Here is a 115,343-nt window from a genome sequence, read left to right as displayed (position 1 = left end):
GTCGCGAGTTGGGCAGCCGTTCTCGGTGACGACGAGCGGCACGCCGGGAAGGGCGGCGGCCACGCGCGTCAGCCCGCGCTCCAGGAATTCGGGGCAGACCTTTCGTCCCATCGTGTCGGTCGGAGCGGTGGCATGCTCGGCATATGTCCCAACTCCGTTTGGGCCCAGCGACGATGCCGAATAGTAGTTGAAGCCGTAGAGGTCGACGGCGCCGCGCAAGGCGGGGACCGTCTCTGGATCTCGTCCCGGAAGGTCAATGATGCCCGAGGCGAGCCCCTGCAACAGCGCACCGTGGTACCACCGGTCGAAGAGTTCCACGGCGGGCGCAAACGCCGCGGTCTCGGCGATCAACGGCAAATAAACTTCGATCGTAGCCACCGTCACGTCGGCTACGATCTCATGGAGCACGGCGTAACTGCTGGCGTGCAGCCACAGGACGTGGCGCGCCATCTCGTAGGCGATGGCGGGATCGCGCACGAACGGCGGGTTCTCGCCCAAGAAGTATGACGCCAGCACGTACACCATCGACTCGTTCTGTGTATGGAAGTGTCGCGCGTGCCCGCTGAGTGCGCGGGCGACGCGGTCGACGTAGCGAACGAACGCGTCGCGATTGGCTGCGTTCTGCAACCCGCCCGATTCAGCAACCCAAAGCGGATGCGTGAAATGAAACAGATTGACCCACGGCGTGAGTCCAGCCGCGACAGCGGCGTCGCACATGGTGCGGTAACGGTCGAGCGCGACTTCATCGTAGCGTCTACGTTCGGGCTCGACGCGGCTCCACTCGACTGAAAGCCGATAGTGACGAACACCGAGCGCCGCGACCTGCGCAAAGTCGTCGGCGAAGCAATTCCAGAAGCCGTTGCCAGGATTCCCCGGGACGCGTCCCGCGCGCGCAGCTGCGACCCAGTCGTTCGGGACTTCGCCGCCCTCCGATTGAAACGCGGACGACGCGACGCCCCATATGAAATCGGGAGGGATGGTCAGCGGCTCGCGCGGCAGCAGCGGAGTCCAGTCGCTCTGGGTCTGGCTGCTCATTGCGGACGGCTCACTGTCGACGATCGGGTCACGCCATGAGTGCCGCAACGACGAGTGCGAAGCCGGCAAGGTAGGTCCCGAGCGCGCCGACGAAGCGTAACGGGTAGGGTTTGTCCAGCGTGGGAGACAGGATCATCCCCGCCGCGTGGCAGTAGCGCAGTGCGGTGGCTGCGACGAACGTCCATATCATCCACGTCGACGGCTGGTGCGCGCCGATGAGGAGAATCAGGATCGCCATCATCGGGCAGTACTCGGTCGCGTTGCCGTGCGCGCGGACGAGTTTGTAGAGCCGGTCGGCAGGGTCGGGCTTGTAACCGAAGTTGGTGCCGGTTGAGCCGCGCGTCGCCGACACGGCGAAGCCGAGGGCAAACACCAGCAGACCAAGCAGCGCGGTACAGACGATGGCAACACTCATCGCTCACCTCCAGAGTTGGTTGACTGCGTGCGGGTGTAGCGGAGGCGGCGAGGAATTGAAAGCACGCCCGCGGCCGCCTCGGTGCAGCTTGACCCTCGCGCGCGCCGCGCTGTAGGGTCGCGCCGTTCTTCGAGGCGGACACGATGACGGGACGAATCTTCTCCGCGCACCACCGGGACGACTGAGCCTGATTCAATGCCGCGACCATCGCCGTACGATCGCTGCGCGGGGTTCGTGGTTCCGCTGTTTTCGTTGCGCAGCGGCCGCGACGCCGGCATCGGCGAGATTCTCGATCTCGTGCCGCTAGTGAAGTGGGCCGCCAGTTTTGGGCAGCGTGTCGTACAACTGTTGCCGATCACCGAGACCGTGCCCGGCGAGGCGAGTCCGTACAACGCGCTCAGCGCGTTCGCCATCGACCCCCTCTACCTCAGTCTGCACGCCGTCCCGCATGCGCCGAGCGTTGTACCGATCGACGGCGACACCGGACCGCTGCCGCGCAGTGCCATCCGCGCGGCCAAGCTAGAAGCGCTCGCGGAGGCCTTCGATACATTTCAAAGCACGGGACGGTCCGCCGCGCGGAAGCGATTGGGGACGTTCCTCGACACCAATCGCGATTGGCTCGACGACTACGCGCTCTATCAAGCGTTGAAAGAGTCGTTTGGCGCGAGTGCCTGGGAGGAGTGGCCCGAAGCGTTGAAGCGGCGCGAACCGCAGGCGTTGGCGCAAGCGGCGGCTCGCTTGGCGGCGCGCATCGAGTTCTTCCGCTACGTGCAATGGCAAGCGGCCGAGCAGTGGCAGCGCGTGCGCCGCGCGGCGGCGGCGCAGGCGGTGCGGCTGATGGGCGATCTGCCGTTCGTCATCGGGCGCGACAGCGCCGACGTGTGGGCGCGGCAAGATGAGTTCGATCCCACCTGCTCGGTCGGTGCGCCGCCCGACGACTTCAGCGAATCCGGACAGAGCTGGAACCTGCCGATGTACAATTGGCCACGCGTACGCGCGACCAACTTCGCGTGGTGGCGTCGCCGCGCCCAGCACGCGGCGACGCTCTACGATCTCTTTCGCATCGATCACATCATCGGCTTCTTCCGCAGCTACGCGATCCCGCATGACCCCGCTCGGCCGCGCGGGTTCGTTCCGGCCGCCGAACCCGAGCAACAACAGCAGGGCGAGGCGTTTCTCAGCGCCGTCATTGAAGCCAGCGGAGACGCAGTGCCGATCGCGGAGGACCTTGGCACCGTGCCTGATTGGGTGCGTGCGACGCTGCATCGTCGTGGGATTCCCGGCTACAAGGTGTTCCGCTGGGAGCGGGCGAACGGTACGTTCTGCGATCCGCGTACGTACGATCAGTTGTCGGTTGCAACCACCGGTACGCACGACACCGGCACGCTCGTCGAGTGGTGGAGAGGACTCGCCCCGGCTGATCGCACGGCCGCGCTGGCCGCGTTGGGTATCGCCGCGAATGTCGAATCACCCACGCTCGCCGCGGCGGTGTACTCGCGCATCATCGCGAGCCTGTACGAAGCAGGTTCCGCACTCGTGATCCTTCCGATCCAGGATCTCTTTGGGTGGCCGGACCGCATCAACGTACCCGACACGCCGAGCAATCAGAACTGGAACTGGCGCATGCCCGTATCAGTGGAACAGTTGGCTGACGCTCCGGAGCTGCGCGCAGCGACAGCAGCTCTACGACAAGCCGCCGTCGCAACCGGCCGCACGCGCGAGTCGTGAGCAAGAGGGCGAGCGCTCAGTCGGAGGTCAACGCCCGCACCCACACTCTCAGCGGTCCGACTGTTTCGAAACCGAGGGCCCGGGCCGTGGCGAGATCCTCACCGTGCTCGTAGCCGACGATAGGGAGATCCGGAAACGCGGCAATCACGGCGGCAACACAATCCGCGCGAAACGCATCGCCATCGTGCGCTGGTACAAACAGGTTCGAGAGACCGACAACTTCCCCGGTCCGATTCGCTATACCGCCGGCGACGATCCGTCCTTCCCGACAAGCAGCGAACACGGAGATGGTCTCGTCGTCGAGGAGGGCCGGTCGGAAGATGTCTGCGGTAGCGGGCTTGCCGCTCCGCGCCGCTTCCCACGCCGCGAGATCTGCCGCGGTGCGCATGCGCACCCAACGCGCGCCGGCAATCGCGTCGTTCGGTCGCGGCCGCGACGGCGGTCGCCAGGTCCAGTCCGCGGTGAACAGAACGCGGAATCCATGCGGAACGAGATCGAGGGTGCAAAAACTGTCTTTGACTGCCCACTCACCCACGAGCGGGGCTCGGGTGAGATCATCGATCTGCTCAAGCTGTGCGGCCGATGCTGTGGCTGACAGCGTCACCGCATTGGGATAGAAGCGAGGTGTTTCATGGCGGTTGATCCAGATCCCGTCCCAGAACTCGCCCGGTCGACCGTGGGCGCGACACACCGCGTCGCACCACGCCGCGTTGTTGCGCGCCGCTTGGTTCGTTCGCGCTTCCGTCATCGCAGTCCAATCCTTGACACGGTCAGCGGCGTCTGGAAAGCGGGCGGCCATGTCGTTCGTGAGTATCGAGAAACCTCTCCCGCATGTGAGCCTGATTGTGATGAACCGTCCCGAGCGGTTGAACGCGATGTCGTTCGACACCGTGGTGCCGCTTTACGACGCAATCAACGAAGTCGGTGCCGACAACGACACCTGGGTCGCGGTGCTGACCGGCGCGGGCCGCGGCTTTTGCTCCGGCCTCGACCTGGAAGATCACGGGATGCCGCCGGGATGCGAGGGGCTTACGATGGCGCGGATTGCGATTCGCGCGATGGAGTTCATGTCCAATCTGGTGCCGAGGCTGCGCGCGATTCCGCAGCCGGTGATCGCGGCGGTGAATGGGCCGGCCTACGGTGGCGGCATGTGCCTCACGCTCGGCGCCGACATTCGCATCGCTGGCGCGTCGGCGACCTTCCGCGGCGCCGGCATCAACAACGGCCTCACCGGCACCGAGTTGGGCGTGAGCTGGTTGCTGCCGCGCTTGCTCGGTGCGGCGCCCGCGTGGGACATCATCCTCAGCGGCCGCGAAGTCGATGCCGCCGAGGCGCTGCGGCTCGGCCTCGTGTCACGCGTGGTGCCGGATGCGGAACTGCGCGCTACAGCGCTCGCTCTCGCCGAGCAAATGTGCGGCTACAGTCCGCACGGTCTCGCCATGACGAAGAAAGTGCTGTGGTCCAATCTCGAGACCGGCAGCCTGGAGGCCGCCATCGATCTAGAGAACCGCAACCAACTCCTCGTGCGGCTGACGACGCAGAACCTGCAAGAGGCGATCACCGCTCGCAAGCACAAGCGGCCACCACGTTTCGAGGACTGATCGCGACAAGCGCAGACGCCTGTTCACGAACGATCGGAACGTGCCGGCAGATGATCGTTGACGCGCAGCCAGCGCAGTCGATGGCTGAAGAAGGTATGGTCGGTTGGGGCGAACGACTCGGGATCGTCGAGGCTGCACGTGGTCACGTCAACTGAGGACGGATAGTTTGCGTGTCGATACGTGAGCGGTGTGCCGCACGCTGCGCAGAAGGCACGGACAACCTTGGGCGACGAGCGGTACTCGGTCGGTGTGCCGGACACAAACGAGAAGCCGCTTGCCGGAAAGGTCACCCACGCGATGATCGGTGACCCCGTGGCCTTCCGACAACTGCGGCAGTGGTACAAGGTGAGGTTGCTTGGTTCGCCCTCACCTTGATAGCGGATCGAGCCGCACAGACATCCGCCTTCAACGTGCGATTTGTTCATTGAGTATCCCCGGTCATTGGTCATCCGCGCCTCCTCCGTTACCACGAACGCCACAGGACTAGTGCGGCAACCGCCAGCGAGACCAGCGACATCGCCACACCGATACGAAATGACAGTGGCGCGTATGTGAATTCGAGTCGATGAGTGCCGGCCTCTACCTGTACCGCGCGAAAGACACCGTCGGCGCGGTAGATCGCTGCCGACTGCCCGTCGAGACGGGCGTGCCATCCCGAGGTGAATTGATCGGTGAGGATCAGAAAGCCCGACTGCATCGCCTCGAAGTCGATCACGACGTACTCCGGCTTGTAGAGTGCAAACCATGCTGCTTCTTCGGTCGCTCCTTTGGCCGCCGCTTCGCCCGCTCCTGTGATGTCGTTCTTCGCCATCGGTTCGAAGGGTTGCTCGATTGCTGCGACGGTTTTGAGATCCGCGTGTCCGGCGCGCAACCACTGGATTGCCTCCGTCACACTGTGGACAGATTCGACGCCGTGCACGACGAACGCGCGGGGCAGCACCTGGAGGTTTTCGTACAGCCGAAATCCCGGCTCTTGCATCAAGAGGCGATAGCTCGCATCGGGCGTGTTGAGAAACGGCGCTGCGGCCGACGCCAAGATGAAGCGGGCACCGGTGAGGTCGAGCAACCGACGGTCGATCGTATCGGCGTTGGCATAGACTTGACCTTGCGCCGGCTCCGGCACGACCGACTTTTGCAGTGCCGCTCCGAATTCTGCGTATGCCGCCGGAAACAGATTCTCGTAGTCCGCAATCGTGTACAGTTCGGCACTCATGCCGAGCTTGATCGGCGGCTGCCGAATCGGATTAGCGAAAGAACTCGGTGTCTGCGCAACATAGGTTCGCCACTGCCCTTGGTAGCGGTGCAGATAATCAATCGCCTGTGCCGGGTGTGGCAAAAAATCGGGTTCCACGTGCGGCACCACCATGAAGTTCTGGTGCATGAGCACGAGCTCCGAAGCAACGGCGATGGTCAGCAACGCCGCGCGTGTCGCGGGCCGCCACCGCGACGCAATGATGGCTGCCGGTACTGCGCCGATCCAGGCCAGGCGCCAGTACTGTTGCCATGGGTTCATACCCCGGACCACGAAGGCCGCGGCCGCTGCGACGACGACGGCGAGTGCGGGGGCCAGCGCTCTCAGCACGGCCGTGGTCGAGATCTCGGCCAACAGTTGGTCCGCACCCGCGGCGGCGAACAACGAGAGGGCCAAGCTGGCCAGGACCAAGACGCGAAAGGGCTGACGGAACCAAGTCGCCCCTGGTACGTAGGACAAGATTTCGAGTCGGCCGGGAAACTCGACGGCGCCAAAGACGAGCGCGCCGATGAGCAACGCGAGCAGGAAGAGTCGATCCGATCGGGGCAAGTGACGCCATCCAGTGATGGCGAGAAGGAGAGGACCAATGCCGATCGAGGCCGCTCGCCCCCAACCGCTCAGGGGGCGGGAGTGAAGGAGTATTCCTTCGACCACGTCCCAGGGCGGAATGACGTCCGCGAGGAACGAGTTCGACAGGGTGCCGAGTCGGCGTGGACTATCGAGCATCAGCTCCATCGACGGAAACAGTTGCACGGCGCTCAACCCGGCTGCCAAGGTGGTGGCGCCGAGCACGGCGATCGCTCGCATCATCATAAAATCTCGTTCGGTGATGACGCAGCATAATATGTAACTCCCCATCATGTAGGCGGCGTACAGGCTGTACTGCGGGTAGCCGCCGACGTATTGCAGCGCGGACACGATCGCGAGCAACGTCGCGCTGTGGGCGAGCCGCTCGCCTCGCCAGAGTCGACGGATGAGGAACAGTTGCAGCGGCAGCCAGGTGATGGCGTAAAGGTGAGGCGGACCAAAAAACCGCCAGACCATGTCGCCACCGAGACTGAAGGTGGCACCACCGATCACCGCGGCAACGACTGACAGGCCGAGGTCACGCGCCAAGAGGAACGTCGACCAGAATGCGATGACGTAGTGGATAACCGCAACGGCGCTGAGCGCGACACCGATAGGCAAGAGGATGTGCGGGAGGTTGAGAGGATAGAACAATCCGTGCTGTTGAATTGCGAGAAATGGAGTTCCGCATGCTTGATAGGGGTTCCACAATGGCAGGTGCCCGGCGCGCAGAGAACGGATCGCGAATTCGAGTCGGGGTACGACCTCATTGTAGAGGTCGAGGTTGATGATGCTGAGGCTGCGAAACTGGATGGGGGCGAGCAGCCGCCACCAGCACCACAGCGACCAACCTAGCAGTGAAGCGCCGGCGAGAAGCGCTGCGCGGGTGTGTCTCTCCACGATGCTACGCTCCGGGATGCGATCGCGAGTGCCGGAGCCAGGCCAGGACGGCTCCGGCGACGATCATTGTCAGGGCGGCGAGCGTTCGCGGCCAGGTGTTCCGAAACTCGAGCGTCACCAGGTGTTCCCCGGTCGTCACGGGGACCGAAATCTCACCATCGCTCGGCCGCAGCGCGAGCGTCGCGGGCGCGGCATCGATCGTCGCTGTCCATCCCGGGAAATAGAAAGTCGGTACGTGCAAGTCAGTATCCTGTCGCGCCCGCACGCGGTAGAGCTGGCGGGAGCAGTTCAACGACACCAGCTGCACCTCGGCGCCGTCGGCGACTGCATCGCCGGCATCGGTGAAGCCTTGCACCGGGATCCAGCGCGGTTGGTAGTACACATGGTCACCAAATGCGCGCGGCGGGTGGCGCCAGGATGCGATCTCGGGTTCGATGCGTCGATGTGCAATCGACTCGGTAAGACTCAGCCCGACCGACGCCAAGAGCAGCGCGCCGGCGGCGAGGCGCCAGATAGATTGCTTCGCTGCCATACCGCCGATGAGGACCGCGCCGGCGAACGTGTTGAGAGTCTGCAAGCGCCAGGGGAGATCGAGGAGCTGAAGCGGTGGGATCGCCTGCCAGACGAAGTTCGAGCTGGGATGTTGCAGCCATAGGCTTGCCACGGCGACGACTACGAAGAATCCCCACCAGGCGCGTTGCGGCAGGCCGCGCGTTGTCGCCAACCACGCCAGGGCGAGCACAGCCCCGACCGCATACAACAGCGCGGCGTGTTCGAGCATCGCGTTGAAGTCGGGCAGCAAATTGAAACGTGAATCAAAGAGGAAGCTCATCCAGTATTCAAAGCGGAAGAGTTTCAGATCCGGTGCTCCCATGAGCGTGTACTTTCGTTCGAGCACTTCGGGCAACCAACTGGGTGCGGCCAGCCCGATGCCGACGAGGGCCGCCGCTGCGCCACGCTGCCGCCTTCCAGCCGGTATTTCGAGCGCCGCATAGCCGATGATCGGTGCGAACACCATGAGTGCGATACCGTGATGAGTGTAGAGGAGGCCGGCGAGTGCGAGCGTGAATCCCATTCCCGATCCTGCCCCGAGTGCGAGAGCATCCACGCTATGAAACAGCAGCGGGATCCACACGAGACCCGCCATCTCCGTCAAGGCGCTGCGCTGATAGAGCTGGATTGCGCGGTACGGCAGCACTGCGTACGCGAATGTGCCCACCAGTGCGGCGCGCGCGCCCAGGTGGCGCACGAGAAAGGCGTACATCGCGCTAAGACCGCCGGCCCACCACAACGTCACCGCGATCAGGGTTGCTTGATACACATGCGGGCGCAGCGCGTGAACGATTGCGGTGACGTAATAGAACGCTGGAAAGTAGAAGAGGAACGTCGGGCCGCCGTGGCCGGCATTCACGTCCGGTAGCCAGCGCGGATACCAGCAGCCCTCATGCAGCGCGCGATTGAAGCCCTCAACCCGCGACAGGTGCACGTAGAGGTCGTGTCCGACCACCGCCCCGCCGAAGACGAGCGGCGCGCACGCCGCCGCCGTGAACAATACGATCGCCGTCGCCGGTGCCCACATGGGCAAACGGTCATACTTGGGCTGCACGCGGTGTACCGCCTGGGCGTCGCACTCGGTATCTCATCGCCACCCGACGTTGGGGATCGAGACCGCGGGCCGCTTCGTTTAGAACAACCGCGGCCAGCTCGGGCCGCAATTCGTTGGCCGGTACCTCCTCGAAGCCGAGCCGGGAGTAAAAGGGCATATTCCAAGATACGGCGCGAAAGGTGGTAAGGGTCAGTTCGGAATAGCCCGACTGCGCAACCCACCCGCACACCGTTCGCATGAGCGCGGTCCCAACGCCGCGCCGGCCGTGTTGAGGGTGGACGTCAATTTCTTCGAGATGCGGCAAGTCCTCAGCGAGCAGCTCAATCAAGGCGAACCCGATCGGCGTGCCATCGGCGAGGGCAACCCAGAGGTGGCCGTCGGCCTGCGCCTCGCGGAAGTCGCTCTCGTTGGTCGTTTCGTCTAGGACCGACGCTGGAGCATGGCCGTGAAGGAGAATGGCCGCGGCGCGCTCGATTGCAGCGAGCGCGCGAATATCCTGCGGACGGGCAGTAGCGATCGTGTAGCGAGGGTCCATCGTGACTCAACGCCGGCGAACGCTGACCAAAGCGCTAAACAATCGGGTCGCCGCTGTCGACGACGACGGCTTACTCGACCGGTCGCAGCGCTTCGGCTTGAACGGCGCGCGCGACCTCACTGTCGGCGGTCAGTTCGCTATGGCACGCGTGTTTGCCGTCGACGACCGGGAGCGTGCCGCGTTGTTCCAGTAGCGCGTGGCCTTCTTCGCTCACGCCGGGGCTGCGCATCGACTTGTGCGCTGGTTGGAAGTTGGGATCCTTGCCGCTGGCAAATGCTTCGATTTCTTTCGAGATGCGCATGCTGCACCAATCGTGGCCGCACATGGCGCAGAAATCGGTGTCGACTTCGAGGTCTTCGTCGTGCAACGCGCGCGCGGTCTCACCGTCGAAGGCCAACTCGAATTGCTTCGGCCAGTTCAACGCGGCGCGCGCGCGCGACAGGTCGTCGTCCCACTGCCGCGCACCGTTGATGCCGCGAGCGATGTCGCCGGCATGCGCGGCGATCTTGTAGGCGATGCAGCCGGCCTTGACGTCTTGCGCCTTGGGAAGGCCGACGTGTTCTTTCGGTGTGACGTAGCACAGCATCGCCGCGCCGGCGCGCGCGGCTTCAGTCGCGCCGATGGCGCTGGTGATATGGTCGTAGCCGGGAAACACGTCGGTGACGAGCGGCCCGAGCACGTAAAACGGTGCGTCGTCGCAGACGCGCTGTTCGAGCTGCATGTTGAACGCGATCTGATCGAGCGGGACATGCCCGGGCCCTTCGACCATCGCTTGCACTCCGGCCGCGCGCGCGCGCTGCACCAGCTCGCCCATCGTGTGGAGCTCGGCGAGCTGCGCCGGATCGGACGCGTCAGCCAAGCAACCGGGACGCAGCCCGTCGCCGAGTGAGTACGTCACGTCGTACTCGCGCATGATCGCGCTGATCTCGTCGAACAGCTCGTACATCGGGTTCTGCTTGTTGTGGGTGATCATCCACTTCGCCAGCAACGAGCCGCCGCGCGACACGATGCCGGTGACGCGGTTTCTGATCAGCGGCAGATGCTCCAGCAGCACGCCGGCGTGGATCGTGAAGTAGTCGACGCCTTGCTGAGCTTGGCGCTCGATCTCCTTCAGAATGAGGTCATAGGAAAGGTCCTCGATCCGCCGCCCGATGATCATGCTGTAGATCGGCACGGTGCCGATCGGGATCGTGCTGTGATCGATGATCGCTTGACGGCATTCGTTGAGATTGCCGCCGGTGGACAGGTCCATCAGTGTATCGGCGCCGTACTTCTGCGCCCACAGCAGTTTCTCGACTTCTTCGGTGGTGTTGCTGCTGACCGGCGACGCGCCGATATTCGCGTTCACCTTGGTTGTGATCATGCGCCCGATGCCCATCGGATCGAGCCGCTTGGGGGCGCGCTGGCCGCGCAACATGTTGGGGTCGTTGACCACCGCCCAGCGCTGCGTGACAGTTTGGTTGACCCAGTACTGTCCGTTAGTGCGCGCACCGGGATGGCCGCTCGGCGGCACCTCGGTGAGTGCGCCGCCGTTGGTGGCCGCCTGGGTTTGACCGGCGCTGCCGGCGAGGTGCCGCGTGTTGGCGGGGATCACGAGTCGACCGCGCGCGACTTCGTCGCGGATGAACTCCGGCTTGACGTTCTCGCGCTGCGCCACTCGGCACATCTCGGTGGTGATCAGTCCTTGGCGGGCCGCTTGCAGTTGCGTCATCGTCGGAACTCCTCGTGTGTTTCGGAGCCTACGCCGACGTGCAGAGGGTATCAAGGTGTAGTCGCCGATCGTGTGCGTGAATCGTGCGCGGCCGGCCGACTACGATTCACGGTTCACGAATTACGACTCACGATCATCATCGCACCACCAACACCGCGCAATGGGCGTGGCGGATAACCCGTTCGACGACGCTGCCCAGGACGATGTGCTTGAGGCCGGTGTGGCCGCGCGTCGAGATGACGATGAGATCAGCGCCGACGGTCTCGCCGAGGTGGACGATCTCGCGCGCCGGGCTGCCGTGCGCCAATTTCACCGAGTGCGCCACGTCGCTCAACGGCTTCGCCTTCGGCACCCGATCGAGCAGCGCCTGCGTGGCATCCTGCTCGGCGCGCGCGCGAATCTCCGGGGTGATGAGGTCAGTGGGGTAGTACTGCGCGTAGAGCGGACTCGGAGTGACGACGGTCTCGATCACGTGGCACAACACCACCGGGCACCCGTTGTCGGCCGCAATACGAAACGCGTGCGCGATGGCGTGATCGCCGTGTTCGGAGAAGTCGGTGGTGACGAGTACGGTTTTGAAGCGCTCAAGCATGGGATCCTCCCCGTTTTGGTCGGCGCATGAGATCACTGAGTCGCAGATTTGTGCGGTCCTTCACAGTCGGACGCGGAGCCGGAGGGGAGACCTTGCGAGTGTCGCGCGCAAGCAAACGAGAGCGGCGGAGGGCCGCCTGCAACTCCGCACGACGCACCATGCCGAACCGACGGTAGATGGCGGTGAGGTGCGTCTTGACGGTCTTGATCCCCATACCGCATTGCTGGGCTACTTGATGATTGGTCCAGCCTCTGGCCAGGAAGCCCACGACGTGTCGCTGTCGCACGGTCAGCGTACGCACCACGTCGTCCATATCCTGGTCCGAGGGCCCGAGGGTTCGCAACGCTGCCGCCAGTGCGACGCCGGTCGCGCGATCGACCGATCGGGGAGTTCCGGATGATGCTCGCGAAGTCGCGAACTGCGCCAGCGGAGGGAGAAACACGATGACCGTCTGCGGGCTCACGCTACGAATCGCTCTGATGCTGCGAGAACCGTCGTGATGTGCGAGGCTGAGGTCAATGAGTGCGATGTGTTGTTTGCCCGTGCGGAGGAGCCTTCCAACGGCGGCGACGCTCGGCGGCGTCGCCTGTGCTGCCAACCCCGGCGATGTCGCCAACAGCTTGGTCATTGCCTGGCGAAAGCCGCGGTCCGCGCTCACGATCATGCACTGCACGTCATCTGCCGGTGAACTCGCCCGCGCTTGTCCGCGACCCGTCGATCCTGCCATACCGCCCCGCGCCGTTCACCCCAACATGATCATGCCGGCATCGACCACCAGCACCTGGCCGGTCATGAGATCGCTGTCTGCTGACGCGAGGAAGACGGCCGTACCGGTGAGGTCTTCCGGCTGCAATGACTTCTTCAACGCGGTGAACATCACCAGCATGCTCATCATTTCTTCGGGTACCACCGACTTCGTCGCCTCGGTCATCGTTAGGCCGGGCGCGATCGCGTTGACGTTGATACCCCACGGCCCGAGCGCACCGGCGAAGTACTTGGTCAGGCCGTTCACGCCCATCTTCGCCACGCTGTAGTGGAACGGCGGCGACGGCTTGTCGGGGTCGCTGGTATCGACCGCGCCGACGTTGCCCATGAAGGCGGCGGTCGATGACTGATTGACGATCTTGCCCTTCTTCTGCCGCTTCATGTACGGCTCAACCGCGCGGGTACACAACCACACGCCGGTGAGATTCACCGACAGGATCTTGTTGAAGTACTTCAACGACGAGTCCTGCGTATCGAGGCCGTAGAAGATTGCCGCGTTGTTCAGCAAGATGTCGATCTTACCGAAGCGCTCGTGCGCCTTGGCGGCCATCGCCTTGGTGCTGTCCTCGTTGGCGACGTCGGTCTTTACGTATAGCGCGTCGCCGCCCAGGCCCTTGATCTCGTCGACGACCTTGCGGCCGTTGTCCTCGTTGATCTCGGCAACCACCACCTTGGCGCCCTCGCCAACGAAGCGCAACGCGTACGCACGCCCGATCCCCTGTCCGCCACCGGTGATGACTGCCACTTGATCCTTCAGCCGCATGGTCTCTCTCCTTCGCGTCGCCCCGACCGCATTGACACCCTCGTTGATCTCAGGTTACAAGCCGCGTGCAAATTCAATCGATCGCTTGACTCCTATCAGGGGCGAAAAGACGCCGTCAAGGTCGAACTCACATGCAGCGCGCAACGGCGGACTCGTTTGATCGCACTCGGGTTGGTTTGTCGGGGGACATTCCATGAAAACATCGCCATGACCACATCGGCATTCAAGAACGTCATCAAGTCGCGCGCCGTCGAATCGCCGCAGGACGTCGACACGTACTTGCAGGATCTCGACCGCATGATCGCGGAGGTCATGTGCACCCGCGACCGGATCACTGCGGCGATCGGCGCCGGCACCGCACCGCTGCCGGTCGTGACCCAACTGGCCAAGGAGTACTACTACCTCGGCAAGTGGATGACGCCGGAGTTTGCGACGTTCATTGCCAATGCCCCCGACGCGTGGTCGCTGACCATGGATTACTCCGAGCACTACGCGCACTGGTGCCAGAACTTCGCCGACGAGGTGGGTTACCTGCGTGATCCCAATCACGTCTCGATGAAATGGGAGTGGTGCCAACAGCTCGGTCTCAGCGCTGCGGATCTCGATGGGTATGCGCCGTTGCCGGAAACCATCGCCGTCACCTTCACCATGCTCTACTACGTGCGCCGCTCGTATGAAGAAGGCCTGGCGGTGTTCGGCTTCGCCGGCGAACGCCTGGCGGCGCGCAGCGGCTACGCCAAGGTGATGTACGAGGGGCTCAAGCAGCACTACGGCATGACCGTCAAGAACTTCGAAGTGCACGCCTATGCCGAACCGGATCACGGCGACAAAGCCGAAGCCTTGTTCCGCAAGGTGGTGAGCACCGCGACGGTGCAGCGTCGCTGCCGCGAAGCCATCCGCAACGTCATGATGGTGCGCGAGGCGCGCACCAAGGCGCTCAACGCGCTGCTGGATGGCTAGTGCACCGGGCTGGGTCATTCCGCGTACAGCCGAAATCAATCTGAGCGAATGATGATGCGTCCGCAACCCGTCGCCATCGTCGGCATCGGCTATTCCGAGTTTGCTCGGTCGTTGGAAGCTGATGGCCACGAGCTGGCGATTGCCGCGTGCGATGAAGCGATCCGTGATGCCGGCCTGACTCCGAACGACGTCGACGGCGTTGCGACCTATCTCGGTGCCTACGAACACGCTGAGCTGTCGCAAGTCATCCCCGGCGTCGGGTTGAACGAAGAGCGACTCAAACTGCGCGAAGATCTGATGGCGCTGGCGCCAGCGGCGATGACGAGCATTCACACCGCCGTCGAAGCGATTCGCAGCGGTCAGTGCCAGACCGTGCTGACCTACAAAGCCAACAAGTGGAAGCGCGGTGTGCCGCCGGGTGCGGCGAACAACGCGCCGCTGGTCGGCGGCATTCAGCAGTTCACTGTGCCGTACGGTCATTCGATGACCGCGCAGTGGCTGGCACTGTGGGCGCAGCGCCACTTCTACGAGTACGGTACTACCTGCGAGCACCTCGGCAAGTTGGTAGTCAACACGCGCAAACACGCCGGCCTCAATCCACGGGCAACGCTGCGCACGCCGCTCACGCTCGACGACTACTATCGCTCGCCGTGGATCAGCGAGCCGTTTCGTAAGCTCGATTGCGACTTCCCCATCGACGGTGCCGGCGCGCTGGTGATCACCACTCTCGAACGTGCGCGCGATCTCAAGCAGCAACCAATTTACATTCTCGGTTGCGCCCGCCGCGACGGCACGATGGAAGAGTGGGAGATGTGGCCGGACTTGACCACGATGGCCTCGAAGGAAGTCTCCGATCACGTCTGGGCGGAGTCGGGGCTGTCACCGCAGGATGTCGACGTCGCCGAACTCTACGACGGCTTTTCCTTCCTCGGGCTGTGTTGGTTGGAGGACGCGGGCTTCTGCAAGAAAGGCGAGGGCGGTCCCTTCATTGCCAGCGGCGCGATCGAACTTGGTGGGTCGCTGCCGACGAACACCCATGGCGGCAATCTCTCCGAAGGGCGCAGCCACGGTGTCGGCGCAATCTTGGAGGCCGTGCAACAACTGCGCGGTGCCTGTGGTGCGCGTCAGGTGCATGATGCGAAGATCGCTTTCGCCGCCAACGGTGGCGGCCCCATCGCCGGTGCGATGGTGTTGGCGAAAGATTTGCCTTAACCGATTGGTGGCGGCGGATCGATCCTCGCCGTCATTTCCCGTGTTGCCCCAACGAATTGACGTCGAAGAACGTGGGGGGAAAGACTATGCGGCCGTCGAAGCCCGACTTGGGGCTCGACTTGATCCCCGCGACCGTCGCCTGGTTGCGCTTGATGTTCTCGGCGCACTGGAACGCCATGTTCGATCCCTGATTGTAGTCGACCTTGCCATCGGGCCGCGTGAACGCCTTCGGAAGGTACGCCATCACCTGCAGCGTATTGAGCAACTCGCCCTGCCAACTGAACTTGCGATTCCAGGCGCCTTGGAACGTCTCCTTGTCGATGTAGAGTATGAAGTGGCCGTAGAGGTAGTAGCGATCTTTCGGCGTGCCGTCCACCACCCAGAAGCGGCGCTTGGCGAGGGCGCCGGTCACCGGAGCCCAGGCGATGCCCTTCCAGTCTGAATCCATGTAGCCGATGAACTTGAGGTCCGGCCAATTCCCACGCCAGCCGCGGCCGGGGGACCACACCTGGTCCGACTCGCCCTTCAAACTGAGCGGGTCGACGAGGCGGAATTGATCGGCCTCGCCCTTGAGACTCCACGAGAAGTCCTCCGGCTTGCCGTCGAAGAACGGCCCGTCGTCTTGACTCATGTCCGAGCCGAGGAACCCGTCGGAGCGATTGGCCGGGCTCACCGCGCGCACGCGGCGCAGCGCCGGTATGAACGCCCAGTTCGAATCGCGCTTGGTGGCATCGCGGTAGCGCCAACTCAGCGCTGCCGTGCCATTGAGATCCGCCGGCGACACGCTGACGGTCAGAAACCGGACGCTGAAGTTTTCGGCATTGGGCAATCGCTCGGCTTCCGGCACGCCGTCGTAGTACTCGAAGTTCGAGTCGACGTCGGCGCGCCGGTCGAGACCGCGTGGCCCAATCCAGTTGAGTTGGGACTCGGCATGCAGCGTGCCGAAGTACCAGGTGCGATAGAAGTAGTTCCAAACCACCTTCGCGCCAGCTTTGGGATCGTTCGGGTCGATGATCGGAAAGGGGTAGCCGAGAACATATAGCGGTTGCTTGCCTGAACCCTTTTCGATGACTGTTCCGGTCGCACTGAGGTCGAGCTGTCCGGCATTCTTCTCACTCGCGGCGCGAAAATCGGGAGGGACGACGTACTTGCCGTTGGGCCAATCGGCGATCGGATTCACATACTCGCCGGTCTGGTAATGCTTGAGGATCTCCGGCGGCAACAGACCTTCGGCTTTCTGCCAGTTCGTCTGGTTGAGCACATCGCCGGGCTTGAGATCGTTCGCGCCGCCGGACTCCGCCGCCCACAGCGTGCGAGTGAGCGCCATCGCCAGCGCGGCATGCACGAGAACTTGCGCGATCTTCGACATCACCAATCTCCTTCCATCTGCATGGAGGTTGAGCGACACACGAGCCGTCTCTCTGAGTTCCGACCGCCGCTAGCTAGTGCCGATGCCGGCGCCTGTCAAACCCGTACGAGGGTTGCCGAAGCCCTTGACCTCAATCGAGGCGCCGCGCAAGGTACGCGTCGGGATTGCGCTGAATGAATCGAGCCGGCCTGCCGCGGAGCCAGCCGTTGAGATGAGGGGGACCAGCGAGGATGAGCGAGATACCGAGCGTGCGAGGCACTGTACAGCCGATGAATAAGCAGGCTGGCTCGCGACCGTGGGTGACGCGTGACGTCGAGCCGGCGGTGCTCAACGATTTGCGTGATGGTCCAGCGCGCGCGTCGGTGGCGTTCGTCGATAGCGGGGCCGTCGATGTCGTACCCGCACGGGCTCGGTGCAGAGCGGACGTGTACCAGCTCGGTGTGTCGGCGGATGTCGCGCCGGATCTGACGCATCGCGAAGTGGTGTTGGTTATCGATGACGGGCCGTACTGGTTTCAGCTCCGCGGTCTCTCTGTGCGCGGTGTGGCGGAACGCGTCGCGCAAACGGATGCGGACGGGTTGGACTGGTACATGATCAAGACGAAGCGAGTCCTCGCCTGGGACTACGGCACGATCCACGAGGAATGAGCGATGGCGTCGCCGACTGATGCGGAGGTGCAAGCGTTTGTACGCGGCTCGCTCGTCGTGCAGGTGGCGACGCTGTCGCCGAAAGGGCGTCCATTCGTGACGCCCTTGTGGTTCGTCGTCGACGGCGGTGCGCTCTATGTCACGACCGGAGCAGCATCGCGCGCGGGGAAGAATGTTACGCAGAACCCCGCGGTCGTGTTGCTGTTTAGCGGCGAGCGCGCCCCGGTCCCGGCGCGATGCCTTCGCCTGCGCGGGTCCGCCACATGTGTTTCCGGACTGCCTTCGTGGCGAGTGTTGCTCCGTATCCTTGCGAAGTATTACCTGTCGCCGCGCGCGCTCGTCGCGGAACTGCTCAATGCTGACAAGTGGCGCCTACGCCTGCGCTACTACGGCCAGGTGAAAGGCGGAGCCGGATACATCCGCGTCGTTCCGACGGCGGCCGATTTCTTGGCGAGGGCGTAGCGCGTGTGCAGACTCGGAGTGGACTAGCCGGTTCGCTCGTCTTCGCTAACCGTGCGGCGAATCCCACCGCTGCAAGGGCGGCGGCGGGCGGGGTGGAGAACCCAGCGGATCGTTTGGCGGGGAGTTGTTGTGGTGCTATGCGGCGAGCGTCGTCGAGTCTGGAGTCGGTAGCGTGACACAGTCGATTTACATCGACATCGTTGCGACTTTCCTGCTGATGTCTGCTCTGTGCCACATTGCTTTGCAGTCCCAGACGGCGCGCTGGATGAGCAAGCCTGGCCTCGTGCGGTTCGTGGGAGGATGGCTCTTGGTGCTTTCTGTTCCGTGCCTCTGGTGGCGCGGGCGGTACTTTTGGATACTCTTCGCGGCACTTGCCCTGTCCGGCGCGTGGAGACTCTGCTTTCCACGCCACTCGATCCGCGCCCAAGAATGGAGTTATCCCCGCTGGGTACACGGCTGCCTTCTATTGGGGGGTGCAATAGCCGTGTGGGCACTCGGTCAATGAAGCAGCAATCGTCTTCTGGCCGCGGCCCGGAACAATAGCGACGCTAGCTTTGTTTCAGAAGCCGCAGGCAGAGCATCTTGGAGATGTTGAGCAGCAAGTGGGCGGCGACGGTGGGATCGCCGTTGATCATCTGGCGGAGCGTGCTCTCGCTGAGGCTGAGCACGCGGACACCGTCGGTCACCGCGTACACGTCTTTCGTGCGCGGCCGTTCTAAGAGGAAGGCCATTTCGCCGAAGACATCGCCTGGACCAAGCACCGCCTGCACGATCTCGCCGTCGCGCACTTCGACGGTGCCGGCGAGGACGACGAAAAGATTGCGAGCGACGCCGCCCCGTTTGAGCACGTGATCGCCGGCGCTGCACTGGATGATGGTGCTGCGATCGAGGCAGCGCGCCGCATCGTCCTCCGTCATGCCATCGAAGGCCGAGATGCGGTTCGCCTCAAGTTCGCTGAGCGCGCCGTGCACCTCTCCCCAGTAGGCAGCGGACTCCATCAGTCGCCGGCTGCGCACGCCGCTGCCCTCGGCCACAATTCGCTCGACGCACGGTGGCACACGGGCCTCGTCGCCGAAATCCCGTAGGTGTTCGAGCAACGGCGAGTTGAGGGGCCGCACGTAGGCGAGGTCCTCCGGCACGTAGACGATGGGAATGAGATAGCCGGCCTCGGCGCTGTTGACGTTCTTCTTGGAGTAGGTGCGGTATCCGAGGCCGAGATAGAGGTTCAACAAGTGCGGTTCGCAGTCGCCGAAGAAGAGCTGGATGCGCCGATCGTTGACGAAATGAAACGCGGCGCCGATCAGCCGCAGGAACAAGTCGCTGCTGCGCAAGCGCGGGGTGACCATGCCGCGTTCGCCGACCGCGATCGCCGCCGGCGGCAGCTCGGCGAGAAACGGCGCGAGGTGGTACTGCTCGATCATGCGCGGCGGCAGCGGCGCGTCACCGCCCCAGGTGAGGCGGAGCGTCGCGACGACGTTGCCGTCTTCCGTCGCGTAGAAGATCCGGCTGTGAGCGTCGCAATCCTCGACCAACATCCGGTGCTCGTGGTCGGCAGTGGTCTGGTAGCGGCCCATCTCCTTCACGTAGATGTCGTAGCGGAAGCGGTAGACGGCACGCTTCTCGTCTTCGGTTTCAGCGATAGCGATATGGGTTTCTGGGCGCATTGTCTGGTCTACTCCAAGCTGCCGCGACACTGGGCGGCAACGCCGACGAAGATCGAACTACTGAATTCGCCGACCGCGCGTCAAGCTTCGCGTGGATGCGGCGGTTGATAGATATCGCGCCGGCCCATCAGCCGCCACTGGGCCAGCGAGCTTCTCGCACTTGCGTTGCCGTGCCGATTTGAGCGACATTGACGCTGGGGTGTCATCATGATCACGCGATGCATCGATCAGACTCCACCACGGCGTCGGGTGACCGCAATCGCGGACGCCGTGTACGTGACGCTTGCCTCGGCGATGGCGTCCGCGCTCGTCGTACGCATAACGACAGCGGCAACGGACCATGGCCCAGTTCCGTACGTGCTCGGACTGCCACTCGGGTTCCTCGCGGCCGACGTCGCTTCCGGGCTGATTCATTGGTTTTGCGATACGTACTTCCAGCCGAGTACACCACTGATTGGCACGATGGTTATCGCACCTTTTCGCGAGCATCATGTGGACCCGGCCGCACTGGGACGCCACGGCTGGTTCGAGCGCAACGGCAACAATTGCCTTGCAGCTTTGCCGCTCTTGGTGCTGGCGTTGTCGTCGCTCGGGTCGCAGCAGTCTGCGTCCGTGTGGCACAGCGTCGTGAACGGCTCCTTGACCGCCGCGTCGATCACCCTCTGCCTCACGAACCAAATTCATGCATGGGCGCACAGCGACGGTCCGCCTTACGTCGTGCGCTTCCTTCAGCGGGTCGGTGTGCTGATCGCTCCGGAACGGCACATCGTCCACCACCATGGCTCACGAGAGCGCTCTTACGCTGTCGTCTCGGGCTGGTCCAATTGGTGGCTCGACCGCGCCGTCTCGCGCGCGGAAGCCGTGCTGGCCTGCCTGGGCATGCGGCCCATCGACCCGGGCCTGGCTCATGAGTAGCGCCGAGCCACGCAAGTTTGGCTCGGGATGGATCAGCGGCAGTGCGTCGATCGTGTTGGGCGCGATGGGGCTCGGTGCGGTTCTCTGCCTGCTCTTTCCCGCCCAGCTCACCACCCCGGAGCTTCGGGCGATCTACCCGATGGGTATCGTGCGTGGGCTGATCCAAGCCGGAATCGTGACAGGCTTCGTGCTCGGCCTTTTGAGTATCGTACTACGCAAGAGCAAGGCGCTTGGACTCGCCGGCCTCTTGCTGGCAACCATCGCGGTCCTGTTGGGCGGCTGGGAAGTCCCGGTCGAGGTGCCGGTCGCAAAGTCCAACTACCTAGGCCTCGATTGGTTCCTGCTCGACCTGCTTCTAATGTCGGTGCTATTCGTGCCCATCGAACGACTGTTTCCGCGCGTTTCGCAGCCCATCCTGCGCGACGAGTTTTCGACCGATCTCGTCTATTTTTTCATAGGTCACGTGCTGATTCAGGTCTTCGTTTTCTTCACGGTGGCCCCCGCGACCGCCTTTTTCGCCTGGGCGCGCCATCCCTCCTTCGAGGCCGCGATCACCTCGCAGCCGCTACCCGTGCAGTTCGTCGAAATCGTGTTCGTGTCCGACTTGTTCTTCTACTGGACGCACCGCCTCTTTCACCGAGTACCTTTCTTGTGGCGCGCGCACGCGGTGCACCATTCGCCGCGTCAGATGGACTGGCTCGCCGGCTCGCGCCTGCACATCCTTGAAATCGTGATCGTACGGGCGGTGATGTTCCTGCCACTCTTCGTCTGTGGCTTTTCCGCATCGGCGGTTCAGGCTTACGTGGCATTCGTCGCGTTACACGCCGTCTTGCTCCACGCCAATGTCCGCTTTCGCTTTGGCTGGCTAGAGCAGATCATCGCGATGCCCCGCTACCACCAGTTCCACCACGCATCCGACGGAGAGTCCCTCGACAAGAACTTCGCGGTGCACTTGCCGTGGCTCGATCGACTGTTTGGAACTCAGTACCTTCCCCGCGACGGTTGGCCGAAGCACATGGGCGTCGCGGGCGACCCACTGCCGGCAACGTACTGGGCGCAGCTCGTCTATCCGTTCCGTCCGCCGCGCGCGTCGGTTTAGTACAGAAGAAACATGAAGAAGGTTGACCCTGCTAAACTTCCCGAAGGGCACTTGGGTCGTTACAACTGGGCCAAAGCGCGACGTGGCAGGCTTGCCGCAAAGGCGAAGAAGGCCTCCGAACTGCTGCGTATCCTCGCGCCCGACTTGGCAGCCCGCTTCCCTGACTCGCAGGCGGTCAACGAGGCGCTACGCGTCCTGCTTGCCATCGACGCAGCGTTGCCCCGCGGACGGACCGTGCGGCGCCACGCCGCCTAAAACCGCGACATCCACGCGATCCCGGTACGCGCGCGCGTTCCGAGATCCTAGCTATGCAGCTCCTGTCAGAAACTCGATGGCCGCCTTCGCCACCGCTTCGGGCTGTTCCTCGTGCAGGAAAAGTTTCGCATTCGGGATCGATCGAAACCAGGTGACATTGGGGAACTGCGATACCATCGCGCGAGCGATGTCCTCGAAGAAGGTCGGATCGGCCGCTCCCCACACGAATGCAACCGGCATCGATAGCTTGCCGTGCAGCTCGCGGAAACGATCGAGTCGCTCGAACTTCATCTGCATCAAAAATTGAAACATCGAGGCGAGACGATCGGGAGAATCGAGAATCGGCGCGAGGAACAGCTCGGTGAATTCTCCGTCGATCAAATCAAGATTGTCGAAACAGCCGCCGAATCCCATGGCGGAACGGCGAATACCTCGCGACGCCAGCATGCGCCGCATCACGAAGGCAGTGCCGGGTAGCCGCACGAGACGTTGGTAGAGCGGAATCCACGGCGGTCGGTGACCGGGAATCTCCGTGTTGGTCAGAAGCAGGTGCGTGACCCGCTCGGGTTCGAGCAGTGCCAACTCACGGGCGATCCAGCCGCCCGTGTCATTGCCCATCAAGGCGTACGACGAGACGCCTTGCTCGCGCAGCACTCCTTGGAACACGGCGGCCTGCCCCGGGGAAGACAAATCTGCGGCGTCGGATGAGGTCGAGTCTCCGAGCCCAATCAAATCGAACGTGTAGCAAGTGAACCGCTGCGAGAGTTCCGGGACTATTCTTCGCCAGGTCAGTCCGGAGAGAGGAAATCCGTGCAAGAGGAGGAGGACAGGGCCGTCGCCGACCTTGCGGTAGCATACCCTGGCGTGACCCACGTCGATGAAGTGTTTGTTGCGGAATTCGTCTGCGACTTGCGATGGCTTCACCGCAGCTCTCCTGCTTTCACTGCTGAAGGTTGGTTCACTCTCCCATCAACCGCATCTTGAAGAACCCGAGGATCTCATCGACGGCCTTGCGCGTCGGCTGATTTTGCTCATCGATCAGATGCAGCGTCACCACGCTGTGTGGGTTTTTCATCGGGGCATCCGGGTTGGCGCAGCTGTCGGGGAGAACCCGCGCCTGGAAGCGGTCGCCCAACGCTTGCTGATAGGCGGCGAAGCGCGCGGCGCGGCAGAAGCTGTCGCCCTCGAAGCGATAGGCGAGCACGGTGAGATCCTCGCGGTCGAGGCGCGCCTTGACCGCTTGCAATTCGTCCGGCGCGATGTGCATGCCACCCGCTTTCGCCATCGGCAACGACGGTTGCGACAGCACCGGCGCCAGCATCGCCGGTTCGAGCATCATCGACAAGGCGAAGTTGCCGGTGAAACACATCCCGATCGCCCCAACCCCCTTGCCGCCGCACAGAGGATGAGCGTGCGCTGCCAGTGCCCGCAACCACTGCGTGACCGGGCTCGACGCGTTGGCGGCAAAGGCGCGGAACTCGGCGCTGACGCACCCTTTGATGATCGAGGTGAGGGCATAGCCCATCGACAGCGACCGTCCCGGCACCCCGAACAGATTCGGCATCCACACGGTGAAGCCGGCGTCGCGGACCCAGCGCGCGAAGCGCGCAACCTGCGGTGAGATGCCGGGCATCTCGGTCATCACGATGACCGCGGGACCCGTTCCTGCAACGAAGACAAGCTTAGTCTTCCCTTGCAGCATGACCTGCCGTCGTTCGAAGTCTTCCAGCGAATCCGAGTGTGCGAGTGTGGTCTCGGGCATACCTTCGTATCCTCCGCGCGCCACCGTATCCAAGTTCCACTACCTACGCCATCACGCAAACCGGGGGTGATGCGCCGCTCATACCGCAGACTTGCATGCTCGGCCCGTTTCGATAGATACCCAATCGGGCTGACACCGATGGCGGACCGCAATCCTCGCATCCCACCGCAGATCGACGACGATGGCGTGCGGACGATCGAGTTCTCGGGCGTACGCAAGAGCATATGGCTGCTCGCGTTGGCGATCGTGATTGCCGGCTTGGCGGTGTTTGTGGTCGTCGGCCCTTGGCTGGGACAAGCGCTCAACCCGCCGACTGATGCTCGCGCCGCCGGTCCGAACGGCAAGCCGCCCGTACTTCGCAGCACCGCGGTGCCGATGAAGGTCGCCGCGGCGCCCACGCCGGCTCGGATCGCCGCGGATCACACGAACGATCCTTCAGCGCGCAGCGAGCGCAAGGAACCGACTGCCGCTGCCGCGCCGCCAACGGGTGCACCATCGGAACCTCGGGCAGCAGGGTCTGAACCCGATCCCAAGACAACCCCGCAAGAACCGGCAGGCATCGCCCTGTTTCCCCCACCCGGCACCAAGCCGATCAAGCAGGGACTTGTCGTGCCCGAGGACTTCGAACTCCCGCCTGGATATGTTCGGCACTACCAGACAACCGATGATGGCTATCAACTGCCGGCGATCCTCATGTTCCATCCGGACTACAACCCCGTCGACGAACGCGGCGAGCCGATTCCGTTGCCCGAAGATCGTGTCGTACCGGCCGAGATGGCACCACCTGGAATGCCAGCCCGAATTCTGGATGTCCCGGAAGCCGGAGCCACTCCGGATGCATTGTCCGACCGACCGCAGCGCGCTCACCCTCAGCACTAGCCACTGGTTTCGCCCGTCGGCCCGTTTTTTTTCTTGACGTGGATTTCTTCTGCGTGCTACGCGGCACAGCGAATACACTATCCGGTGTGCTGAAGAGCGCACGTTGAAAGGGGGGGACGCATGGATCGAAGAGGGAGTCGGTGTCATGGGGTGGTGTCGTATGCGCTCGCGTTTGCGGCCGTCATCGCCGCGAGTTCCAGCGCCGTGGCGAGCACCATCACGCAGAATGTTTCGTGGACGATCGACCGGTCGGGGACATCAACGAAGTATCGGGTTGTCGCGTACGGCGACTCGATTTACGCGGGCTATGAGGGCGGTCTCTTCGACGTTGCGGTCTGGTCTGCGCCCAACGTCCAAGGCGACTATGCCTCGAATTACTGGGGGACCGATGTGGAGGTCGTCCGGCGCTGTAAGTCGGGCGCCAAGGCCGACGACATCTACAACAACAAGATCGTCGGGGAGAAGTCGTACATGCAGTCGACCAACACCCGCATCGTCACCTTCGAAATGTGCGGCAATGACTTTCTGCAGGCGCGCAGCAGCTTCGCCGGGCAGACCGGCACATGCAACTACGGCGTGCTCAGCACGGCGCTCACGAACTGTAGCACCTATCAACAGAACGCGATGTCCTTCATCAATGCCAACGCCTATTCCGGCACCAAGCTCAAGGTGATCGCCAACATCTACTACCCGGGCTACAACGCCGACAATAAGCTCAGCTCGTGCACCGATTCCGGCACCGGGCAGAAGGTCAACCTGCGCGACAAGTTCCTGCCCTATCTCGCCAAGAGCAACTGGCGCGCGTGCAACTACGCCAACACCTATGGGTTCAAGTGCGCCGACACCTTCGCGAACTTCATGGGCGCCGACTATGACTCGAATGGCGACGGCCAGGTCGACTCCGATGCGCTCAAGTACGTCCAAGGCGAGACCGAGAGCGCGTACGTAACCCGCATCACGGTGACGCTGAAATCTACGCTGCGCGACGCGAATACCCATTTCGCCACCGCCAGCACGAGCTACGACTACATCCAGTCGGACGACACACATCCGACGTACGATGGCGGCATCGTCGGGCTCAGCCTGTTTGGCAACGGTTCGGGTTCCGCGCCGCCGGACTTCACGCCGAGTCAGTTCGTCAACGGCAAGAACCCGGTCTGGAATCAGTTCGGTCACGAGCGCATGGGCTGGGGACTGTCGACGTACAACCCGGCCACCCCGTGACGCTTCACCACGGCAGAAAATGCCGGATGAGGAGGGCTGGAACGCCCGCGTAGTACAGCACGCTACAGCCGACCTCCGCGACCTGTCGCACCCTCGCCGCACGCGAGGGTGCGGCCCAGGCCGCCAGCAATGCCGCCGCTTCCGCCAACCCCCGCCACACGCCTGCGTAGAGAACGAGAGCGATCGCTACTTGCGCCCAGTACAGACCAAACTCCTGCGCGTATGGCTGGAGCCCGCGTAGATAGTACTGCCCAAACGGATCGCCCCAGACGATGAGCTGTTGCACGCGGAACAGCGGCAGCGTCGGGACCAGTGCGAAGACGACGAACTTGAAAACGAGATGATACCAGCGCCAGCGCGCGCGATGCTTGGCGCGCGCATAAACCACGCTGGGATGCTGGAGCAAGGTCAACGCGCTTTGCGGCCCACCCGCCCGCGTGAGCATTTCCAACACGACGCTCGGATCCGCGAGATGCAATCCGTAGCGAACCCTTCGGCCCGATCGTAAACCGAGAGACAGCCCGCTACCCGGCAGTGGAATCACCCACGGCGTGATGCGAGCGATGGCGCCGCACGGTATCTCGACGCGCGCCTCACCGCGGTCGATCACCAGCGCTCCGTCTTTGATTTCCAGCCGCGCCGCGAACGCGCGTTCGATGAGCCAGCCCGCGACGGCCGGCGCGATGGCGAGAACCGAGAATGCCTGGATGAGCATCTGCGGTGTGATCGGGCGCGTCCGAGTCAACACCGCGCCGAGCATGACAGGGACACTCGCGCCGCTGATCGTGATCAACACCGCAGCGGCGACGCGCCAAATCCGCGGATAGGCGATCGCGCGTACCGTCATGATCTTTCCGGAGTCTCCGGCATACCTCGTGCTCTCCGGCGCGCCACCGTATCCAAGTTCCGCCGCCATCACCACACTTGCCGATACCGTCTCGCTCGGATACGAACGCGCTCGATGAAGATCGACGTGAAGCAGGTTCCCATTCGCGTGCCGGGCTACCGCTTCGGCGCGGCGGCGTGTGGGTTGAAGGCCAGCGGCAAGCGCGACATCGGGTTGATTGTGTCGGATGAGCCGGCCACCGCGGTGGCGGCGTTCACGACCAATCGCGTGCAAGCGGCACCGGTGCTGCTCGGCAAGGAACGCATCCGCGGTGGCAGGGTGCAGGCGGTGCTGGTGAATAGCGGCAACGCCAATGCGTACACTGGCCGCGATGGCTTGCGACTCGCCCGCGAGCTGTGCGCGCTGGCCGCACAACAATTGGGGATCAGTCGGAACCTGGTCATCCCGTCGTCGACCGGTCGCATCGGCGTGCAGTTGCCGCGGGAGGCCGTCCGCAAAGGAGTGACCGCTGCCTGCCGCGATCTCAGTGCCGACGGTTTCCATCGCGCGCTCGAAGGCATCATGACCACCGACGCGTTTCCGAAGTTTGCCGTCGAGGGACTCATGCTCGATGGGCGCGACGTGACGATCGCCGGGATGGCGAAGGGTGCGGGCATGATCGCGCCCCGCATGGTGCCGCACGCAACCTTGTTGAGCTACATTCTCACCGATGCGCGCGTGTCGCGCACTGCGCTTCGAAAAGTACTCGACCTGAGTCTGCCGCAATCGTTCAACGCGGCCGTCGTCGATGGCGATACCAGCACCAACGATACGGTGCTGCTGCTCGCCAATGGCGTCGCCGGCAATCGAGAGCTGAAATCGACGGCGCGCGACTTCGCCGCGTTCGCGGGTGCGGTCGGGCGGATCATGCGCACGCTGGCGCGCATGGTGGTGAAAGACGGGGAGGGCGCGACGAAACTGATCGACATCACCGTCCGGCGCGCGCGGACCGTTGCGGATGCCGAGCGTGTCGCGGATGCGATCGCGCGCTCGCCGCTGTGCAAGGCGGCGTTCTTCGGCGGCGATCCGTACACGGGCCGCATCGTGTGCGCTGCCGGCTACAGTGGCGCGGTGTTCGAACCGGCGAAGCTCGACGTGTTCCTCGATGATGTGCAGGTCGTCCGGCGCGGCGTCGAAGTCGTCGGTTCGGTCGAAGCGCGCGCCTCGAAGGTCGTTGCGCGGCCTGAGTTCAGTTTGACCATCGACCTGCACGCGGGCCGCGCCGTCGCTCACCGCATGGCGTCGGATCTCAGCGTGGATTACGTGCGCTTCAATTCAGACTACCGGACGTGAACGCAGTTGCCAGCGTGCGCCCCAGTGACTGACGAACATGACCGTGATCCCCCAGCTCTCCGCCGCTGAGATCGCGACGCTGCGGGCGCAGGTGGGGACGCGTTCGACGGAGTTGCGGCAGGAGTTGGCATGGCTCGATGCGATCGACGCGGTGCCGCCGCCGCCCTCGGCTCCGCCGCAAGTGTTGAAGATCGTCGTCTTCAACGCCGAGCGCGGCAACCGCTTCGAAGGCATCTACTCGTTGCTGACGACGCATCCGGCGTTGCGCGATGCCGACATCCTGCTGCTCAATGAAGTCGACTGGGGCATGGCGCGCTCGGGCAATCGGCACGTCGCCCGCGAACTCGCCGCGCGGCTCGGGCTCGGGTACGCGTTCGCGATCGAGTTTCTCGAACTAACCAAAGGCGAGGCGGCGGAGTTGGACGTGCCGGACGAGAACACGTGGAGCTTGCACGGCAATGCCATCCTCAGTCGCTGGCCGCTGCACAATGCCCGCGTGCTGCGACTCCCGGTGCGCTGCAGTTGGGCGGAAGGCGCGCAAGCGCGGATCGGTGGACGTGCCGCGCTGCTCGCCGAGATCGACACCGCGCGCGGCCCGCTGACTCTGGCCTGTACGCACCTGGAAAATCGCACCACACCAGACGGCCGACGCGATCAGATGCGCGCCCTGCTCGACGCGCTTCGCAACCGCCCGCGCGCCATCATCGGCGGGGACCTCAATACCTCGACCATCGATGCGGGTGAAACCGCGCAGATCTTCGCCGTGCCGGAATATCTGCGCGCGGAGCCGCAGCGCTTGCGCTGCCCGGAGCCGTACGAGCCATTGTTCCGGGACGTGCGCGCGGCGGGGTTTCTCGTCGACGAAGTCAACGCTCCGGCCGTGCCGACGAGTGTACCGATGGGGATACTCGACCCGACCTACTGGTTGAAACTCGATTGGCTGTTCGCGCGCGGACTGGAGCCTGTCGGTTCACCGCAGGTGATTCCCGCGCAGTGGAACGGGGCGCGGGTATCCGATCACGATTTGGTGCTGACTGAGTTCAACTGTGGGGGGTGAGGGCCCAGCGCGTCGCGACATCGCTGCGCGCTGGGCCCCCCGTGGGCTTACCGAGGATTACTCTTCGTCGAGGTAGTACGAACCGATCAAGATGAACATTTCGTTCTCGGTGCTCTCACCGCCAGTGATCGGGCATGCGTCGCAGAAACCGTCGTTGGCGCCTTCCGCGGTGTCGCAGGTGTGGTGATCCTTGGTGCCATGACATGCGGCTCCGACCTTACCCTTGGTGCAGGCCACGGGCGTGCACAGGCCGAAGGTATTGCGGGCGCTGTCGGGCACGTGCGATCGGCGCGTGACGAAGTCGGGGTCGGGTGAACCGTCGCTGTTCATGCCGTTGTTGTAGAGCGAGCAGAAGTGCAGCGTGCGCTGCACGGGATCGGGCGAGTCGAACATCAACGGCGGGTTGAACGTAGTATCGACCGGATCGTTGTAGACGAAACTCTCGTAGAGTTGGGTGCCGTCGGACAGAGCGATCGTAAAGTGCTTGCCGTGGCGATGGGTGTGCGACGACAAGTTGAACAGCCGGGCGCCCTGCGGCAGCACGAAGTCGTTACAGATCGTCTGGGTCGTGTACGGCGGCGCGTTGGCGGCGAAAATCATTCTCGTGTCGAAGATGGGTCGCACTGAATGGCGCGGATCCTTGGCGAAGTAGTAGTTCAGCCGCGCGTGCATCATCGTGTCTTGGTCGGTCAAATTGAAGGCGTGCGAGTTCCAGTACAGGACGCCTTTGGTGGGAATCTGTGCGTACACCCCGGGGATGTAGTGGGTGTACGACTGCGCCGTTTGCGAACCGCCGATGGCGTAGAAGGACTGCCCGCCTACTGACGGGCCGAAGCCAATGCAGGCGAACGACTGGCGGATCTGGCTGCGGCAGAAGCCGTCGGTGCCACAGGCGTGAACATCCGTCGGATCGCAAGCGTCGCTGTCGTGCGCGCCGCCGCTGCACGTCCAGTCTCCCAGCGAGGGATCGTTGATATCGTCAATCGAGCCCACGTAGCGGTTGAGAATCAAGTGATGGCTCTGCGCGTCTTGGCGCAGCTCGCTGCTGTCGAACAGGAACGCGGTGCCTGTAGCAGGATCGAGAAACTCGGGCGGCACTTGCTGACTGATGTCGTAGTACGTGGCGAAGCAGATCTCGTGCTCGCTATGCGCCTCCAACTTCCATGGCGGCATCTCGAGTTGAATGCCTTCGCCGGTCGCCGGCGGATCGAGGGGTTTGATAACGATCGGTTCGGGTGGCGGGAGGCAAGCGCCCAGCAGGGCCGCTGTGCCTTCCACGGTGCCGGTCTTGGGTGCGCCGTTGAGGATCCATAGGCGAACGATTTCGAGTTCGTCCTCGCTGAGCGCCGGGAGGCCGTTCGGCATCGGTGCACCGGAGATCTGCGTGCCCGGAGGCAAGATGCTCGGTTTGGTGGCGGCCGCGAGCTTGAGGAAGAGATAGCTGCGGTCCTTGTCGCCGGGGCGTATGCGATCGAGGCTGCTCTCGCTGGAACCTACCTCTATCAAGTTGTCGTAGGCTACATCAGATCGGAGGTCCAATCCGCCTTGCTGTGCCGCGCCGTGGCAGGCCGACTCGGTGCAGCCGCGACGTTCGAAGATCACATCCTGAATTCCGGCGAAGGTGCTGGCGTACGCCTTCGGTGCATCGGCGCACTGTCCCGATACCACGGTGGTTGCGGTGGCGGTCGGGGTATTCGGCACCGGTGTTGCGGTGTTGGTCGGCACGGTCGTAAGCGTAGGAACGTTGGTTGCGGTGGCCGGTATAGCGGTTGCGGTTGGGACGTTGGTTGCGGTGGGTGGCACCCGCGTCGCGGTGGCCGTGGCTACTGGAGTGGCCGTATCGACGGCGGCGCCGCCACCATTTCCATCACCGCCATCACCACAGGCCGCCAACCCCGCGCACAATGCCACGATCAGGACATTTGCCGAAGTCTTCAATCCCACTCGCACGAGGTACGCTCGCATAGAACCCCCATCTTCCAGGTTGAGCCAACCTACACGAATGTTGCAGGTCCGCCAAGCGAAGTTGGCCGGAAGGGCAAGCTCTGGCGCGCGAATGGTCGGTGGCGCGTCTGAGCGGCGCGGCACGGACTCCGGAGGTTAGCTCGGCTTCTTTATGATCTCATCGATCATCGCACGGAAGCCTTCCGGCGACCGGTTCATCAGGCGCTTGCCGTTTACGAAGATGGTCGGTGTGCCGGTGACCCCGACGTCGTTGCCGAGCTTAATTTCGTCTTGGACCTGCTGCTGAATCTCCGGGGACTTCATGTCGGCTTCGAACTTGGCGGCATCGAGGCCGATCTTCTGGGCGTACTCCTTCAGCTTGTCGGCTTGCAGAGCCTTGTTGTTGGCGAACAGTTGATCGTGCATCTCCCAGAACTTGCCTTGCCTACTCGCGGCCAGTGACGCCTTCGCCGCGTCCATCGCAAACGGGTGCATCGGCAGCGGGTACTGCTTGTACACGAACTGCGCGTCCTTCGGGTACTCCTTGAGGATTTGGTCCACCAGACCGGCGGACTGCGAGCAGAAGGGTCATTGGAAGTCAGAGAACTCGGCGATGATCACCCGGCCATCTTTAGCGCCTCTCACCGGCGATTTGGCGATCGGAACATCGACAACCTTGTTGGGGTCGACCTGCGGGCGCGCGCCCTGCGGTGCGGCCGGACGCGCGTCAATCTTCTTTTCGAGGTCGTTGAGCTTGGCGAGGATCTGTTTCTGCTGGCTACGCAGTTCGGAAACATCGTCAGCACTGGGGCCACAAGCAGCCACTAGTGCGAGAAGTGCAAGCGGCATCGTGCGCTTTATGCGACGCATAGTTCGGGCATCCATACTCTTACGTCCTCCTCTCGGACAGGAACCTAACAGGAGGCTCCTTTACCTGCCCCGGCCGTTCGTGACAAGTCGGCGGGACCGCTCGCAATGAAGCGGACGATGGACCGACCCTGTGGCCGGTCCATCGTCGCTTGCTCACGGGTTGCAGATCAGCGTCAACCCGTCGACGTCGATCAATGTTCGAGGCGAATTTTGGTACGAGCGCTCGAGGGTGCGCAGGTACCCACGACCGGCAACCGGGTGCGCGATGGTGCCGCGCACCGGGACACGGATCGAGAACGGCGCCGTGCATTGGCCGGTCTGCGGCGTGTCGATCGGCAAGATGACTCCGGTCGCGCCGGTGACCGGATCGCGCAGGTCTTGCAGCGCCTGCACCAGGTTCGTGTTGTTGGCGGGATCACGCGTCGCGTTGGGCAGAAGCACCCGCACCGGATCGGCCACACCTTGTTGAATGCAGCCCGGCAATTGCGGGTCGACGTTGTTCAGGCACGCCACCACGTGGAACTCGCAGGTGCGATTGCTGCCGTCGAGGTCGAAGTCACAACTGGCGTTGTTGTTGGTGCAGCTCTGGATGTAGTTGCGGCGCCCGCGGCGATCCGCCCATGGCGTGTTGGTCGGATTGACCACTGCCCATTCGAGCACGCAGGCGCGATTGTCCGAGACGGTCGAACCAAAGACGTTGCCGGGGATCAGCTCATAGCGACACGCGGCGCTGCAGCCGTCGCCACTGATGTTGTTGCCGTCGTCGCATTGTTCGCCGGCATTGAGATAGCCATTGCCGCAGCCGAGTGGCTGACTGGCGGCGTCGGCGGGATCGGAACCGAAGTCGAGCTCGTCACGATCGAAGAACCCGTCTTCGTCGCGGTCGACGCCGACACGAAGGCCGGAGCCTGGTGGTACGCAGGTGTAGGTGAGCTCCTGGCCGGCGGTGCTGGCGCGCGTGCGCAGCGCGGCGTCGCTCAGCAGTGGCTCGGCGACGCGATCGCTGCGGAACGTGCCGGCTGCCGTGCGGTACCAGCCGCGCGACTCGCCTGACACGGTGCCCTTGACGGTCAGATCGCACTCGTTCGCTGCAGCGCGCGCGATCAGCAAATCAATGCGCGGCCCGGCGACGCCACCGTTGCTATTGGTGAGGGTGATCTGTTGGCCGACGATCGGGGCGAGATTGCTGTCGAACGCAAACATGAATTGCTCGACTTGCCGCCGTTGCGGATCACCACCGGGGAATTGGAAGACCGCGCCGCTGTGAAAACGGAAGAGCGTGTCGATGGCGCCATCATGCAGAAAGCCAAAGCCGCGCACTTGATCGCCTTGGAACGCGGGACCACCGCCAGGGCCTGACAGGAAGCCGAACATGCCGACCTTTTGATAAAGGTTGCGCAGGTGCGGCACCTTGAAGTGCTGGGTCTCACCTTCGAATGTTGAGCGGCCGTCGCCGCCGAAGAAGCCGAGGCTCGGATTCAGTACGTGACAACCGTTGCAAGGCTGGATCGTGTCGGAGATCGGTCCGAAATAGAAATTGCGCCCGGCCTGTTGATCTGGCGTGAGCCCGTTGTTGAGCGCCCGCACGGGATTGGGCGGGTAAGTAACTTGCAGGATGTAGTCGGTGAACGCCTGAATCTCGGGCGAGGTGAGCGGGCCGCTGCGGCCCAGCAGTCCGGCGAAGGCGACGTTGAACTTCTTGAACGCCGCGTCCTCGTCGAACGCGCCGCTGTTGGGTTGCACGCTCGGCGCGTCGTTGCCGCCTGTGCGATCGCCGCGCCAGTGCATCGGGCCGTGGCCGGCCATGCCGCGCAAGCTCTGCGTCGTCATCGGTCCTTTCATCGGATGGAAGTTGCGATAGAGCGACGGCGGATTGTCGGGGAATGAAATGATGAACGGGCCGGGGTTGTTGAGCAAGTTATCGTCGGGATTTCCGAGGTCCCACGCGAGACTGTCGAAATCGCCGAACACGTGACAGCTGGCGCAGGCGGAGTCGCCATGGCTGGAGGTGAACGACGCGTCGAAGAGGAAGCGCCGGCCATTGACGACGCTGGCCGGCTCCGGGTTGTGCAAGGGCAAATGCGCCTTTTCGGTGGGAGGCGCCGCGTTCGGGCACACCACCGAAATCGAGTTGTCGAAACGCGTCGACACGTAGAGACAGTTGTTGCTCTCATCGAGCAGCAAGCCGCTCGGGCCGCCACCGCTGACCGCGTATTGGTTTGCGGTGTCGGGTACGAACGTGTCGGCCTCGATCTGGGCAGTGGTGAAGTGACCGATCTTACTCGAACCGTACGCGGCGACCCACAGGTCGACGCCGTTGGACGACACCGCCATGCCGAGCGGGAAGGCCAGGCTCTTGGCGTTCTCGGTCGCGGGACCGGGGACCACGGCGTAGTTGATGTGCTTGTTCAAGTGGCGCGCCTGCGCGCTGCCGCCGGCGAGCACGCTGATGCGGCTCTCGTGCAAGTGGCCGCGCACGGTGTGGCCAGCCAGAATGCCGGGGCCCTCGAAGCGGTTCTCATTCAAGGCTTCGGTGTTGGAGACGTAAACCTTCCCGTTCACCGGGTTCACCGCCATGTTGAACAGCACCGTGCCGACGCCGGCGTAGAAGCCGGCGTTGCCGGCCACCGGGACGGGCGGATTGGCGGTGGCATCGAGGAGGAACACGTCTTTGTCGGGCAGGCTGAATCGCACCGCGTTGTTCCAGTTGCGCCCGAGTTCGTCTTCCCACGCGCTGGTGTTGGGATTGAACTTCACGACTAAGCCGACTTCCGGCTGCGGTCGGTTCTCGACGTTGACGTTAGGGGCCGGCAATCCGCCGGGCATCGAGAGGCCGCCAACCGTACACGGGACGGCGCCCGCGCCACCGTTGCACACAAACGCTTCCGCGACGGTGGTGGTCTGATTGCCGGAATGAAAAGCCGCCGCATAGACCGTGTTACCGTCGGCGCTGACCGCCAGCGCGCGCGGCGTGTCGGCGAACAGCGTGATGATCGTCATCGGCGTCCCGCCGAGCGCAGCGCCGAGGTTGGTAGCGTCGAACACCCAGACATCGGCGCGTCCGGTGCCCGGGGTGGTGAGCTGCGGGTCGTTGGGATTGTTTTGTCCGCGATGCGCCGTGGTGATGAAGGCGCGATTGCCCCCGGGGCCGGCGAACACAATGTCACGCGGTTCGTCGCCGACCAGCAGCGTCCGCGTCACTCGCGGGGGATTGGCGCTGAGATCAACAATCGAGACGCTGTCGGACAGATGATTCACCACCCACAGCTCGGTGGCGTTGCGTGCCGCCACTGCGGCCGGCTCCATGCCGACCTGCACCGAGCCGGTGTGCGTCAGGTAGTTCGGCCCGCCGACGTCGTAGATCTCGACTCGGTTGTCGGGCGTGTTGATGGCGTAGAGTTTGGTGTGGTCGGGTGAAAAGGCGAGGGGACGGACCTGCCCGGTCTCGAACTCGACAAAAGACGCGGCGCCGGCGACACCAGCGCTAGCGAACAGCAGGCTGGTAGCACACAACAATCGGGCACCTACTCGTTGCAACGATCGGAACTCCATCCAAACCCCCTCTCGGCTTTGCGACATTGGCTTCACCGCCTTGGGCTTCGCGGCATCGGCTTCGCGCACAGTTATCCTTGGTAACACGGGCTTCCGGGGTATGACAATGTAATTTCGCGCCAAGTGGTCAGAATGTGGGCTTTGCGGCTTGCTGGGTGTCTCTCGGTACTCGGCCCATCGCGCTCAGACCTCCGCCAAATTGGCTTGCAAAAGTTGACCCATGCAGTTTACAAGCAGCAGATTGCCAGCAGCGGGCGTTGCGGTCATGGCGGAGCTATGTCAGGGGCAGCGGGGCCGGTGCTTCTGATCCGAGAGGTGTGCGTGCGTGAGCGAGTCGTCGAAACATACCGTCGTGGTGATCCCGACCTTCCGGGAGCGTGAGAACATCGGCCGCATCATCCCGGCCGTGTTGCCGGCCGTGTTGCCGGCCGTGTTGCAGCAAGATGCCGGCATCTCCGTGCTCGTTGTTGACGACAACTCGCCTGACGGGACTGCCGACATCGTGCGCGAACTCGCAGCCGCCAATCCGCGGGTGGCGCGCTAGTGGTGTAACGTGACGCGACTGCGAAGTGTGTGGATCGTGGGGTTCGCCAGCGGGTGGGTTGCAGCATTCGGTGGGTCAGTTGTGCGTGCGGAGGACGCCACGCCGACAGTGTTAGCCAAGGAACTCCAGCTCGCGCCCATCCAGTTTCTGCCGGCGAACAGCGGGGTGAGCTACGTCGTCGAGCAGGGTGGGCTCGGACGGCTCTGCGTGACCAAGGGTGCGGCGTACTTTGTGGCGACCTTGCCGATCGACGGGACCGCCGTCGTCGAGCGTATCACCGCTCGCATCAAGGACCGTAACCGCGAGGGCTTCGGCATGATGTCGCTGGCGCGCCGAGCGCTCGATTCATTCGAGGTGCTGGGCATGACGCCGCTGTCGATCGGCACCGGAGACGGTGAGGATGAGGTGGAGAGCCTCACAACGGCCAGCTTCGCTCCGCCCACGATCCCTGGCCATGGCGGCACGTATGTCCTGCAACTGGTGCTGACCAGCCCCGGTGTGTGTCTCTATGGGGCCAACGTCGCCTACCACCTGCCGTGAATGTCGTGACTGTCCCGCGTTTTTTTGGGGCGTGCGTACTGTTTGCGGTCAGCGGGTGTCATTGGGAAGAGCCCGCCGCGCGCCAGTGCCTCCTCGATTCGCCGCCAACGAGCTCGTCAGTCACTGCGGTCGTACCAGCTACGGTTGCAGGCGATACGCGGCCTGCGATCCGCTTGGCACCGGGAGCGCAGGTTTCATACGAGGCAAAGATCTCCGGGCGACTGCGTTTGGCATTCGCGGCGGAACAATCAGTTTCAAGAGAGAATACGCTGGAGCTAGAAGTCAGTGTCTCAAGCAACCTGGCAACGCCTGCCGTGCATCTCGCGACCGTGGCTGTCGCGACGAACCTCAGGTGGCAGACGGTTGCGGTTGGGCGCGGCATCCTCGCGGGCCAGCGACTTACCTTCTCCGCGCGTGGGGAGCCGCAGGGACACGTTCTGCTCGCTGATCCTGCAATTGAGCCGGAGCCGCGCCAAGCCAAGCCTGACCTTGCAATCGTCGTGCTGATCGACACGCTGCGAGCCGATCATACGTCGCTGCTGGGATACCACCTCGCCACTACTCCGGCGCTGGAAGAATTGGGTCACGACGGGATCACGTTTGTTGATGCTCATACTCCCGCGCCATGGACCAGACCCGCCGTCACATCGTTGTTGACGAGCCTCGACCCCGATCAGCATCGGGTGGTCGATCGCGTGGACAAGCTGTCTCCAGAAATTACTACCTGGGCAGCGGTCGCACGAAGAGAGGGATTTCAGACCGTCGCAATCAGCACGAACCCAAACATTTTACCGCTGTGGGGCTTGGCGTCTGGTTTTGGCAGATTCGTCGATTCGGACTCCGAGCACTGGGGGGGCAATTCCGATGCGCGGAAAGTCTTCGCTCTTGCAGAACGCGCAATCGATGAAGCGCAACTTCCGCTGTTCCTCTATCTGCACGTAAACGATCCGCACAGCCCATACGACCCACCGGTGGAATCGGCGCGACAACTCTTTCCCGACTATTCGCCAAACAGCCCTGGCCGAAACCCCGCACCGACGGATTCAGATGCAGTGATACGCGCCTCGATTCGTCGATACGACGGTGAGATTCGGCACGCTGATTCGGCGGTTGGCCGGTTTCTAGAAGAGCTGCGGCACCGCGGTCTCTATGATGATGCGGCGATTGTGGTTGTGGGCGACCACGGCGAAGAGTTTAAGGAACACGGCGGTACGTTTCACGGCAAGACCGTCTATGAAGAGCTCCTCCACGTCCCGCTCATCATCAAGCTTCCCAAGCAACGCAGTGCGGGGCGGCGCATCAATGGCTTCGTTTCGCTCGTGGATGTTCTGCCGACACTGGCCGAGACGTTTGCGTGGCCACCTCCACCCGGGATCGAGGGCCACAGTCTGTTGAACCTAGTCGATGGTCGCGGCGCGGCTCGACCGCTGATGACAGCGTTTACTCAGCTTGATGGGACGTTCACGTATGGGGTTCTCGCTGCCGGCTATAAGCTAATCCGTAAAGTGCGGCCGGAGCAGGCAACACTGCTCTTCGACCTAGGCACTGACCCCGGCGAACAGCGGGCTATCACACAACCTGTGCAACAAGCTGAACTGCTGCGCTTGCTAGAAGCACGCTTCTCCAGGGCGCAAACAGGATGGCACATCAGAGTGTGCGGTGGCGCTACATCGCAGCGCGTGAAGTTGGACATCGATGCGGTCGATGGCAAAGTTGAGCCGGTCGGAATTGAATCTGACGACCGTATCGACGGACCTGACGGCGCTCATCAGGCTCACCTTGAAGCCGTGGTTGGCCCCGTGACGCTACAGCGGGAGTCCTTTGGCAAGTTGATCGATGTCACTCGTCGCGATCAAGACGAAATAGTGTTTCAAGCCGTTCGGCCGACGCTGCATGCCAATACGCTTCCGAGCGGAGACACGCCACAGATCCGAGTCGGTCGCGACAGCGTCGCCGCCGGCGGCTCGATGGTCGTGCTTGACTTACCGGGCTCGACGATCCCACCAACCGAGGCACCAGAGTGCTCTCCGACGGCCTTAGATCCAACTGTGTTCGTCTGGTACATCGAGCCGCCGGCTGCGGCTGAGAAAGCAGAGCCCGACGAGTCAACCCGCGAGCGGCTTCGAGCACTAGGTTACGGAGCGGACTGAGCTTGCAAACCTTCGGTTACCCAGCTTACAAACCTCCGTTCGCCGCTGAATGAGTATGAGTGCATCGTCGCCACAGACCACCGTCGTGATCCCGACTTATCGGGAGCGGGAGAACATCGGAAGCCTGATTCCTGCTGTGTTGCTGCAGGACCCCGGCATCTCCGTGCTCGTGGTCGACGACAACTCGCCCGATGGCACCGCCGACATCGTGCGCGAGATCGGTGCCACCAACAATCGCGTCACGGTCCTCAGCCGCCCCGAGCCGCAGGGCATCGGACCCGCTTACAAAGCCGGCTTCAAACAAGCGCTGCAAAACGGTGCGGACTATGTCGTCCAAATGGATGCCGACTTCTCGCACCCGGTCGAAATGCTGAGCGAGTTTCTGCGCCACATCCGCGACTACGACATCGTCCTCGGCTCGCGCTACCTCAACGGCATCACCGTCGTGAATTGGCCAATCGAGCGGTTGTTGCTGAGCTACTACGGCAACTGGTATTCGCGATTCGTCACCGGCTTGCCTAACCGCGACGTCACCGGCGGCTTCAAGTGCTGGCGACGTGAGGTGCTCGAACGCATTCCGCTCGACCGTGTCCGCTCTAACGGGTATGCCTTCCAGATCGAGATGACCTATCGGGCGTGGCGCCAGGGCTACCGCATCAAAGAAGTGCCCATCATCTTCATGGACCGCACGACCGGCGACTCCAAAATGAATAAGCGCATCGCCCTCGAAGCGCTGTGGATTGTGTGGTGGTTGCGCATCGCGGATCGCTTGGGGCGGCTGTGAGACGGGAGACGTTGGACGTGAGACGGGAAACGGAAGACGTGAAACGGAAGACGTGAGACGCTAAACGTTAGTGGTGAACGGTATGGAAGACGGTAAGGGGTGAACGGTAAGGGGTAGAGTGTTAGTGGTGAACGGCAAAGCGTAAGTGGCTCCGACCCCTCACCCCTGACCATCCTTACCCCTAACCCCAGCCCCCTACTCCGACCCCTGGCATGCGTCATCTCCTGATCTTGAACGAACGCGACATTCGGCATCCGAACGCGGGCGGTGCGGAAGTCAATCTGTTCGAGGTGACGCGCCGTCTGGTGGCGAAGGGGTATCGAGCCACGTTACTGTGCACGCGTGTCGCCGGTGCACCCGCAGAGGAAGTGATCGACGCTATCCGCATCGTGCGCATGGGCAACCGCTTTACTTACTACTTGCGCTTGCCGACGCAGGTGCGGCGCCTGCTCACGCCGGACACGGTGATCATCGAGCATCTCTGCAAGCTGCCCTTCTGCTCGCCCGTCTATGCTCGTGCACCGGTCCTGCCGATCACCCATCACTTGTTCGGGACGACGGCGTTTCGGCAGGTACCGTGGGCGGTCGCGGCGGTCGTGGTCGCTTCCGAATGGTTGATTCCCTACGTCTATCGCGATCGCGAGTTCATCGCGGTGTCACCCAGCACGAAATTGGACCTCATCGCGCGCGGCATCCGGCGCGAACGCATCCGCATCGTGCCCAACGGCGTCGACTGCGCGCGCTTCCATCCGCCGGCACGCGAACCGGACGGACCGCCCACATTGCTTTGCCTGGGCCGGGTCGAGCCCTACAAACGCATCGACCTGATCCTGCGTGCGTTCGCGCAAGTGCGCGCGCAGATTCCTGACGTGCAGCTCATCATCGTCGGCGGCGGCACCGGTCTGGCTGCCGTCCGCGGCGACGTGCAGCAGCTTGGGTTGAACGCGTCCGTCACCTGCACCGGCTTCGTGAGCGAGGGAGAGAAGATCAGCGCGATGCACACGGCGCATCTGGTCCTGAACGCCTCCGAGAAGGAAGGGTGGGGTCTCACGGTGGTGGAAGCCGGCGCGTGCGGCATACCGACGGTGGCCGGCAACGTCCCCGGGCTGCGCGACGCCGTGGTCGACGGACACACGGGCATCTTGATTCCGCACGGGGATGTCGCGGCGCTCGCGCGTGTCACCGTCGACGTGCTTCGCGATCACACGCGTCGACGTCAGCTCGGGCGCGCGGCGCGACGCTGGGCGGAGCGGTTCTCGTGGGACGGGGTTGCCGACGCGACCGCGCAGTGCATCGAGGAGATTGCCGGCGGAGAACCGCAAGGCGAGCGTATGACGTGGTTCGAGAACGACTCGGCGGTGGCGTCTGGTGGGTAACGCGGCCGCCGAACCGCACGGTTGGCGAGAGTGGCTGGATTGGCGGGCGTGGCTCGTGGCCGGCCTGGGTGCAGTCTATTTCGCGAGCTTCGTGCCGTACGGCTACAATCTCGGCGAAGACGGTGATGTCGTCTATCTGATCTACCGGACATTCTCCGGCCATAGGCCGTACCTCGACTTCGGCAGCGGATACACGCCCGGATTCTTTTACTTCAACGCGCTCCTGCTGCAGCTGTTCGGAGCCAACATCTTGGTGCTGCGCTGGGGATTGGTGGTGGTGAACACGCTGACGCTGTTCGGCCTCTATCGTCTGGCGCGCACGCTGATGCCGCCGCTGTTCGCCGCCCTCGCGCCGCTCGCGTTCGCGGCCCTGCTGCCGGTGTTCCCCGGCGAGTTCGCGACCTTCAATATTCCGTACCCAGCTTGGTATGTGGTGCTCACTTGGGTGGCCAGTACGCTGGCGTTGATGCGCTGTGTGCGCAGTGGTGCCGCGCGCTGGGCGCTGTGGGCCGGGGTGCTGGCAGGAATCGGCTGCGCGTTCAAACCCAACACGGGCGCCTTCAATCTCGCGGCGCTGGGGCTGACGCTGGTGTGGCTCAGTGCAGCGAATGGTTCACGCTGGCAGCGGCTGTTGTGGTGGACTCTGCTGGTTGGAGTCACCGCCGCGATCGCCGCCGTGTTTGGCTTCCGACTCGTGAATCGCGACGCGCGCCTTCTGCTGTGGCCGGTCTTTGCGCTGGTTGTGGTACGGGCGATGACGGCGCGGCGAAAAATCCCGCAGGCGCTCGACTCGGCGGCGTTTCCCGCCGCGGCGCTGGCGTTGCTCGGCGGGTTCCTCGCCGTCACGCTGCCGTGGATGCTGTACTATCTTGCCCAGTTGGGCACCGCGGCATTCATGCGCCAAGTGCTCTTCATCGGCAGCGGCCACGAACTCTTCTTCTACATCCCGATCCGCGCGCTCGACTTCGGTGATGCTGCGATGCTGGGTGCCGCCGGCGCCGCGCTGGTAGGTGGCTGGGCGATTCGCCGATCGCGGATCGCGCCGGCGCGCATCAGTGCCGCGGCGCTGGTGATCGCTTTGGCGGCGGTGGCGACCGTCCTCGCCATTGCGCCGATGCCGGAAGGACCATGGCTGGCGTTCATGCAGCGCTGGCAACACGTGAGTTTCGGTGTCGCGCTGTTGGTTCACTGGGCCGGCGTCGTCGTCGCCGCGGGCACGATCACGAATACGACTGATCCGACGGTAGATCGGCGCGGGCGACTTGGGCTGGTCGCGCTCGCGATCGGCGCGCCCCTCTTGTATCTCAGCATCTACCCACGCAGCGACTACTTCCACTGGGTACTCACCGCACCACTCACGCTGATGCTCGGCAGTTGGTGCTACTGGCGTCTCGCACGGCTGTGGTTGGGGTCGACGCGTTGGGCGATGGCTGCAGCGCTGCCGGTCTATACGATGATCGTGGCGCTGGCGGCGCCGAACGTGGTCGTGGCGTGGCGACTGCAAACGTCGAATCCTTCCGCGCTCGCTCAGTTGGACCTGGCGCGCGCCCCCATCGTGTTGGAGCGTGGACGGCGCGAACGCCTGCGGACACTGCAGCAGACCGTGGAGTTCATCCAACACGCGACAAGGCCCGAGGATACGCTGCTGGGCTTCCCCAATTTGCACTTCATCAACTTTCTCTCCGGCCGGCACACGCCAGCCCGCTACGGGCACTTTCATCCTGGTTGGCCCGATCACATCGTCGAGGCGCAGATCATCAACGCGGTGCAGGCGCGGCGCACGCCCCTGATCGCTTTCGGCGATGTGCAGCTCTTCATCGGCCACGCACCGCTGTACTACTTTCTCCTGCGGACCTACGTGCAACAGCACTATCAACCGATCGCTCGCTTCGGACGCTTTGATCTCCTCCGCCGGAGAGGGATGGACGGCGAGAGCGATATGGCCACGGTGACGGAGGCCATGCGCGGCGATGCCCTGCCTGCCGAGACGATGCACGGCAACGCGATCCAGGAAATGGATTGCGCGGCGGCTGTCGCGTGGGCCGAGGCCGAGATGCCCGATAGCGGAACCGCGCTCACCCCATGCTGGCATGAGGTGAACGATGGGGCGCTGCAAGGTCGCGCGCTGGTGGCCGCGCGCGCGACGCGCGACGCTGACACCGGCCGGCAGCTCGCCGAAGCGCTGCGTGATGGGACGCTGGCGGGACGCGTCGCCTTGCTGGCGATTCGGACGATCGGCGAATTGGCTGATGCCACCGCCCTGCCGCCGCTGATTGTCGCCCGCGAACGACTCGACGGTCGCCCGCGTGATGAGCTCGACACCGCGTTGTTCAATATCACGCTGCGCGCAGTGATCGGTGCATACCTGTTCGTACCGAACGATTTAGGGGCTACCGCGGTGCGCGACGATCCACATGCCGGCACGGCTGCGCTGGCTTGGATCGCCAGCGACAACGATCGGCTGCGCCTGGTCGGTGCCTGGATCGCTGGTGTGCGTGGCGAGTCGGCGGCGGCAGATGACTTGCGGCGCTTGATTGCCGAGGACGAACTCGGCTTGCAGCTGGTGGCCGGCGACGCGCTGGTGCGCCTGGGTGTACGCGACGGAGTGGTTGAGCCGTTGCTGCGCGGCTTGACCCACGACGAGATGTTCCTACCCAGCGTGGTGTTGGCCTGGAGCCGCGCTCACCCCGACGCAGCGCGCGTGCGGTTGGCGGAGACGTTTCGTACTGGTAACGACAAGCAACGCGAGACGATTGCGTTCATTGCCGCGGCGCTCGGTGACGCTGCGTACGAAGTCGTGTTGCGCCCTGGACTGAGCGACGCCGCGCCCCGGGTTCGCTGCGCCTGCGCGTGGAGTTTGGGATATCTCGGCGTCACCGGCGCGCGGGCTGACCTGGCGCGAGTTGCAGCCGACGATCCGAGCGAACAGGTTCGCGAGTTTGCGCGCGACGCGCTGACATGGTTGGAGCAGGGCCGCCCATGATGCGCCCCCATGATGCGCCCCCGTGATGCGCCCTCAAGATGTGCCAATGATTTCAGAGAGCAAAAGCAACGCGGTGGCGCCGATCGCCGCCCGCCGCGCGCCCAAACGGCATTGGCCGACCGCACTCATGTTGCTGCTGCCGGCGGCCTACTTCATCTCATTGGCGTGGTACGGCTTGAACGTCGACGACGAGGGGACGCTGCTGTATCAAATCTACCGCACGTACCTCGGTCAGATTCTCTACGACGACTTTCACGCCGGCTACACGCCGGGGATTTTCTACTGGAACGCGGCGGTGTTCTGGCTCTTCGGCGTGAACGTCGTGGCGATTCGTTTGTGTCTGGCGGTGATCAACGGGCTGAGCGTCTTCTGCATGTATTGGTTGGGGCGGCGTCTCGGGGCGTCGCGGCTGGCGGCCGCCATTGCCGGCCTCGCTTACATCGCCTTGATCCCGTACTACGACGGGCAGTTCGCCGCTTTCAATATCCCGTACCCGATCTGGTACGTAACGCTCTTCTGGCTATTGAGCGTGATTGCCGCGGTGCGCTGGTGGGAGCGCAACCACGCCTGGCACTGGCTGGTTGCCGGCGTCTGCGCCGGTGTCGTGTTCACCTTCAAGCCCAACAGCGGGCTGCTGAACTTGAGCTTTCTGTTGCTGGTGCTCACGCGCCTGCAAGCCCCGAGCGCGCCCGCGACGCCCGCTCGCGGGTTGCGCTGGTTGTTGATCGGTAGCGAGCGCCTGCTGCGCTGGCTGATTCCGCTGGTGCTATTGATCGGGCTCACGCAATTGTTCCTCAAGGGCGCGGGTGGCGGGTGGCGCGAAGTGCGGATCTTCGCGCTGCCGCTGCTGATCGTTGCTGCCTACAAGATGCTGGTGCCGGCGGCGCGCGCGGTGGCGCGTCCGGTGAAGCCACTCGCGCTGTGGCGCGATCTGATCGTGCTCGGCCTCGGCTTCGGCGCCGTGATCACTCCGTGGGTGGCGTACTTCTGGAACCATCTCAGCACCTGGCCGTTTTTGCGCGCGGTGCTGTTCATCGGCACCAACTTCGATCGCTTCTACTTCATGCCGTATCCCTGGTACAGCACGTGGGACTGGGCCGCCGCGCTCGGCTTGGCGGCGCTGTACCTGATCGGCCGCTGCGTACGCCGCGGCTGGCTCCCGCTTCGTCTCGTGGTGATCGTTGGCGTATTGGCGGGCGCGGTGGTGAGCGCCTCGCTCTTGCGGCATCCGCCGCCGATGATCGAAGGGTTTCAACCCTCGCTGGTGATGCGCGTCCGCAACCTGGCTTTCAGTTGGGTCTTGTTGACCGGCTGGGTGGCGATCGTCGCCTTCATCGTGCGGACGCGCCGGAGTGGCGCGAACGGGTCGCTGGCGGGCGCAGCGCCGGCGCGGGTTTCGCGCTTTTCCGGTACGTTGTTCATTCTGGTGGTGTCGGGCGTGTTGATGCACATGCAACTCTATCCCCGCACCGACTTCATGCACTTGGTGCCCGCGAGCCCGGGCATCCTGATTCTCGGTGCGTGGTTGCTGCACGCGCTGGTGCGCCTGTGGCAGACCGGCGCGCGCACGCCGCGTGGCCGTGCGATCACGGCGGCGGCTGTGTTCGCACCGGTGTACATCGCTGCGGGCATCCTTCTGGCGCCGGCACTGATGCGCATCGAGTACCTGGCGCGGGCCTGGTGGACGCACGATGCTACCGCACTGGTGCGTCTCGATAGCCCGCGCGCGCCGCTGGTGATCGAGCCCGCGGCGGGCGAGCAGATGCAGGAACTCGGGGCCACTGCGCAGTACCTGCGCGAGAATGCGCGGCCACAAGACCACGTGTTCACCTTCCCCGCGATCGACCTCGTCAGTTTCTTGGCCGACCGCCAGAACCCAACCCGCCACGGCTACTTTTATCCCGGCTGGCCGGGGCGAGACGTTGAAGCTGAGGTGATCGACGCGCTGCGTGAGCGGCCGCCGCGCTTCATCGTCACCCTGCATGCGCACGAACTCTTCTTCATGTCGGCGCCGGTGTACTACTTCAATCTTCGCCGCTACGTCACCGATCGCTACCGCCTGGCTCGGCGTATCGGTATGTTCGACATCCTCGGCCCGAACGACATCACGCCGCGCATCGCCAACGCCGACATCAGCCACGAGCGCCAGCTCACCGAGACCGTACCGCTGTGGCGCGCCGAGTTGGCCTACGACGGCTCCGCGGCGGCGGCGCGTTTGGACGCCGCGCTGGCCGGCCTGCCGTCTTCTGACATCGGGCCGCTTGCGGACGCGGTTGCTGCGCTCGATCCCGCGACCCAAGCGCTGGTGGTGAAGTTGATCCGCAAGAGTCGCAGCGCCGCCGGCGCCGCCGCCCTGGCGACGACACTGGAGGGCGCGGCGCTTGACCCGGACGTACGTGAGTTGTTCACGCGCGCAATCTCCGAGACGGGAGATGTGCGCGCGATCGCACCGTTGCTCCGCGCCTACAAATCGGCGCCCGACTTCGGCACACTGGGTCAGCTCGTCGGCAATCTGTTCACCATCGTCTCGCGCGCCTGGGTGGAGGACTACTGGTACGCCCCGTCCGATCGCGAGGAGTTTGCCGAGATCGGCAGAATGCTCGACGTTGCGCAGCTAATCAACTGGATGGACAACCCGTGGGAGTTGCCGGCGCTGCGGGCGTTCGGAATCCGCATGGCTGGCCGCCTCGGCAATCGCACGGTCGTCCCGTTTCTCCTGCGGGTGCTGGGCGACGACAACGAGTCGCCGTTTTTGCGATCCGACGCGGCCCACAGTCTGTTCGAGTTGGGCGTCGGCGCGCAGGCTTTGCCGGCGATCACGGCGTTGCTGTCACGCGACTCGTTGGTGCCCGCCGTGTTGACGATGAACTTGTACGCCCAGGCGCCCCAACGGGGCCGCACTGCTGTCCTCGATCTCATGCGAGTCACCGACGACGATACTCGCGCGGTGGCATATTGGATGGCGGCCGGAATCACCGATCCGAAACTACTCGAAGCGTTGCAAGCGGGCCTGACCGATCGCACATCGGAAGTGCGTATCGCGGCCGCGTGGGGACTCGGCCGTTTGCGCGCCGAGCAGAGCGTCCCCGCGCTGACCTCGCTCGCCCACGACGGTAACGATCGCGTCGCCGGCTACGCCGTGCGCGCCATCGCCGCGATCAAGAAGGGCGGGGAGTAGGACGGGAGACGGGAGACGTGAGGACGGGAGACGGAAGACGGAAGACGTGGGGACGGGAGACGGGAGAACCGGGATGGACAAACCGCATAAGCGTCTCGAAGTGTGGCAGATGAGTGTTCATCTAGTGGTGGAGGTGTACCGTCTCACGAGTGCATATCCCGACGCTGAGCGCTACGGATTGATTTCCCAGATGCGACGCGCCGCGGTAAGTGTGGCGAGCAATATCGCGGAGGGAGCGGCGCGACAGACTAAGAAGGAGTTCGCCAATTTCGTGCATATCGCGCGCGGCTCCTTGAGCGAATTGGACACGCAAGTGGAAATCAGCCGCCGACTCGGCTACCTGGCGAGCCAGGCAATTCCGCTCTTGGAGGACATGATGCAACGAATCGATCAGATGCTCGCGGGACTTCTCCGAAAACTCCGCGCCACCATTTCGTCCAACGTTTCCCGTCTCCCGTCCAACGTCTAACGTCTCCCGTCTTCCGTCTCCCCATGTCCCACTCCGACGAATCACAAGGCGGCATCTTTACCGGCGAGCGGCTGGTCGCGGGCGATCCGCTGTTCGCGGCGGACTTTGCGCGTCACATCGTGGCGTATCGATTTGCGCAAGAGCAGGTGCGCGGCAAGACCGTGCTCGATGCCGGCTGCGGCGATGGCTACGGCACGCACTTGTTGGCCCAGACGGCGCTGCGGGCGATCGGAGTTGATCGATCAGCCGACACCATCGCGGTGGCTGCGCGTCGCTATCAGGCGCCGAACCTGATGTATCGCGCGTGCGAGTTGCAGCGACTGAGTGTGCTCGGCGAGCATTTCGATGTCGTGTGCAACTTCCAGGTGATCGAGCACCTCGACGATCCGCGTCCGTTCCTCGAACAAGCGCGGCACGTGTTGCAGTCCGACGGACGCCTGATCGTGATCACGCCCAATCGACTCAACTCGTTCGTCGAGAATCCGTATCACCTGCACGAGTACGTCGCCGATGAACTGGCGACGCTGCTGCGGGCGACATTTGCGCAGGTGGACATGCACGGCGTGTGCGGCAACGAGAAGGTGATGGCCTTTGAGCGCGCGCGCGGAGTTCAGGCCGGCAAGATCTTGCGCCTCGATCCGTTGGGATTGCGCCGAGTGCTACCGCAGGCGCTGATCGAATGGGTGTATCCGAAGCTCGCGCGTCTGGTGCGGCAAAACATCGCGCGCGCCGATGGTGCTACCGACGCCATTGGTATCGATGACTTTCACATCAGTACGAATCCCGAGGGCTCACTCGATCTGCTGGCGATTTGTCAGGCGTGAAGCGTAAGGACGTAAGACGGGAGACGGGAGACGGGAGACGAGAGACGGGAGACGGGAGACGAGAGACGGGAGACGGGAGACGGGAGACGTAAGACGGGAGACGGGAGACGGGAGACGAGAGACGGGAGACGGGAGACGGAGAGAGGTATCCCATGCCTTCCGTCTTACGTCTCACGCTTCACGTCTCCTGTCCCGAGATTGGTACGCCGTCATTTTGCGGCGTAAAGTGACAGCGGTATCGCAACCAAGTTGACTCGCTCGCCCGGTGCCCCGCCGGTCGACCAGTTGCTGGCGCAGATGCGTCGCCGCCGCGCCCCAGTCGCGCGCCGTCGTTTGCGCAAGGGGCACCGAGAGATCGGTTGACGAGAGGGGTTCTCCAGTGGCCCACGCGACCAGCGAAAAGCTTTCTGACGCTAGGCCCACGAGTGGTCGCGTGATAGGTTGCCCTGCGGAGAAAATCACTATGGGGACGCGAAAGTCAGTCATTCACTGCGATCCTGAAATCATGAGCGGTGCACCCGTCTTCGTCGGCACGCGTGTGCCCGTTCAAGCCCTCTTTGACTACCTGGAAGGCAAGCACTCACTCGACGAGTTCCTGGATGACTTCCCGACGGTCAGCCGAGAGAAGGCAGTCGCGGTCTTGGAACAAGCACGTGAGCTTGTGGTGAGCGGTGCGCGTGCTGCTTGACGAATGCGTGCCGTGGACGCGATCAAACCAAGAAAGGTGCGGCGCGTCCCCGCCTAGGTAACTCGCACGTCGTCGCAACTCTTCTCGGGCTTTGGCAAAGGCAAGAGTGTCTCGCGCAAAGACGCCAAGCCGCGAAGCCGAACCAGTCACGGTCCTCACCACGAAGTACACGAAGCGCACGAAGGGAGAAGACGAAGGAATCTCTCTTTGATCGCTCCATCTGTTCTTTGCGCCTTTGCGTCTTTTCGCGAAGTGATCGAGATCTGCTGATCTCGCATCGTGACTAGTACGTCGTCATTTTACGGCGTAGAATGACGACGATATGGCAACCCTGTTTCCTCGCTTGCTGGAGGTCCCGAAGCAGTCCTTCTTTCTGTTCGGGCCGCGCGGCACTGGCAAGAGCACGTGGGTGCGCACGCAACTACCGACCGCGCATCGCATCGATCTGCTGGATGAGGCGCTCTACCACGCCTATCTCGTGCGACCGGGGCAGTTCGCCGACGAGCTGCGCGCGCTGCGACCCGGGACGACGGTGTGCGTCGACGAGATCCAGCGGCTGCCGCAGTTGCTGAACGAGGTGCATCGGTTCATCGAGGAACGGCGACTGCGTTTCGTGCTGTGCGGGTCGAGCGCGCGCAAACTCAAGCAACATGGGACCAACCTGTTGGCGGGACGCGCGGCACGGCGCGAGCTGCATCCCTTGGTCCCGGCTGAGCTGGGACATGCGTTTGCGTTGGAGACCGTGCTGACGACCGGGAGTCTGCCGATCATCTGGCAGGCGCCGGAACGCCGTGAGGCGCTGCAAGCGTACGTTCGGATGTACCTGAAGGAAGAGGTGCAAGCCGAGGCGCTGGTGCGCAGCTTGCCCGGGTTCGCCCGCTTTCTGCCGATCGCAGCGCTGTTCCACGGGCAAACGCTGAACACGGCGACGCTTGCGCGTGATGCCGGCGTGGCGCGCACGACAGTGACGGGCTACCTCGAGATATTGGAAGACACCCTGCTCGCGTTTCGACTGCCCGCGTATGCGGCCCGCATGCGCGTGCGTGAGAAGCGGCATCCGAAGTGGTACTGGGTCGACGCTGGGATTGTCCGGGCGCTCAAGAATCAGTTCGCGCCGCCGGCGGCGGAAGAGCGCGGCGCCTTGTTTGAAGGATGGGTCGCCGGGGTCCTGCGCAGCCATCGCGACTATCATGGGCTGTTCGAGGAATGGTACTACTGGGCCCCCGCCGAGGCGGCGCGGACGGAGGTGGACTTCCTGCTCGCGCGTGGGCGGGAGTGGTTGGCGATCGAGGCGAAGGTGGCCACCACCATCGACGACGATGCCTTGCGCGGCTTGCGCGCGGTTGAGGGACTCAAAGGGCTTGCGCGCCGCATCCTCGTGCACCCGGGCGGACGGCGCGCGCGAACCCGCGACGGCATCGACGTCTTGCCGGTCGGCGACTTTCTCGACGCCGTGGCGAACGGATCACTCTGGCCGTGATTCGCGTGCATACATCCAGCATACGCGGCCGCGCGCGCGATGCCGGATCCGTTTCACTGCGTGCGCGATGTCCTTCAGCAGCTTGTCGCTGTTTATCGGTGGCTTCTACTTTCGGATCAGGGTTGACTCGCGCTCCGCACCCGCGGCGCTTCACCAAGTGCAGCGTACCGGATACTGGCTGATGAGCGGATCGGGCGTCAGGATGGCGAGGCCATGGACGAGCGCCTGACAGACCAGCATGCGATCGAATGGATCACGATGCAAGCGGGCAGACGCGCCAAATGCAGGGCGGCATCTTCGTCGAGCGGCAAAGGCTCGATGCCATGCGGTGGCGTTGCTCCGGAACGAATCGCTCGGGTGCCTCCGGGAGGGGAAGGCGCCCGAGCGCATGCTTCACCACAATCTCTCAGACCGAAACGGCGCTGAGATACGGCTCATTGGCCGGGTCGCGAAAAAGATCGCGGACCCTCGAAGACAAGTCTGGTGCGTCGGCGGCGATCCAGAGAAATGTGCACGTATCCAATCCAAGAGGAGCTTCATGCGTGCTCGCCAGCGAAGACGCGTTGGAGGTCTTCCGGCAAGGGCTCGAAGAAACTGGCGGGAACAGTAAACGTTCCCTTCGCCAACCCGATGGGTCGGCTGGTTTTCCGCGGAGCGGGAAGCGGCCGAATCTCCGCAACCGGAACGTTGCGGTTGCAGAGCAGGATCGATTCACCCTTGGCAACGCGCGCGAGGTAGCGCGAGAGGTGAGTCTTCGCCTCGTGGATGTTGATCTTCAGCATGGCCAGTATCTGGCCTAGAAAGATGGTCAAGTCAACGCCTCTCTGGCGGCCGTCGTCGTGGATTTCCCCGGGCTTCGCCCAAAATAGGCAAACGTGTCTCGCGCAAAGACGCCAAGCCGCACAGCCGAACCGGTCAAGATCCTCACCACGAAGTACACGAAGCGTACGAAGGGAGAAGACGAAGGAATCTCTCTTTGATCGCTCCATCTGTTCTTTGCGCCTTCGCGTCCTTGCGCGAGGATGATCGTCACGCCTTCCCCGCTTGCCGGCACCAGTCGGCCTGGGTAAGTTGCCGCGTCGTGCAATCCGAAAATAGTCCACCTTCGTTCATGCCGAGCAATCGGACCCTACCCCTGCGGCTCGGCGCCTCGGCGACTCTGCGTTGAATTCTTTTCTTCGGACTGAGTACCTGCGAGCGGGGACGCAACTGGCGATTCGCGTAGGACGGAAGACGGGAGACGCGAGACGTGAGACGTGAGACGGGGGACGCGAGACGGGAGACGTGAAGACGTGACGTGAGACGGAGATGCTCCAACGCCTGGCGTCTCCCGTTTTACGTCTTCCGTCTTACGTCCAACCGTCTCACGAAAATTGCTTCACCAATTTCAGAATCCCCTGCTTCACCGCTGAGCGGTGATGCGACGCGCCCGACGAGTGCAACACCTGCTGCTTGTGCCCCAGGTACCAGTCGTACGACTCGCAGATCATTTCGTCGCTCGACCACCGCGGCTGCCAATCGAGCTCGGCCTTCGGCCGAGTGATGTCGAAATACAAACTGCGGCCGTACATCAGCGAGTGATACGGCCCGAGCGGCGACAACCGCAGCGCGCTGGTGAGCTTCATGGCCGCGATCGCCAAGCCCATGGGGACGGAATAAACCTGACTGCCCGTCGCCGCGTGACGGCACAGTGCTTCGAGCGTGGCCCGCATGGTGCCGAACGTCTCCGCGCCGATGTTGTAGATGCCGAAGCCAGGGCGCGCCGCCGCTTTGATCGACGCGGCCGCCAGGTCGTCGGCGTGAACGAACTGGTAAATGTTGTCGCCGCGTCCGAGCACCGGAATGTTTTTCCCTTCCTCGATCCAATCGAACAGGATCTGGAAAATTCCCAGGCGCCCGTGTCCGAGGATCGTGCGCGGGCGAATGATCGACACGTCGAGCCCGTGTTCGCCGACGTAGCGTTGCACGACGCGCTCGGCTTCCAACTTGGCGCGGCCGTAGGCTTCCATCGGGTTCGGCGCGACGGTGTCGTCCACCGGATTGCGCGCCGGTACACCGAACACAGCGCTCGACGACGTGTGCACGACCTTGCGCACGCGCGCATCGCGCGCCGCGTGCAGCAAGTTCTCCGTGCCGCCGCAGTTGACCGCCCAGAATAGGTGGCGATCCTTCGCCAGCGGCACCTGCGCGACGTTGTGGTAGACAACCTCGACGTTGGCGCACGCGCGTCGGACGGCATCCAGGTCGCGGATATCGCCGCGAATGAACTCGACCTCCGACGGTCGATCCTCGACGTCGACCACATCGAAGATGCGGACCGACGCGCCGGTTTCCCGCAAGCGGTCGCGCAGCAAGCAGCCGAAGTATCCCGAGCCGCCGGTGATGAGTACCGTTGCCATCCGCGTGCCGTCTCCTTCGCGCCTTAGAAGCGCAAGCCGTTCTCCAGGCACCACTCGATCGACCGCAGCATGCCGTCGCGCAGCGAAACGGCCGGTGCGTAACCCAACTCGCGCTTGGCCTTCTCGATCGAGCACGCGATGGTGTGACCCATTTCGCTCAACACGTGCAGCTTCTGGTTGTAGATGCCGATGGCTTGCAGCGTGCCGTCTCCTAGTCGCGCGATCTCACCGGCCAGCGCCGGCAGCTTCAGCCGGCGCGACGCGCAGGCGATGCCGAAGTTGGTCGTGAGAACCTCCTGCACCGTGTCGACGATTTCGTTGATGGTATAGGGACGCGCATCGGCGATCCAATAGACCTCGCCGTTGGCGCGCTCGACCGTGGCGGCAAGTAGCAGGCCCTGGCAAATGTTGTCGACGTAAGCCATCGAACGTTTCTGCGTGCCGTCGCCGAGAATCGGGAAGCGCCCGTCCTTGATCATCTTGAAGAACAGCGTCTGGCGCGGCGGTTGATGCGGTCCGTAGAACCACGGCGGTCGGATGATCACCGTCTCGAGCTTGCCACGCGCGTGGGCCGCTTTGACCAGCCCCTCCATTTCCACCTTGGATCGTCCGTAGCCCATGTACGGATTGTAGGGCGACTGCTCGTCGAACAGATGATCGGTGTGCGGGTTGAATCCGAACGGCGAATTCGACGACACGGCGACGAAGCGGCGGACCGCCGCGTCCTCCGCGGCCTCGAGCAAGTGACGCGTGCCGTCGACGTTGACGCTGGTAAATTCCTTCACGCCGCGCGTCGGATGAATTACCCCGGCGATGTGAATCACCGTCGCGCCGGCGGCGTCGCTGAACGCGGCCCGCACGGCCCCCGCGTCGGTCAGGTCGACGGGCACGACTTCGATGGTCTCCGCCATGTTGCTCAGTGCCGTCGCGTTGTCGTTGGGGTGCACCAAGCAGCGCAACGCCTGTTGGGCGATGGGCTCGGCAAAACGAGCGACGCCAGGCAGGCCACGCGTGAGCACCTCGACTAAGCGCATGCCGAGCCAGCCGGAAGCGCCGGTGATGATGTACGCGGGAGCGGCGGCAGGTAGCTTCACAGCGTGCAGCTTACCACGCACACGCCGGCCGCGCTCGGAATCGAGATGGTCGAGGTTGCGCAGCGCGATCGCCATGGTCGTCCCTTGCGGATTCACGCCCGGCGAATCCGGAATCAAGCTGGCGTCGTTGATGTGCAGGTTGCGGAAGCCGTTCACCCGTCCGAACGAATCGGTGGCGCAGACGTCGGGATTCTCGCCCATCGGGCAGCTGCTGAATGCGTGCACGGTCGACAGCGCCATGGTGTTGATCGCGATCGGCTGCTTGAGCCAGCCGCGACATTGATCGGCCGACTTCAGCACCGGCTGACCGCGCAGCGACGGATAGACAGCCTTGGCGCCGGCGGCGAACAGAATCTCGCCGAGGTGGGCGAGGCCGGCGCTGATGTTCTGCTGATCGCCTTCGCTCAGTTGGTAGCGCACGACAACGCCGTCGGCGAGGCCCGGCAGGACGCGGATCTGGCCGCGGTTCATGCCGCGGCTCGCCGCGTAATACAGCGCCATGCGGCTCCAGTCCGGCATCGCCTGCTGGGTCGTCTTCCAATTGTCCGACAGCAGCATGGCGAGGAAGCCGGGCGTGAACACCGCGCCACCGATGGTGATGGTCGGCCAGAATTCTTTGACTTGATAGATCGGCAACGCCTCTTCGTGGGCGCCGATCTCGTCGTCGAACAGTGCGGCGGCTTTGATCATCGGATGAATGCACAGATTGTCGCCGACGTTCTTGGTGATGCCGCTGCGACGCAACAGCGCCGGGGTCTGCACCGCGCCGCCGCAAACGAAGATCAAGTCGGCGTGCACTTCGAAACGTTGCACGCTGCCGTTCTGTTTGACGCTCGCGTGGACGCCCGTGGCGCGTCCGTCGCGATGCACAATCTTGCTCACCTTACAGTCGGCGATGAGCCGCGCGCCGGCGGCCAGTGCTTTGGGAATGTAGGTGCGCTGCATCGACTGCTTGTTGCCGGGGGCAAACGGACTGGCCCCCGCGTTGTGCTTCTGACAACGCGGGACCTCTTGATACTGCCAGTGCAATGCATCGATCCCTCGGCGAAACAGGGCGGAACTCTTCGGTGCCTGCTCGGCGTCGAGGTAGGAGACCGACAGGTCGCGTTCGAGCATCGCGAAGTAGGGCTCCATCACCTCGGGCGTGAAGTCGTGCAGCAACGCATCGGTACGCCAGCGGTAGTAACTGTCCTGCGGCAAGCGGTGCCAGAAGGCGCTGTTGACCTCGGTGGAACCGCCGACGCATCGCCCTTCGACGTAGGCGATGGTCTGATTGCCGAGAATCGGTGTGAGACCGCCGTTGCGGTAGAGGCGGGCGATGGCCTCGGGAGAATTGGAAGCAATGGTGCTGGTGTCGAGGAACGGTCCTTCCTCCAGTACCAACACCTCGTAGCCGCGCGCCGCCAGCGTGGCCGCGGAGATGGCGCCGCCCGCGCCCGAGCCGATGACGAGCACTTCCGTGCGCACGATGGCGCCGGTCGTGATTGGTGGATCGGTGTGTGTGGTCGCGTTTGTCATGGCATGACAGCGTGAGACGTGAGACGGGAAAGCTGAAGGCTTGCAGGTGAAGGGTAAGGGGTGAGGAGTGAGAGGGTGAAGGGTAAGGGGTGAAGGGCAAGGGATGAAGGGTGAGGGGTGGCCCCGACCCCTAACCCCTGACCCCTAACCCCTAACCCCCAACCCCCAACCCCTGACCCCTTCCCTCTCATGCCCGCTCCACTTCGAGTTGCTGCAACACCAGTGGATGATCGAAGTACGCGAGCAGTGCGCAGCTGCGGATCAGCTTGACGAAATCGCGCATCGGTCCAATCGGTCCATCGCTCCACAACGTCAGGTACGACAGCTGCGTTGCCGCAGGCAAGGCCGAGAACGGTCGCGCGTAACGCAGCAGCGGCAACCAGCTGAAGGCGAGCAAGGCCAGCCGGTAGGGCGCGCGCAGAAAACTCGGCATCCCATCGATCTGCGAGGCGACGTAGCGAGTCACATCGTCAAGCGCCTTGACGCGCGTCGCGGCGTTGAGCGCGGGATACTCCGGCGCAATGCAGCCGACGATTGCGGCCAGCGCGGTGTAGCGGCGGGCGGGCGTCCCCGCATCACTCACCGCAGCACCTCGTTCTCTGTCGCGACGGCGAGCGCCGGGGCGGGGACCGTTTGCGCCGCGGTGCCGAGGCTGACGCCGTACGCGGTCAATGCCCCGACGCCCCAGATCGTGATCGGGACGTAGTAGAGCAGGTGCACCATGATCGCGTATCCAAGTGCCGTGTCGGCCGGTACGCCGAAGATTTGTAGCGCCTGCATGCAGAAGTAGTGGAACGGACCGATGTAGCCGGGGCTTGATGGAATCAGGATGCCGAGATTGGTGACCGACAAGGCCATCGCCGCCCACAGCGGATTCATCGGCAAATCGAACGCCGGCAAGACCACGAGGAACATGCCGCCCTCGACGATCCACACCGTGAGGCTAAGGGCGACGATTTTGATTGTGAGAATGGGATCGCGCAGGCAATCGGTGGCGCCGAAGGCGCGGTTGAGGATCGCGGTGATGCGCCGATCGAGCGCGAGTGGCAGGCGCGCGGTGACGAGCTGCGCGACGCGCAACACGAACGGCCGTGCGGCGGTGATGAGGGCGACCGCGATGGTGGCCGAGGCGAACACGAGGCCCGCGGCCCAGCGCAGCTCGCGCCCCCAGTCGGGCAAGGGCGCGAAGAGTCCGGCAACCAGCAAGATGCCGGTGATCGTCAGGCCGTCGAGGATGCGTTCGAGGAAGGTGATGGCGAGCGCCAAACTGACGGGAACCCCCGCCTGACGCCCGAGTACGTACGCGCGCACGAACTCGCCCATGCGGGCCGGGAGGAGGTTGTTGGCGCCGTAGCCGATCACCGTGCAGTTGGTCGCGGTGATCAGGTTCAGATCGCAATGCGGCCGCAAGATGGTGCGGCAGCGAACACCCCGCACCACGTGACCCGCAAGATAGATGGTCGGTGCCAGCACGTACCACGGCCACCAGTGCGAGTGCCCGAGTGCGTCGCCTAGACCATGGAGATCGACGTGGCGTAGCGAGAGAGCGACAAACGCGATGCTCAAGACGAGTCCGACGACTAGGATCGGGCCGCGTCGTTGCTTCATAGAACGAGAACGGCCGATGTTCGGGCGCGTCTCCGCCGGAGATGAGAGCTTCTGTTGCGACTACGCCTGCGCGCTCCAGGCGTGTGTACGTGATGCATGATCGACATGGATGTGATTTCCTACCATGCGAAAATGCGATTTGCGAACCAGTATAGTCGAGGCCCGTGCGATTGATCTTCGGTTGACGAGCGAATGCCGGTGATGTACGCCGCGAGCGTCTTCGCCTGAGAACGGAGTAGTGTGTGAGCGCCAGAGTGTTGCGGCTCGACCTCGCCGCGGGCATCGGCCTGGCCGCTCTCGCTGGCTCGTTTTTCTACTTCCGCATCATCACCACCGCGCACGAGATGTATTTCGCGGCGAGTAATGACCCGTACACGCAGATCTATCCGATGGTCCAGCTCGCTGATCGCTGGCTTCGCGCTGGCCACGTCCCGCTGTGGAACCCGTACCAGTTTTGCGGTCATCCGTTTCTCGCCGCGGTGTCCTACGGCGTGACGTACCCGTTGAATCTTCTCTTCCTGCTGGTCCCGACGCGTGTGGGACTGGAGCTGAAGGCAGCGCTCCATCTCTTTCTGGCCGGACTGTTCTGCTATTCGTATGGCCGAACCATTAAGCTCAGCCGGGCCAGCGCGTCGCTTGCGGCGGTTGTGTTCATGCTTTCCGGGTTCGTGACGTCACAAGCGCTGTGGTTCACGCCCGCCATCGAAGCGATCGCGTGGCTTCCGCTGGGCTTCCTCGCCATCGAAAAGATCTTCGAGCGTCCACGATTCAAGTGGGCGGTGCTCCTGTCGCTGGCAGTGGCCATGCCGATCCTGGCGGGATGGCTGCAGACGTGGACCTATTCCATGCACGCGATCGGTGCGTATTGCGCCTTCCGAATGGTGCATGGGGTCGCGGTTGGACGGGATTGGAGACTCGTGCTCCGTGCCGGTGGCGCTGTCGCGGGTGGGATAGTTCTGGGCCTGTCGTTGTCCGCGATCCAGTTGCTTCCCAGCCTCGAACTTCAAAGCCTCGGACCCCGACGACCCGGTGGACTCAGCTTGGAGCAGACGTTGAGTCTCGGACCCGTGCCCCCCGTGAAGATCCTCAGCGAGACATTCGATTCACGATCGGGATTTCCCCGACAGAGCTACATCGGCATCGTCTCGCTCGTTCTGATTCCGCTGTCGCTCGTCGCCGTGCGGCGACGCCACCACGTCGTGTTCCTCTGGCTGTTGGGGGCGTGGAGTCTGTTGATTGCGATGACGACGTACACGCCCTTGTTTGCAGTATTCCGCGCGATTCCGGGCGGGAGCTGGTTTCGAATCCCCTGGCGCGTTGTCCTCCTGTTTGCCTTTGCGGGAGCCGTGCTGAGTGGCGAGGCGGTCGAGGTGGCGCTGCGGTCGCGACGTTCCGCGCTTCTCGCGCTCGTGCCGTTCTTGACTGCATTGCTGTGGTGGTCCGCTGTGGCGATGCCGGAACGCAGCCGTGGGCTGCTGTGGCTGGGGGCCGCGGTGATTTGTGGAATGGTTCTCACAGGCCGGCACGCCGCGCGTGTGGCCGGCATCGTCGCGTTGATTTCCATTTCGATGTGGGACATGTTTTTTGCGACCGAGAGTCCCGCGTTGCACCCGTATCACGACCTGAAGATCTACGACCAAGAGGCGGCCGCGCTCGACTATATCTCCGCCAATCAAGGGTTGGCGCGTACGTACATCCACTTCTCGATGCCCGGCAATCCACCGGTGATGCCGAAGCAAGGTACGCTGCGGGGGATCTTTTCGATCACCGACTACGAACCGCTCAGCTTGGACCGCTTCGCACGAGTCTACCATGCCATCGAAGCGCGTCGGTCCGACGGGTCCGATCCAAAGGACCTTCCGTTCATCGGGTTTCTTGAACTCGATCCGACGCCCGACAATCTCCGGCTGCTGGACCTGATGAGCGTTCGCTTCATCATGTCGCACCCGCTCGACGCGGCGTTTACGCGGAAACTCACCACACCGCAGTCAGACTGGCGGCTGGCCTTTGTGCCGCGCGACGGCGGACACGAATTTGTATACGAGAATCCGAAGGCGCTTCCTCGCGCTTACATCGTGCACGATTGGGAGTTCGCAGCCAACGAGTCGGATGCCTTCGTGGCAATCACGTCGCCTACGTTCGATCGGTTCCGTAGCGCAGTCGTCGAAGCGATTTCGGGAGTGAGAGCGGTCGCGGCGTTGGCGCCGCCGCGCGGTCTGACGGAGGTCTCAGTCGCATCCTACGAACCAACACGTGTGGTAGTGAGGACTCGCGACGATGAGCCCGGATACCTCGTGCTGACCGACACGTTCTATCCGGGGTGGGTTGCCGAGATCGACGGTCGGCCCGTGCCGATTGACCGCGGCAACTATCTCTTTCGAGCGGTCTATGTTCCGGGCGGACCCCATACGGTGACATTCGACTACCGTCCGAATACATTCCTGATCGGCGTGATCGTTTCGTTGAGTGCCAGTGTATTGGTGTGCGTGGGATTGGTGCGTACTCGGTCACGAAAGGCGCAATCGATGCGCTCGGCGGTAGTGGGCTGAAAGGTCTACATTGACCATGTTCGTGCGGTAGTGTACCGGCGACCGAATGCGCGGGAGCGGATCGATCGGATCGGGCAGCAACAAATTCGACGGCGGGTTCGCGTTGGCGCTCGCTGCGGTCGTGCTCGCCTTCTGGCGCCTTCGCATCATCGCGCCAGCCACCGAGGTCATGTTCGGGGCCAGCGATGATCCCTACACGCAGGTGTATCCGATGGCCCACCGCGCCGCCGAATGGATTCAAGCGGGTCTTCTCCCGTTGTGGAATCCGTTCCAGTTCTGTGGCCATCCGTTCGCCGCGACGGCGTTGTACGGAGTGTTCTACCCGCTCAACTTCCCGTTTCTCGTTCTTCCAACCGAAATCGCCATTGAAGTCATCGCGGTACTGCACCTGATCCTCGCCGGCATACTGTTGTACGGCTATGGACGCACCATTGCGCTGAGCCACCTCGCGTCGAGCGCCGCCGCCTTTACGTTCATCCTTTCTGGCTTCATGGCATCGCAGGCGCTTTGGTTCACGCCTGCGATCGGCACAGCAGCATGGCTACCGTTGGGCCTGATCGGTGTGGAGCGAACTTGTACGAAGCCGCGAGCAAAGGGGATCGGTGTCGTCGCGTTGGCCGTGGGCATGCCGATTCTCGCCGGGTGGCTGCAGACGTGGGTGTACTCGATGTATGCCCTCGGTGGCTACGCCGCAGCACGGGTGATTGGTGAGGCATGGCGAACGCGCGATCCGCGGAATGTCGCTAAGCTTGCACTGTTCCTTGGCGCCGGCATGGCGCTGGGTCTGGCCCTAGGCGCAGTTCAACTGTTGCCGAGCATCGAGCTGCAAAGCCTGGGACCGCGGCGGCCCGGCGGCCTCAGCATGACGCAAATAATGCCGACCGGACCGTTGCCGCCCGAGCGGGTGTTGCATGAATTGGTCGATTCGGCGCCCGGCTTTCCGCGTCAGGCCTATGTGGGAATCGTCAGCTTGTTGTTGTCCCCAATTGCACTGCTGAGTCGGCGCAGACGACTTCAGGTCGCTTTCTTCTGGGTGATGGTGCTCGCAAGTCTCGCGGTCTCAGTCTCAGTCTACACCCCTGTGTTTGCTCTTTATGGATTGCTCCCTGGTGCAACTTGGTTTCGCTACCCCTGGCGCATTGAGTACCTCCTGTCGGTTGGCGCAGCCGTGTTGTCCGGGATCGGTCTGGATGTGCTTCTAGGCGAGCGGAAATCCCGGGGAGCCGACACGACAAGCCGCGCCCGAACAGCGATGATCGTGACGATCGGCGTGGTGGTCGTCGTCGGCGTATTCGCCGCCCGGGCTCCAGCGGCGGGGCGCACCTTCCTGTGCCTTGCGGTCGCGCTCGCGGCGATCATTCTGGCAGCGCGCGGATCTGCGCGGCCGCTGGCCGCCGTCGGCTTGGTGGTGTTGATCGTCTGGGATCTGTTTTTTGCCACGCGCAGCCCGGCGCTGCACCCGTACCACGACTTGAGCGTGTACGACGCCGAAGCTGAAGTGTTGGACTACGTGAAGCAGAGGGGCGGGTTGTATCGGACTTACATCTACATGCCGTCGACGCGTCTGCCCGCGCTCATGCCGAAGCAGGGGACGTTGCGTGGAATTTATTCGCTCACGGACTACGAGCCCCTGAGCCTTGATCGCGACGCGAAGTTTTATCGCCTGCTCAATCACTCGGGCACGGTCGACTACGAAAAGTATCCGTTCATCGGTCTGCTCGATCTCGATCCGTCACCGGCCGCATTGCGCTTGGCCGATCTCATGAGCCTGCGTTTCATCGTCTTGCACAAGATCACGATGCCGTTCAGGCAAGCCCTGGAGTCGCAAGGCTGGACGGCCGCATTCGATGCGATGCACGGTCAGTTCATGGTGTACGAAAACCCCAACCCGTTGCCGCGCGCCTACGTTGCCAACGACTTGCTTGTGGCCGCCAACGCCGAGTCCGCGATGCAAATGCTGACGCAAGCGGATTTCGAAGCGCGGCGGAGCGTCGTACTCGAACCAGGCGAGGGGATGGCTCTTACACCCCATGCGTCATCCCACGAATCGTCGGGGACGATCACTCCAGCCACGATTGTCGTCTACGAGCCCATGCGGGTGGTGATCAATGCGCGGAGCGCGAGTGACGGCTATCTGGTGCTGACGGACACGTTCTATCCGGGTTGGAAGGTGGCGGTCGACGGCCAGTCGCAATCGATCGTGCGTGCCAACGCGCTCTTTCGCGCCGTCGCCATTCCAGCGGGAGAGCATACCGTCACCTTCGTCTACGATCCCCTCAGTTTCAAGTTGGGTGCGGCAATGACCTTGCTGGCGCTGGGCGTTCTCGCCGTCGCTGCGGTCGCCGCATTCAGGACGCGCCGGGTGCAAGTGACGCGCGCCGAGCATGAACCGGTGGCATCGCCGGATGCTACCGACGACACCGATGAGATTTGGGGCACAATCGGAAATGCGATCCGTCGTGTCGCGGCCGCGCGCACGGCCGGACCGCTCGGTGTGGCGCTGAGAATTGTATTGGTGTTGGTGGTGCTCGATTGGTGGGTGGCTGGTCCCTATTTCAACCACTACATCGTCCCACGGTACGTGAGCCCATTTCCATTGCTCCGTGATCGGACGAACGGCCAAACTCTTCCAATTCTGTTCGATGCGATCCAGAGGACATCCCATGATGCAGAGCGAGTAGCGTTCGTGGGTGACTCGACCATGAATGCCGCAGATGCTCCGGATCAAACCGTCGTCCCTTATCTTGAGCGCCAGGCCCTAAGCGAAGCGCGGGGCGTCTTGATTGAGACGATCGATGCGAGCGAACTCGGCTTGTTCGTCGGTGACGCGGCCCTGTTCATCGATAAGTTGATCGGCAGCGATGTCGAGGTCATCGTATACGGCCTCTCCCTGCGAGCTTTCCCGCGCGCACCGCATTCGCGCTGGGTCAGTCGCGTGAGCACCGAACTCAACGTAGGTGACTTGTATCGGTTGGTTGCGGTCAGAGCGGGTTCATGGATCGATGCGAATCTCACGCTGGAACAGGTGATGACCGGACTTGTGCAATCGAGTTGGGCAACCTACGCATATCGCGCGAGCTTGCGCCGCGACGTGTGGGAGTATGCGATTCAGCCGACTGTTGGACCCGGGACGGCGCTGGCTCGCTGGCTTCGACCTGCGGAAGTCGAACAGCAACCACTCGTCGCCGCGCGCACGTCGGTTTCAGGTCCTTATGAATGGACAGCTGCCGACTACGGATTTCCCAACGCCAACTGGGACGCACTCGATGTAATCGGCAGCCTCTGTCATGCCTACCGTCCCGGTCGCTGCGTGATCTATGCGGGGCCGGTCAATCCATTTGGTCGAGATCGATTGGCGGAGCCGGGATTGTACGAGGAGTATATTGCCCGACTACGAGGCACCGCCGATCGCTACGGTCTCATCTGGCGCGACTACAGCGACGCGATGACGCCGGCCGACTTCCGCAAACCCAAATACGGAGGTCTTCGCGATCCGATTCATCTCAACGAAGATGGCCGCAAGAAACTCGCGGGCCTTTTGGCGGCGCCGGTTGCTGATGCTGTTCGCTACGCCGCTGATCGTGTGCGTCAGTGAATGTTTGCCTGTTGGAATTCCACGGCGTCCGGCACGGCTCCCTCTTTCCAACAGCGACCCGGTAGATCGCGCAGGCCGGCCAGTAGCGCGGTGGCAAGGACTTGGTGGCCGGCCGCGTTCGGATGGCTGTCAAACCACGAGACGACGAGGCGGCTCTCATCCAGACGTCGAAAGAACGGATAGGACTGGGTCACCGTCATGCCGCGAGCTTCGACGGCTCGCGCCACGCGATCGTAGATCGAACCGAATGGATGAAGCGCGCCGAGATAGTAGAGATGCGTGTGGATCAGCACGTGTACGCAAGCCCCGCTGGAGGTTGCGACATCTCGGAGTCGGTCGAGCTCCACTTCAAAACTGGCCCAAGCTTCGGGGTTGTCGAAATAGTTTTCCCGGAGCTCGAACAGGTACGAGCCGGGACTGGGTTCGCGGAGATTATCGAGCGACACCAGTCGTGGCCACAGCGCTCGCATGAGAAACGAATGCGAGTGGCGGAATCTATAGAGCCAATCGCGGTGAGCGTCGCCATCGGGCCCCTTGGTCGAGCGCACGTAGGCGGGAGACTCGATATCGTTGATCGTGAAGCCGTAGACAATCAGATCGGGGTGCAGCGGAAGCCCGCTCGCTCGGAGACGATACACCGCTGACGCGAGGTTGAGGTTGGAGAGTCCCAGATTGATCACTTCGTAGCGTCGTTCTGAACCGCGGGCATTCAGGGCTGCCTCGAGAAGAGCGGAGTAGGTGTCTTCCTCTTGCACACCGTGGCCCATGGTTACGGAGTCTCCAACGATCACAATGCGGAAGACGCCTGTGCCGGAATGATCCGCGTATTCAGGCCCGCGAATGCCGACGCTGTTGAAGCGGTAACGTACTCCGCGGAAGACCTCGTCTCCATTCGGACGCAGGACATCCATGATGGTGCGCTTCGGCGTCTTCGATGAGCGCTCCCGTTCGGCTAAAGACTTGTTGAAGCTGATCCGGTCACTCCGGTGCATGCGAACCGCGATTTCCCCGACCGCAAGCGCCGCACAGATGCCGAACAGGAGGAGGGCTAGTCGCTCAAAGATCGATCGCATCGCGGACGCAATTTGCTTGGAAACGAAGAATTGTCAATCGAGTAAATTGCGATGGGCGCGCCGTGTGAGCGATGTCACGTATACAGACCCCTTGAGCGCCCACCAGGGGGAGGCGGGCTCACGGTTGACCATGCCGGTTGGAGTGTGATTTGGCCCGCGTACTTTGTGCCGAACGCCGTGGAGAGTCCCTTGTGTCCTCGCCCGCTCGCGATCCTGAAACCGCTCGCGGCAACAACCCCAAGGCGGGTTGCTTGAGAGCGGAGACGCGATGATCTTCAACACCTGGGTCTACGCGCTGTTCCTGATCGTTGCGTTCTGTACCTACTGGCTCGCCCCGGCACGCTGGCGACCCGTGGTGCTGACGGGCTTCGGCTTCTATTTCTATTGGTACTACTACCCGATCCACGTTCTGCTGATCACTGCCACAACGCTCCTGGTGTTCGGTCTCAGCTTCCTGGTGCCGCCGAGCGCGGGACGGCGCAGGCGTTTCGCCTTCATCGTCGGCGTCGGCGGCTGCATCGGGTTGCTCGGGTATTACAAGTACCAAGGGTTTTTCTTCGAGTCGCTCGCGCTGGTATTTCCCGGCGCGCAGCCGATTCAGGCTGCGTCGGCGCAGTTGCGTGCGCCGCTGGCGATTTCGTTCTTCATCTTCGAGTACGTGCACTACCTGATCGAGGTCTATCGCGGCACGTTCCCGCCCGCCGGCCTGCGCGACTTCACGCTCTTCATCATGTTCTTCCCGACGCTGATCTGCGGGCCAATCAAACGCTTCCAGCAGTTCAACCCGCAAGAGTACGCGCAGCGGGCGCTCGACCCCGCCAACGTCAGCGCCGGCCTCGAGCGCATTCTCTTCGGCCTCGCCAAGAAGACGCTGATCGCCGACACGGTCGCCCCGTTGTGCGCCCCCGTGTTCGCGCATCCCGAGGCGTACACGTGGGTGCAGCTCTGGCTCGCCGTCTACGGCTACGCACTGCAGATCTACTTTGACTTCTCTGGCTACTCCGACATCGCCATCGGCAGCGCGAAACTGTTCGGCTACACCGTGCAGGAGAATTTCAACTATCCCTACTTGCAGCCCAACATCGCGCGCTTCTGGCGCTGCTGGCACATTTCGCTGACGTCGTGGATCACCGACTACCTGTACATTCCTCTCGGCGGCAGCCGCCACGGCGAGCTGCGTTCGTATCTGAATCGCTTCGTCGCGATGACGTTGTGCGGCCTGTGGCACGGCGCCGCCTTTCACTTCATGGTGTGGGGCATGTACCACGGCATCGCGCTCAACCTGTACCGCGTCTACGGACGCGTGCGCGAGCGTCTGCTCGGACCAAAGCAGGGAGAGGGGCCGGTCGCGCTGCGCGTCGCCGCCGGCGTTTTCACATTCCACTTCGTCTGTATCGGCTGGGTGCTGTTTGTGTGTGACCTAGACAAGGCGTCGCTGATCATCGCCCGCCTATTGGGCGTTCGCTGAGGCGAGGTCGCCTTACCTCACCCCTCCACCTCTCACGTCAAAACGTTTTCCGTCTCACGTTTTCCGTCTCCCGTCTTCCGTCCTCTCACTTCTGCTCAATCGTCACGCTCTTGACGACCAGCCAGCGTCCGGCGAGTGCGTTGGGTGGTTTGTCGGCGTGATTGGAGAATGTGAGGCCGAAGATCGTCGTTCCTGCGTGTTGTGCGCCGGTGTTGATGACGTAGTCCTTCGGCTTGTCCGAGTCGATGACCAGTTTTCCGACGACGCGCGCTTCGAGATCGGCGAGAAGTATCGGCGCCTCACCGTCTACGGTGTGACCCCACGCATTGATCGTGATGGTGACCGGCCCCTTCTCAGCGTGCACCTTCGATTGCAGGGCTCCATTGCCCCAAAAGGCGACAACACCGGCAGGGTCCACTGTGAACTTTCCCGTCGGGTTCATGCCAGCCGGGGTGAGCGTGAGCACCCCCGGCGTTGACTCCGAGCATCCGGCGGCGAGAAGGACTGCCGCCAAAATTGCGGTGGCGAGTTTTGCGCCTAGTACTTTTCTCATGTCCGCAGCATAAACCAGTGATCAAGCCTGCCGTCAACCGTCGGGCGCAGGCGATCGTTCGAATCTTCGGGCTGGAAGTTCAACGCGACTTCGTGCTTTAGAGTGGTCGATGAATCCAAACGGGAGTGAGCCCGGCGGCGAAGAGTCTACGGTCATGAAAAATCTGATGCTGCGCTTTGTCGCGAACAACTGGAAGGTGGCGCTCTATGTGATCCTGATTGTCCTGTGCGTGCTGTTTGCGCCCGAAGAACCGCTGAAGTTCATCTATACGGAGTTCTGACGACGCCCGTTCTCTCGCGAAGTCATCGTCGAACGGCTCAGGGCTTATGAACCGCAAATGGTTTCTCGTTATCCTCGCGTCGGCGGTTGTTGCTGCCGGCACATGGTGGTGGCGCGCTCGGGCGGACGCGAAATTCAAGCCGTACTATCGTTTGGTTGATTCGCAGTGGCGACCGAATGCGACAGCGACGGCGGCCGATCGCCCGGCCGCGGAGTCCACAGATGCGAGCAGACAAGCGGCGGAGCGCCTGACTGAAACCCTGCTCAACGAAACCCGTTACGTGCTGGCCAGGGCGCCGCACGCACCAGTGGTGTACACCGAGGAAGCGGTTGTGCCGACCGATGGTGCGGTGTCGTTCGCTCCCGATGTGCCACCGGAACTTACTGCTGCGGACCGCATCGTGCTGCTGCCGCGGGCGCGTGTCGGCACGACCTGGAACCGGTTGCCCGCCATGGTGGTCACGCCCGAGGCCGCCGGCAATCTAAAGCGAGTGCGGATTCATCTGCCGGTCCCGAATGCCGCCGCCGGTTCTACGATCGGCGTGCACATCGAAGGATTCGCGGTCGGTTCAGAGCGGTCGACTTCGTATCGAACTGCGAGCGTTCACATTCCTCCGCATGCGTATCTCGACTTTGCCATCGGCATCCCGCGCGCTGCTTGGTCGCAGCCGCCAGTCACCTTCACGATCAAAGCCTGCGATGACAAGACCTGCGATCTGTTGTTCACGGAAAACTTGGATGCCCGTTCCGAAGCGGGCCACGGCTGGCACGATCGGCGGGTGTCGCTGGAGTCGGTGGCGGATTCGACCCGGGTCCTGGCGTTCGAAACGGAACTGCAAGGTGAACCCCAAGCGTACTCGTTCCCGTTGTGGGCGAACCCGACGGTGTTTGCGCCGGAAAAGCCCGCGTCGAAACCACCCAACATCATCCTGTTGTCGATCGACACGCTGCGCGCCGATCACTTGACCAGCTACGGGTTCTCGTTCGACACCGCACCGTTCATCGACGCCACGTTCGCCAAGCACGGTACCGTCTTCGACCATTGCGTGGCTGCCGCCACCACGACGCCACCGTCGCACATGACGATGTTCACGTCGGTTCCGCCCTGCGTGCACGGCTTGACGCAGGGAATGGAAGTGCTGCCGCCGTGGTTGACGACCCTCGCCCAGGTCTTGCGCGAGAACGACTTCGAAACCGGCGCGGTGACCGAGGACGGCTGGTTGGACGCGACGCACGGCTTCAATCGCGGTTTCAACGTGTACGCGGAGAACACCAGCCCCGACATGATGCAGCCAATCGGGCAGGTCGAGTCGACGTTCGCGAAGGGCGCGGCCTGGCTTCGGCGAAACAAGGACAAGCATTTCTTCCTGTTCCTGCATACGTTCCAGGTGCACGACCCGTACACGCCTCCGCCGCGCTACCGGGGACTTTTCACCTCGCGCGAAGGCCAAACGGTTACCGAAGCATCGCCGCGACCGCTGCGCGATGTCGTCGGGTACGATCAGGAAATTCGCTACACCGACGATCAGCTCCGCCTCTTGTTCGACGCCCTCAAGATGGAAGGGCTCGATCGCAACACCATCTTCATTGTGGTGTCCGATCACGGCGAGGAGTTTTTCGAGCATGGCTTATGGGGTCACGGACCGCACTTCTTCGAGGAAGTCTCGCACGTGCCGTTGATGTTTTGGGGACCCGGCATTGCTCACGGGGAACGAATCGTCGATCCGGTGGGTCACGTGGATCTGATGCCGACGATCTTGGAGCTGGCGGGCGTGGCCGGCGTGCGCCAGATGACTGGGGTAAGTCTGGTGCCGTTGCTGCAGGGCAAGCGGGCGAGTGCAAGCCCGCGCGTGCTGTTCAGTGAGGCCTGGGGCGCTTCTGGCAACGGACCGGACTACGAACCGATTCTCTTCGAACGCCCCGGCTACCTGGCTCAGTTGGGTACCCGCAAGCTCTGCCGCTATCTCGATCTCCAACGGCAACCCTTCTACCCGTTCTACGATCTGGCGACTGATCCGGGCGAGAAGAAAGACATCTATGACACGCACGCCGCAGAGGTAGCTGATCTGCGAACCTTGCTCGATACGTACGACGCGACCTGTCTGGCAACTAAGACGTCGCTCGCGGGGGCGGCAGCCGGTGTCAAAGCAGAGCAAGCCAAGTTGCAACCCGAGCAAGAAGAGAAGCTGCGTGCGCTCGGATACATCAAGTGATCCGGTCGGGAGACGGGAAACCTTGGGACGTGAGACGGGAGACGGAAGACGTGAGGCGGACAGGAGACGTAAGACGTTGGACGGCTCATTGCACGGAATTCACCGTTGGTGCTCTACTCGCTCGATTGGCTCAAAGCGCAGCGTACCGGATACTGGCTGATGAGGGGATCGGGTGTCAGGATGGCGAGGCCATGGACGCGCGCCTCTTCAAGCAGATGAGAAATGTAGACTGGCGTTGTGGTGGTCTTCCTCGCGCCGTTGCGTCTTTGCGCGAGATGATCGTCACGCAACCTCCGCTTGCCGGCACGAGTCGCGGCTTGCTCGAGACGGCTTGCCTGGGTAAGTTGCGGTCGTTGTGCGCATCTACCTGAACACGAGTGCTTTCAACCGTCCCTTCGACGATTTGAGTCAGCCGCGTACGCGCATAGAGGCCGAAGCCGTGGCGATGCTGTTGTCGCTGGTCGAAGCGGGCCGGATTGAGCTGGTTGGTTCGGAATACGTGGTCTTCGAAGCGAGTCAGAACCCAGACCCGGACCGAGCGCGGAAGGTTCTCTGCCTCGTAGCTCTGGCGCACGCCGTAGTGAAGCTTTCGCCACCGGTGACGCGGCGCGCGCGTACCCTGGAGCGCTTTGGACTGCGCGGCCTCGATGCGTTGCACGTCGCCGCGGCGGAGGCTGGCCGGGCGGGGCTGCTCGTCACGACTGATGACCGAATGATCCGCCGGTGCCTGCGCGCGGGGACGCAACTGGCGATTCGCGTAGTTCTGCCCCAACAAGCGCTGGCCGAGTTGGTTGGAGAGGAGCGAGAATGAAGAGCGAACATTTGACCGACGCTGAGGTGCGCGCCGTAGGCTGGGAAGCGCTGGTGAAGAAACTTGGCCCCGCGGGTGCCCTCCGGTTCGCAATGCAGACCGAGCGTGGTCACGGGGACTATGCTGAATTGCGTCACCGTCTGCTCGGTGCCCTGTCGGTCGACCAGTTGCTGGCGCAGATGCGCCGCCGCCGCGCCCCTGTCGCGCGCCGCCGTCTGCGCAAAGGGCAACGAGAGATCGGTTGACGAGAAGGGTTCCTCCACAAGACGGGAGACGGGAAACGAGAGACGGGCGGGGTGAGTGTCAGCCGATCACCTCACCAGCAGCGAGACGACGGAGAAACTCGCGCAGCGGCAAGATCAGAGCGGGTCCGTCGCGCAGGCTTTCCTGGCCAAGGTAGACGCCGAAGACGCGCTTGAAGTGTTTCGCGTCCGCCAATTGCTTGAGCGCGGCGCCATCGCCCTGACGCCAGCGCGTGGCGCCCTTGACCTCAATGCCGACGGCCGCGGCGGCGCGGGTCCAAACAAAATCAACCTCAGAACCCGCCGGCGTGCGCCAGTAGGCGAGTTGGCCGCCGCAACCGGAGCGATTCAGGTAGGCGCGCAGCTCGTGGAACACATAGGTCTCCAGCAAATGACCACGCTCTGGATCGCTGAGCGGTTCGCGTAGGCGCCCGGCGAGCGCGCGGACGGTTCCGGTGTCGAAGAAATAGAACTTCGGATGCTTGACCTCTTTGACCTTCGCGCGGGGCCGCCAAGCTGGCAGCCAGGTGCCGATCAGGGTGTCGGTGAGAATTTCGAAATAGCCTTGCACGGTCGGCCGCGCGACGGCCGCGTCGCGAGACAGTCCCGCGACATTGACCACCTCGGCATTCATCAACGCCGCGACTTCGAGAAAGCGCGTGAAGGCATCCAGGCGCTTGACCACAGCTTCCTGGCGAATCTCTTGAGTGAGATAGTTCTCGCTGTAGGCTTCCAACAGATCAACGCGTGCCGCATCACCTCCGTCTTCAGCGACGACCGCCGGCAGGCTGCCGTAGCGGAGGACATCATCGACGGCAAAGTCACGGCCCATCTCGGCCGCCGTGAGCGGGAAGAACTTCCGATTGATCACGCGGCCCGCCAAGAGATTGACTTGCCCCCGCTTCAGCTTCCGCGCGCTCGATCCGGTCAGCGCGAAGCGATAGCGCTTGCCGTGCCTGGCGATGAGGTCCTGCACCTCGTTGAGCAGCGGCGGGAGCTTCTGCACCTCATCGACGACGATCCACGTGCCGGCCGGTAGTGCCTCGACCTCTTGAGTAAAGCGGCCGGGATGGCGCATGAACCGGATGAGCTCGCGGTCGGTGAGGAGATCGACCCGGTGCGCCGCGGGCAGCACTTTACGGAGCCACGTGGTCTTTCCGGTGCCGCGCGGGCCGAACAGAAAGAACGAGCGCTCCGGCAGGGGTAGTTCGCGTGCATACATCGCCAGCATAATAGCCGTAAAAATGCTGGCGATCTATACAAGGAACGGAAGACGGGAGACGTAAGACGGAAGACGGGGACGCTCGCTCCGTGCCATCTGACGTTTCCCGTCTCCCGTCTTCCGTTACCCGTGCGAATTTGCTCCGCGCCCCGCTCCCAAGTATGGGGCGTGGATGGTCGCCACACAGTCGACTCGCCGGCGAAAGCGCTACGCGTCGATCGACTACCTGAAAGCCGCGGCGATCCTGACCGTCATTTGGATTCACGCCTATCTGACGCTCTGGCGAGCGCAGGTCGGCATCGTCCTGAGCATCGAGGCCCTCACACGTTTTGCGGTGCCCGCGTTCCTGTTTGCTTCCGGCTTTCTCGCGTTCAGTCCGGCACGCGTCGATTTCTCCCACCACCGCGCTCGGGTCACACGCATCCTCGTGCCGTACCTGGTGGCGAGCGCGATCGCGATCGCCGGTCGCTGGTTGGTCCTCGGCCCACTCCCGTTGAACCAAATCGCAAAGGACCTTCTCACCGGCGACGCCGTTGGGGTCTACTACTTCATGATGCCGCTGATAGTGGCGACGTTGCTGAGCTGGCCGCTCGCGCGCGTCCCCGGCGCGATGACGCCGGTGCTCGCGGTGCTCGTCGCCACGGCATGGCTCTGCGAACGGGGCACGATCGCTTTCTCCGACTCGTCGCCGCTGGACGCGTACTTTTGGAACCTGCGCAATCCGTTGCGCTGGTTGGGGTACTTTGTCGCCGGATGTTGGGCGGCGCAGCACGTGGCTTGGATCGTGACCGTGAGGAGAGGCCCGCGGATCATCGCCAGTCTCGGATTGCTCGGCACGGCGGTGGTGCTCTCGCTCGCGCTGGCGTATCCGCCGGGGACGAGTTGGCAGAGTTGGCAGAGTTGGCAGAGTTGGATTGATCGTGCGACGCTGGAATACGCGGTGATCTATGCGTCAGTGCTCGGCCTCTTCTTGCTCGCGATGGACTGGCCGGAACAGCCGATCGTGCGCTGGCTGAGCGATGCCACGTATCCCATATACCTCTACCATTTCTTTTTCATTGCTGGGTTTCGCTACGGTTGCCGCGACACTTTGCACCAGCAATGGGGCCTGTCCAATCGAGTCGTCGACTCGATCACATTTGTCGTCGGTGCGGCTGGCGCGCTCGCGGTCGTGTACCTAGGGCGCCGAGCCTTCGGTCGCGCGGCGCGCATCGTGATTGGCTGAGCCTCCGCTCCAATTGGACGCCCGCCTTCGCATGACGGATGCCGGACGTCTTCCGCGGGATTGTGCGTTGCGGTCGCGATCATCGCGCGCAGCGGCCAGCAGCCTTGAATTCGTCTGTCGGCGCCGCAGCGTTGTGTTTCGGCGCGAGCAGCGCGGGAGTCGCGGGGTTGACGTTGCTTGTCGGTCTAGCCTACTTGGTCGCGCCACGCCTTCGCCTCATCGAGGTACGGCGGCAGGCGGTTGCGGGGGGTGGCTGAAGTGACTTGGTACGCTCGAGGGACGCACGCGATACGGCGCCATGCGGCGCCCCTGGCGCTGTATCTCGCGCTGGCGTTGTGGGCGAATCGGGTCGTGGTGCCGGCCCCGGCGCATATGTTTCCGATGCCCGCGGATTTCACGCGGACCGACTGGAGGCACATCGAGACCTCCGATCAGCGCATGGTAGCGTGGCTGATCGCGCGCAATGCGCGCACGCTGGTGACGCAGCCCACCGCCTTGTTCGACGCCGAACAGTGCTACCCGCTGCCGCACGCCACCACCCTCGGCGAACACATGTTCGGCGATGGCCTGCTCGGCGTCGTACCGCATCTGCTCAGTCGCGATCCGGCGATCGTCTACAACACTGTTGTCGTCCTCGTCCTCTGGCTCGGCGCCGTGGGGGTGTACGCGTTGGTCGTGGACTGGACCAACGACATCGGCGCGGCGTTCGTGGCCGGCCTGCTGTTCGGCTTTCACCCGCTCCGCGTTGGCGATCCGATTCATCCGTTCGTCATCGGCTATCAGTGGATCCCGCTGGCGTTGCTGTTCGCGCGTCGTCTGTTCGAGCGCGGAAAATGGTCCGACGCACTGGGGTTGGTGATCAGTCTCAACCTGCAACTGCTGGAGAGTTTCTATTCGGTGATCGCTCTGACGATCATCGGCGGTGTCTATGGCGGATACCTCGGGTTGCGTAACCTGCGTCGCCTGCGTCTGCTCGCGCCACAGCTCGCGACGGTGGTGGCGGCGACAGGGGCCTTCGCGGTCGCGCTCTTCCTGCCGTATCTCAGGACGCGCGCAGTCTGGGGCACGCTGAGTGGGCGGCCGACGTGGCTGGTGAATGTCGGCGAGTTCGCACCCGGGGGCGGCGCCTATGCCGGCTCGGTGCTGCTGGTGCTGGCGGCGATCGCGCTGATCGATCGCATGCGCCGCCGGCACGTTGACCGGCCGCGCGCTGACCGGCCGCGCTCCGACGACCCGAGATGGATCATCCTCACGGCCGGACTGTTGACGCTGTGGGCAAGCATCGTGGGGTTCACGATTCCCATAGTGGATGTGGACGTGCCGTCATTGTTTACCCTCGCGGGACAAGTCGTTCCTGGGCTCGACGCGGTCCGTGCCGGCGGTACGTTGCGACTCGGGGTCGATTTGGCGGCCGCGATTCTGGCGGGCTACGGCGTGGTGGCGTTGACCACCCGCGCTCGACACACGGCGCTCGCGGCGATCACGGCCGCGGCGCTGATCGAGCTGTTCTACAACCCGGTGACGCAGATCAGCTTTGGTCGATCCACGGAGATGACGAGTGTATCGCCGCGGCCGAATGACGATCTGCTCGCGCTGCTCGCGGAGCACGTCGATGGCCCGGTGCTCGACTTGCCGCTACACTTCGCAGCGGACCCAATCCTCCAGTTCCTGGGGCACTATCTCCTCCTTGCCGCGTACCATCGGCAGCCCGTGGCGGCGTGCTACAACTCCTTCTTCACGCCGGTGCAGGAGGCGATAGAGCGACTGGCCGATGAGGTGCCGGCAGCCGGTGCGGCCGAGGCACTCTACGCCCTCGGGTTTCGGTCAGTCATCGTCCACGAAGAGCTGCTCGACGAGTTCGCATGGTTCCCGCATGACGAACAGTTGCGCAGTTTGGAACGACCCGGCACACGCGGCCGCGGCCGCTTCGTGCGCGTCGGAAGCGCCGGCACTCACGTGGTCTACCGCATCGAGGCCGATCGCTCGGTGGCGTCGGATTTTGATATGCTGGCAGCCAATGAGATCCCCTTCGGGGTAGTGGAGACGACACCGCCCCGCAGTGACGTAGAGTTGGTGATCCGCAACAGTGCCAACATTACATATCGCCATCCGCAGCCGCTCGGCCGGACCCCGCTGCTCGCGCGTTGGATCGACACCAGCGGCCAAGCGGTGGCGACTGAGCAGTTCGCGATGCTGCTGCCGCTCGCATTGCCGGCGGGTGGTCGCGATCGGCAGATCGCCAAGCTCGTGGTGCCGCCGACTCCCGGCCTGTACCAGGTGGTCGTGACGCTGGTGGCGCAACCCGACTTGATCATCGCGCGCCGCGACGTGCGCGTGCAGGCCGCGCTCGAACCCAGGGCGACACCGTGATCGCACCCCCACAGCTCGCGGTCGGTTGGTCAGCGTATCGCCGACTGCTTGGCGTCGCCTTGGTCGTCGGACTCACGGTCACGGTCGCGATCGCATACTACGGTGGTCTCGGCCTCGGCCATCTCGGTCTGTGGGCGACGTCGCTGGCGCCGCTGCTGCGGATCGAGACCGTCGTGCTCGTGGGTGGCGCCACGCTCGTCAATCTTGGCCTCCGGTTCCTACGCTGGCAGTATCTGCTGCGGCGCAGCGGCATCCGCTGCCCGACGCGCGACAGCTTGCTGATTTACATCGCCTCGCTCGGGCTGTTGTTCGTGCCGCTGTGCGCCGGCGAGATCGCGCTCAAGGGTTATCTGATCGGGGGCGGCGATCGCGCGCGCGCGCGGGCGGGTTGGACCGTCGCACTCTACGAACGAGTGTGCGACGTCGTCGCGCTCTGCGCGCTTGCGGCATTGTTGGGATTCTCCGCTCATCGTGGCGGGCTGGTCATGCGCTTCTGGTGGGTCTTTCTGGTGCCGCCAGTCGCCTTTGCCACCGTCGCCGGCCGACGCATGGTGGCGGGAATGGCGCGCCTGTCGGTGATGGTGGTCGATCGCGCCTTGCGCGGCGCCACCGTGGGCGATGCGCCCGACTTCGCGGCCCAGTTGGTGAGCGGGCCGCGCACATTGGTGAGCGTCGGCCTCGGCGTGCTGGCGTGGGGTGTCGTCTGTGGCGTCGCGCTGATCGTGACGCGGCAGTCGCTGAGTGGAGCGGCGGGCGCGGTCGGCGTGATCGGTTGGCAAGTGGCTCCGCTGTTTGCCGCGGCGACGGTGTTGGGTGGGCTGAGTTTGTCTCCGGGCGGAGCCGGGGTGACCGGCTTGGTGTTCGGCTACGAACTGATCCGGTTGGGAGCGGAGAGCCGCGCCGCATTTGCCGTCGTGGTGGCGGTGCGGGTGCTGACGTTCTGGTTTAGCTTGGGCCTGGGTCACCTCGCGCTGGCGCTGCTAGCAGTGCGGAAACCGCGCGAAGAGGCGCACTTCGACAGCATGTCGGAAGTCTATGATGCGCAGCTCCCGCCGCACATTCGCGATCTTGTGGTCGGGCGCAAAATCGAGCGGATGATGGCGGTCCTGCCGCCGCTGCCCGGATTGCGGGGACTCGACATCGGCTGCGGCCTGGGCTGGTACCTGACCGCCTTCGGCCAGCGCGGCGCGGCGGTTGTGGGATTCGACTACTCGTTGGCGCAGGCTCGCGCTGCTCAGCACACCGGCGCGGCGGTCGCGCACGCGAGCGCGACGGCGTTGCCGTACCGCAGCGGCACGTTTGATTTCGCCTACGCCGTCAACATCGTCCACCATCTCGACGATCGCGCCGGCCAGGAGCAAGCCTTGGCCGAGGCGGCGCGCGTACTGAAACCCGGTGGCGTGTTCTTTCTGCACGAGATCAACGTCATCAATCCGCTCTTTCGCTTCTACATGAGTTACGTGTTCCCGCTGATCAAGCGCATCGACGAAGGCACCGAGTTGTGGCTCGACCCCGATGACTTGCCGGTCGGCGACAGCTTGCGCGTCGAGACAGTGAGCTACTTCACCTTCGTGCCGGACTTTGTTCCGCACCAGGTGCTGCAGTGGATGTTGCCGCTCGAGCGTCGGCTTGAACGCTCGCGCTGGGCGCCGTACAGCGCACACTTCATGGCGACGTTGAGGAAGACGTGAAGCGTGAGGCGGGAGACGTGAGACGGCCCTCGATACGTTCGCTGCGCTCACTACTCGGGCAAACGGGCATTGAATTGGTACGAGAAGAGAAACCGTTTTCCCGAGTAGCAGCGCTGAGTAGAAGCCGAAGGCATAGCGCCAATGTGACACAAACGGATTCGCCGCAGCCGAGAGCGCCGAGCCAAAGAGCGGGAGACCACGGAGAAGCGAAACGAAAGTCCATGGCAAATGTGGTTGATGAAAATAGCTGGAATCTCTCGTGCCGACTCTCTCTCTGCGACCTCCGCGTTCTCGGCGGTGAGTGTTCTGTCACTTCAGGCTTCGTATCGAAGGGCTGCGTATCGAGGGGCTCCTTCTTGTGCAAAGCCCTCGCCTGCTCGCCTGCAATGCCGAGCTGTCTTCTTCAACGGGCCGTCAGAACTAGAGGCATGCGCCGCAAATGATCGATGGGGATAGTTCACGCCGCCGACTGATTCCTCACCTGCTCGTCGCGCTTGCCTATTCGGTGGTCGCGCTGTGGGCGATGCGGGTCGTCTGGCCGGCGCCGGCGACCACGCTTCCGCTGCCCGCCGATTTGATCGGCTCAGAGTGGCGAAACGTCCAGATCTCGGATCAAGAAATGGTCGTGTTCCAAATCGCGCGCAATGCCCGCGCGATCCTGAACAACCCATCGGCGCTCTTCGACAGCGAACAGTGCTACCCCATGGCGCACGCCACCACGCTCGGCGAGCACATGTTCGGGAGCGGCTTGCTTGGCGTACTGCCCTATCTGCTCACGCACGATGCGATCCTAACGTACAACCTGGTCGTGGTGCTGACGCTGTGGCTTGGGGCGATGGGTATGTACGTGCTGGCGTTCTACTGGACCCGCACGGTAGGCGCGGCATTCGTGGCCGGGCTGCTCTTCGGATTTCATCCGCTGCGGGTCGGCGATCCCGCGCACCCGTTCGTGGTCGCGTACCAATGGATCCCGATCGCTCTCGTATGCACGCACCGGCTGTTCGCGCGCGAGCGCTGGCGCGATGCCGCCGGGCTCGCGGTGGCGATCGCGTTGCAACTGCTTGAAAGCTTCTACGCGGTCCTCGCGCTGGTGCTCATTGGCGGCGTGTACGGGCTGTCTCTCATGGTGCGCCATGTGCGGCGGCTGCCGGCGCTGGCACTCAAACTGTTCGCGGTCGGCGTTGCGAGTAGCGGAGTCGCCGTCGTCGTGTTTCACCCGTATCTGCAGACGCGTGCGACGTGGGGGGTGCTGCAGGCACGCCAGTCGCTGTTGAACGATGTGTCGAGTTTCGGGTTCGGTGGGGTGGCCTATCCCGGCTCGCTGATGCTCGTGCTTGGGATGCTGGGCGTGATCGATCGGATTCGCAACCGGCGTTGGATGCGCGCCGATGATCCGCGGGCGGCGCTGCTGATCGCCGCCGCCCTGACATTGTGGGCGTCGGTGTGGTTTATCCCGATTCCTTTTACGACCGTGTCGGTGCCGTCGTTATTTTTCTTGGTGAGCCGTCTGATACCTGGAATGGACGCGGTGCGCGCCGGCGGCTGCCTGCGTCTCGGGGTAGTTCTCGTGGCCGCGCTGCTCGCGGCCTACGGCGTTGCCTGGCTCACCGCGCACTGTCGGCGGTGGATCGGCATACTCACGGTGGCGGTGATTGCCGCGGGGGCTCTGGTGGAGATCTTTTGGACGCCGGTGACGAGCGCGAGCTTCGATCGCTCAACCGCCTTGGAGCCATGGGTCGCCCGGCCCGACCGAGACTTGTTGGATTTGTACGCGGACGCGATTGAGGGCCCGGTGTTGGATCTGCCTTTCCGGTTCGACAGCTTCGAGATGATTTTGGATTTCATGGGCCACTGTCTATTCCTCGGAGCGTTCCATGAGTACCCGCTGGCCGCCTGCTACAACTCTTTCCTCACACCGGTGCAGAGCGCGATGGAGCGACTCGCCGCTGAAGTGCCCGCGGCCGGCGCGGCCGAGGCGCTCTACGCGTTGGGATTCCGGGCCGTCGTCGTGCATGAGGAGGTGCTCAAATCGTCGAGCCTGTATCCGCACGACGAGCGGCTGCGCTCGGTGGAACGGCCGGGTCCACGGCTCCACGGTCGGGGACGGTTCGTGCGGATCGGTCGTTCGGGAACCCACGTGGTGTATCGCATCGAGGATGACCGACCGGTTGCGAGTGACTTCGCCATGCTCGCCACCAGTGAGCCGCCCCCGGTGGTCGCCGAGGTCGGCCCGCCGTTGGACAATATCGAGCTGGACTTCCGCAATGGCGCCGAAGTCATGTACCGCCACCCCGAGCCGCTCGCGCTCACCGCGCTGCAGATGGTTTGGACCGACGCGGCCGGGACGACGACGCTGACATCTCCAATCTCGCTGCTGCTGCCGCTCGCGCTGCCGCCGGGTAGCCGCGACCGGCAACGATTTCTGACGCCGATACCGCCGACCTTCGGCGAGTATCAGGTGACGGTGGCGCCGGTCGCTCGGCCGGACTTGATCATCGCTCGCCGTGCCGTACGGGTGCGCCCGCCACCGCCGCCGGAGAGCAACACCCCATGACCCGGTCAGGGTCAGGGGTTAGGGGGTTAGGGGTTGGGGGTCAGAACCGGTCACGCCTTACGGGTTCACCTCTCTCCATTCACTGATACGAGATGGCTGCTGGTTAGCCCTGATGCGACATAGCCGGATTCACAGCGGAGCGTGCCGAGCGGGCCGAGGCATAGAGCGAGACACGACGAGGGAGCCAAACTGAAGTCCGCCAACAATGAGCTGAGCGAAAATAGCTCGAATGCTCTCGTGGCGGCTCTCTCTCTGCGACCTCCGCGTTCGGCGGTGAATTTTCTGTCACATCAGAGATGGTTCCGCGAGGCCCCCGTTGCTCGCCGCTCGCGGCTGTATTAAGTCCCTCGCGTGTCCGCAGTGGAGAGCACGGTTTCTGAACATCGCTCCGGTTTCGTCGCCCTGCTGGGCCGGCCCAACGTCGGCAAGTCGACGCTGCTCAACGCGCTGGTCGGCCGCAAGGTGGCTGCCGTGACGCCCAAGCCGCAAACCACGCGCACGCGCATCCTTGGGATCAAAACGCTGCCGCAGGCACAGGTCCTCTTCCTCGATACGCCGGGAGTGCATGAGCCGCGCGGTTTGCTCAATGCGCGCATGGTCGATGTGGCGCGGCGCGCGCTCGACGAAGCCGACGTCGTGCTGTGGCTCGTCGATGCTGCCGCCGGCGTGCAACCCGCCGATCGGCGCGTGCACGACCTCGCCCGTGACAGCAGCAAGCCATTGATCGTGGCGCTCACCAAGATTGATCTGATTTCGAAAGATGGATTGCTGCCGGTGCTCGGCGAGTTGGGGCGGTTGTGTCCGGAATGGCCGATCGTTCCGGTGAGTGCGATCACGTCCGACAACCTTGACCGCTTACTCGCCGTGTTGGCCGAGTCGCTGCCCCTCGGTCCGGCCCTGTATCCCGGCGACGAGATCACCGATCAGAGCGAGCGCGTCATTGTCGCCGAGATCATCCGCGAGAAAGTGATCCTCGAAACCCGCGAGGAAGTGCCTTACGCGGTGGCGGTGACCATCGATGAGTTCACCGAGAAACCCAAACAATCGCTGGTCGTCATCAAGGCCACCATCAACGTCGCGCGCGACTCGCAGAAGCCGATCGTCATCGGCCAGCGCGGCAGCCGCATCAAGGCCATCGGCCAAGCCGCGCGCGAAGAGATCGAAACGCTGCTCGATCGCCGCGTGTTTCTCGAATTGTTCGTGCGAGTCACTGAAGACTGGCCAACGCATCCGGCGCGCCTCAAAGAGTTCGGCCTCTGAGCCGGACCCCGCCCGCCATGTCCGACTCAGCGGTTCCGACCCTGACGCCGATCGATGCCGAGCGCTTCACGCTCTCGGTGGTCGTCCCGGTGTACAACGAGCAGACCACCATTCGCGAGATCCTCCGACGGGTGGCCGCGGTGCCGCTGCGCAAGGAAGTCATCGTCGTCGACGACGGTTCCAGCGACGACACGCCGCGGCTGCTGCGCGAGATCGAAGCGCAGGGAATCGACGGGCCGCCGGGGATCAGCAACACGCTGCGCGTGTTGTATCAGTCGCCGAACCAGGGCAAGGGCGCTGCCTTGCACGCCGGCCTTCGCGCCGTCAGCGGCGATGTCGTGGTGATTCAAGATGCCGACTTGGAGTATGATCCGGCGGAGTATCCGACGCTGATCGGCCCCATCCTCGACGGCCGCGCCGACGCGGTCTACGGCTCGCGCTTCGTAGGTGGCGCGCCGCACCGCGTGCTCTTTTTCTGGCACATGATCGGTAACAAGCTGCTCACGCTGCTGTCGAACATGTTCACCAATCTCAACCTCACCGACATGGAAACCGGCGCCAAGGCGTTCCGTGCCGACGTGATCAAGCAACTGTCGTTGCGTTCGCAGCGCTTTGGCTTCGAACCCGAAGTGACCGCCAAGCTGGCGCGCCGGCAAGCCCGCATTTACGAAGTCGGTTGCTCGTACAGCGGCCGACAGTACGCGCAAGGCAAGAAGATCGGCCTCAAGGACGCCTTCGCCGCGGTCTACACGATCATCGAGAACGCCGTCCGCCATGACTAGCGGCTGCGACGGTGGCGCAGTGATGCGCTCGCCGGCGGGGCGGAGCGACGGCGGTGTTCTGTAATTCAACCTATGGCCCACGACAGATTCAGTGACACGCGCCGCGGGCAGCCCCCGAATGCGCCTTTAGTTGCGATCGTTGGACGCCCGAACGCGGGCAAGTCGACGTTGTTCAATCGGCTGATCCACGCTCCGCGCGCAGTGGTCGATGCGACCCCCGGGGTGACGCGCGATCGCAACGAAGCGCTGGCGCATTGGGGCGGCCGTCCGTTCCGCTTGGTTGATACCGGTGGGGTTGAAGACGAGTCGCACGATGGTGATGCGTTGCTGGCGGCAGTGCGCGCGCAGTCGGACCGGGCCAGCGCCGACGCCGATGCGATCATCGTGTTGTTGGACGGTCGCGCCGGTTTCACGCCGCTGGATCGCGCGCTGGTGCAGCGCCTGCGGCAGTCTCCCAAGCCGGTATTCTTCGCTGTGAATAAGCTCGACACCGTGAGTCTCGATGACGACGCGGTGGACTTCTTCCGTCTCGGTGTCGAGCGGGTGTATCCGATTTCCTCCGCGCACGGCCGCGGCGTCGGCGAGTTGATGGACGATGTGTTTGCCGCGCTGCCGGCGGCGGAGTCCGAAGCGGCGCGGCCGCATGACAAGCCGACGGCGCTGGCGATCGTCGGCCGTCCCAACGTCGGCAAGTCGTCGTTGCTGAATCGGCTCGTCGGCGACGAGCGCGCCATCGTGTCGCCGATCCCAGGGACAACGCGTGACGCCGTGGATTCGGCCGTCATGTTAAATGCGCGACCTTACGTCCTGATCGACACCGCGGGTATTCGGCGCCGCCCGAAGGTTCACGAGGGCATCGAACGGGCCAGTGCCGCGCGCGCGCTGCGGGCACTCGACCGCGCGGAAATCGCGCTGGTCGTGCTCGACGGCACCGCGGAGTTGGCTGAGCAAGACGCGCGCATCGCCGGCTACGCATGGGAACGGGGGCGCGCCTTGGTGCTGGTGGTGAACAAGTGGGATGCGGTGTCGCGGAGTGAGCGCGACGAAAAGAAATATCGCGAGACGCTGGCGTGGCGCTACCCATCGCTGGCCGACGCGCCGATCGTGTTCGTGTCCGCACTGACGGGGTTGGGCATCAGCCGCATTGTTCCGGCGATCGAAGCTGTGGCCGCCGGCCACCAGGCGCAAATGCAGACCGCACGGGTGAATCAGGTGTTGAAGGAGGCCATCGCCGCGCAAGCGCCGCCGAGTGTGCAGGGCAAGCGGCCGGTCTTCTACTACGCCACGCAAACCGGCAGCGCGCCGCCTGCGATCACGGTCTTCACCGGTACGGCGGAGGCGGTGCCGTCGGTGTACGAACGCTACCTACGCAATCAGTTTTGTGCGGCCTTTCAGCTCCATGGCACGCCGCTGCAGTTGCGCTTTCGTTCGCGTCCCCGCGATGCCGATCGCGTGCGTCCGGCATCCACCGGCAAACGTAAGCAGCCTGCCCGTCCGCGCGGGTCACGGCGCGGACGGTAAGCGCAGAGGGAAAATCGAACGGAACCGCCGATAGACGCCGATGCTCGCCGATCAGAGCTTCTGCGAGAGCGGAGAAATCGATGAGCCTCATCGAAATGCATTTGGTGATCAAGCGATGAGTCGCGTCGAATTCCGCATCTGCGTTCATCGGCGGTTGTCTCTCCTCGGTTGGGGTGAAGCAGAATCAGACTCCCTGCGCGCGATAGGCGCGCGCGTGTTCCAGGTAGTTCTGTGCCGATTGCCGGAGATGCGCGAGTTCGTCGTCGTGCAACGGGCGGACGATCTTGGCCGGACTCCCGAGCACCAACTGTCGCGGCGGGATCTTGGTGCCCGGCGTCAGCAACGCGCCGGCACCGACGAGACACTCGTCACCGACTTCGACGCCATCGAGGACGATCGCTCCGATGCCGATCAGGCACAAGTTGCCGATCGTACAGCCGTGCAGGGTCACGTTGTGTCCGGCGGTCACGTCGTCGCCGATGATGGTGCCGAAGCGGTCGCGAGTGACATGCACCGTCGAGTTGTCTTGGATGTTGCTCCGCGCGCCGATGCGAATCGGACCGACGTCACCGCGCACGACGACGTTTGGCCACACGCTGGAGTCGGCGGCGATGACGACGTCGCCGATGATCTGAGCGCTGGCGTGGACGTACACGCTGGCGTGCAACTGCGGACGTTTGCCGTTGAACGGGTAGAGCACCGCCGGTGCATAGCAAACCCAACGCTGGGGCGGAAAGGTTCATTGGGATGCCCGCAGTGAGGCCTCGTGGGCCGTGGCGCGGAATCCGACGGGGCCTCGGCCCTCGATACGCTCGCTCCGCTCGCACTCGGGCAAACGGCTTCGGGGGCCCCTCTGAAGGCAACCATTTCCCCGAGTAGCGGGACAAGTAGAAACCGCAGGCTTCGTATCGAAGGGCGGCGTATCGAGGGGCGACTTCCCCGCAAAGCCGCTCCTACCACAAGATATGGTGGTTGCCACTTGGGGCTTGTCACACCCCTAGGGTTTTGATACGAGACCACATGGTTCCCTCCAATCTCAAATTCAACTCGCGAAAACCGGCGGCGCGCTCTGCAGCGAGCGCACCGGTGCGCTGACTCGGAGGTCGTGATGTTTACCTACGACATGCCCGAAGGCCTGACGTTCGATGATGTGCTGCTCGTGCCTGGCGAGTCGACGTTCCTGCCGCGCGAAGCCGACGTGAGCACGTTGTTCTCGCGCCGCGTCGCTCTCAACATCCCGCTGGTGAGTGCGGCGATGGACACGGTGACCGAGTCGCACACCGCGATTGCGATGGCGCAGGAAGGCGGTCTCGGCGTGGTGCATCGCAATCTCGCGGCCGACGATCAAGCGCGCGAAGTCGAGAAGGTGAAGAAGTCGGAGAGCGGCATCGTCCTCGATCCACTCACCGTTCACCCGGATCAACGTATTGCCGATGCGCTCGAGGTCATGCACCGCAATCACATCTCCGGCCTCCCGGTGGTCAAGGACGGTCGTCTCGTCGGCATCCTCACCAACCGCGATCTGCGCTTCGAGAAGCGGCTCGATCGCAAGGTGAGCGAGGTGATGACCAAGGACCACCTCATCACCGGCAAGGTCGGCATCGATCCCGAGAAGGCGAAGGAGCTGTTGCACGCCAACCGCATCGAGAAGTTGCTCATCGTCGACGACGAGGGCCGCCTCACGGGCCTGCTGACGGTGAAGGACATCCAGAAGGCGGCGCAGTTTCCCAACGCCTGCAAGGACCCACTCGGCCGCTTGCGCGTCGGCGCCGCGATTGGCACCGGCGATGATCGGATGGTGCGCGCGGAGAAGCTCGTGCGCGCCGGTGCCGACGTGCTGGTGATCGACACCGCGCACGGCCACTCCGCCAACGTGATCGAGACGCTGCAGGAGTTGAAGCAAGCCTTCCCGCAGGTTGATGTCGTCGCCGGCAACGTCGCCACAATCGAAGGCGCGCGCGCCCTCGCGCGTGCCGGTGCCGACGGCATCAAAGTCGGGATGGGGCCGGCGTCGATCTGTACGACGCGCGTGGTTTCTGGCGTAGGCATTCCGCAACTGACCGCCGTCGCCGATTGCGTGAAGGTCGCGCGCGATCATGGCGTGCCGGTGATCGCGGATGGCGGCATCAAATTTTCCGGCGACGTCACCAAAGCGCTCGCCGCGGGCGCGCACTCGGTGATGATCGGCAGTTTGTTCGCCGGCACGGAAGAGAGCCCGGGCGAAACGATCCTGTTTCAAGGCCGCACGTACAAACTCTACCGCGGCATGGGCTCGCTCGAAGCGATGCGCGAGCGCGAGGGCAGTCGCAATCGCTACGCGCAGGATGACGAGGAGTCGCAGCTCAAGTTGGTGCCGGAGGGAATCGAGGGCCGCGTCCCGCACAAAGGTCCGCTGTCGTTCATCGTCCATCAGATGGTCGGCGGCCTGCAGGCCGGCATGGGCTATTGCGGCTGCCGGACGATGGCCGACTTGCACGCCAACGCCCGCTTTATGAAGGTGACGCAGGCGTCGTTGCAGGAGAGCCACGTTCACGACGTGTTCATCACCAAGGAAGCGCCGAACTATCGAAGGGAATGAATGCGGAATTCGGAATGCGGAATGCGGAGTGGGGAATGAGGAATGAAGGAGGCTGGATAGCGGGGCTGGTGGTGCGGATCGTGATTCCGCACTCCGCACTCCGCACTCCGCATTGGTCATGATTCTGATTCTCGACTTTGGCGGCCAGTACACGCAACTGATCGCGCGGCGCGTGCGCGAAGCGAAGGTTTACTGCGAGCTGCACCCGTTCTCGTTGTCGATCGAACGCATCAAGGCGATGCGACCGGAGGGCATCATTCTGTCGGGCGGGCCGGCGAGCGTGTATGCCGCCGACTCGCCGATCTCGGATCCGCGCATGCTCGATCTCGGCGTGCCGGTGCTCGGCATTTGCTACGGGATGGGCATTTTTCTGCAACAGCGCGGTGGCTTGGTGGCGGCAACGGACCGGCGCGAGTTCGGACCCGCGGATTTGATCGTCGACGATACCAGCGATCTCTTCGCTGGCCTCGATGTCGGCACCACTCCCGTGTGGATGAGTCATGGCGATCGCATGGAGCGCTTGCCCGCGGGGTGGCGCGCGCTCGCGCACAGCGCCAACTCGCCGATCGCCGCCTGCCGCGATGCCGATGGGCGGCTGTTCGGCGTGCAATTCCATCCCGAAGTCGTGCACACTCGCGACGGCCGCAAAATTCTCGAAAACTTCGTCCTGAAGATTTGTCATGCGCGCGCGGACTGGACGATGGACAACTTCGTCGCTCGCGAGAGCGCGCGCATCCGCGCGCGCGTGGGTACCTCGGGTGTCGTCTGCGGGCTGAGCGGCGGAGTCGACTCGACCGTCGTCGCCGCGCTGTTGCATCACGCCATCGGCGACCAGCTCACCTGCCTCTTCGTCGACAATGGCGTGCTGCGGCGCGACGAGGCGAAATTGGTCATGACGCAGTTGCGCGATCGCTTTCACTTCCGTGTCGAGTGCATCGATGCGTCGGCACGATTTCTCGATCGGCTGGCGGGCATCGAAGATCCCGAGCAGAAGCGCCGCATCATTGGCGCGACGTTCATCGAGGTGTTCGAGGAAGCGGCGCGCGATTTGCGTGACGTGCGCTTCCTCGCGCAAGGGACGCTGTATCCCGACGTGATCGAGTCGGTGTCCTTCAAGGGACCGTCGGCGACCATCAAGAGCCATCACAATGTCGGCGGGCTGCCCGAGCGGATGAAGTTCGAGTTGGTCGAACCGCTGCGCGAGCTGTTCAAAGACGAGGTGCGCGAGCTGGGCAAGCTGCTCGGGCTGCCGACCGAAATTGTTGGCCGGCATCCGTTTCCCGGCCCCGGCTTGGCGATTCGCATCATCGGCGAGGTGACCGCCGCCCGCGTGGCGGTGCTGCAGCACGCCGACGCGATCATGAACGAAGAAGTGCGAGCCGCCGGCCAGTACGACCAGATTTGGCAATCGTTCTGCGTGCTGCTGCCGGTGAAGACGGTCGGTGTGATGGGCGATGAGCGCACCTACGAGAACGTGCTCGCGTTGCGAGCAGTCACCAGCGTCGACGGGATGACCGCCGACTGGGCGCGCTTGCCGTACGATCTGCTGGCGCGCATCTCCAGCCGGGTCATCAATGAAGTGCGCGGCGTCAACCGCGTGGTCTACGATATCTCGTCGAAGCCGCCAGCGACGATCGAATGGGAGTGATGCGAATGCGGAATGTGGAGTGTCGAATGCGGAATGCGGAACGGATTGGGCCTTTCTCCGGCGCATTTCCGAAATTCCGCATTCCGAATTCCGCATTCCGCATTGGGCAGGGTTGTTGAGGGGGTGGTATGAGTTTCGTTCATCTGCATCTGCACACGCAGTATTCGCTGCTCGATGGCGCCAACAAGATCGAGGCGCTGATCCCGCGAGTGAAGGCGGCCGGGATGCCCGCGGTGGCGATGACCGATCACGGCAACATGTTCGGCGCCGTGGAATTCTACAAGACCGCGGTCGATGCCGGCGTGAAGCCGATCCTCGGCTGCGAGGTGTACGTCGCGCCCGGCAGCCGACACGACAAACGTCCGGTGCGCGGCGACGATCACGAGAGCGGCGGCAACTATCACCTCATCCTCTTGGCGATGAACCAGGAGGGTTACCGCAACCTCTGCCGTCTGGTGACCCTCGGCTACACCGAAGGCTTCTACTACAAGCCGCGCATCGACAAGGAGCTGCTGCGTGAGTTGAACGGCGGGTTGATCGCGCTGTCGGGCTGTCTCGCCAGCGAAGTGAATCAGGCGATCGCGGCCGGCTCGATGGATCGCGCGCGGCAAGCGCTCGACGAGTATCGCGGCATCTTCGACGATCGCTACTACGTCGAGATCCAGGACAACCGCTTGCCGCAACAGGACCGCGCGAATGTCGAACTGATCCGCCTCGCCAACGAGATGGGCTTGCCGCTGGTCGCCACCAACGATTGCCACTACCTCCAACCCGAGGACTCGCACGCGCACGAGGTGTTGCTGTGCATCCAGACCGGCAAGACCCTCGACGATCCAACCCGCTGGCGCTTCGAGACCGATCAGTTGTTCGTCAAGACGCCGGAACAGATGTCGTCGGCGTTTCCGCAGTATCCAGAGGCGATCGCCAACAGCGTCGACATCGCGCGCCGCTGCGATCTCGAACTGACGTTCGGCAAGTATCAGTTTCCGGTCTTCACCGCGCCCGACAACGAAACGCTCGACGCGCATCTCGAACGCGAAGCCGGGCGCGGGCTCGACGCGCGGTTAGATTCCCTGCGCACGCAACCCGATTGGTCGGCGGAGCGCGAGGTCACCTATCGCGACCGGCTGGCGCTGGAGATCGGCGTCATCCAGAAGATGGGTTTCGCCGGCTACCTGCTCATCGTCGCCGACTTCACCAACTTCGCCAAAGGCGCCGGCATCCCGGTCGGACCCGGCCGCGGCTCGGCCGCGGGCAGTCTGGTGGCGTACGCGCTGCGCATCACCGATCTCGATCCGTTGCCGTACAATTTGCTCTTCGAGCGCTTCCTCAACCCCGAACGCAAGTCGATGCCAGATATCGACATGGACTTCTGTTTCGAGCGGCGCGACGAAGTGATTCGCTACGTGCGCGAGAAGTACGGCGACGATCGCGTCGCGCAGATCATCACGTTTGGAACTTTGAAGGGAAAAGCGGCGATCAAAGACGTCGGCCGCGTGCTCGGTTTCAACTTCAACGAGACCGACAAGATCGCGAAACTGTATCCCGCAGCCAAGCAGGGCAAGGATTTCCCGCTGGCGCAGGCGCTCGAAATGGAGCCGCGCCTCAAGGCAGTGCGCGAAGCCGGCGATCGTGAGCGTCAACTGTTCGAACATGCGCTCAAGCTCGAAGGTCTGCTGCGCCATTCGTCGAAGCACGCCGCCGGCATCGTCATCGCCGATCGGCCGTTGGTCGAGATGCTGCCCCTGTTCAAGGACAAGGATGGCAACGTCATGACCCAGTTCGGCTGGGAGGAAGTCGACGCGATCGGGTTAATCAAGTTCGATTTCCTCGGCCTGAAAACGCTGACGCTGCTTGCCAAGGTTGTCGAGCGCATCCGCAAGGGGCGCGAGGTGAACATCGATCTCGCCACCCTGCCATTCACCGACAAGGCGACGTACAAGCTGATCGCCAAGGGTGACACGGTCGGTATCTTCCAAATGGAATCGGGCGGCATGCGCAACTTGGTCACCCAATTGCGGCCGTCGAACTTCGAAGAGATCATCGCCGTGCTGGCGCTGTTCCGGCCTGGTCCGCTCGACAGCGGCATGGTCGATCAATTCATTAAGCGCAAGCACGGCAAGGAGGAGGTGCACTACCTGCATCCCAAGCTCAAGCCCGTGCTCAAGGATACCTACGGCGTCATCGTCTATCAGGAACAAGTGATGCAGATCGCGCAAGTGCTGGCAGGCTACTCGCTCGGCGACGCCGACAACTTGCGCCGCGCGATGGGCAAGAAGGATCCCGAGAAGATGCGGAAGGAGCGCCAGCGCTTCATCGCCGGCGCGCTCAGGCAAGGGATCGCGGAGAGGCAGTCGGGCGAGATTTTCGATCAGATGGAAACCTTTGCCGCGTACGGCTTCAACAAGTCGCACTCGGCGGCGTATGCGCTGATCTCGTACCAGACCGCCTATCTCAAGGCGCACTACCCGGAGGAATTCCTTGCCGGGTTGATGACACTCGAGATGGACGACACCGACAAGACCTACAAAAACATCGCCGAGTGCCGCGAGCGCAAGATCCAGATCCTGCCGCCCGATGTGAACGAGAGCCACGCGGATTTCACAGTGGTGACGGGTGCCGACGGCAAACGCGCGCTGCGCTTCGGCCTCGGTGCGGTGCGCGGCGTGGGCGCGAAGGCAATCGAGGCGATCGTCGAAGCCCGCGCGGCGGGGCCGTTCACCGATCTTGGCGACTTCGCGACGCGCGTGCAGTCGCAGCAGGTCAACAAGCGTGTGGTCGAGAGCCTGATCAAGTGCGGCGCCTTCGAGTTCTGCGGCGTGGCGCGCCGCCGCATGATCGAAGGGCTCGATCTGATCCTGCGCTGGGCGGCGCAGGGCAACCGACCGGAGAACGTCAATCAAATGGGATTGTTCGGTGCCGCCTCGGCCACGATCAGTCCGCCGCCCGCACTGCCCGATTTGCCAGAGTGGCCGCAGAAGGAACTGTTGAAGGCCGAGCGCGAGACCATCGGTTTCTTCATCACCGGGCATCCGCTCGACAAGTACGACCGCGATCTGCGTCGCTTCACCGACGCTAGCACCGCCGACCTGCGCGGGCGCAATCATCAAGACAAGCTGCGCGTCGGCGGTGTGATTCACTCGCTCAAGTTGAAGAACAGCAAGAAGGGCGACCGCTACGCGACCTTCAATCTCGAAGACAAGACCGGCGTCGTCGAGGTCATCGCGTGGCCCGAGACCTACAAAAAGTGCGAAGCGGTGATTCACGGCGAAGATCCCGTCGTCGTGAACGGCGCGTTGGACATCGGCGAAGAGCGCTGCCAACTGATCGCCAACGAAGTCGTGCCGTTGACGGCGGCGCGCGAGCAGGCCGTGAAACAGGTCCACTTCGCGCTGCTCGCCGATCGCATCGACGATTCGCATTTGCACAAACTGCGGGACACGCTGACGCAGCATCGCGGCAGCGTCCCGACGTTCTTGCATCTACTGCTGCCCGATCGCACCGAGACGGTGATCGCCCTGCCGTCGGCTTTGCGCGTCGCCCCCAGCGACCGGTTGGTCGAAGAGATCGACCGCATGTTGGGCACCGGCGTGACGTCGTTTCTGTGAGCAAGTTGCAGAGCCGTAGGTTTCATCGCTGACGCGTGCGTGTACTCTCGGAGAGCTCTCACGAGATGCCCATGACTACGAGCCAGGCTCTTGCCCAGCTTCAGGCTGAACCTCGTGTTCTGAAAGCACTGCTCGCACAATCAAGCGTCGCTGAACCGCACCTCCGTGTGATCCCCAGCTTCAAGCGCTACGGTTACCGCTGGCACCCCATCGGGAGACATATCTACGCGGCTCCCGAGCGCGGGACCTTCCACGAGTTTCTGTTTTTCCTGTTGTCCAAGCGATTTGGCCACGAGTGGCTGAAGCGCGAGATGGGCATGTCCCCGATGATGCGACATCCCGTTGCGCGTTGGAACTCCGAAATTGGGACGCGGATCTTCGAAGCTGCTGGCGAGAACTTTAGGTGCGACGCATCTGGTGAGCCAGCTGCACTGTTGCAACTATCCTATGATCTTTTTTGTCTGCAGGCAGCCGATAGCTTGCCCGACTCCTTTACGTCTCGGCTACTAGCGCACGATACCTTTCAGAGCGCGAGATACGAGATTGCAGCCGCTGCTGTGATGGCTCGGGCAGGTTTCAGGCTGTCTTGGCTTGAGCCCAGCCACCGCGCTGCGTCGTGCGAATTTCTGGCTACATGCCGAAGGACTGGCATCACCGTCGCCGTCGAGGCGAGGAGTCGGCGACGCCCAGGCGCCATGGCAGAATCAGGGACCTTTCTGTTCCGACCGAGTGCGGAAGCGATCCAAAATCTCATTCGGAGAGCCGTTCGAAAGAGGACGCTCACCCTGCCGTTCTTAGTCTTCCTTGATCTGAACCTTCCCGGTGTGCCCAATGCAGTCCCTGAACTGAAGCTCTGGTGGCAAGAGACTGCAGGCGCAGTGGCGAAATTCGTGGACAAGAACCCGGCACCGCTCTCGGCATTGGTTCTGACAAACTATTCTCCCCACTATGGGAAAGTAGTAGCCTCTGGAGAAACGGGTATCGTGGGCGAGTGGGGCTTCATCCTTCCCACCAGGCCAGAACCTCCCGTGCTGCCTGCCCCGCTCGCCCAAGCAATCTATGAGAGCCTAGGCCGATACAACCAAGTTCCGGCCGAGATCTAGCGCAGACTGGGCGATTGTCACCTGGGGTTTCACTGATCGACATTGCGGAATCGCCTGACGAACTGAATCGCTTGACTGAGACGGTCGTTTTCCCGTCAGGGCGACGGTGCCGTGGGGGATTTCTGCGCCGGGGAAGAGTCATCTGGAACTCAACTGGCCGCCAGGTCTCGAAGCTCTCACGCCTCACAGGCGGTGGTAACTTCATTTCGATAGTCGTTGTTGCCCGATGAGTCGGGCACAGCAACGTGCTAGACAACATACGTGCTGACCATCGAACAGTCTCCCGAACTCGCCATCCTGGTTGCCGCCGAGCAGTATGGCACGAACGGCCTCGACGGCGAGGAGTCGCTAGCGGAGTTGGAGCGGCTGAGCGCCACCGCCGGTGTCGCCGTCGCGGCGAAGGTGCTGCAGGCAATCCGGCGCATCAATCCCGCTACATTCATCGGCTCGGGTAAGGTTAATGACGTCAAACACCTGGCGCAGTCGATGATGGCGACCACGGTGATCTTCGACGACGAGCTGTCGCCAGCTCAGCAGCGCAATCTCGAAAAGCTGCTCGGCGTGAAGGTGATCGATCGCACGCAGTTGATTCTCGCTATTTTCGCGCAGCGCGCGCACAGCTTGGCCGGTAAGCTGCAAGTCGAGCGGGCGCAGCTCGAATACCTGCTGCCGCGGCTGACCAAGCAGTGGGCCCACTTGTCGCGTCTGGGTGGCGGCGTCGGGACGCGCGGCCCCGGTGAGACGCAGCTCGAAGTCGATCGCCGGCGCGTGCGCGAACGTCTCGCGACACTGCGGCGCCGCATCGACGAGGTGTCGCGCACACGCGGGTTGCACCGCGCCAGCCGCGCGCAGGTGCCGTATCCAGTCGTCGCGTTGGTCGGCTACACCAACTCGGGCAAGTCGACGCTGATGAATCACCTCACCGATGCCGGGGTGTTGGTGGAAGATCAACTGTTCGCGACGCTTGATCCGACCGTGCGCCGCCTCAAGTTGCCCGATGGCGGTCAGGCGCTGCTGGTCGATACGGTGGGATTCATTCACAAGCTGCCGCACGGGTTCGTCGACGCCTTCAAGAGCACGCTCGAAGAAGTCCGCACCGCGGATCTCCTGCTGCACGTCGTCGATGCCAGCAGCGCCCACGCCGAAGAACAGATCCGCGTGGTTGAGCAAGTCCTCGGTGAGATCGGCGTCAGCGAGATCGCCACGATCCTGGCGATGAACAAGCTCGATCGTCTGCCGGCGGAGAGTGCGGTGCCACGCGTGGGCACTCATTGCGCCATCTCGGCGCGCACCGGTCGCGGCATGGCGGCGCTACTCGGCGAGGTCGCCCGCGTACTGGCGCAAGCGCAAGAACGCGTTCACTTCTCCATCCCTAGTGCCCGGGGCGACTTGCTCGCACGCTTGCACCAGCGCGGGCGCGTGCTCACCACCGAGTATGTCGACGGTCACGTCGAGGTCAGCGCGGTGGTTCCGCCCAAGCTGGCCGGCCAAGTGCGCAAGGAGCTGGCGGCGGGTAGTAGGCAGTAGGCAGAGGGCAGTAGGCAGAAGTCTAGAACTCCGATCCAGCCCCTAACCGCTAGCCCCTAGACCCTAGGGTCTGCTATTCGCTCGGCAGCGATGCTGACGCTACCCAACTTCCTCACTATGCTGCGGATCGCGGGGATTCCCGTGTTCCTGATCCTGCTCACCGGTGGCCACTTCGCGGCAGCGCTGGTTTTGTTCGTGCTCGCCGCGCTCACCGACACCATCGACGGTGCCCTAGCGCGCATCATGGACTCGCGCAGCGAGCTGGGCGCCGTCCTCGATCCGCTTGCCGACAAGCTGTTGCAGGTCAGCACGTTCATCGTGCTGGCGGTCATCGGCGCGATTCCGTACTGGCTCTTGGTCATCGTGCTGAGCCGTGACGCGGTGATCCTGCTCGGGTTCGCCTCGCTCTACCTCATCAGCGCCGAGCCTGTGGCCGTGGACCCGAGCGCGCTCGGCAAAGCGACGACGTTCTTTCAGTTGTTTACCATCGGCTTCACCGTCACGCATCTTGCCCGCCCGGACCTACCGATGGATGTCGGCTGTCAGTTGATACAGTACTGCACCGCCGCGGCCAGCGCGGCATCCGGGCTGCAGTACGTCTACATCGGGCTGCTCACGTATCAGCGTACTGGGACAGCGACGAAGAAGGAATCGGCATGAACAGTACGACACGCGCAGCCAGATGGAGCGGGATAGTGGTCGCGATGATCGCAATTGTGACGAGCCACGCGGCATACGCTGAAACCGCACGCGAGCTGTTGGATCAGGTGAAGGCGCTCAACGCGACGACGCGCAAATGGACCGATCGCACGCAGAAGTTGACGCTGCGCATCGTCGACCGGCGCGGCAACGAGCGCGCGCGCGAGCTGGACATCTATATGAAGAAGTTCACCGCCGACGCCAGCCGCTCGATCGTCTTCTTCCAGTCGCCGGCGGAGATCAAAGGCACCGGCTTCCTGCAGTGGGTGAACCCGCACACCGCCGACGAGCAGTGGCTGTATTTGCCTGAACTCAAACGCGTGCGACAAATCAGTGCGGGCAGCAAACGCGAGAGCTTCGTCGGCACCGACTTCAGTTACGAAGACCTCGCGATCGTCAGTCAGATCGGTGACTGGAGCGAGGCCGATGCGCACACCGCACTGGTGCGCGATGAACCAATCGACGGCGCGCCCGCCGCGGTCATCGAGTTCACGCCGGCCGGCAAAGATGTCGGCTATGGCCTTGTTCGCGTGTGGTTGCGCCGCAGCGATTCGGTCATCCTCAAGTTCGAGTTCGTCGACAAGAAGGGCGAGGTGGCCAAGGTGCTGACAACAAGCGATGTGCGTCCCGTCGGCGCGATCCCGACGGCGTTCCACTTCGAGATGCAGAACGTGCAAGCCGGCAGTCACACCGCCGTCGATTTCCACGAGGTCACGTACGACAAGGGCCTTGGCGACGATCTGTTCACGCAGCGCGCCCTGGAGCGTGGCGGAGCATAGGGCAAGTCAGTGCGAGCGTGGGGGCAGCGACTGGCGCTGATCGCGCTCGGGACGGTCTTCGGGCTGGCACTGCTCGAAGCTGGATTGCGAAGCGCGAGCTTGTGGTTTGCTGCTACGCGGCGAAACCCGGCGGCGGTGGCGAGCGACGCAACCTTTCGCATCCTCTGCATCGGCGAGTCGACGACGCAAGGCGCGTGGTGGGTCGGCGCGGAGAAGACGTGGCCGAAGCAGTTGGAGACCTTGTTGCGCGAGCGGCGGCCGGATCTCAATGTCGAGGTCATCAATCAGGGGCAAATTGGGGCGAGCAGCGACGGCATCGTCGATTTGGTCGACGGATGGCTGGACACCTACCGGCCACAGGTCGTCATCGTCATGATGGGCATCAACGACGAGGGCAACGTGTTGGTGTACGAACACCCGGGTGCTGAGGAGGCGCCTCCGATCCTCGGCCGTCTTCGCCTCTACAAGTTGCTCCGCTTGCTCTGGCGCAGCGTGCGCGCCGAGTCGCCAGGAGCGGCGCCGCCGGCTCCGGCGCCGCCGAACGTCGAACTCGACGCGGCCGTGCGGGCGTTCAGCGAGGCCAGCGCCGCCTTCGAGTACACCAAGGTCATCGAGCTCAAGCGCGATACCATCAAGTTGGACCCCGGCACGCCGGTTTACCACTACGGGACGATCCTCGGCATGATCATTCACGACGCGAACGCGGAAGAGGTGGCGCTGTTCTTCAACAAGAAATTGGGGGCGGAGGTTGGCGCGCTCTCCGATGCGCAACGCGAGGCGCGCTTGCTGCAGTTTCTGGACGAGCAGCCGGACAACTTCGCGTCGTATAAGTTCCTCACGACTTTCTATCACGGCGCGGCGCGCGCCGACGCCATCGAAGCAGTCCTGAAGCGTGGGATGGAGCGGTCGACAATCCGCGGCTACCTGGCGTTGCGCCTGGCGTACTTCTATTTCCAGAGCAACCGACTCGACGACGAAGCGCCGTGGCTGCGCGAAGCCGAGCGGCGCATGCCGCGGGACCGCGTGTTCTTGATGGTGCTGGGTGATTATCTGTTCCGCACCCGCCGCTACCGCGCGGCGGCGGAGATGTATGAGAAAGGGCTCGCGCTGCGCACGGATCGGCCCGTCGATCTGAGTGACCTCGAGTACCGCCAACTCGCGCTGTCGTATGAACTCGCTGGCGAGACGGCGCTAGCGGAGAAGTACTTTGCGCTCGATGCCACGCTCGGCATGGGTCGATTTCGCGAGCGCACGCGGCGCAGTTACGAGCGCTTGCTGGAGAAGCTGCGCGCGCACAGTGTTGGACTCATCGCGATGCAGTATCCGATGCTGAGCGTGTTGCCGCTACGCAAACTGCTCGACTTCCGCGACGACATCGCGATTGTCGACAACGAATCGAATTTCAAAGCCGCGCTGGCGCAGAGCCAATACGAAGAGCTGTTCGTCGACCACTTCGCCGGCGCCTTTGGCCATTTGACCGCGAAGGGCAACGCACTGATTGCAGAACATCTCGCGCCGGTCGTGCTGGCGACGATGGCGGGAGGTGGACCTGTAGGGGCGACGCATGCGTCTCCCACCGATTGAGGTGGTTCACTGCGGAGAAGACGGAGGGCGATGCATGCATCGCCCCTACGCCGGAGAGAAGACTATCGCTTTCGAGACACTAGCAGCCCGTTGAAAAAGTGGGGCGCCCTTCGAGACGGCGCTTCGCGCCTCCTCAGGGTGAGCGGGAAACTCTTGTGGCAGAAGGGAAGAACCGCTCATGCTGAGGAGCGCCGACAGGCGCGTCTCGAAGCATGCGGGGTTTTTCAACAGGCTGCTAGGCCGGTCACCGGTATCACCCGCGCGCCAGCAATCGCTCGGCGTTGCCACCGAGAATAGCGACTTCGTCGCTCGCATCGAGGTCGAGCGCACGGATGCGATCGATGAGGGTCTCGATCGCGATGGAGACGTTAGGGGCGTCGCTGCCAAAGAGCAGGCGGCGCTCCAACCCCGCGAGCGCTTGCTTATCGAGCGAGACGTGCGCGGTTACAACTGGTGTAAGGTCTGCAAAGACTGACCGCGACGAGCGCAGCAACGCCAACGTCGCGTCGACCGCGGGCGCGCCGCAATGGGCGACGACGATCCGCGCCTCCGGCCAGCGCTGGGCGACGCGCGCGATCGGCTCGATTTCCGGCGCGCTGGTCGTGCCGTCGATGGAATGGCCGGCGTGCACGACGACCGGCTGGCCGCTCGCCGACACGCGCCGCCAGAGCGGCTCGAGGCGTGGGTCGTCGGCTTCGAAGTTGCCGACCGAGCAGTGCAGTTTGACGACGCACAGCGCCAACTCGCCGAACGCTTCATCGAGCACCGCGTCGACATCATCGGTCGGATGCACGGTGGCGCCGGGGATCACGACGCTGTCGTCGCCAAACGTTTCCGCCATCCACCGATTGAGGGCGCTGGCCGAGCCGGCGCGGCGGACGTAAGGCAAACTCCAACAGCGAGTCACGCCGGCGGTGATCAGCGCGGCGCGCGCGGCCGTCGGCTCGTATGGATACTTGAGCGCGCCGGTAATCTCTTCGTTGAAGAAAGTCCGAATCGCCGCGCTCAGTCGTTCGGGCAACAGATGAGTGTGAACGTCGATGATCGGCGGCACATTGATTCCGGCAGTGAGCATGGAAAGAAGAATCTGAAGGCGCACCGCCGTGCGCCCCTACGGTCACCTGCGGCTACGTGTTTTTCGGGCCGGTCGGCACGTCCTTGAACGCAAGGCCCTTGTCGGCGCGAATGTCGGGCGGCAGACCCAGAACGCGCTCGGCGATGATGTTGCGGAGAATCTCGTCGGTGCCGCCCGCCAGTCGCAACCCTGGCGTGCCGAGATAGCTCTGCTGCCACACGCCCTCCTGCGGCGCCGCGTCGTGGTCGATCATCGCTCCGGTTGCCCCTTGCAGATCAATGGCGAAGCCGGCCATCTCTTGGCGCAACGGCGCACCGACCAGCTTACCGATCGAACTCTCGGGACCCGGCGTCGCGCCGCGCGATAGCGCGGTCTGCGTTCGATAGCCCGTGTACTGCAGGCCCTTCAAGCGAATGTAGAAGCGCGCCAGCCGCTGGCGAACGGCGGGATCGGCGAACGCTGGCTCGCCGTCGCAGTCGCTCAGCTTCGCGAGTGTCACGAGATCATTGAAGTCGGGGCCGCCGCCGGCGCCGCCGCCGATCGACGCGCGTTCGTTCATCAGCGTGGTAATTGCCCCGCGCCACCCTTCGTTGACCGCGCCGACGCGGTTCTTGTCAGACACGCGAACGTCGGTGAAGAAGACTTCATTGAAGCCCGACGCGCCGTTGATTTGCTTGATCGGCCGAATGTCGATCCCGGGCGCTTGCATGTCGACGATGAAGTAGGTGATGCCCTTGTGCTTCTCGGCGTTCGGATCGGTGCGGGTGACGATCATGCCCCACTTGCAGTACTGGGCGCCGGTGGTCCAGATCTTCTGGCCGTTGATGATCCACTCGTCGCCGTCGCGGACCGCGGAGGTGCGTAAACCGGCGAGGTCGGAGCCGGCTGCCGGCTCGCTGAAGAGCTGGCACCAGATCTCTTCGCCGCGCAGCATCGGGCGCAGGTAACGCTGCTTCTGCTCGTCGTTGCCGTGCACCATGATCGTCGGTCCAAGCATGCCTTGGCCGATGCCGAAGATGTCCGACGGCGTCTTGTAGCGATTCTGTTCTTGGTTCCAGATCATGTTCTGGATCGAGGTGGCGCCACGGCCGCCGTACGGCTTCGGCCAGGTGATGCAGGCCCAGCCGGCGTCCGCTTTCTTGGCCTGCCACGCTTGCGCGCGTTTGATCAGATCGGGCGAGGTGCGGCCCTCGGCGAGTCCGGGTGCGCGTTCGCCTGACTGCAGGCGCTCGGCGTTGGCGTCGAGCCAGGCGCGCGCTTCGGCGCGGAACGCGGCTTCTTCTGCGGTGTCGTCGAAATCCATTGCTTACTCCTCTGCGATGGGACTTACTCCTCAACGATTCGCTTCTCAGGCGTCCAGGCGTTCGATCAGATGTTCGCGCCAGTGATTGGCGCTGCCGAGTATGGCGGCGAGATACTTGGCGCGGCGGTAGAACAGGTGGCAGTCGTACTCCCAGGTATAGCCGACGCCGCCGTGAAGTTGAATCATTTCGCGGCTCATCACTTCAAAGGCGTCGCTGGCGCTGGCACGCGCGCCGCACGCGGCGAAGCGAAGTTCGGGGGCGTTGGTGCTGAGCGCCCACGCGGCGTAGTACGCGTTCGAGCGCGCCAGTTCGATCTCGACGTACAGATCGGCGAGCCGATGCTTGACAGCCTGGAAGGAGGCGATCGGCCGCCCGAAGGCATAGCGTCCAAGCGTGAACTCGCGAGTGATCTCGAAGGAGCGGGTCGCGCTGCCGAGCTGCTCGAAGGCCATCAGCACGGCGGCGCGATCGAGTAGTTGCTCGACCCCCGTCCACCCGGTCGGCGCACCGGCGAGCAATTGGGCGGGAGCCCCGGCGAATTGCACGCGCGCGAGCGAACGGCTGGGATCGATCGAGCGAACCGCGGCGCGCTCGACGCCGGTGGCGGTGAGATCGACGATGGTGAGCGCGATGTCGTCGCCGCTCTTCGCGGTGACGATCGCGAAGTGTGCGACATCCCCGTCCGGCACGGGCAGCTTGTTGCCCGTCAGCTTGCCCTTGGTGAAGGCGGTGGCGATGCTGCCGGCCCCCGGTTCGCCCGGCTTCTCGGCGTGGGCGAAGCAACCGATGGCTTCGCCGGTCGCCAACTTTGGAAGATACGTTCTCTTTTGAGCCGCCGAGCCGAACTGTACCAGGGCTTCAGTGGCGAGGTAGGCGCTCGACGAAAACGGAATCGGGGCGAGGCAGCGGCCCATTTCTTCCGCCAGCACCGCCAACTCCAAGCGTCCAAATCCGGCGCCGCCGTACTCCTCGGGAATGGCGGTGCCGAGCCAGCCTAGTGCAGCGATGCCTTTCCACAGTGCTTCGGAATACGCGGCATTCGATTCGAGCACCGCGCGGCACAGGCTCAGCGGCGCGTGCTCGCTGAGATACTCGCGAGCGGTTTGCTTCAGCAGCTTCTGATCGTCGGAGAAATCAAGATTCATAACACTCCGCGTGCGATGGAATTCGAAGGATGAGAATCCTTACCCGGTGAGCCGAAGCTATGTCAACGCGGGGCGGCGAGCGGTAGCGGGTCATTTTCACGACGTACTGGCGATTGTCATCCTTGAGCGCAGCGAAGGATCTCTCTGTTGCCGCGGCGGGAAGAGAGAGCCTTCGTCTCAGAATGACTCGATGGGTTGTTTGCAAAGTGATCTTGTCCCGATTTTGCACGAACTCGGTTTTGAGCGTGTGGAAGAAACTCTCCATCGCCGCGTTGTCGTAGGAGTTGCCGGCGCGGCTCATGCTCACGCGCGCGCCGTGCGCGGCTAGCAGAGAGGGACTACGACTGTCCACCCTTGGCGCGGTAGTACGAAATCAGAATGTCGGCGATCTCGGGTCGCAGGACTTTCGCGTCGGGCCGCTCGCCGGTCGTGAGCGCTTCGCGAATCTTCGATCCAGAGATGGACAACGGCTTTTCGTTCGGGTGCTGCTCCATCAGTTCGACGCGCCCGGCGCTCTCGAAGTAGGCGGCGAAGCCGATGTTGCACGGGCGGATGCGCAAGTCACCCTTCAAGTTGGTGAAGATCTCCTGCGCGTCGAAGTCACCCCAGATCGCCTTGCCGTCGTCGAACGGCGCGTCGGCGTGCTTGCGGCCGATCACGATGTCGGTGAAGCCGAGGTTCTGGCGATAGATGCCGTGCATCACCGCTTCCTTCGGGCCGCCGTACAGCATCTTGATGTCGAGGCCGACCAGCTCGAAGACTTCGGTGAGATCGTAGCCGCGGCTCTGCCACAGCGCGTCGTTCTTGTCGCCCTTGCCGAGCAACTTCTGCTCGTGCAGCGCGCGATAGCAGCGCATGCGCACGCGCGCGGGCACGTCGTCGCCTTTCAGTTCTCCGATCAGCGGGTTGAGCACCACACCGGCGAAGTGACCTTCGGCGGTGAGTCGCTCGACGCCCGCCACCAGCGCGTACTCGTGCGCGCGGTGCAGCGGGTTGCGAGTTTGAAACGCCAGCGCGCGCTCCCATCGCCGCTCGGCGATCAGGGTGCGCACTTGGCGTGGCGAGAGGACGAACTCGCCATACTCCGCATCAACTTGCTGCGGCAGCGCCCACAAGTCGCCGCCGACCAAGCGCGTGCGCGGATCATCCATGACCATGTGGCCGCCGGGATGGTCGGTGCGCGTGGTGCCATAGAATTTCTCGACGTGCTTCGGCTTGTCCCAGTCGAACACGCTGGTTACGCGCAAGATCGCGACGATGGCGCCCTCGTGAACCAGCGCGGCCGAGTGTCCGATGCGCAGGGTCTTGGATTCGTCGTTGGTGACCGGAAACGAGACAGGAGCGGTCCATGCATACTGGCGAAAGCCGAAATCCAATGCCTCGCGGTCGAGCACGTAGTGCCAAGTCTCTTCGTCCATCGGCCCCGTGAGAGGCGACAGTGTACCGTCGGCGATGCGATAGACGGTGGAGAGATCGGCGCGGCTCAACTCGACGCGCGGCAGCGCCGCGGCTTCGGCGAGAAACTGTTTGCGCCGCGACAGCGGCACGGTACGCGATACCGGGGCTTCAAGACCACCGTGAACGGGAACGAGATCGGGCATGCTCAGTCACTCCTTCTGCGGGCGCTGACCGACGCGCGTCGGCAGCAACCCAAATCTAGTTCAATCCTCTTCCATCACCCGGACCTCGCATCCGGCAAGCGTGGGCAGGTTGACTGCGGCACTGCGGGCCAGGAAGCGCGTAAGCCAGGATCGCTTCTCGGCCACCAAAACGGCCACGCCGATCTGGTGGCTGCGGATCACGTGCCGACAGATGTCTTCGGTGTCGCCCTCTTCTAGCAACGGCGTGACCGCAACGCCGTCCTTTGTGGCGTGTTCCGCGAGCGTGCGCAAGCTGGCTTCGGCCTGGGCGCGAAGTTCGCGCAGGATCGTGGTGCTGACTTGATTCTCGGTGTGCTCGCTCATGAAGCCGACTTCGGAGAAGCGGCTGGTCACGCGCGCGGCGGCGTCGGGATCGATGACCACCAGCGCGATCAGCGCACTGCCGCGCTCGCGCGCTAGGTCGACCGCGGCGCGCATCGCTTGGCGCGGCTGCTTGCCGGGCGGAATCAGAATCAGCACGTTCGGGTTGGCCATAGGTCTCTCTCGTCGCGTCACGGAATATGGACGCCGAGCAGCGGCCAGTACCAGTAGGCAAACAGGTTGAACGCCACCCACGCGCACAGTTCGAGTACGGCGCCCGGGAGCAGCATATCGCGCATGCGCAGGTAGCCAGACGAAAACGCGATCGCGTTCGCCGGCGTTCCGATCGGCAAGGTAAAGGCGAGCCCGGCGGGCAGCGCTACGACCGGTGCCATCAGGCGCGGATCGATGCCGAACTCCTTGGCGACGCCGATGCTCACCGGCATGAGCAGCGCCACCACGGCGGAATGGCTCATCGCTTCCGTGAGCAGCAGCGATATCAAGGAGAGGAGAAGCACGACGGTCACTCCGCTGGAAGCCCAATGACTGATGGTCACCTTCGACAACCATGCCGCGGCACCCGAGCTGTTAATCGCCGCGCCCAGCGCGATCGCGCCGCCGTACATCAGGATCACGCCCCAGTTGACGTGGTGCTCAATGTCACGCCAGGTCACCACTCCGAGCATGAACAGCGAGACCACCGCGGCGAGTGCGATGTTGGCGAGTCCGAACTCCTCGCCGCCCACTACCCAGCCGATCAGCGTCAGGACCATCACCGTGCCGATGGCGCGCTCCTCGAACGTGGCGCGCCCGAGCTTGAGCCAGCGCTCGTTCAGGAGCTGCTCGACGCCTTCGATGCTGTCGATCTCGATCGGGAAGAACCACAGGATGATCCAGTAGCCCGCCACCATCAGGACCACGACCAGCGGCAGCGCCAGCAGGGTCCACTCGAGGAAGCCGTATGACTGTCCCGTGGCCTCGCGCAGGATGCCGAGCGCTAACGGTGCGCGGGCGCCGCCGAGCAAGGTCGCGATGCCGCCGATGCTCGTCCCCCACGCCATCGCCAGGAACAGCGCGCGCGCGTAGTTGCTGCGCAACCGCTGCAAGCCGAGGACCGCGACCATCTCGGCGACGATCGGAAAGTTCATCGCCGCCACCGCGTGCTCTGACATGAAGAACGCCATGATCGAGTTGAGCAGATACACGGTCAGCAGCAGCGTGCGGGGTGTGCTGCCAAAGCGGTGAAGGATGGTGAGGGCGATGCGCGTGCTGAGCCCCGACTTCATAAAGCACGCCGCGAGGATGAACGCGCCGAGGATGAAGAACACCGCTTCGTTGCCGAACAGCGCGTACGCTTGGCCGCTACGCATGACGCCGGTGAGCGGGAGCAGGATGATCGCCAGCAGACTGGTGATCATCAGCGGCAGGACGTTGAAGATCCAGTAGAACACACAGAGGCCGAAGGCCGCGATCGCCTTCTGGCCTTCGCGGCTGAGTCCGCTGGGTTGCGGCATCGCGGCGAGCGCCCAGTACAGCAACGCGCCGGCGGCAAGCAGGTAGGTTTTGCGTCCGCGGCTGAGCAGGATGACCCACAGCCGGCGCGTATCGATGACGACTTCAGTGTCGGCAGCCATTGATATGCAGGGAACTCAGCGCGGCTCGTTCACAGCCGCGACGAATCGAACGAGTCGCTCACCGTGCGCACGCGCAGCCGCCGCCGCAATCGCGCGAGATTGCGCGCCGCCATGCCGCCCAAGCGTGAGCGGTAGAACTGCTGCGCGACGCTCAAGCGCGCTTCTTCACCGGCGAAGAAACGCGCTTCGAGCGGCGTGATGCCAAAGCTGAGTTCGCGCACCCAGCCCATGTTGACCTTCGATTGCCGCGTCGCTTGAAAGAGATGCGCCAACACCGGCGCAACCTCTTCGGCGCGCGGCGCCGCCGCATCCGCGGGCGCCACGCCGTGCCGCGGCGGTGCGAGCGACACGACCGGCAGCACACCGGCTTGCACCAGCGCGTCGATGCCGCGCATGGTCGACTCCGCCGGCTCGATGCCGACGGTGAGATCGCTCCACACCGTCCCACTCGGGAAAATGCTTGCCGCGTGCGCCAGCGCTTCGTAGTAGCGCTCGCGTCCAATGATGGCCACGCGCCCCGGATAGCAGCGCGCGAGGATGTCGGCGTCGTGGACTTCGACGCTGTAGGTGAGCGCGTCCACGCCCATCGCATAGGTGCGGTCGACCCATCGGTTGTTGCGCGGCGGATGCATCTGCACGGCGACGAAGGTGTCGAAGTTCCGCTTCACCGCGCGGATGTACGGCTCCAACGCGGCAATGCCGCCGTCTTCCGCTTCGGTGACGCTGGCGTTGAAAAGGACGAACTCCACCGCACCTTCCGCGAACGCCGTGCGGACCGTGTCGACCACGTCGACAATCGGATGCGGCTCGGCGCTGTCGTACTCGGTCGGCCGACCGCTGCAGAGTGTGCATGGCCCGTCGGATGCTGGCGCCAGTGGATTGAGGGCGATGAAGCTGCCGAACACGCTGCCGATGCGTCGCATCGGAATGCCGTGTGGCGTGTTCGCGCGATAGAACTGCGGCGGCGGGATGATCCGGACTTCGATGCGGGTTGCCGGCTCGCGTTGTAAGAACACTTGCTCGCCTTCGTACGCGAGCCGATGCGGAGCGGGGCTATCGGAGACGACGCCGCGTCCGTTCGCGAGTGGTGCATCGACGACGACATCTTCGGGCAAGAGCAGTTCGAGTACGTGCCGGGCATCACGCAGCGCCGGCAGCAGCTCGGGCCGCGTGCGCACGCTGGCATCAACGGCGACGCCGCCGAGCGCCAGCTCGACCTTGAGGTGGCCGGGATTCACGGCCGTCACGCGTCACCGCACACGGGGCAGTCCGGGCGCCGCGTCAGCGGCGTGTACTCGAATGTCGCGCTGGCCGAGTCGTAGGTGAGTCGTTGGGCACTCAGCGATGATCCTACATCGAGCAAGCACTTGAGGGCCTCGGCTGCGAGCAACGAGCCGAGCAGGATGGTTGTAGCGGCGTCGAGCGCTGACTCGGCGCGATTGCCGATGTCGAGCTGCGGCGCAACGCACGCGTAGCACGGTGCTTTCGTCGCCGGTCCAACCAGCATCGCGAGCGTCGCCGTCGATCCGTGCATCGCCCCAACGAGAAACGGAATGCCGAGCGCCACGCAGGTGCGATTGAGTCGCTGGTGGTGCGCTTCACTCCCGCTCGCGTCGATCATTAGCGCGTAGGTGCTCATCGCGCTCTCGTGCACCTGGTCGACTGTGAGTGCTTCGATGGTCACATCGGGATTCATCGCGAGAGCGGTCAGCGCGCTACGCGGGTGCGAGCCTTCGATGAGACCGATGCGGCCAACGCCGCTGGCCGCGAGATACAGCAGCGCCGCATCGCTCGCCGGCGAGCGCACCAATGCCACCCCGCCATCGAGCAAGCGTTGCTGTCCGGCGGCGCCGACTTCCGGCAAGATCACTTGGCGGCTGTAGCGTTCGATTTGCGCATCGCTGAGCATGACGAAGCCACGCTACTCGATCACATTCTTCTCGATCGGTTCGACGTTGACGCCTTTGTCGCGCAACCACGCGATGGCGCGGTCGACTTCCGCCTGTGTGCCGTCGAGTTCGAGCGCGACCAAGCCGATGGTGTCGTTGATGTTGGCGCCGCGAATGTTGGTGACGACCTTGAACTTGTGGCCTACCTGATAGATCAACGGCTCCTTGATCAGACGGGTGGGGTAGGTGAGATACACCCGTTCGCGAACTTTGCGGGCGATGTTGGTTTCGCGGGTCATGCCTGCCGCCGCTCGCGCTGGTGCCAATCCTTCCAGCCGGCCCACAGATTGGTGCTGAGATACTTGTCGCCAAAGTCGGGGAAGATGACGACGAAGACGCCTTCGTCGAGTTCTGCCGCCACTTGCAGGGTGGCCCACATCGCGGCGCCGGACGACTGCCCGACTACCAGTCCCTCTTGCGTGCTAAGGCGGTAGACGGTGTCGTAGGCGTCTTCGGTGCCGACTCCCACTTTCCGGTCGAGTTCCTGCTCGTGGTAGATGCTCGGCACGATCGAGCTGGCCATGTGTTTGAGGCCTTCGAGCCCGTGCAAGGCGTCGTCGGGTTCGACGGCGATGATCTGAATCTTCGGGTTCTGCGCCTTGAGGTAGCGGCCGGTGCCCATGATGGTGCCGCCGGTGCCGATGCTGGCGACGAAGTGAGTGACGCCGGCGTTGGTCGCGCAGTAGATCTCCGGACCGGTGCTGTCGTAGTGCGCCTGCGGATTGTTGACGTTGGAGTACTGATCCGGTTTGAAATAGCGTTCCGGATTTTCCGCCAGCACCTTGCGGCACATGCGGATGGCACCATCAGAACCTTCCAGTTGATCGCTGTAGTGAATCTGCGCGCCGTACGCGCCGATGATCTTCTTGCGTTCGCGGCTGACGTTGGCGGGCATCACCAACTCGACCGCATAGCCCATCACAGCACCGATCATCGCGAGCGCGATGCCGGTGTTGCCCGAGGTGGAATCGAGAACGACTTTGCCCGCCGTCAACTGACCGGCACGAATGCCTTCGCGCAGCATCCACAGCGCCGGGCGATCCTTCACCGATCCGCCCGGGTTGAAGCCTTCGAGCTTGGCGTAGATGCGAACCTTGGGCGAGATCGCGCGTCCTTGTTTCGTGCGAAACGCGGCGCGCAAGCGGGCGATCTCGACCAACGGCGTGTTGCCGATGAGGTCGAGCACAGAGAGCGCGCGGCGCGGCGGAGTGCTCGCAGCCGGCGCCGCTTGCTCGTGCGTTTCGGCGATGTGCGGGCGAGCCGACATCTCACCCGCCGGCGATAGCCGGGACGATGGAGACTTCGTCGCCGTCCTTGACCGGCGTTTCGAGGTGATTGAGGAAGCGGATGTCGTCACCATTGACGTAAATGTTCACGAAGCGGCGGACGTTGCCGGCGTCGTCGCAGAGCCGTTCCTTGATACCGGGAAACTGCTGCTCGAGCTGGTTGACGACGGCGCCGATGGTGGCGCCGTTCATGCCGACTTCGTCGGCGCCGTTGGTGAAACGGCGCAGCGGTGTGGGGATGCGAACTTGAATGCTCATGGATACCTCTCCTCCGGGTCGTGGTGAATCACGCGCGCGCCGCCGCGGGCGTGGTGTTCAGTTGGCGATACAGTTGATCGAACTCGCCGAGCCGAGCGTCGATGGTGAAGGGCTGCTCGACGTTGTCGCGCACGGCCTCCAGCGTCTTGTAGCCGTTGCCAGTGACGCTGATGACGATCGATTCGTTGCGTGGAATGCGGCCTTGCTCGATCAACTTCTTGGCGACGGCGACGGTGGTGCCGCCGGCAGGTTCGGTGAAGATACCTTCGGTGCGCGCCAGCAGCTTGATCGCATCGACGATCTCGACATCGGTCACCGCTTCGCCCCAGCCGCCCGACTCGCGCACCGCTTGCAGCACGTAGTAGCCATCGGCGGGGTTGCCGATGGCGATCGACTTGGCAATCGTGTTCGGCTTCACCGGTGTGATCAGATCGCTGCCGCGATGCAGCGCATTGATCACCGGCGCGCAGCCCGCCGCTTGCGCCGAGTAGATCTTCACGGGCGTGTTCTCCACTAAACCGACCTGCACGAACTCGTGGAACGCCTTAGCCACTTTGGGCAGGATCGTGCCGCCCGCGGTCGGGACGACGATGTGTTGCGGCAGCCGCCACCCGAGTTGTTCCGCGACCTCGAAGCCATAGGTTTTCGCACCTTCGGTGTAGTATGGCCGGATGTTGATGTTGACGAAAGCCCAGCCGTACTTGTCGGCGACCTCGCTGCACAGGCGGTTGACGTCGTCGTAGTTGCCGCGGATCGCGATGGTCCGGGGTCCATAGATAGCGGAGCCGACGACTTTGCCGCTCTCGAGATCGTGCGGAATGAAAATGAAACAGTTCAGTCCTGCGCGCGCCGCGTGCGCCGATACACTGTTGGCGAGGTTGCCGGTCGAGGCGCACGAGACCGTGTCGAAGCCGAACTCGATGGCCTTTGAGATCGCCACCGACACCACGCGATCTTTGTAGGAGAACGTCGGATGGTTCACCGAATCGTCCTTGATGTACAGCTCGCTGACGCCCAGGACAGTGGCGAGGCGGTCGGCGCGGACCAGCGGCGTAAACCCCGAGTGCAGACCGATGCGCGGCTCGCCGTTGACCGGCAGCAGTTCGCGATACCGCCAGAGATTGCGCGGGCGTTGCGCGATCGCCTCGCGCGTCAACGTGCGCGCGACCGCGGCGTAGTCGTACACGACTTCGAGCGGACCAAAGCAGGTCTCACACACGTGCAGCGGCTCGATCGGGTATGGCTGGCCGCATTCGCGACAACGTAATCCGGTTACGCAACTCATGGCTGCTCCTTATTCATTCTTCTGGCGCTCAAGCCGCGGGGCTGGTTCACGCTCACGCCGCGGGGCCGGTCGACGATCCCTTCGCTAGCGTGGTGTTTCGAGAATGTCGGCAACATGCGAACTTCTCTGAAGCGTAGGGGCGATGCATGCATCGCCCTCCGTCTTCTCCGCGGTGGACACGCCAATGCGAGGGCGACGCATGCGTCGCCCCTACAGGGAACAGGGAATCTGGTGGAAAACAGCATGGCGGCCACGTTCATCGACGATCTCCACAGGAAGAGGAAACCCGCAATCCGCCACCAACCGTCAACTCGGGCCATGCCGCGTCAGCCTCCGCCGCGAGCGATTGAATCGTCGGGCGCGCACTGCACAGAGGGCAGTGCGGATTGCTCTTCAATGTGATGCTGCGCCAGCGCGCAGTGAGCGCATCGAACGTCAGCAAGCGGTTGGTCAGCAACTCGCCGCGTCGCAGCAGAAACTTGATCGCTTCGGCCGCCTGGATCGCTCCGATGGCTCCGGCCACCATGCCGATCACGCCGGCTTCCTGGCAGGTCGGAACTTCGTCTGCGGGTGGTGGCGTTGGAAACAAGCAGCGGTAGCAGGCGCTGCGGTGCGGGATCACGGTGAAGGTCTGGCCGCGGAAACCGAGGATGCCGGCGTGCGAGTACGGCGTTCCGGTCAGGACCGCGCCGTCGTTGATGAGAAACTTGCTCGCCGCGGTGTCGGTACCGTCGATGACGAAGTCGAACTGGCGAAACAGCGCCGGCAACGTATTCGCGGTCAGACGCTCTTCGATTGCACGAATGGTCACCGCGGGATGCAACGCCGCGAGCTTCACACGGGCCGACTCGACTTTCGCGATGCCAATGTCGGCATCAGTGTGCAGGATCTGGCGGTGCAGATTCGACAAGTCGACGCGGTCGGCGTCGATGAGCCCGATAGTGCCGACGCCCGCCAGCGCCAGAGCCAACGCCGCGGGGCAACCCAGTCCGCCGGCTCCGACGACGAGGACGCGGCCATTGCGCAGCCGCTCGCGGTCCGCAACCGTTTGGTCAGCTTCGCATGTCGTCTGGCGACCGCTCATCATCCTTCTCGATCTGGCGCACCAAAAAAAAACCTCCCCCCGGTGACAGGAGGAGGCTCTTCAGTCTCTCGCCTTATCTATCCGGGTCCCTCGCGGGCTCCAGCAGGAGTTAGCACCAGATCCCGACTCTCATCGGACCCGGTTGCTGTGGCATCAACGGGCCAGTCCCTCCGCCACTCTGGATAAGGTATGTACGCTTCAATCTTCTCTGCGGCGAACGCTACGTGAATCACATTGGGGAGTCAATCTGATTCGCCGAAGGTGGAACTCCAGCCTTGATCGGACGGAGTGTTCACCACGAAGGCACGAAGTTACGAAGACAGAAACGGGAATTCGGGTAGGGGCGCTGCTTGCTGCGCCCGCCGCCGGGCCGAGCAAGCGCGGCCCCTACAGTCCCCCGCCCTCGCGATGACTTTCAAAGGAGGCAGGAAGGGCACGAGGAGAGCAGGCGAAGGAGAGATTCATTCCGTCGGGTTTCGCGCAAGAAGGCTCACGATTCACTCGCGGGCAGACAGACTTTGGGGACGGTGAAAACCAACCGTTTCCCCGAGTAGCAGCCCCGAGTAGAAGCCGAAGGCTTCGTATCGAGGGGCTGCGTATCGAGGGGCCACCTTCTTATCCCGCGCACCTTCCGATGCCCGCCCTTCGTGGTCTTCGTGCCTCCTTTGAAAATTCCCCAGTGGGCGGGGAGCCGTAGGGGCCGCGCTTGCCCGGCCCGGCGGGGCGCAGCAAGCAGCGCCCCTACAAGAATTCCCGTTTCATGCTCTTCGGGTGACCGAAGGTCATGACCAATTCGTGGTGAACTCCTATTGTCAGTAGCGACTACCAGAGTGGCCGAACGGCGAGGGTGGCTGGGCCGCGGCGGCGGAGGCGGGTGCGTGGTCAGGTTTGTCCAAGCCGGGCACTTGGACCGGCGGCGAGAAGGTGATGTCGCGTGACTGCGGCACACCGGCGAGCAGCCGCGGCATCGGGTCGTTGGCGAGCAACTCTTCCTGACCCTGCTTCTCGATCCGTCGCCGCGCGCTGCGCGCCTGCTTGGTGTTGGGGAAGTGCTGCGCCAGCGCCGCATCGGCGAGCAGCGCGCGTTCGGGGTCGTTCCCTTTACGGTACGCGCGCGCGAGTTGAGTCAGCGCGTCGGCGGCGACATCAGTGTCGTCGTAACGGCCGAGCAATCCGAGCAGTCGGTACTCCGCTGCCTTCTGGTTATCCTTGTGCGCGTAGAAGTCGGCCACGTAGAGTTCGTGACCGGCGAGGTTGTTGCGGCACAACGCGAGTTGCTCGCGCGCCAATTCCGCGAACGGACTGTTGGGGTACTGTTGCGCGACGGTGGCGAAGTAGTTGTGCGCGTTCTGCGAGGCGGTCTGGTCGCGATCGATGGTCCCCATTTGGCGCGCGTAGCAGAGGCCCAGCGCGTAGCCGACGAACGGCAGTTGCGGACTCGTCGGATGACGGCGCTGAAAGTCGGTCAGCGAGGCGACGGCCTCGGTGAGATTGCCGGCGAGGTACTGCGCATGCGCGATCTTCAGCTCGGCCTCCTCGGCGTGTTCGTCGAACGGGTACTGGTCGAGCATCTCCTTGTACTCATCGATGGCGATCGGGAAGGCGCCATTCTCGAAGTCGGCGGTGGCTTGTTTGAAGTAGCCTTCCGGCAGCAGCTTCTTCTTGGCGCCGCAGCCGCTCGCCGCGAGCGCCACGATGGTTAGCCCCAGTCCGAAAATAGTTCTCGCGCAAAGGCGCCAAGTCGCAAAGAAGGGCCTGCAGGAACGAGCCGTGCCAACAGCTGCCCTTGGCGGCTTTGCGGCTTGGCGCGAGCCATTCCTTTTTCGGATTGAGGCTAGCAGCGGAAGTACGCGGGCCCACTTCATGGCGGGAGAATGTAGGGACAATCGTGCAGCGGAGCAAGAGCGACGCGCCTTGACCTGCCGCGGGCCATTCTCTATCACTCTGCTCTCCCAACCGAGACCGATATGGCGGCGTAGCTCAGTTGGCTAGAGCGAGGGTCTCATAATCCCTAGGTCCGCAGTTCGATTCTGCGCGCCGCCATTTTCTTCTCCTGAAAATTGGTACCGTGGAAAGTGATCGCAGGTTGCGCCCCGACTCTGGCAGCGAATGCTAGAGTCGTGAACGGCAACAGGAAACAGCGACGAGCGATCCTGCCACCGATCTCTCTTACTCCGCGTCGGCCGAGCACGGCAAGACAGCTGTCCGTCCTTGCGCCCGAGTGTTCTGATTTGAAAGCGAGAGTGTCCTGGTTTTGCAACAGCAGGTGGCTGCATCATCATTCGGCGAACAGATCGCGGACGTGCGCTTCCGAGAGTGCGAAGGGTCGAAGTGCGTCCCAGGTGTGCGCCAAGCCAGAAAGAGCGCACTTCGGGACCAGAAATATTTCGCTCTCATCCAGCCGCAGATCCGTTCCCTCACCCTCGAGCCGCACGACTGCGAGAAGGTGGTAGCGGCGTTTGAGTGGCCACCTGGGGGGCGCTTGGGTCGTAGCCGTCTTCACCTGGATCGTGCGTACCACATAGCCACGAAGAGCTATCAAGTCGTTACCGGAGTCCTTGAGTGGTGGCGCAGCTTGTATGCCGTACTGGAGGAGACGTAACTGAACAAGCAGTTCTCCGACGGTTCCCGTCTTCATCTCCGGCGGAATTGGGTTTGCCATCATGCCTCCGAACCGACGGCGCGCGGGCTAGGCATCCCATCAGGTGGTGGAGGGTCAGTGTACCGCGAGCGCCCCGAACCGGCGCGCCGTCCGACCCCTACTTGCGCACGACTCGGCAACCAACGCAAAAATCGGCGGTCTATCGAAGCATGATGAGTGGGAAAGTCGAGAGAGCAACGCGAAGCTGGTGTCGATGCCTCGCTCACTGTGGTAGTTGGGCCAGAGTGCACGCGAAACCGTCTTCATCGGATCGGTGCCCCCCATAGCGAGCAGATCGACTCGGAGCCAAGCACGGTCATATATGAAGAGGCAGCAGCGCATAGAGGGGTCTGCGAGTAGAGGTGAGCACGGTTGTGATGACAACCTTGGAGGAACTGCGCATGAAGCGTATCGCACTATACGAGCCTTTCGTCGTCGTTGCGGCGTTCCTGATTGCATCCTGCCACGACAGCCCACCTTCCATGACGCCGGGAGAGTTCGCCGCCGAGCAGTTTCGCATCGCGATTCAAGATGAGTGCGAAAATCCCGAGCATTGCACAGCAGACGAGTTGGGGGCGGCCATGGAGGCCGCGCAAGAGTCGATCGACCATGACCCGCGCGACGACTAACAGCGCCACAGGCAGAATCCCGCACGTTGAGGGAAGGCCAAGCTGCTTCGATTCAATTCGAGGTTGATTTCCCTCGTTTGCAGACGCTCGGTCCGTCAGTTGAGGGAGTGCGTGCTAGAGTGCTAGAGCTTGCGTCATGCGCAGCGCGTTCGTTGTACTGGCTCTGCTTACGTCTGTCGCGGTCTGGTATTGGTACGACTGGCGTCCCGCCTCCATCCGCAGAATGTGCAGTCTCTCGGCTACTAACGAAGCGATGGGTGGACTCCCTGGCTTCATAGACTCCCGCAATTTGAATCCGGCGATGCCCCTCGCCACTCAGCCCATCTACAAGTTTTCCTACGAACGTTGCCTGCACTATGAGGGACTCGTCCGCTGACTTCGGAGATTCGATTCGATCCGAGGTTGAAACTAATCGTTGCCGCGCCGCGCTGCTCATTTGTCAGGGGGCAAGGTTTTCCTCACGAGCGATTCATTCGAGGGGCAAGCTCATGGGGACTCAACACCCGGTGCGCCAGTGCCGAGCCGAATCGCTCGTGTGGTGTGCGCGTCTCGCGTCCAAGTCGCGCGCGGAAATCTGGTGGCTGTAGTGTTGGCGGTTGGCCGGTGTCGAGTTGATGCGCTGGCGAGCGCGTCACCGCTCTTCGATGCGTCAAACCGCAATGATGCCGGTGGCGAAGTCGACGCGCTCCTAGCGGGTTGAATTGCTCGTCGACGCGGTCGCCTCCTCGCCGGAAATCTCCAACCTTGTCAGGCGGGCCTCCGATAGTTGCGACCGTCCGTCCAGTAGTAGTTGGCACGGCCGGCCACTTCCGCCCACCGAGTGAGAAGAGCCAGCCCCCAAAATGCCGCAAAGATGCGGATCGATCCACCAAACATCTCGTGGAAGTTGCGCCAGACTTTCCAGGTGCGCCCTACGTTGAGCAGCGGAACGAAACGCCGTGCGCGTACCGTGCCCTCTTTGACGTCAGTCATGATCTGCCCCGACGCCTCGTGAAATCGGTCCGCCAAGAACGTCCGCAGGGTGAAGGTCTGCGTGTGCTCCACGTACAGGGCTGGGTCGCAGACAAATTGAAAGCCGGCGCTACTGATGCGCCTGACGAGATCTTGCGTGGAACCTTTCACGAACTGCTCATCGAACCCGCCCACACGCTCAATCGCGCAGCGAGCGATGCTCATGCTGCCCGTTCTCAGGTTTTGCTGCCGCGCAGTAATGCGTTCCATACGCTGCACCGCCCGGTACTGGTCAGAGTAATGCGCCGCGTGGAACTTGTAGTAGAAGTCGGGGACCAGTGGTCCCTTTTGGGATCCTACTGCGCCTATTCGGCTGTCGCCGTAGTATTTCGCATGTGCCGCCAGCCAATCACGCGAGTACACGCAGTCGTCATCGACGAAGGCGAGCAGGTCACCGTCGGACGCTTGGATGCCACGATTGCGCGCAACGAACTGTCCCTGATGTTCCGGTTGGCGGATGTAGTGAACTCGGGAAAACTCGTGCCGAACCATTTCTCCGCTGCCGTCAGTGGACGCGTCATCGACGACGATCACCTCGTAGTCCGCATAGTCCTGGTCGACCACCGTCGCCAGACAGCGGCGCAGCAGATCCTTTCGGTTGTAAGTCGGGACGATGACGGAAAAGCGCATCGAGTGCCGTGATGTCGCGGGTTCGTACCGCACCGGCTCGGTGAGCGCTACCGCGGCGCTCGCGCGCGCACTCGAGTGCGGAAGCGTTCCACAGGTCCCTCGACGAACGACGCGACGGCGAACGCCGTCAAGTTGAGCGGGACGATCGTGACGCAGAACAACATGCCGCCTCTCGTAGGCGCAATTGCTCCAGTCGCGGCCACCAACGTCGCAATCGTCCAGTGCAAGAGGAAGATCGGATACGATAGTCGACCCAATTGGCGATCGACGTACTGCAACCACGGTCGCGCCGTTGTCCGCTGGCTCAGGCCTACGAGCAGAACCGAACTCAACGCGAGCGACACATAGAACCCCTGAAGTTTCGGATCGGTCCACCACACTCGCGCTCCGCTGAGGTTCGCCAGATAGGCAACGAACGCGACGCCGAGCAGAGGCGTTGAGACGCTCGGTAGCGCGCGACGGAAATGCCATACCAAGGCGCCGATGCTGAAAGGCAAGCTGGCTGCGGCTAGCGGAGCGTAGCGAACCAAGAACGGTCGTCCTTGATAGACCATGTAGGCCGTGTATCCGCTGCTGATCGCGAACCAAATCACAGTGCCGACGCGCCACCGGCACAGCAGCAACGGCAGCGCGATGTAGAAGCTCAGTTCGACGTTCAGCGACCACGCGGGCGGCACAAGCCGCTGCGGCACGGGAATCGTCAGACCGAAGAGGCTCGCGTTCGATACCCAAGCCAACAGAGATGACGGCATGTGCAAGACCGGGTTCAGGACGTTCGCACTCTGCGGTGCAAGCGCCACCGCGAAGATTGACAAGAGCAACGCGCACCAGTACGCGGGATAGATGCGCAGCGCGCGATTGACGAAGTAGCGACGCATCCCCGCGGCGTCGAGGCCATAGGCCTCGTGCAGGATGTTCGTCATCAGAAAGCCGCTCAGCATGTAGAAGCCGAACACCGCGTAGCTGCCCGCCCACCGAGGGTTGTGTCCGATGTGGCCGGCCACAACCATCATCGCGAGCATGTAGCGATAGCAGCCGAACAAACCCGTTCCCCCCTTCCAATTCAAATTGTCAGGCCGAAGACGGGAACTCAACGCAGAGGCGCAGGGACGCAGAGGCGCAAGGGTTCGGCCTTGTCTCGGAGAAGTGGACTCCGTGCGCAGGATGCTCGCCTTGCGTCATTGCGCCCTTGCGACTTTGCCTTGAAGCCCTTCCTCTGCGCCTGCCATGGTTCGGTTTGTCAAGGGGCGGGATGAAAGCCACACCTCTTCTCTGCGGGGGCGGCGGGGTGGTGGTCCGCGCGCAGCCGCACCGGGCCACTGGCGTTGATGGTTGTCTCCCGGTGAACCTCCCACGGTCGGC

The 115,343-nt window shown here is 63.5% G+C and carries 91 protein-coding genes, 1 tRNA gene, 3 pseudogenes and 1 riboswitch (1 of these 96 running past the window's edge); of the genes and pseudogenes, 47 read left to right on the top strand and 48 right to left on the bottom strand.

Translation table 11 applies throughout. The annotated features are described in order from the left end of the window. Together HYR72_14400 and HYR72_14395 are read right to left on the bottom strand one after the other, a co-directional pair. Positions 1-1,035: the 5' portion of a family 1 glycosylhydrolase gene (locus tag HYR72_14400; protein ID MBI1816164.1), read on the bottom strand. The gene continues 258 nt to the left of window position 1, outside the view; the window shows 1,035 of its 1,293 coding nt (coding positions 1-1,035); it begins with the start codon at positions 1,033-1,035; its stop codon lies beyond the left edge, outside the window. 28 nt (positions 1,036-1,063) lie between these two features. Then, the gene (locus HYR72_14395) at positions 1,064-1,450 is read right to left on the bottom strand and encodes an MAPEG family protein (protein ID MBI1816163.1); all 387 of its coding nucleotides are present in this window, start codon (positions 1,448-1,450) and stop codon (positions 1,064-1,066) included. A 195-nt stretch (positions 1,451-1,645) separates the two neighbouring features. On the opposite strand from HYR72_14395, the gene malQ reads away from it, so the two are divergent. After that, positions 1,646-3,178, top strand: a complete 1,533-nt coding sequence (gene malQ / locus HYR72_14390; GenBank protein ID MBI1816162.1) for a 4-alpha-glucanotransferase — start codon at positions 1,646-1,648, stop codon at positions 3,176-3,178. A 16-nt stretch (positions 3,179-3,194) separates the two neighbouring features. On the opposite strand, the gene HYR72_14385 is transcribed toward malQ, so the two are convergent. Continuing rightward, a complete protein-coding gene (locus HYR72_14385; GenBank protein MBI1816161.1) occupies positions 3,195-3,926 on the bottom strand; it encodes a hypothetical protein in 732 nt (243 codons plus the stop codon). A 49-nt stretch (positions 3,927-3,975) separates the two neighbouring features. Here HYR72_14385 and HYR72_14380 point away from each other — a divergent pair, with 49 nt between their 5' ends. Further along, on the top strand, positions 3,976-4,779 hold the full coding sequence (locus HYR72_14380; GenBank protein MBI1816160.1) for an enoyl-CoA hydratase/isomerase family protein: 804 nt from the start codon (positions 3,976-3,978) through the stop codon (positions 4,777-4,779). Between the two features lie 23 nt (positions 4,780-4,802). Here the strand turns inward: HYR72_14380 and HYR72_14375 are convergent, their stop codons facing one another. The 9 genes and pseudogenes from HYR72_14375 to HYR72_14335 form a co-directional block, all read right to left on the bottom strand. After that, positions 4,803-5,204, bottom strand: coding sequence for a GFA family protein (locus tag HYR72_14375; protein ID MBI1816159.1), 402 nt, complete (start codon positions 5,202-5,204; stop codon positions 4,803-4,805). Between the two features lie 38 nt (positions 5,205-5,242). Beyond that, positions 5,243-7,498, bottom strand: coding sequence for a YfhO family protein (locus tag HYR72_14370; GenBank protein MBI1816158.1), 2,256 nt, complete (start codon positions 7,496-7,498; stop codon positions 5,243-5,245). A gap of 4 nt (positions 7,499-7,502) precedes the next feature. Beyond that, complete coding sequence (locus HYR72_14365) at positions 7,503-9,083, bottom strand: hypothetical protein (GenBank protein MBI1816157.1); 1,581 nt, start codon at positions 9,081-9,083, stop codon at positions 7,503-7,505. Positions 9,084-9,087: 4 nt separating this feature from the next. Next, entirely contained in the window at positions 9,088-9,639 is a 552-nt protein-coding gene (locus HYR72_14360) for a GNAT family N-acetyltransferase (GenBank protein MBI1816156.1), read from the bottom strand. Between the two features lie 70 nt (positions 9,640-9,709). Continuing rightward, on the bottom strand, positions 9,710-11,056 hold the full coding sequence (thiC, locus tag HYR72_14355) for a phosphomethylpyrimidine synthase ThiC (GenBank protein ID MBI1816155.1): 1,347 nt from the start codon (positions 11,054-11,056) through the stop codon (positions 9,710-9,712). A gap of 150 nt (positions 11,057-11,206) precedes the next feature. After that, positions 11,207-11,350, bottom strand: a pseudogene (locus tag HYR72_14350) (phosphomethylpyrimidine synthase ThiC). Between the two features lie 136 nt (positions 11,351-11,486). Further along, positions 11,487-11,942, bottom strand: coding sequence for a universal stress protein (locus HYR72_14345; GenBank protein ID MBI1816154.1), 456 nt, complete (start codon positions 11,940-11,942; stop codon positions 11,487-11,489). Then, positions 11,935-12,255: a helix-turn-helix transcriptional regulator gene (locus HYR72_14340; protein MBI1816153.1), complete on the bottom strand. Its 321-nt coding sequence runs from the start codon at positions 12,253-12,255 to the stop codon at positions 11,935-11,937. The genes HYR72_14345 and HYR72_14340 overlap by 8 nt, the downstream gene beginning before the upstream one ends. A gap of 429 nt (positions 12,256-12,684) precedes the next feature. Next, positions 12,685-13,470 carry an SDR family oxidoreductase gene (locus HYR72_14335; GenBank protein ID MBI1816152.1) on the bottom strand — a complete coding sequence of 262 codons (786 nt, stop codon included), beginning with the start codon at positions 13,468-13,470 and terminating at the stop codon, positions 12,685-12,687. 207 nt (positions 13,471-13,677) lie between these two features. Between HYR72_14335 and HYR72_14330 the strand changes: the two genes are divergently transcribed. Both HYR72_14330 and HYR72_14325 read left to right on the top strand, forming a co-directional pair. After that, positions 13,678-14,430 (top strand): iron-containing redox enzyme family protein, encoded by a 753-nt coding sequence (locus HYR72_14330; GenBank protein ID MBI1816151.1) that lies wholly within the window; start codon positions 13,678-13,680, stop codon positions 14,428-14,430. 48 nt (positions 14,431-14,478) lie between these two features. Further along, the gene (locus HYR72_14325) at positions 14,479-15,642 is read left to right on the top strand and encodes a thiolase family protein (protein ID MBI1816150.1); all 1,164 of its coding nucleotides are present in this window, start codon (positions 14,479-14,481) and stop codon (positions 15,640-15,642) included. A 31-nt stretch (positions 15,643-15,673) separates the two neighbouring features. Here the strand turns inward: HYR72_14325 and HYR72_14320 are convergent, their stop codons facing one another. Next, positions 15,674-17,011 carry a DUF1329 domain-containing protein gene (locus tag HYR72_14320; protein ID MBI1816149.1) on the bottom strand — a complete coding sequence of 446 codons (1,338 nt, stop codon included), beginning with the start codon at positions 17,009-17,011 and terminating at the stop codon, positions 15,674-15,676. A 269-nt stretch (positions 17,012-17,280) separates the two neighbouring features. Here HYR72_14320 and HYR72_14315 point away from each other — a divergent pair, with 269 nt between their 5' ends. Continuing rightward, positions 17,281-17,658, top strand: a complete 378-nt coding sequence (locus tag HYR72_14315) for a hypothetical protein (protein ID MBI1816148.1) — start codon at positions 17,281-17,283, stop codon at positions 17,656-17,658. Between the two features lie 3 nt (positions 17,659-17,661). Further along, a complete protein-coding gene (locus HYR72_14310) occupies positions 17,662-18,120 on the top strand; it encodes a pyridoxamine 5'-phosphate oxidase family protein (GenBank protein ID MBI1816147.1) in 459 nt (152 codons plus the stop codon). A 548-nt stretch (positions 18,121-18,668) separates the two neighbouring features. Here the strand turns inward: HYR72_14310 and HYR72_14305 are convergent. Then, positions 18,669-19,784, bottom strand: coding sequence for a cyclic nucleotide-binding domain-containing protein (locus tag HYR72_14305; GenBank protein MBI1816146.1), 1,116 nt, complete (start codon positions 19,782-19,784; stop codon positions 18,669-18,671). Between the two features lie 207 nt (positions 19,785-19,991). Here HYR72_14305 and HYR72_14300 point away from each other — a divergent pair, with 207 nt between their 5' ends. The 3 genes from HYR72_14300 to HYR72_14290 are packed head-to-tail and all read left to right on the top strand — an operon-like array spanning position 19,992 to position 22,053. Then, positions 19,992-20,699, top strand: a complete 708-nt coding sequence (locus HYR72_14300; GenBank protein ID MBI1816145.1) for a hypothetical protein — start codon at positions 19,992-19,994, stop codon at positions 20,697-20,699. Continuing rightward, positions 20,692-21,798 (top strand): sterol desaturase family protein, encoded by a 1,107-nt coding sequence (locus HYR72_14295; protein MBI1816144.1) that lies wholly within the window; start codon positions 20,692-20,694, stop codon positions 21,796-21,798. The genes HYR72_14300 and HYR72_14295 overlap by 8 nt, the downstream gene beginning before the upstream one ends. 12 nt (positions 21,799-21,810) lie before the next feature. After that, on the top strand, positions 21,811-22,053 hold the full coding sequence (locus HYR72_14290) for a hypothetical protein (GenBank protein ID MBI1816143.1): 243 nt from the start codon (positions 21,811-21,813) through the stop codon (positions 22,051-22,053). Between the two features lie 51 nt (positions 22,054-22,104). Here the strand turns inward: HYR72_14290 and HYR72_14285 are convergent, their stop codons facing one another. Both HYR72_14285 and HYR72_14280 read right to left on the bottom strand, forming a co-directional pair. Continuing rightward, the gene (locus HYR72_14285) at positions 22,105-22,977 is read right to left on the bottom strand and encodes an alpha/beta hydrolase (protein ID MBI1816142.1); all 873 of its coding nucleotides are present in this window, start codon (positions 22,975-22,977) and stop codon (positions 22,105-22,107) included. Positions 22,978-23,011: 34 nt separating this feature from the next. Continuing rightward, positions 23,012-23,815, bottom strand: a complete 804-nt coding sequence (locus HYR72_14280) for a dienelactone hydrolase family protein (protein MBI1816141.1) — start codon at positions 23,813-23,815, stop codon at positions 23,012-23,014. A gap of 138 nt (positions 23,816-23,953) precedes the next feature. On the opposite strand from HYR72_14280, the gene HYR72_14275 reads away from it, so the two are divergent. Both HYR72_14275 and HYR72_14270 read left to right on the top strand, forming a co-directional pair. After that, positions 23,954-24,694, top strand: coding sequence for a hypothetical protein (locus tag HYR72_14275; protein ID MBI1816140.1), 741 nt, complete (start codon positions 23,954-23,956; stop codon positions 24,692-24,694). Positions 24,695-24,814: 120 nt separating this feature from the next. Continuing rightward, complete coding sequence (locus tag HYR72_14270; protein ID MBI1816139.1) at positions 24,815-25,918, top strand: SGNH/GDSL hydrolase family protein; 1,104 nt, start codon at positions 24,815-24,817, stop codon at positions 25,916-25,918. 4 nt (positions 25,919-25,922) lie between these two features. Here HYR72_14270 and HYR72_14265 read toward each other — a convergent pair whose 3' ends face one another. Continuing rightward, positions 25,923-26,765, bottom strand: coding sequence for a hypothetical protein (locus tag HYR72_14265; GenBank protein MBI1816138.1), 843 nt, complete (start codon positions 26,763-26,765; stop codon positions 25,923-25,925). A gap of 114 nt (positions 26,766-26,879) precedes the next feature. Between HYR72_14265 and argJ the strand changes: the two genes are divergently transcribed. Further along, complete coding sequence (argJ, locus tag HYR72_14260; GenBank protein MBI1816137.1) at positions 26,880-28,097, top strand: bifunctional glutamate N-acetyltransferase/amino-acid acetyltransferase ArgJ; 1,218 nt, start codon at positions 26,880-26,882, stop codon at positions 28,095-28,097. Positions 28,098-28,134: 37 nt separating this feature from the next. Further along, a complete protein-coding gene (locus HYR72_14255; protein ID MBI1816136.1) occupies positions 28,135-29,154 on the top strand; it encodes a hypothetical protein in 1,020 nt (339 codons plus the stop codon). A gap of 57 nt (positions 29,155-29,211) precedes the next feature. On the opposite strand, the gene HYR72_14250 is transcribed toward HYR72_14255, so the two are convergent. The 5 genes and pseudogenes from HYR72_14250 to HYR72_14230 all read right to left on the bottom strand — a co-directional run bounded on the left by HYR72_14250 (position 29,212) and on the right by HYR72_14230 (position 35,520). After that, the gene (locus tag HYR72_14250; GenBank protein ID MBI1816135.1) at positions 29,212-31,119 is read right to left on the bottom strand and encodes a hypothetical protein; all 1,908 of its coding nucleotides are present in this window, start codon (positions 31,117-31,119) and stop codon (positions 29,212-29,214) included. 135 nt (positions 31,120-31,254) lie between these two features. Further along, the gene (locus HYR72_14245) at positions 31,255-31,659 is read right to left on the bottom strand and encodes a thioredoxin domain-containing protein (GenBank protein MBI1816134.1); all 405 of its coding nucleotides are present in this window, start codon (positions 31,657-31,659) and stop codon (positions 31,255-31,257) included. Between the two features lie 27 nt (positions 31,660-31,686). Next, complete coding sequence (locus tag HYR72_14240) at positions 31,687-31,968, bottom strand: hypothetical protein (protein MBI1816133.1); 282 nt, start codon at positions 31,966-31,968, stop codon at positions 31,687-31,689. Between the two features lie 708 nt (positions 31,969-32,676). Further along, a pseudogene (locus tag HYR72_14235) lies at positions 32,677-32,769 on the bottom strand (DUF4215 domain-containing protein). Between the two features lie 6 nt (positions 32,770-32,775). Beyond that, positions 32,776-35,520, bottom strand: a pseudogene (locus tag HYR72_14230) (hypothetical protein). 325 nt (positions 35,521-35,845) lie between these two features. On the opposite strand from HYR72_14230, the gene HYR72_14225 reads away from it, so the two are divergent. The 11 genes from HYR72_14225 to HYR72_14175 all read left to right on the top strand — a co-directional run bounded on the left by HYR72_14225 (position 35,846) and on the right by HYR72_14175 (position 50,536). Continuing rightward, a complete protein-coding gene (locus tag HYR72_14225) occupies positions 35,846-36,064 on the top strand; it encodes a glycosyltransferase (protein ID MBI1816132.1) in 219 nt (72 codons plus the stop codon). 9 nt (positions 36,065-36,073) lie between these two features. Then, positions 36,074-36,604, top strand: coding sequence for a hypothetical protein (locus HYR72_14220; GenBank protein ID MBI1816131.1), 531 nt, complete (start codon positions 36,074-36,076; stop codon positions 36,602-36,604). A 227-nt stretch (positions 36,605-36,831) separates the two neighbouring features. Beyond that, positions 36,832-38,754: a sulfatase gene (locus HYR72_14215; GenBank protein ID MBI1816130.1), complete on the top strand. Its 1,923-nt coding sequence runs from the start codon at positions 36,832-36,834 to the stop codon at positions 38,752-38,754. Positions 38,755-38,809: 55 nt separating this feature from the next. Beyond that, positions 38,810-39,538: a polyprenol monophosphomannose synthase gene (locus HYR72_14210; protein MBI1816129.1), complete on the top strand. Its 729-nt coding sequence runs from the start codon at positions 38,810-38,812 to the stop codon at positions 39,536-39,538. Positions 39,539-39,750: 212 nt separating this feature from the next. After that, entirely contained in the window at positions 39,751-40,914 is a 1,164-nt protein-coding gene (locus HYR72_14205; protein ID MBI1816128.1) for a glycosyltransferase family 4 protein, read from the top strand. After that, complete coding sequence (locus tag HYR72_14200; GenBank protein ID MBI1816127.1) at positions 40,907-43,897, top strand: glycosyltransferase family 39 protein; 2,991 nt, start codon at positions 40,907-40,909, stop codon at positions 43,895-43,897. The genes HYR72_14205 and HYR72_14200 overlap by 8 nt, the downstream gene beginning before the upstream one ends. 46 nt (positions 43,898-43,943) lie before the next feature. Beyond that, positions 43,944-47,075, top strand: a complete 3,132-nt coding sequence (locus tag HYR72_14195) for a HEAT repeat domain-containing protein (GenBank protein MBI1816126.1) — start codon at positions 43,944-43,946, stop codon at positions 47,073-47,075. Positions 47,076-47,148: 73 nt separating this feature from the next. Beyond that, positions 47,149-47,544 (top strand): four helix bundle protein, encoded by a 396-nt coding sequence (locus HYR72_14190; protein ID MBI1816125.1) that lies wholly within the window; start codon positions 47,149-47,151, stop codon positions 47,542-47,544. 23 nt (positions 47,545-47,567) lie between these two features. After that, positions 47,568-48,368, top strand: a complete 801-nt coding sequence (locus HYR72_14185; protein MBI1816124.1) for a class I SAM-dependent methyltransferase — start codon at positions 47,568-47,570, stop codon at positions 48,366-48,368. A 463-nt stretch (positions 48,369-48,831) separates the two neighbouring features. Beyond that, positions 48,832-49,056, top strand: a complete 225-nt coding sequence (locus HYR72_14180; protein MBI1816123.1) for a DUF433 domain-containing protein — start codon at positions 48,832-48,834, stop codon at positions 49,054-49,056. 322 nt (positions 49,057-49,378) lie between these two features. Beyond that, complete coding sequence (locus tag HYR72_14175; protein ID MBI1816122.1) at positions 49,379-50,536, top strand: ATP-binding protein; 1,158 nt, start codon at positions 49,379-49,381, stop codon at positions 50,534-50,536. Positions 50,537-51,072: 536 nt separating this feature from the next. On the opposite strand, the gene HYR72_14170 is transcribed toward HYR72_14175, so the two are convergent. The 5 genes from HYR72_14170 to HYR72_14150 form a co-directional block, all read right to left on the bottom strand. Further along, a complete protein-coding gene (locus HYR72_14170; protein MBI1816121.1) occupies positions 51,073-51,318 on the bottom strand; it encodes a type II toxin-antitoxin system Phd/YefM family antitoxin in 246 nt (81 codons plus the stop codon). A gap of 582 nt (positions 51,319-51,900) precedes the next feature. After that, entirely contained in the window at positions 51,901-52,935 is a 1,035-nt protein-coding gene (locus HYR72_14165) for an NAD-dependent epimerase/dehydratase family protein (protein MBI1816120.1), read from the bottom strand. Between the two features lie 23 nt (positions 52,936-52,958). Continuing rightward, a complete protein-coding gene (locus HYR72_14160; GenBank protein ID MBI1816119.1) occupies positions 52,959-55,547 on the bottom strand; it encodes an FAD-dependent oxidoreductase in 2,589 nt (862 codons plus the stop codon). A 187-nt stretch (positions 55,548-55,734) separates the two neighbouring features. After that, on the bottom strand, positions 55,735-56,130 hold the full coding sequence (locus tag HYR72_14155) for a hypothetical protein (GenBank protein ID MBI1816118.1): 396 nt from the start codon (positions 56,128-56,130) through the stop codon (positions 55,735-55,737). Continuing rightward, positions 56,127-57,155, bottom strand: coding sequence for a flippase-like domain-containing protein (locus tag HYR72_14150; protein ID MBI1816117.1), 1,029 nt, complete (start codon positions 57,153-57,155; stop codon positions 56,127-56,129). Before HYR72_14150 ends, HYR72_14155 begins: the two co-directional genes overlap by 4 nt. A 242-nt stretch (positions 57,156-57,397) precedes the next feature. On the opposite strand from HYR72_14150, the gene HYR72_14145 reads away from it, so the two are divergent. Together HYR72_14145 and HYR72_14140 are read left to right on the top strand one after the other, a co-directional pair. Beyond that, positions 57,398-59,704: a YfhO family protein gene (locus tag HYR72_14145; protein MBI1816116.1), complete on the top strand. Its 2,307-nt coding sequence runs from the start codon at positions 57,398-57,400 to the stop codon at positions 59,702-59,704. A gap of 46 nt (positions 59,705-59,750) precedes the next feature. Then, positions 59,751-63,299 carry a YfhO family protein gene (locus HYR72_14140; GenBank protein MBI1816115.1) on the top strand — a complete coding sequence of 1,183 codons (3,549 nt, stop codon included), beginning with the start codon at positions 59,751-59,753 and terminating at the stop codon, positions 63,297-63,299. On the opposite strand, the gene HYR72_14135 is transcribed toward HYR72_14140, so the two are convergent. After that, on the bottom strand, positions 63,293-64,372 hold the full coding sequence (locus HYR72_14135; GenBank protein MBI1816114.1) for a hypothetical protein: 1,080 nt from the start codon (positions 64,370-64,372) through the stop codon (positions 63,293-63,295). The two genes, HYR72_14140 and HYR72_14135, sit on opposite strands and share 7 nt — an antisense overlap. 268 nt (positions 64,373-64,640) lie before the next feature. On the opposite strand from HYR72_14135, the gene HYR72_14130 reads away from it, so the two are divergent. After that, positions 64,641-65,840: an MBOAT family protein gene (locus HYR72_14130; protein ID MBI1816113.1), complete on the top strand. Its 1,200-nt coding sequence runs from the start codon at positions 64,641-64,643 to the stop codon at positions 65,838-65,840. A gap of 85 nt (positions 65,841-65,925) precedes the next feature. On the opposite strand, the gene HYR72_14125 is transcribed toward HYR72_14130, so the two are convergent. Beyond that, the gene (locus tag HYR72_14125; GenBank protein MBI1816112.1) at positions 65,926-66,393 is read right to left on the bottom strand and encodes a hypothetical protein; all 468 of its coding nucleotides are present in this window, start codon (positions 66,391-66,393) and stop codon (positions 65,926-65,928) included. Between the two features lie 326 nt (positions 66,394-66,719). On the opposite strand from HYR72_14125, the gene HYR72_14120 reads away from it, so the two are divergent. From HYR72_14120 to HYR72_14110, 3 genes are all read left to right on the top strand, one after another. Next, positions 66,720-68,885, top strand: a complete 2,166-nt coding sequence (locus tag HYR72_14120) for a sulfatase (protein MBI1816111.1) — start codon at positions 66,720-66,722, stop codon at positions 68,883-68,885. Between the two features lie 355 nt (positions 68,886-69,240). Then, complete coding sequence (locus HYR72_14115; protein ID MBI1816110.1) at positions 69,241-69,696, top strand: PIN domain-containing protein; 456 nt, start codon at positions 69,241-69,243, stop codon at positions 69,694-69,696. After that, a complete protein-coding gene (locus tag HYR72_14110; protein MBI1816109.1) occupies positions 69,693-69,941 on the top strand; it encodes a hypothetical protein in 249 nt (82 codons plus the stop codon). The genes HYR72_14115 and HYR72_14110 overlap by 4 nt, the downstream gene beginning before the upstream one ends. A 58-nt stretch (positions 69,942-69,999) precedes the next feature. On the opposite strand, the gene HYR72_14105 is transcribed toward HYR72_14110, so the two are convergent. After that, positions 70,000-71,160, bottom strand: coding sequence for an ATP-binding protein (locus HYR72_14105; GenBank protein ID MBI1816108.1), 1,161 nt, complete (start codon positions 71,158-71,160; stop codon positions 70,000-70,002). A 172-nt stretch (positions 71,161-71,332) separates the two neighbouring features. On the opposite strand from HYR72_14105, the gene HYR72_14100 reads away from it, so the two are divergent. From HYR72_14100 to der, 7 genes are all read left to right on the top strand, one after another. Further along, positions 71,333-72,385 (top strand): acyltransferase, encoded by a 1,053-nt coding sequence (locus HYR72_14100; GenBank protein ID MBI1816107.1) that lies wholly within the window; start codon positions 71,333-71,335, stop codon positions 72,383-72,385. A gap of 249 nt (positions 72,386-72,634) precedes the next feature. Further along, a complete protein-coding gene (locus tag HYR72_14095) occupies positions 72,635-74,755 on the top strand; it encodes a hypothetical protein (protein MBI1816106.1) in 2,121 nt (706 codons plus the stop codon). After that, positions 74,752-76,446 (top strand): methyltransferase domain-containing protein, encoded by a 1,695-nt coding sequence (locus HYR72_14090; GenBank protein MBI1816105.1) that lies wholly within the window; start codon positions 74,752-74,754, stop codon positions 76,444-76,446. The genes HYR72_14095 and HYR72_14090 overlap by 4 nt, the downstream gene beginning before the upstream one ends. A 439-nt stretch (positions 76,447-76,885) precedes the next feature. After that, entirely contained in the window at positions 76,886-79,000 is a 2,115-nt protein-coding gene (locus tag HYR72_14085) for a hypothetical protein (protein MBI1816104.1), read from the top strand. Between the two features lie 360 nt (positions 79,001-79,360). After that, positions 79,361-80,260 (top strand): GTPase Era, encoded by a 900-nt coding sequence (gene era, locus HYR72_14080; GenBank protein MBI1816103.1) that lies wholly within the window; start codon positions 79,361-79,363, stop codon positions 80,258-80,260. A 17-nt stretch (positions 80,261-80,277) separates the two neighbouring features. Then, entirely contained in the window at positions 80,278-81,042 is a 765-nt protein-coding gene (locus HYR72_14075) for a glycosyltransferase family 2 protein (protein ID MBI1816102.1), read from the top strand. A gap of 72 nt (positions 81,043-81,114) precedes the next feature. Next, positions 81,115-82,563: a ribosome biogenesis GTPase Der gene (gene der, locus HYR72_14070; protein MBI1816101.1), complete on the top strand. Its 1,449-nt coding sequence runs from the start codon at positions 81,115-81,117 to the stop codon at positions 82,561-82,563. 184 nt (positions 82,564-82,747) lie between these two features. Here der and HYR72_14065 read toward each other — a convergent pair whose 3' ends face one another. After that, positions 82,748-83,263, bottom strand: coding sequence for a gamma carbonic anhydrase family protein (locus HYR72_14065; GenBank protein ID MBI1816100.1), 516 nt, complete (start codon positions 83,261-83,263; stop codon positions 82,748-82,750). A gap of 408 nt (positions 83,264-83,671) precedes the next feature. Between HYR72_14065 and guaB the strand changes: the two genes are divergently transcribed. From guaB to HYR72_14025, 8 genes are all read left to right on the top strand, one after another. Then, a complete protein-coding gene (gene guaB / locus HYR72_14060; GenBank protein ID MBI1816099.1) occupies positions 83,672-85,141 on the top strand; it encodes an IMP dehydrogenase in 1,470 nt (489 codons plus the stop codon). A gap of 118 nt (positions 85,142-85,259) precedes the next feature. Next, entirely contained in the window at positions 85,260-86,789 is a 1,530-nt protein-coding gene (gene guaA / locus HYR72_14055; GenBank protein MBI1816098.1) for a glutamine-hydrolyzing GMP synthase, read from the top strand. Positions 86,790-86,917: 128 nt separating this feature from the next. Next, complete coding sequence (gene dnaE / locus HYR72_14050; protein MBI1816097.1) at positions 86,918-90,397, top strand: DNA polymerase III subunit alpha; 3,480 nt, start codon at positions 86,918-86,920, stop codon at positions 90,395-90,397. Between the two features lie 71 nt (positions 90,398-90,468). Next, positions 90,469-91,500, top strand: coding sequence for a hypothetical protein (locus tag HYR72_14045; GenBank protein ID MBI1816096.1), 1,032 nt, complete (start codon positions 90,469-90,471; stop codon positions 91,498-91,500). Between the two features lie 261 nt (positions 91,501-91,761). Then, positions 91,762-93,027, top strand: a complete 1,266-nt coding sequence (hflX, locus tag HYR72_14040; protein ID MBI1816095.1) for a GTPase HflX — start codon at positions 91,762-91,764, stop codon at positions 93,025-93,027. Positions 93,028-93,117: 90 nt separating this feature from the next. Beyond that, positions 93,118-93,687, top strand: coding sequence for a CDP-alcohol phosphatidyltransferase family protein (locus HYR72_14035; GenBank protein ID MBI1816094.1), 570 nt, complete (start codon positions 93,118-93,120; stop codon positions 93,685-93,687). After that, entirely contained in the window at positions 93,684-94,505 is an 822-nt protein-coding gene (locus tag HYR72_14030; GenBank protein ID MBI1816093.1) for an outer membrane lipoprotein-sorting protein, read from the top strand. Before HYR72_14035 ends, HYR72_14030 begins: the two co-directional genes overlap by 4 nt. A 9-nt stretch (positions 94,506-94,514) precedes the next feature. Further along, positions 94,515-96,089 carry a hypothetical protein gene (locus tag HYR72_14025; GenBank protein MBI1816092.1) on the top strand — a complete coding sequence of 525 codons (1,575 nt, stop codon included), beginning with the start codon at positions 94,515-94,517 and terminating at the stop codon, positions 96,087-96,089. A 253-nt stretch (positions 96,090-96,342) separates the two neighbouring features. Here the strand turns inward: HYR72_14025 and HYR72_14020 are convergent, their stop codons facing one another. The 15 genes from HYR72_14020 to bamD all read right to left on the bottom strand — a co-directional run bounded on the left by HYR72_14020 (position 96,343) and on the right by bamD (position 110,764). Beyond that, the gene (locus HYR72_14020) at positions 96,343-97,164 is read right to left on the bottom strand and encodes an amidohydrolase (GenBank protein MBI1816091.1); all 822 of its coding nucleotides are present in this window, start codon (positions 97,162-97,164) and stop codon (positions 96,343-96,345) included. 52 nt (positions 97,165-97,216) lie between these two features. Then, complete coding sequence (locus HYR72_14015; protein MBI1816090.1) at positions 97,217-98,467, bottom strand: acyl-CoA dehydrogenase family protein; 1,251 nt, start codon at positions 98,465-98,467, stop codon at positions 97,217-97,219. A gap of 45 nt (positions 98,468-98,512) precedes the next feature. Next, positions 98,513-99,613, bottom strand: a complete 1,101-nt coding sequence (locus HYR72_14010) for an acyl-CoA/acyl-ACP dehydrogenase (GenBank protein ID MBI1816089.1) — start codon at positions 99,611-99,613, stop codon at positions 98,513-98,515. Beyond that, positions 99,603-99,965, bottom strand: coding sequence for a transposase (locus HYR72_14005; protein MBI1816088.1), 363 nt, complete (start codon positions 99,963-99,965; stop codon positions 99,603-99,605). The genes HYR72_14010 and HYR72_14005 overlap by 11 nt, the downstream gene beginning before the upstream one ends. Then, positions 99,952-101,214, bottom strand: a complete 1,263-nt coding sequence (locus HYR72_14000) for a sulfate adenylyltransferase (protein ID MBI1816087.1) — start codon at positions 101,212-101,214, stop codon at positions 99,952-99,954. The genes HYR72_14005 and HYR72_14000 overlap by 14 nt, the downstream gene beginning before the upstream one ends. A gap of 60 nt (positions 101,215-101,274) precedes the next feature. Further along, positions 101,275-101,748, bottom strand: a complete 474-nt coding sequence (locus tag HYR72_13995) for a universal stress protein (GenBank protein ID MBI1816086.1) — start codon at positions 101,746-101,748, stop codon at positions 101,275-101,277. A 17-nt stretch (positions 101,749-101,765) separates the two neighbouring features. Further along, positions 101,766-103,208: a DASS family sodium-coupled anion symporter gene (locus tag HYR72_13990; GenBank protein MBI1816085.1), complete on the bottom strand. Its 1,443-nt coding sequence runs from the start codon at positions 103,206-103,208 to the stop codon at positions 101,766-101,768. A gap of 29 nt (positions 103,209-103,237) precedes the next feature. Next, positions 103,238-104,455 (bottom strand): hypothetical protein, encoded by a 1,218-nt coding sequence (locus HYR72_13985; protein ID MBI1816084.1) that lies wholly within the window; start codon positions 104,453-104,455, stop codon positions 103,238-103,240. After that, entirely contained in the window at positions 104,452-105,117 is a 666-nt protein-coding gene (locus HYR72_13980; GenBank protein MBI1816083.1) for a ThiF family adenylyltransferase, read from the bottom strand. The genes HYR72_13985 and HYR72_13980 overlap by 4 nt, the downstream gene beginning before the upstream one ends. A 12-nt stretch (positions 105,118-105,129) precedes the next feature. Beyond that, positions 105,130-105,396 (bottom strand): NIL domain-containing protein, encoded by a 267-nt coding sequence (locus tag HYR72_13975; GenBank protein ID MBI1816082.1) that lies wholly within the window; start codon positions 105,394-105,396, stop codon positions 105,130-105,132. Continuing rightward, positions 105,393-106,424 carry a cysteine synthase family protein gene (locus HYR72_13970; protein MBI1816081.1) on the bottom strand — a complete coding sequence of 344 codons (1,032 nt, stop codon included), beginning with the start codon at positions 106,422-106,424 and terminating at the stop codon, positions 105,393-105,395. The genes HYR72_13975 and HYR72_13970 overlap by 4 nt, the downstream gene beginning before the upstream one ends. Position 106,425: 1 nt before the next feature. Then, the gene (locus HYR72_13965; GenBank protein ID MBI1816080.1) at positions 106,426-106,701 is read right to left on the bottom strand and encodes a MoaD/ThiS family protein; all 276 of its coding nucleotides are present in this window, start codon (positions 106,699-106,701) and stop codon (positions 106,426-106,428) included. A gap of 28 nt (positions 106,702-106,729) precedes the next feature. Continuing rightward, positions 106,730-107,986 carry a threonine synthase gene (locus tag HYR72_13960; protein MBI1816079.1) on the bottom strand — a complete coding sequence of 419 codons (1,257 nt, stop codon included), beginning with the start codon at positions 107,984-107,986 and terminating at the stop codon, positions 106,730-106,732. A 256-nt stretch (positions 107,987-108,242) separates the two neighbouring features. Further along, positions 108,243-109,073: a HesA/MoeB/ThiF family protein gene (locus HYR72_13955; GenBank protein ID MBI1816078.1), complete on the bottom strand. Its 831-nt coding sequence runs from the start codon at positions 109,071-109,073 to the stop codon at positions 108,243-108,245. 67 nt (positions 109,074-109,140) lie between these two features. Next, positions 109,141-109,259, bottom strand: a riboswitch (SAM riboswitch). 623 nt (positions 109,260-109,882) lie between these two features. Then, positions 109,883-110,764: an outer membrane protein assembly factor BamD gene (bamD, locus tag HYR72_13950; GenBank protein ID MBI1816077.1), complete on the bottom strand. Its 882-nt coding sequence runs from the start codon at positions 110,762-110,764 to the stop codon at positions 109,883-109,885. Between the two features lie 275 nt (positions 110,765-111,039). On the opposite strand from bamD, the gene HYR72_13945 reads away from it, so the two are divergent. After that, positions 111,040-111,113: transfer RNA gene (locus HYR72_13945), tRNA-Met, on the top strand. 960 nt (positions 111,114-112,073) lie between these two features. Further along, entirely contained in the window at positions 112,074-112,340 is a 267-nt protein-coding gene (locus HYR72_13940; protein MBI1816076.1) for a hypothetical protein, read from the top strand. 747 nt (positions 112,341-113,087) lie between these two features. Here the strand turns inward: HYR72_13940 and HYR72_13935 are convergent. Both HYR72_13935 and HYR72_13930 read right to left on the bottom strand, forming a co-directional pair. Beyond that, positions 113,088-113,981: a glycosyltransferase family 2 protein gene (locus HYR72_13935; GenBank protein ID MBI1816075.1), complete on the bottom strand. Its 894-nt coding sequence runs from the start codon at positions 113,979-113,981 to the stop codon at positions 113,088-113,090. 47 nt (positions 113,982-114,028) lie between these two features. Next, positions 114,029-114,994, bottom strand: coding sequence for an acyltransferase (locus HYR72_13930; GenBank protein ID MBI1816074.1), 966 nt, complete (start codon positions 114,992-114,994; stop codon positions 114,029-114,031). Between the last annotated feature and the right edge of the window lie 349 nt (positions 114,995-115,343).

The sequence above is a fragment of the Deltaproteobacteria bacterium genome (assembly GCA_016178705.1).
Classification (GTDB): Bacteria; Desulfobacterota; Binatia; order HRBIN30; family JACQVA1; genus JACOST01.
This window is presented reverse-complemented; position numbering and strand designations above follow the sequence as displayed.

Coding starts and splice junctions, on each gene's coding strand:
- HYR72_14290 (MBI1816143.1), top strand. CDS start 21,811: ATGAAGAAGGTTGACCCTGCTAAACTTCCCGAAGGGCACTTGGGTCGT.
- HYR72_13995 (MBI1816086.1), bottom strand. CDS start 101,748: ATGGCCAACCCGAACGTGCTGATTCTGATTCCGCCCGGCAAGCAGCCG.
- HYR72_14015 (MBI1816090.1), bottom strand. CDS start 98,467: ATGGATTTCGACGACACCGCAGAAGAAGCCGCGTTCCGCGCCGAAGCG.
- HYR72_13955 (MBI1816078.1), bottom strand. CDS start 109,073: ATGATGAGCGGTCGCCAGACGACATGCGAAGCTGACCAAACGGTTGCG.
- HYR72_14140 (MBI1816115.1), top strand. CDS start 59,751: ATGCGCGGGAGCGGATCGATCGGATCGGGCAGCAACAAATTCGACGGC.
- HYR72_14150 (MBI1816117.1), bottom strand. CDS start 57,155: ATGAAGCAACGACGCGGCCCGATCCTAGTCGTCGGACTCGTCTTGAGC.
- HYR72_14125 (MBI1816112.1), bottom strand. CDS start 66,393: ATGAGAAAAGTACTAGGCGCAAAACTCGCCACCGCAATTTTGGCGGCA.
- HYR72_14190 (MBI1816125.1), top strand. CDS start 47,149: ATGGACAAACCGCATAAGCGTCTCGAAGTGTGGCAGATGAGTGTTCAT.
- HYR72_14275 (MBI1816140.1), top strand. CDS start 23,954: ATGGCGGACCGCAATCCTCGCATCCCACCGCAGATCGACGACGATGGC.
- guaB (MBI1816099.1), top strand. CDS start 83,672: ATGTTTACCTACGACATGCCCGAAGGCCTGACGTTCGATGATGTGCTG.
- HYR72_13975 (MBI1816082.1), bottom strand. CDS start 105,396: ATGACCCGCGAAACCAACATCGCCCGCAAAGTTCGCGAACGGGTGTAT.
- HYR72_14305 (MBI1816146.1), bottom strand. CDS start 19,784: ATGCGCCCAGAAACCCATATCGCTATCGCTGAAACCGAAGACGAGAAG.
- HYR72_14395 (MBI1816163.1), bottom strand. CDS start 1,450: ATGAGTGTTGCCATCGTCTGTACCGCGCTGCTTGGTCTGCTGGTGTTT.
- HYR72_14265 (MBI1816138.1), bottom strand. CDS start 26,765: ATGACGGTACGCGCGATCGCCTATCCGCGGATTTGGCGCGTCGCCGCT.
- guaA (MBI1816098.1), top strand. CDS start 85,260: ATGATTCTGATTCTCGACTTTGGCGGCCAGTACACGCAACTGATCGCG.
- HYR72_14315 (MBI1816148.1), top strand. CDS start 17,281: ATGAATAAGCAGGCTGGCTCGCGACCGTGGGTGACGCGTGACGTCGAG.
- HYR72_14205 (MBI1816128.1), top strand. CDS start 39,751: ATGCGTCATCTCCTGATCTTGAACGAACGCGACATTCGGCATCCGAAC.
- malQ (MBI1816162.1), top strand. CDS start 1,646: ATGCCGCGACCATCGCCGTACGATCGCTGCGCGGGGTTCGTGGTTCCG.
- HYR72_14075 (MBI1816102.1), top strand. CDS start 80,278: ATGTCCGACTCAGCGGTTCCGACCCTGACGCCGATCGATGCCGAGCGC.
- HYR72_14175 (MBI1816122.1), top strand. CDS start 49,379: ATGGCAACCCTGTTTCCTCGCTTGCTGGAGGTCCCGAAGCAGTCCTTC.
- HYR72_14320 (MBI1816149.1), bottom strand. CDS start 17,011: ATGTCGAAGATCGCGCAAGTTCTCGTGCATGCCGCGCTGGCGATGGCG.
- HYR72_14330 (MBI1816151.1), top strand. CDS start 13,678: ATGACCACATCGGCATTCAAGAACGTCATCAAGTCGCGCGCCGTCGAA.
- HYR72_14000 (MBI1816087.1), bottom strand. CDS start 101,214: ATGCCCGATCTCGTTCCCGTTCACGGTGGTCTTGAAGCCCCGGTATCG.
- HYR72_13980 (MBI1816083.1), bottom strand. CDS start 105,117: ATGCTCAGCGATGCGCAAATCGAACGCTACAGCCGCCAAGTGATCTTG.
- HYR72_13935 (MBI1816075.1), bottom strand. CDS start 113,981: ATGCGCTTTTCCGTCATCGTCCCGACTTACAACCGAAAGGATCTGCTG.
- HYR72_14110 (MBI1816109.1), top strand. CDS start 69,693: ATGAAGAGCGAACATTTGACCGACGCTGAGGTGCGCGCCGTAGGCTGG.
- HYR72_14295 (MBI1816144.1), top strand. CDS start 20,692: ATGAGTAGCGCCGAGCCACGCAAGTTTGGCTCGGGATGGATCAGCGGC.
- HYR72_14345 (MBI1816154.1), bottom strand. CDS start 11,942: ATGCTTGAGCGCTTCAAAACCGTACTCGTCACCACCGACTTCTCCGAA.
- HYR72_14380 (MBI1816160.1), top strand. CDS start 3,976: ATGTCGTTCGTGAGTATCGAGAAACCTCTCCCGCATGTGAGCCTGATT.
- HYR72_14130 (MBI1816113.1), top strand. CDS start 64,641: ATGATCTTCAACACCTGGGTCTACGCGCTGTTCCTGATCGTTGCGTTC.
- HYR72_14375 (MBI1816159.1), bottom strand. CDS start 5,204: ATGAACAAATCGCACGTTGAAGGCGGATGTCTGTGCGGCTCGATCCGC.
- HYR72_13965 (MBI1816080.1), bottom strand. CDS start 106,701: ATGAGCATTCAAGTTCGCATCCCCACACCGCTGCGCCGTTTCACCAAC.
- HYR72_13970 (MBI1816081.1), bottom strand. CDS start 106,424: ATGTCGGCTCGCCCGCACATCGCCGAAACGCACGAGCAAGCGGCGCCG.
- HYR72_14270 (MBI1816139.1), top strand. CDS start 24,815: ATGGATCGAAGAGGGAGTCGGTGTCATGGGGTGGTGTCGTATGCGCTC.
- HYR72_14010 (MBI1816089.1), bottom strand. CDS start 99,613: ATGAATCTTGATTTCTCCGACGATCAGAAGCTGCTGAAGCAAACCGCT.
- HYR72_14360 (MBI1816156.1), bottom strand. CDS start 9,639: ATGGACCCTCGCTACACGATCGCTACTGCCCGTCCGCAGGATATTCGC.
- HYR72_14335 (MBI1816152.1), bottom strand. CDS start 13,470: ATGCGGCTGAAGGATCAAGTGGCAGTCATCACCGGTGGCGGACAGGGG.
- HYR72_14280 (MBI1816141.1), bottom strand. CDS start 23,815: ATGCCCGAGACCACACTCGCACACTCGGATTCGCTGGAAGACTTCGAA.
- HYR72_13990 (MBI1816085.1), bottom strand. CDS start 103,208: ATGGCTGCCGACACTGAAGTCGTCATCGATACGCGCCGGCTGTGGGTC.
- HYR72_14135 (MBI1816114.1), bottom strand. CDS start 64,372: ATGCGATCGATCTTTGAGCGACTAGCCCTCCTCCTGTTCGGCATCTGT.
- HYR72_14085 (MBI1816104.1), top strand. CDS start 76,886: ATGATCGATGGGGATAGTTCACGCCGCCGACTGATTCCTCACCTGCTC.
- HYR72_14160 (MBI1816119.1), bottom strand. CDS start 55,547: ATGACAAACGCGACCACACACACCGATCCACCAATCACGACCGGCGCC.
- dnaE (MBI1816097.1), top strand. CDS start 86,918: ATGAGTTTCGTTCATCTGCATCTGCACACGCAGTATTCGCTGCTCGAT.
- HYR72_14240 (MBI1816133.1), bottom strand. CDS start 31,968: ATGCGTCGCATAAAGCGCACGATGCCGCTTGCACTTCTCGCACTAGTG.
- HYR72_14105 (MBI1816108.1), bottom strand. CDS start 71,160: ATGTATGCACGCGAACTACCCCTGCCGGAGCGCTCGTTCTTTCTGTTC.
- HYR72_14030 (MBI1816093.1), top strand. CDS start 93,684: ATGAACAGTACGACACGCGCAGCCAGATGGAGCGGGATAGTGGTCGCG.
- HYR72_14170 (MBI1816121.1), bottom strand. CDS start 51,318: ATGCTGAAGATCAACATCCACGAGGCGAAGACTCACCTCTCGCGCTAC.
- HYR72_14340 (MBI1816153.1), bottom strand. CDS start 12,255: ATGGACGACGTGGTGCGTACGCTGACCGTGCGACAGCGACACGTCGTG.
- HYR72_13930 (MBI1816074.1), bottom strand. CDS start 114,994: ATGATGGTTGTGGCCGGCCACATCGGACACAACCCTCGGTGGGCGGGC.
- HYR72_14210 (MBI1816129.1), top strand. CDS start 38,810: ATGAGTGCATCGTCGCCACAGACCACCGTCGTGATCCCGACTTATCGG.
- HYR72_14035 (MBI1816094.1), top strand. CDS start 93,118: ATGCTGACGCTACCCAACTTCCTCACTATGCTGCGGATCGCGGGGATT.
- HYR72_14120 (MBI1816111.1), top strand. CDS start 66,720: ATGAACCGCAAATGGTTTCTCGTTATCCTCGCGTCGGCGGTTGTTGCT.
- HYR72_14255 (MBI1816136.1), top strand. CDS start 28,135: ATGACCGTGATCCCCCAGCTCTCCGCCGCTGAGATCGCGACGCTGCGG.
- HYR72_14185 (MBI1816124.1), top strand. CDS start 47,568: ATGTCCCACTCCGACGAATCACAAGGCGGCATCTTTACCGGCGAGCGG.
- HYR72_14045 (MBI1816096.1), top strand. CDS start 90,469: ATGACTACGAGCCAGGCTCTTGCCCAGCTTCAGGCTGAACCTCGTGTT.
- HYR72_14300 (MBI1816145.1), top strand. CDS start 19,992: ATGATCACGCGATGCATCGATCAGACTCCACCACGGCGTCGGGTGACC.
- HYR72_14310 (MBI1816147.1), top strand. CDS start 17,662: ATGGCGTCGCCGACTGATGCGGAGGTGCAAGCGTTTGTACGCGGCTCG.
- HYR72_14180 (MBI1816123.1), top strand. CDS start 48,832: ATGGGGACGCGAAAGTCAGTCATTCACTGCGATCCTGAAATCATGAGC.
- HYR72_14385 (MBI1816161.1), bottom strand. CDS start 3,926: ATGACGGAAGCGCGAACGAACCAAGCGGCGCGCAACAACGCGGCGTGG.
- HYR72_14325 (MBI1816150.1), top strand. CDS start 14,479: ATGATGATGCGTCCGCAACCCGTCGCCATCGTCGGCATCGGCTATTCC.
- thiC (MBI1816155.1), bottom strand. CDS start 11,056: ATGTTGCGCGGCCAGCGCGCCCCCAAGCGGCTCGATCCGATGGGCATC.
- HYR72_13960 (MBI1816079.1), bottom strand. CDS start 107,986: ATGAGTTGCGTAACCGGATTACGTTGTCGCGAATGCGGCCAGCCATAC.
- HYR72_14250 (MBI1816135.1), bottom strand. CDS start 31,119: ATGCGAGCGTACCTCGTGCGAGTGGGATTGAAGACTTCGGCAAATGTC.
- HYR72_14020 (MBI1816091.1), bottom strand. CDS start 97,164: ATGCTCACTGCCGGAATCAATGTGCCGCCGATCATCGACGTTCACACT.
- HYR72_14165 (MBI1816120.1), bottom strand. CDS start 52,935: ATGGCAACGGTACTCATCACCGGCGGCTCGGGATACTTCGGCTGCTTG.
- argJ (MBI1816137.1), top strand. CDS start 26,880: ATGAAGATCGACGTGAAGCAGGTTCCCATTCGCGTGCCGGGCTACCGC.
- HYR72_14195 (MBI1816126.1), top strand. CDS start 43,944: ATGATTTCAGAGAGCAAAAGCAACGCGGTGGCGCCGATCGCCGCCCGC.
- der (MBI1816101.1), top strand. CDS start 81,115: ATGGCCCACGACAGATTCAGTGACACGCGCCGCGGGCAGCCCCCGAAT.
- HYR72_14100 (MBI1816107.1), top strand. CDS start 71,333: ATGGTCGCCACACAGTCGACTCGCCGGCGAAAGCGCTACGCGTCGATC.